This is a genomic window from Ruegeria sp. CDSA079 (assembly GCF_059612245.1).
This window is the reverse complement of record NZ_JBXWQF010000005.1, coordinates 1-112,425: the sequence shown is the minus strand read 5'-3', so window position 1 is coordinate 112,425 and position 112,425 is coordinate 1. Positions and strand designations below refer to the sequence as shown.

The window sequence follows — 112,425 nt, the reverse complement described above, 5'->3', positions numbered from 1 at the left end:
ACAGCAGTTCATTGTGATTCGCTCGGCATCGGACGCTGGCGCTCTGTACGGCTCTGTCACTCCGCGTGACGCCGCAGACGCTGCAACCGAAGCAGGCTTCACCGTCGACAAGAAACAGGTCATCTTGATCGCGCCGATCAAGGAACTGGGCCTGCACTCGGTCGCAGTCAGACTGCACCCCGAAGTTGAAGTCCAGATCAAGATGAACGTTGCACGTTCGGAAGAAGAAGCCGAACTGCAGGCATCGGGCAAATCGATCCAGGAACTGGCCGCTGAAGAAGAAGCAGCCGCTGAATTCGAGATCGCAGAACTGTTCGACGACATCGGCTCGGCCGCATCGGAAGACGATGATCTGGCTGCTGAAGCTGTCCCTGCTGAGGAAGACGAAGCCAAAGCCTGATTAGGCTTTAGCTTTAACCAATCGAAAGGCCGCACAATTTCGTGCGGCCTTTTTTCATGGCGTTGGTGCACGAGCAAATTTCGGCCCAAATTTAACGCTAGTCTTGCGACCGTATCAACGTTTCATATCATTGCCCCTCAATCGCCCGGAGATTCTAGATGCCCGCTTATCCCCGCCGCAGCGCCCTTGCCTTTCTGCTCACGATCCCACTGATTGCATGTAGCGGTGGAGAGGTCTCCAAAGCCGACACGTCTCAGTTCAACCCGCCGCTCTATCCAAATGAAACGCCTGAACTCAGAGCGTCGATCAACAAATGGGCGGATCATTACGAACTCCCGCGTGAGCTTGTTCACAAGCTGGCCATCCGCGAAAGCACGCATCGCCCCTGGGCCGTGAACCGCCCTTACTATGGCCTTCTTCAAATCCTCCCGGCCACTGCCCGCTCGATGGGTTACAAAGGAAATGCCGAAGGCCTTCTGGACGCAGATACCAACCTTGAGTTCGCTGGAAAATACCTGCGCGGGGCCTGGCTGATTTCTGATGGCGATCAGCAAAGGGCGATTTTCCTTTACGCCAAGGGTTTTTACCCCGAAGCCAAAGCGCGTGGAATGCTGGTAGAAACCGGGCTCAGACCCGCATCTTGACGGTGTTTGGCGTCAGTTTTCGCCTGAAGGTTAGCACTTCAGGCGATATAGTGACAAAAATGTTCTATTGATCATCGCAATGTCCTGAATTGCGCAGACAATATATGCCTCGCCTTGTCACGTTTAAGAAAATATGGTGTTCTGCTCGAGTGAGGTAATCGGGTTCCACTCTGTTTATACGTTTGCTCGACCACACCATCGAGCACAAAGATGGGCCGCAGTTGGTAGGCGCCGCATGGAAATTGTCGATCTGAGCACTCTGCCGGATTCAGAAGTTCGCTACACTGAATTTCTAAGGCAAATCTGTGATAAGCATGAGATGGACCATGCCGCTTATGCGGGCATGAACCCAGCCGCTGGGACGGTTGCCGGTTTCGTTACATATGATGACGCGTGGACCGAGCATTACCAAAACCAGGGTTTGATCATGGTGGATCCCACCATCCACATGGCCCGCCGCAGCATTGCTCCTGTCGACTGGAGTCGCCTCGAGCGCAGCCCCGATTTCCAGCGCGTGTTCCGAGATGCAAGTGATTTTGGTCTGTCCAATCAAGGCGTTACAATTCCCGTGCGCGGCCCCTATGGGGACATCGGTCTGCTGAGCGCCACGCGCAACTGCAGCAAGGAAGAGTGGCGCAAGCTCTACACTCATGTGATCAGCGATCTGCAGTCCATGGCGGTTCACATTCATGACCACGTCGTTTCGACAGATGAACTGACGAATGCGCTGTATCATCCGACGCTTTCGTCCAGAGAAGCAGAGATCCTGCAATGGGTTGCTGCAGGTAAATCCCAGCAGGACATCGGCGATATTTTGTCCATTTCACACCGGACGGTAGAAGTTCACTTGCGTTCAAGCCGAGAAAAGCTTAGTGCGCTGACAACGCCGCAAGCCGTCGGTCGGGCGATAGCGATTGGTCTAATTACCCCAGGCTAATCATAAAAAACGCAAAATTTCGCCAAAATACGGGAATCCCCCAATAGAAATATCCCCAGAGAGCGGTAACGTCGAAATTACCGAACAACCACTCGAAGGGGGAAGAAATGATCATCGTGGTAGATGGCCTGAACAGACATATGTTCAGCGAGGTTCTTGACGAAATGTTCGAGTTGAGAGCACGTGTTTTTGGCGAACGTCTTGGATGGGACGTTAATATTCAGGACGGAAAAGAAATCGACGAGTTCGATCATCTGGACCCGGCATATGTAATCGGACTCGACGATGAGGGGAATGTCGTCGCAGCCGTGCGTGCCCTCCAGACCACCGGCCCTCACATGCTGTCGGATGTCTTCTCGGCGATCTTGTGTGGGGAAGCTCCCTTGCGCAGCGCAACCATGTGGGAATCGACCCGCTTCTGCGTCGACACCCAACGTCTCACTCGGGGCAAGGACAAGAACTCGGTCTCCTACGCAACATGCGAGTTGATGATCGGTTCTTTGGAATATGCAAAGAACGCAGGTATCCAGGATATCATCACTGTTATCGATCCGGTCATGGACCGGGTTCTGAAACGGTCGAACTGCGCCCCATATGACTATGTCGGCAAAACAGTTCCGATGGGCAAGGTCCATGCACTGGCCGCCCTGCTGGATTGCACCGACGAACGCATCGCGGGTTTGCGAGAATTCGCGGGCATTCGCAACGATGTCTTTATCGATGAAGACGATGCACTGGCTCTGTTCGCCGCCAAGAAAGCCGCAGCGCGCGCGCCAGCAAATCAAGATCACAAACCACTGACGGATCTTGAGAAGTATTTCGTCGAACAGATGAGTGCAGCCAAGACAGAAGCTGAACGGCAAGATGTGCTGAAGCTGATCGAAGCGCTCTCGAACACGTTCACACCAGAGCAGAAAACCGCTCTGCTACAAACCCCCCGTGCTTTTGCTCATGAGGCATGACCCCCTCACCTCATAGGTACAAAAGCCACCCAAGCGGAGCCGTCTGATGAACAGGCGGCTCCGTTTTTTTGTGCCCATTGGGGATGGGCGGAAGAGGATTACTCCTCTTCCAATGCCTCGACAGCTTTTTGCAGATCATCTTTGCTGACGTCTTTATCTGCGACCTGAGCCAGTTCGAAGACGTAGTCCACAACCTTGTCTTCAAAGATCGGCGCACGCAGCTGCTGCTGCATCTGAGCGTTCTGTTGAACGAACTCAAAGAACTGACGCTCTTGACCGGGGTACTGACGCGCCTGGTTCATGATCGCCTGAGTCATTTCCGCGTCGGTCACTTCAACCTCGGCCTTCTGACCCAATTCGGCCAGCAACAGACCCAGACGTACACGACGCTCGGCCAGTTTGGTGTGCTCTTCAGTGGGCTCAACCTCACCGTGGTCGTGGCCTTCCACGTCCGGGTTTTCCTCGTGGAACAGCTGATGCGCGATCTGCTTGGCTTCGGCTTCCACCAACGACGGCGGCAGGTCGAACGATACTTTCTCGTCCAGTGCATCCAGCAGGGCGCGTTTCATGACAGCGCGCGAGGCGCCAGCATATTCTGCCTCCAGACGCTCGGAAATCTGAGCTTTCAGGGCGTCCAGATCTTCGGCACCAAATTTCATGGCCAGATCGTCGTTGACCTCAGCCGCAACCGGCTCTTTCACCTCTTTGATGGTGCAGGTGAAAACAGCGTCTTTACCGGCCAGATGCTCTGCGCCGTATTCCTCCGGGAAGGTGACGTTGACGTCTTTGACTTCTTCGGCTTTCACATCAACCAGCTGCTCTTCGAAACCGGGGATGAAGCTGTTCGAGCCCAGAACCAGCGGGTACTCTTCGGCCGAACCACCTTCGAACTCTTCTCCGTCAACCTTGCCGACAAAGTCGAACACGATCTGATCGCCGTCTTTGGCTTTCGAGCCTTTGCGGCGCGCTTTGAAGTCCTGTGCAGTTTCGGCCAGGTTGTTCAGCGCTTCTTCCACGGCTGCGTCATCGGCTTTGACAACCAGCTTCTCCAGCTCGACCGATTTCAGGTCGACTTCGGGGATCGCGGGAAGTGCTTCGTAGGACATCGCGACTTCTACGTCGTCGCCTTCTTTCCAGTCCTCGTTGGTCATCTTGACATCGGGCTGCAGCGCAGGGCGGTCGCCGCTGTCTTCAAAGTGCTTGTTCATGGCACCGTCGATGGTCTCCTGCATCGCTTCGCCCAGCAGGCGCTGGCCAAACTGCTTTTTCAGCAACGCCATCGGCACCTTGCCTTTGCGGAAACCTTTCATTTCGATTTCCGGCTGCGCTTCGTTCAGCTTTTCGTTGACCTTCGCGTCCAGCTCGGCTGCGGTCACAACGATGTTGTAGCCGCGTTTCAGACCTTCGTTCAGCGTCTCGGTAACCTGCATTATGGTAGTCCCCATAGGATTCGGGGCGCGCAAAAAGGGCGCGCCAGGCAAATTTGACGCCTTCTATTTGGACAGCAGCTTACGCGCAAGGGGCAAAGGCGGAATCCAACAGTATTTGATCGCCTAAACCGCAAAAAAACGCTCCGGAAACCGGAGCGTTCATGTTTGATTTTTTCAGTGCGATCAGAACTTCCAACGCGCGCCCAATACCCATGCTTCGTTGTTGTCAAAGGATGAACCGTCATCAAAGTCGTGGTTACGATATTTCAGATAGACGTCTGTGTTGATCGCTTCGACCTTCTGAACCACGGCGATACCCCATGCTTTGGTGTCCGAACCGTTGCTTTCGAAGTCCGAGCCGCCATAGTAATCGATGCCGACACCCGTCTTGCCCCAAGACACCCAGTTACCCTCGTACGAGATCTTGCCGTACCAGTAATTCGGATCCGTAGCACCGGCCTGGTCATCGTCACGTGTGCCGCCAGCGATCGTAAAACCCAGACCGCTGGGCAGCAGGACCGACGCTGAGCCGATCGTGTCTTTGCGATCGCCCGAGTTGTCGTCCCGATCTCTTACCGCATAAGCAATGGATGCTGCGAATTCCACACCGCCGGCAAAGGTGTTTTGATAGAACAAACCGACGTCGTAGTAGTCGTCATCATCACTGCTGGACAGGATGTTCTGACCATAAGCAAAACCGGCCGAGAACCCATTGAACGACGCCGTGTCATACCGCACGCGCCCGCGGCGCGCGCCGTCAAAGTTGCTGGAACTGTCGCCAACCGTAATACCACTCAGCAAACCTGTCGTGTCGCGATAGAAGAAGCCCGAGTTTTCGTCATTGGTAAACGAATACAGCGCAGTTCCAACGTAGCTAAGGTCGGTTTCTGCGGCACCATCAGACACCATGCTGCCCTGACCCGCCGAGAATTTTCCGTAATTTCCCTTCAAGGCGAAATCCACGTGACGAATATCTTCACGAGTCCAGCCACTAAAATTTGTACCGTTCTGGTTCCACTCGGTCGAGTTCGGCAATCCGAGCGCAGATTCAAATCGGAACGTGAATTCGTTTTGTCCGTAAGGCTGCATAAGACGCAGGCCGACGCGGCTGTTCGATAGATCGTTGTCGAGAACACGGGTCTCGGTATCCTGCCCGTCATCAACTGAAATCAAGGCCGGGTTGAACTGTCCATACAACAGCACATAGCCGCCAGAGTTGTTCTCATACTTCAACTCCGCAACAGCCGGAATTGCGGTTGTCGCAGTCAAAATGGCTGCAACTGACATGTATTTGATACAAGGGGTCATTTCACTCACCATGAAAGGTTCGGGTTTCAGGTACTACCCAAATGTTACTGAGCGCGAGCATTCCAGTGGCCCGCATTCTATCCCGCGCAAGCATTGCAATTTCGCAACAAAAGCCACGATCACTATTACAATTTAACAATATATTCCATATATTTACATGAAACATAGCACATCTGCTGTAAGGGCACGCAAATGAATTGTGACCCCCAGTTATGCGTCTGGCAAACATCCGGTCTGCATTGACGTTGATCTTGACGGCGAAATATCGCCGACTCGGTGAGTTTTGAGCCAACTCCCGCCAATATACTCAAATATTCATCTTTCTAAACACATCTGGCAACTGCTCTGGCAAGTCCTCGGCGATCAGCCCGGGGCCGAATTGGCGTGCGCATTCCACATGCAACCACGCCGCAGCTTCGGCAGCGTGCATAGGTGCAAATCCGCGCGCCAGCAAACCGGTGATGTATCCCGCCAGCACATCACCGGATCCGGCAGTCGCCAACCAAGGGGCTGCTCTTTCGTATGAGGCCGAGTTGACCGAGCATTCCCCATCAGGTGACGCAATCACCGTATCCGGCCCTTTGAACAGAACCACACACCCTGCCCGCTTTGCAGCCGCGCGCGCAGCGTCGGCCTTGGAATAGGCAGGGCCATTGGTAGGCACCGCATTCAGCTTCTCGGCAATGTCCGGAAAGAGCCGTGCAAATTCGCCGCCATGAGGGGTCAGCACGCAGTTTTCGTGGATTTTCGCGAACAATGCATCGGGGTCGTCTGCAAAAGCAGACAAAGCATCCGCATCCAACACCGTCGCCCGCTGCGCCGCCAAGGCCACCGGCACCAGCACCTGTGCCCGTTCCAACCCAAGCGCAGGCCCCAGGCAAAGGGCATTCAGGCGCGTGTCAGTCAAAACGTCGGCCAAACCATCCTTTCCCTCAACACGTTGCAACATGAGAGCAGTGATCTGACTGGCCACTTCCATTTGTGCGGACGGAGGCACACCCAGCGTCACCAAACCCGCGCCAATCCGCAAAGCGCCCCGGGACGCCAATCGCGCTGCACCGGTTTTGCCAGAGCCGCCGGACAGAATCAGAGCGTGGCCATGCGCATACTTGTGCCCGCCTGAAGCTTTCGAAAGCTTCACCCCATCGTCATCGGTCGCATGAACGATCTGATCGTTTTCTGCTGGATCGAGCCCAATTGACTTGATTTTCAATGTCCCACAGGTCGCCGGACCATCACTCAAGACATGTCCTAACTTTCTACTGTGAAACGTCACCGTCATGTCCGCAGCAATTGCGTGGCCAAGAACACGCCCGCTGTCGGCGCACAAGCCGCTTGGAGTGTCAATTGCAACGACCTTTATGCCTCGAACTCGCAGCAGGGTTCTGGCCGGTGCGTTGGCCAACATGGAAAACGCACCTGCAAATGGCCGGGTGAGACCAGTGCCGAAAACCCCGTCGACAACCAGATCCATTTCATTCGGAAACCGAAGAAAATCATCCTCTAACGGGGCGGGGTCGACGGCGAATACGCGAACTTCGTTTTCTTCTCCCCACCTCTCATAGTTTACCCGTGCATCCGGCGGCAGTTTCTCCGGATCACCGTACAAAAAGACCTCAACCGCCCAGCCCAGTTCCCGCAACAGCCGCGCTACGACAAATCCGTCCCCACCATTATTCCCCGGCCCGCACAGCACCACCGCGCGCAGCGGATCCCCTTCATCTGGCCCCAAGTATCCCGGGGAGCGCGAGGGGCTGGCCCCTCGCCTGTCCAACGCTGGCCACTCCTCGAAGATTGCATCTACAACGCCCTGCCCGGCCTGCTCCATTAACTCGAGACCTGTCACTTCACCGGACTCGATGGCTGTCTTTTCGATGACCCGCATTTGCGCCGCTGTCAGCAATTCCGTCATCCCAAACCCTCGCGCGATTCAATTCTGATTATTTTTTAGGCAACGCGCCCATAAATTAGCACAGCGCCCGTTTTCGACGCATACCGCACTGCCCAAAATCGCAATCACATTGCCGCCCGATCTTAGACGTGATCACTGCCCCTGAGACAACCATTCAAGGTGAGCCGGGATGAAAAAGATCGAAGCGATCATCAAGCCGTTCAAACTGGACGAAGTGAAAGAGGCATTGCAGGACGTGGGCGTCCAGGGCCTCAGCGTGATCGAGGTCAAAGGTTTCGGTCGTCAGAAAGGCCATACCGAGCTGTATCGCGGTGCAGAATATGTCGTCGACTTTCTGCCCAAGGTGAAGGTCGAGGTCGTGCTGGACGATGATCAGGTCGATGCCGCCATCGAAGCCATCGTGTCTGCCGCCAAGACCGACAAAATAGGCGACGGCAAGATCTTTGTCTCGCCCGTTGAACAAGCCATCCGTATCCGCACCGGCGAGACCGGTTCGGACGCACTGTAACACACCAATCTTCAAGTCAGAGGAATCAAGAGAATGAGCAAGGACGCAGTTCTTCAGCTGATCAAGGAAGAGGGCGCCGAATATGTCGACGTCCGTTTCACCGACCCCCGTGGCAAGCTGCAACACGTGACCCTGATGGCCGATCAGGTCGACGAAGACTTTCTGGAAGAAGGCTTTATGTTCGACGGTTCGTCCATCGCGGGCTGGAAGTCGATCGAAGCGTCGGACATGAAGCTGATGGTCGACACCGACAGCGCATATGTCGATCCGTTCTATGCAGAAAAAACCATCTGTGTGCACTGCTCGGTTGTTGAGCCAGATACTGGCGAAGCCTATGAGCGTGACCCGCGTGGCACCGCCCAGAAAGCTGAGGCCTACCTGAAAGCATCCGGCATCGGTGACGTGGCTTATATGGGCCCTGAAGCCGAATTCTTCCTGTTTGACGATGTTCGTTTCTCGAACAGCATCAACAAGGTATCCTACGAAGTTGATGCAACAGACGCGTCCTGGAACACCGACACCGAGTACGAAATGGGCAACATGGGCCACCGTCCGGGCGTCAAAGGTGGCTACTTCCCTGTAAACCCCATCGACGAAGCTCAGGACCTGCGTTCAGAAATGCTGTCGACCATGAAACGTCTGGGCATGAAAGTCGACAAGCACCACCATGAGGTTGCTTCGTGTCAGCATGAACTGGGTCTGATTTTCGACAGCCTGACCAAGCAGGCCGACGAGCTGCAGAAATACAAGTACATCATCCACAACGTCGCGCACGCCTACGGCAAATCGGCAACCTTCATGCCGAAGCCGATCGCAGGTGACAACGGTACTGGCATGCACGTGAACATGTCGATCTGGAAAGACGGCAAGCCTCTGTTTGCTGGCGACAAATATGCTGACCTGTCGGACGAAGCGCTGTACTTCATCGGCGGCATCCTCAAGCACGCCAAGACCCTGAACGCCTTCACCAACCCGGCGACCAACAGCTACAAGCGTCTGATCCCCGGTTTCGAAGCCCCCGTTCTGCGTGCTTACTCGGCACGTAACCGTTCCGGTTGTGTCCGTATTCCGTGGACCGAAAGCCCGAAAGCCAAGCGCGTCGAGGCCCGTTTCCCCGATCCGGCCGCAAACCCCTATCTGGCGTTTGCCGCGCTGCTGATGGCCGGTCTGGACGGCATCAAGAACAAGATCGATCCGGGCGAAGCGATGGACAAGAACCTGTACGATCTGCCTGCCGAAGAACTGGCAGACATTCCAACCGTCTGCGGCTCGCTGCGTGAGGCTCTGGAAGCTCTGGCATCGGATCACGACTTCCTGCTGCAGGGCGACGTGTTCACCAAAGACCAGATCGACGGCTACATCGCACTGAAGATGGAAGAGGTCGAAACCTACGAGCACACGCCGCACCCGGTTGAGTACGGCATGTATTACAGCTGCTAAGCTGCATACAGAAACGACTTGCAAGGGCGTCCATTAGGGCGCCCTTGTCATTACTTTGCACTAGGTTTGACGCGCCGCCATTGATCCAACAGACTTGTGCGGAAATTTCCGGTCGGAGACAACCGCATGCCTCATAGTCCTTCACCTTTTTCAGAATACTCAAACATCGTGACATCCGAACAGGAACTGAGACAGATTTCCGGTCACCCGCTGCCTCAGATCATTGCCAAGGAAATGCCCTCACTCGATCAGATGTGTCGCGACTTCATCGCGACCTCACCGTTCTGCCTGATCGCCTCGGCCAATCCGGACGGGTACCTGGATATTTCACCCCGCGGCGACCCGCCCGGTTTTGTTCAGGTGCTGACCGATACCCTGATCGCAATCCCGGATCGGCCGGGCAACAAACGTGTGGACACGTTCCACAACGTTCTGAAGGACCCGCGCATCAGTGTAATTTTCTTTGTTCCCGGCAAGTTGGAAACGCTCCGCATCCGCGGCGCAGCCCGCATCTGTGCCGACTCTCAATTGTTGGAAAGCATGGCCATAGACGGGCACGCGCCCAATCTGGCGCTGCTGATCCATGTCGAGACCGTTTTTGCACATTGTCCGAAATGCGTGATCCGCTCGCACCTGTGGCAACCAGAAGACTGGCCGGATTCGGCCAATCTGCCAAACATGAACGCAATGATGGTGAAGCACGCGCGCATCAAGGCTACTCCCGAAGAATGGTTCGAAACGCTCAAGGAAAAGGGTGAGTTGGACCTATACTAACCGCTTTGCCGGAACCGAAGCTCACGCTAGGCTTAGACCAGATTTCAACTCGATCGGATTACGCCCATGTTTCGCCTTGCCGCCATACTTGTTCTTTCCCTGACTTCCCCTGTTCTGGCTGCACCCTGCGGGAACACCAGTGCAGGTTTTGAAGCGTGGAAGGCAGATTTTGCCAAACTGGCACGCAAGGCCGGGGTCAAAAAGAAAGGATTGCAAGCTCTGTCCCAGACACAGTACGCGACGCGCACCATTTCGGCGGACCGCAATCAGAAAAGCTTTAAATACTCGCTGGATAAATTCATGCGGGTCCGAGGGGCCGATACGATCATCGCACAAGGGCGCAAACGCAAAGCCGCCAACCCAAACTATTATGCAGCCTTTGAACGGCAATACGGTGTACCTGCAGGCGTTCTGATCGCCATTCATGGCATGGAAACCGGCTTTGGTAATTTCATGGGCGATAGTCAGGTTGTTTCCGCAATCACAACACTGGCCTATGATTGTCGCCGGTCCGAGTTCTTCGTTCCTCACGCAATTGGGGCACTGAAACTGGTGGACATGGGTAGCATCACAATGGCGACAAAAGGGGCAAAACATGGCGAGTTGGGCCATACGCAGTTCCTACCGGGCAATGCCCTGACCTATGGGGTCGACGCCACCGGCGATCGGCGTGTCGACTTTTACGATATGACGGACGCACTGGCCTCAACCGCGAATTTTCTTCGCAAGAAGGGCTGGAAACCGGGGCGCGGCTATCAGCCAGGAGAACCAAATTTTCGCATCTTGCAGCAGTGGAACGCGGCCTCTGTATATCAACAATCCATTGCCATCATGGCCGCCCGAATCGATCAATAGCCCCGCCTCAGGGAAAACACGCGTCACGCCAAATTTCGCCACATTTGAGCCACAGTGACAAAGAAAAGCCTTTAGTTTCTTGGTTTCCAAAGCGTAACCAATCACGAGAAAAAATCATTTTTTTGCATTTTTCGCCAAATTCTGCCCCAGAACAGTTGTTAGAGTACCTCTGGAACACTTCTTGAATAAGGACAGAGCAGTGGCTCGGAAGCACAGCTACCATGGCGGCCTGCAATTTGATGGCGACGCAAGCGGCACGATTGAGCGGTTTGGCACAATTGTTGCAGCGACGCTTGAGGACTACGGTCATCTGGTCGAGCGCAAGGCCCTGCTGAGCATGTCCGAGGCCAGTATTGTCTCGAGCCAATATCTGGTTCGGTTGACACTGGATGCAGGCAAACCCGAGCAGGAAGACCGATACGAGCGCATGGATCGTGCCGCGGGGCTAAAAACCATAACAAAGCCCCGCGTGTCACATCCTCAGAACCGCCTTGTGTTGTCGATTACGCCAGTGTCACCGTTACTGGATGACGCAGAAATTTCCGAACTGATGCTGGTCGTCATTCTGTATCGCATGGTCGATATTTGCTCGACCCGGCGCGTAGAATGGCTTTCGCCAAAAACGGTGCTGACGGTCGAACAGTTCATGAGCGCCTTTGACACCCTGACCCCAAGCCGCGCAACACGGGATAGAAAGCAGATCTTTCAAGCGCTGAATGGTCAGTTTTCCAGCATGTCCATACCCGAACCGGATGAAAGCATCAGTGCCCTTCACACTCCGTCGGCGCGACCAATCCAATTGACCGATGAGCAACTGCTCAGCATCGCGTTCCGCAGCGAAGACGCGGCTCAATCCGATCAGGCAGAGCCGCAAATGGAAAACGCGCAAGACGATGAACGACCAAGCGATGCCCTTCGCCTCAGCAGTTGGTGCATGACAGGCGTTCTGGCCACTGTCTCCACTCCGATCGCCGCGTCGATGGCAGCGGTCAACTTGGTCCGTGGTGAAGACTTTCGCCTCAATACCCAGGTGCTTGTTTTGACCTTCGCCATTGTTGCCCTGAACGCCAGCGATGCCTTTGCCGGAGTTGCAAACGCACTGGGCATGTAACCAAATTACCCAAGACCCTCCTTGGAGGCCCCGCCGTCAGGCGGGGTTTTCCATTTCTGCAACCATGTTTGCGGCTAGAACATAGGTGTGGATCGAAAACACGACCGCGTCCGTTTTCGGAAGGCGCAACAGCGTCTGTCGCTCACTGCGCAAAAATGAGTCTTGCCGCCGATCCTTTATCTCACGCGGCGCATGGATACTGCGGGGTTGGAAAAGCTCGGGGTCCTCGTACCAGAGTGCGTTGAAACGCCACAACGGACGACCGGGTTGAATACCGTCAAACAACCGCTGCACCCGCTTTGCGATATTTTCATCATAGCTCTCGACAGGCACATGAATGCCAATCAGAGGCCGCATGAATTTTTCTGACAAACGCCAGCTGGCTGGAAAGCATAGGATCGCACCGGTCAGAACATGCTCTTCCCCATGTTTTTGAAGAATACAGAAATCTTCCTGCACCAGTTTGCACAACGTATCCAGCGGTCGATCTTCATCAACAGGAACCGTTACGCCATCGGTTCGGACCACAGTTGTCCCGGCCGAGGGGTAGACCTGTGCCAACACCAGATCCAGCAGCTCGCGGGCCGCGGGCTCGGCCTGTGGATCAAGCATTAGAACCTCGTCGCGACGTTCAGACAGCAACTCTTCGCGGCGTTGCATCTGTCCCACAAACGCTTCGTCCTGATGCAGCCACTGGTCCAGAGTCGTCGGCTGTATTCCCGGTAAGGCACGCAAGTTGGCAAAATCATAAGGGATGGTTTCTTGCAAAATCTGTGGCATGGAAAAGACTTAACATGCCTTTCTCCACGTTTCGGTCAAAAAACGACAACCACGCCGTCGCATTTTTTTCAGACGGAAAAGAGCGGCTCTCTAACTTTGCTTGAACACACAATGAGGTCAGTCATGAACCAGCACTACCGAGATTCGCGCAAGATTGACCCCAGCCGAGGTGCTACGTTGGGGGATGGCACCCCAAATGACAATGACCGTATTGAAATCGGACCGACGCAGCTGGCATTTGACGAATGGGCCGCTGCAGGGCTTGAGTTGCCCAATCTCGCACGGATGCGCGAACATCGCTGGAAGCGGCTGACGCAGGCTATTGTGGACCGCGGGTATGGCGGCTTGCTGATGTTTGATCCGTTGAACATTCGCTATGCCACCGACAGCACGAACATGCAGCTGTGGAACACTCATAACCCGTTCCGCGCGGTTCTGCTGTGCGCTGATGGTTATATGGTGATTTGGGACTACAAGAATTCGCCTTTCCTCAGCACCTTCAACCCTCTGGTGCGGGAACAGCGTTCGGGCGCTGATCTGTTTTACTTCGACCGGGGCGACAAGGTCGATGTGGCCGCGGATGTGTTCTCGAATGAAGTGCGGGTGCTGATCGAAGAGCACAGCGGTGGCAACACGCGCTTAGCCGTCGACAAGATCATGCTGCACGGGTTGCGTGCGCTTGAGGCGCAGGGGTTCGAGATCGTGGAAGGCGAAGAGCTGACCGAAAAGACCCGCGCCATCAAGGGACCGGACGAACTCCTCGCCATGCGTTGCGCCAGCCACGCGTGTGAGACAGCGGTTGCTGAAATGGAGAAGTTCGCGCGTGCCAATGTGGGGGATGGAAAAACCTCAGAAGACGACATCTGGGCCGTACTGCATGCGGAGAACATCAAGCGCGGTGGAGAGTGGATCGAAACGCGCCTTCTGGCTTCGGGCCAACGCACCAACCCGTGGTTTCAGGAATGCGGCCCTCGGATCACCCAGCAGAATGAGATCATCTCTTTCGACACCGACTTGATTGGTTCCTACGGGATCTGCATCGACATTTCCCGCAGCTGGTGGATTGGCGATCAGAAGCCGCGTGAGGACATGATCTATGCCATGCAGCACGCGCATGAACACATCATGACCAACATGGAGATGCTCAAACCCGGCGTGATGATCCCGGAACTGACAGCGCATGCCCATAGGCTGGACGACAAGTTTCAAGCGCAGAAATACGGCTGCCTGATGCACGGCGTCGGCCTGTGCGATGAATGGCCGCTTGTGGCTTATCCCGATAAGGCTGTCGAAGGATCATATGATTACCCGCTGGAACCCGGAATGGTTCTGTGTGTTGAAGCTTGCGTTGGCGAGGTCGGCGGCGACTTCAGCATCAAGCTGGAAGATCAGGTTCTCATTACCGAAAACGGGTACGAGAACCTGACAAAATATCCCTTCGATGCTCGGTTGATGGGACTAGAGTGAGGCCAAAGCCTCACTCTGACCAATAGGAACGGCGGACATTGCCGTGCCAGTCTTCGATGGCTGGACGTACCTGTTCCTTCAGCCCGCTCAAGTTCGCGGGCCAAGACTGGCCGATGACAAAACCGCTTAGACCAGCCAGTAGCAACGCGATGACCAACAGCGGGCGCATCTCGCGGGTGCGGGCGGTGAACTCTGCGTGTGACATGGGTATCTCCTTGGTCAACATCTTCGTTCCAAAGATGTGCGTGAGGGCGACATAAGTGAAATGAATGTTTGATCGAATTTACCTCACATTTCGTGATGCATTTAAATCAGAGCGGCAGATACGTTCCTCAAAGCCTGATGCGCAGTGTAATGATGATGCTCAGGCGAAAAAAACGCACAATGTTCTCAATGTCCTCACCTTCACGTGACGCGACTGACATAGGGGTTGAGACTAGACCAGCATGAACACAGTATAGTCTGTGTTCCCCCAACACACTCAAGGAGCCGACATGCCCACGGAACGCATCACTTTTGCCGGACATGACGGCAGCCAACTGGCAGCGCGATTGGATCTGCCCGACGGACCGGTTCTGGCAACCGCCCTGTTTGCCCATTGCTTTACCTGTTCCAAGGACATCCCTGCAGCACGGCGCATCTCGGCCCGCTTGGCGGCAATGGGAATCGCGGTGCTGCGCTTTGACTTTACCGGGCTGGGTCATTCCGAGGGCGAGTTCGCCAATACGACGTTTACGTCCAATGTCGAGGATCTGATCTCAGCCGCGCAATATCTGGCCGGGCGCAATATGGCCCCTGCCCTGTTGATCGGCCATTCGCTGGGCGGCGCGGCGGTATTGCGCGCTCGCGCTGGTATTCCTACGGTAAAAGCCGTTGTGACCTTGGGCGCACCGGCAGATCCCGGTCACGTCTCGCATCACTTTGAAGACGCGCTGCCTCAGATCGAGCAGGACGGAAGCGCTGAGGTTTCTTTGGGCGGGCGCCCGTTCCGCATCGGAAAAGCCTTTGTGGATGACATTGCCCAATCCGCCCTGACCGCCGCGATCGCCGACCTCAAAGCCGCTTTGCTGATCCTTCATGCGCCACGGGATGAAACGGTCAGCATCGACAACGCGAGCACTATATTCTCGGCGGCCAAACACCCAAAAAGCTTTGTCACTCTCGATGATGCCGATCACCTGATCACGCGCGCAGCGGATGCCGAATATGCGGCCGATGTGATATCAGCATGGGTTTCACGCTATGTGAAGCTGTGCCCGCCCGCCCCGCCACCGGGCGCCCCGGAAGGCGTTGTACGCGTCACCGAAGCGGACCCAAGCGGCTTCATGCAGGACATTCAGGCCGGGCCACATCACCACGCAGTCGCGGATGAACCAGCTTCTTACGGCGGCACGGACAAGGGCATGTCGCCCTATGGCTTTGTCTCATCCGGTCTGGGCGCTTGTACATCCATGACAATACGGATGTATGCGCGGCGAAAGAATTGGCCTCTGACGAGCGTGAGTGTGGATGTCTGTCACGACAAGGTTCACGCTCAGGACGCCGGGCTCGCGAATGAAGGTAAAGTGGATCAATTCCGCCGCAAAATCCGATTGACCGGACCACTGGACCAAGCCCAAAAGCAACGTCTGCTGGAAATTGCGGACAAGTGCCCGGTTCACCGGACCCTCGAAGGTTCAGCCCATATCACTACCGAACTTCTACCGTGAAAAAGGCCGCCCGAGAGCGGCCTTCAAGCTATCAGCGGCGCGGCGATGGCCGATGTATCGGCGGGCGCGCCGCAGGTGGCCGTGCCGTCGGGGGCTTTGGCCGCGCAGGCGGTTTGGCAACCGGCGGTTTCGGGCGATCCGGGCGCGTTGGCCGATCTGGGCGATTTGGCCGGTCTGGTGGATTGATACCCACATTGACATTACGGCGGTAGTAATCGTTCCAGAGCATTGAGTCATAAAACGGGTCATACCCATACCCGACCCCTACCGAAACACCATCACACGCCGACAGAGTTAACGTCGCAGCCCCCAGCCCCAGCGCGAGGGATATTCGTTTGAACAGTCTCAGGCTCATCGCACCCTCCCTCACTGACGCGACCGGAACGACGCGAAGACGTCATTCAGGTCATCTGCATAATCTGGATTTGCACCGTCACGCAGGATCGCGACAGCTATGGCAACTCGGTTGCTTGGCAGGTCAATAACTGTGGCAGTAAAGCTCACCCCTTTGCCGTCCCGACGCCCAGTCCCTCGAAAAACTCGGGCAGGCAATCCGCCGATACGGGTGTCGCTGGTGCTGGTGACAGTCGGATCATTGACCAGAAACTTATCGATATCCTGAAGATACCGGATACCGTCCTGAATTGTCGCAACCCCTGCCGGAGAGACAAAGCCCATCCAGACGGTGTCATCTGTCACAGGCCGCAGCCCCATGACCCGCGCGACGGCGCGCGGATCCCCCAACTCGGTGTCTTCGATCTCACGTGGGCCACCGGTGCGCAGCAACCAGAAATCGGGCACGTTAAAGCTAAACAGCGCACGGCCATCCTCGGTATATGTCGCAGGGGTGTCGGCCATCGCAGAACCTGCCCCGCCCAGCCAGACTGCGGCGCAGGCAGCAAATATCGGACCTGAAAATAAACGCATATTTCAATAACCTGATAGTTTCTGTGCCCACAGATTGAACCGTGAGGGCGCGCCTTGTCCAGCATTGCGTCGAAAAGACCAGAAAAAGCCGCGTTCGTACTTCACTGACCACCAGGCGGGGCAACTGCCGATTACCAAAACCAACTTCCACACCGCCATAGAAACATGGGACGTCTATGGCGCATAGACTCCATCGGTCTGGCCACCTGCATCATCTACAAAGCGGATCGTGTCCTCATTCCGAAAGACATCATAGCAGGCCCACAGGTCCGACGGCGGCCAAGTCGAGCAATACTGATCCTCTTGCACGGCCCAGCGCCCCGCGCTTGGCCCGCCCGAGAAGTACTGGGTAATCATGCTGGCCTCGAATGTTTGCCAGACCCCTCTTCCGTATTCCAGTTTCTTGCCGGTCAAAGCTGCGAGGATTTCCTCGCCGGACAGTTTCTGGAAGCCGTCTGCGGCCAAAACACCCGGCCAAAAGACCAAAATCAGGGCAAACCGTCTCATACCTGCTCTCACATCTTGTTCCCTCGCGCGCACAGGGCTAAACCCCGCGCCAACGCCTCATCCCAATCACATAAAGGTGCTGCCGCCAATGATTCCCCGTTATTCCCGCCCTGACATGGTCGCTATCTGGTCGCCCGAGACCAAGTTCCGCATCTGGTACGAGATCGAGGCACACGCCTGCGACGCCATGGCCGATCTGGGCGTGATCCCTCGTGAAAACGCCGAGGCCGTATGGAAGGCTAAGGACGTGGAATTCGACGTGGCCCGCATTGACGAGATTGAGGCCATCACCAAGCACGACGTCATCGCCTTCCTGACCCACCTGGCCGAACATGTCGGCAGCGAAGAGGCGCGTTTTGTGCACCAGGGCATGACCAGTTCGGACGTGCTGGACACCTGTTTGAACGTACAGCTGACCCGTGCCGCAGACCTGCTGATCGCCGATCTCGAAGGTCTGCTGGCCGCGCTCAAGCGTCGCGCGATTGAACACAAAGACACTGTCCGCATCGGTCGCAGCCACGGCATCCACGCCGAACCCACCACCATGGGCCTGACCTTCGCGCGGTTCTATGCCGAGATGGACCGCAACCTGTCGCGCATGCGCGACGCCCGCGCGGAAATCGCCACCGGCGCGATCAGCGGTGCTGTTGGTACTTTTGCCAATATCGACCCGCGCGTCGAGGAACATGTCTGTGACCAAATGGGGCTGGTGCCTGAACCGATCAGCACTCAGGTCATTCCGCGCGACCGCCACGCGGCCTTCTTTGCCACTCTGGGCGTGATCGCCAGCAGCATCGAAAACATCGCCATCGAAATCCGCCACATGCAGCGGACCGAGGTGCTTGAGGGGGCTGAGTTTTTCTCGATGGGCCAGAAAGGCTCCTCGGCGATGCCGCACAAGAAAAACCCGGTGCTAACCGAGAACCTGACCGGGCTGGCCCGCATGGTGCGCGCGGCCGTGATCCCGGCGATGGAAAACGTGGCACTCTGGCACGAGCGCGACATCTCGCATTCTTCGGTAGAACGCATGATCGGACCCGACGCCACAATCACACTGGATTTCGCGCTGGCGCGACTGACAGGCGTGATCGACAAAATGCTGATCTTCCCCGAAAACATGCTTGAGAACATGAACAAGTTCCCCGGACTTGTGATGAGCCAGCGCGTTCTGCTTGCGTTGACCCAAGCCGGTGTCAGCCGCGAGGACGCTTATGCCATGGTACAGCGCAATGCGCTGAAGGTCTGGGAACACCGTACCGACTTCAAAGAAGAGCTGTTGGCAGACGCCGATGTCACAGCCGCGCTCAGCCCCGAAGAGATCGAAGAGAAATTCGACCTTGGTTATCACACCAAACACGTCGACACGATCTTTGCCCGTGTGTTTGGTGAATAACACCATCTTTTGAAATTGAATTTCGGGACCCGTTCTGCCGCAAGCAGAGCGGGTCTTGTTCTTTTGCCAGCGCGTCTAAAATAAGGTATGCTTGCGGCGTATTCCTTGGAGGGAAAACACCATGGTCAAAACCCTTGCTAGCGCAGCAGCACTTGCGCTTTTTGCAACCGCAAGCCTTGCGTGCAATGCACACACCAAACAGACGCAATCCTGCGCACCCGGCACATCCTGGGACTCAGAAACTCAAAGCTGCGCGAAATCCGTCAATAGCTGACAATTTTCTGTCCTACTTGTGAATAAATGCAACCGTTCAACTGTTAGCTTTTTTGTAGATCGCACTATGATCTTATGAGCAGTCCAGAGAACGGAGTAGGATTATGCGCTTTTTGTTAGCTTCGGCCCTTGCCTTGCAAGCCTTTGCCTTTGCCCCAGCGGTCCATGCCGCAGGCGGTGACAGCAGCAGCCCACCCAAACCGACGAACACGACCAAGAAATGTCTGTTCGGTCGTGTTTTCGACGAGGCCAGAGGCCGATGCGTCAAACCCAACAAGACCAATCTTTCCGATGATCAACTCTATGATGCCGTCCGCGAATTGGCCTATGACGGGCAGTACGGGCACGCTCAGGATATCCTGCGGGTCATGGACCAAAACGACGATCGTGTGCTGACCTATTGGGGCTTCACCTACCGCAAGATGGGCGAATTGGAACTGGCGAACGTTTTCTATCAGAATGCCATCAACGCCAACCCCGACAACCTTCTGGCCCGCAGCTATATGGCACAAGGGTTTGTAACCGAGGGCAGAACCGATCTGGCCATCGAACAATGGCGCGAAATCAAAACGCGTGGCGGGGAAGGAACCTGGGCCGAGGCATCGCTGCGCGAAGCGATCCGCACCGGGCTGACCTATAACTACTAAACTTCAAGGTTATTTAACCCGATTCTCCGTAATCTGCCTGTAGCTCAGTAATTTTGGCACCACAGGCAGATGCAGGAAACAAACGCATTGATAAACGCGGCACCCGGGGCCCCCACTCCGCTTGCCAAAGGGGATGACACCACACTACGCCTTGTCCCTCGGGCGTTGACCAACCGTCAAAAGGCAGCGGTTGTTGTGCGGTTTCTGCTGAACGAAGGCGCTGACCTTCCATTGGAGGAACTTCCCGACGATCTACAAGAAAAACTGACCCATCAGCTGGGTGAGATGGGTCTGGTGGACCGCGTGACGCTCGATTCGGTGGCGCAGGAGTTCAGCGATGCTCTGGACAACATCGGCCTTGCGTTTCCTCACGGTCTGGCCGGCGCGTTGGATGCGGTGAACGGAAAGATCGCGCCCAAAACAGCGGCCCGCCTCCGCAAAGTGGCCGGGGTACGACAGATCGGCGACCCGTGGCAAAGACCGCGCGACATCCCCGTCGAAGATCTTGCAGCCATGGCGCAGGCGGAAAGCACCGAAGTGGCTGCGGTGATGTTGTCAAAGATGGACACCGCACAGGCTGCTCAGATGCTGGGCCACATGCCCGGGCCGGTGGCACGGCGGATCACCTTTGCTGTCTCGAAGACCGCGAATGTCACCCCCGAAGCGGTCGAGCGGATCGGCTGGTCTCTGGCCGCGCAGCTGGATCAGCGCCCGGCGCAGGCATTCGATGATGGCCCCGGTGCAAGGGTCGGCGCAATCTTGAACCAATCTGCAGCGGCCACACGCGACGACTTGTTGAGCGCGCTGGACGAAGATGACGCCGATTTCGCCGACCTTGTGCGCCGATCGATCTTTACCTTCGCTCATGTATCAACACGTATAACGCCTCGGGACGTTCCGGTTATCCTGCGCGAAGTGGAGCAACCCGTTCTGGTCACAGCGCTGGCTGGTGCCGCAGCAGATGATGACAAGGCGTCGGTCGAGTTCCTGTTGTCCAATATCTCGTCCCGAATGGCGGATAACCTGCGCGAAGAAATGGGTGAACGCGGGCGCGTTAGGCAATCCGAAGCCGAAGACGCGATGACTCAGGTCGTTGGTGCCATTCGGATGCTGGTCGACGCCGGAACAATCGCCCTGATTGAAAATGACGAAGACGAAGAAACATAGTAAATCCTCAACGCCAGAGGCTGGTAATTGGACAATACATGAAGACCCGGAATTTTCCCCTTCTCTGAGCGCTTGAGCTTGCCTACGTCGGGCTGTATGTCTGGCAAAGCAACTTCGCAACACGCGGTGAGACACCTCCATGCCCGTCGAAAAGTCGGAGCTCAGCCGGTTTGAGCTTGGAAAATACTATGTCGCCAATATGCTCCTTCAAGGGGTCATCGGAGCAATGCGCCTTGCCCCGTATGAGCGGCGCGTCGCCACCATGGGCGCGATCATGCGTACTTTGGCGCCGGTTGTCGGGTTTCGTACACGTATCCGGCGGAACCTGAAGCTCACCTGCCCTGACCTATCCGATGCCGAAGTGAAAAAGATCTGCCGCGATGTGCCGGATAATGCCGGCCGGGCTATCATGGAGCATTTTTCACCCGAGGGATTCACTGAGCGGCAAAAATCGGCAAAAATCTCCGGTCCGGGCATTGCCGCCTTTGACAAGGCGATCGCCGAAGGGCGTCCGGTCATGATGATCACGGCGCATTTTGGGCACTATCTGGCCGCGCGCATCGCCCTGCAGGAACATAGCGGCCAACCGATTGGCTGCCTCTATCGCCGCATGGCCAACCCGTATTTCAACGACGCTTATGTCGAAGCCTTCTACAAAACCGGCGCGCCGATGTTCGAGCAAGGGCGGCGCGGGATGGTCGAAATGGTGCGTTCGCTCAAAAAGGGTGGAATCATAGCCATTGTATCCGATCTTCATGCGTTAGGCGGCGAAGAACTTATGTTCTTCGGCAAGCCTGCTTCCACGTCCGTTTTGAACGCAGAACTGGCCATAAAGTACAAGGCCGAGCTCATTCCCTGTTATGCGGTGCGGCAGCCCAATGGCATCGATTTTGAAATCATCCTGCATGATCCGGTACCGCATTCGGACCCCAAAACCATGACCCAGTTTACCAATGATGACTTGGAAAAGGTGGTGCGGCAGCACATGGGGCAATGGTTCTGGATTCATCGCCGTTGGAAAAACTTGAACGTGCTGGGGATAAACCCCAAAGAAACACCCTAATCACTTCACCTGGGTGGCCGCAACAATCGGCCCGTGACCTGCCCTTTGCACCAGCACAACGGCAGGCAGATCAGAGCTGAGCTGAGCTGAAAACGATTGCTGGGCATTTCCATCCCACTGCCCCGCAATCTGCCATGTCTCAACGACATTGGCATAATCCAGTTCGTGCCCGGCCAGTTCTCCGCGACGGATCGAGGCATGGCGCATGGGCGAATACTGTACGATACGCACGTCATAGGTCTCGCCCTCTGACAGTTCCAAGGGCGTCACATCCACTGTCACTTCATCTGCTGCTCGGGTTGCTGTAACCGATGCCTCAGGGGTCGCTTTGAGATGAGCATTGATCAGACGATCCAGTTCGCGAGATTGCGCGCCCACAATGTCATGCTGCCCGTTAATGACCATCTGCGGCGTATAGATCATCGAACGCCCCCCTTCCCGAGCATAGGCACGCTGCCGCAGGGTGTGGTCCGGATCGGCGTATTCATCTTTCCAACCGATGTAATCCCAATAGTCCACGTGCAGCGCCAAGCCGATGACGTCGTCGCGTTTGGCCAGGTCATGCATCAAGCGATCTGCCGGAGGGCATGATGAGCATCCTTGTGACGTAAACAATTCAACCACCACAGGATCATCCTCAGCCGCAACAGAGGCAGCCAGAAGGCAGGACATCAGGGCGGTCAATGCGGCGGATCTGAACATAAGAACTCTCGGTTTGGGCGGTCGGGTATCAGCAATAGCCGCTTTGGCATTCAACGACCAATCAAGGTTTCTTGAGGCAGGAATACATGATTTTCCAAATTTGCGTACAATGGTATACCAAAAAGACACCTTTGCTATTATTCAACCTTGAACCAAGGGCTTTGGTGATACAGATAACAGACAGCGAATCCCATTTTCCAAGTCATTTGAGAGGGAGGCCACTGATGCCCATCAAAGTCGGACAGGACACCGCCAAGACACGCCGCAGCCTGAGCGTGAACGGTAAATCCATTTCTTATTTCTCGATCCCCGCCGCGCAAGCGGCCGGTTTGGGTGATTTCTCGAAACTGCCTGCCGCGCTGAAAGTGGTATTGGAAAATATTTTGCGGTTCGAAGATGACGGCTTTTCCGTCTCGGTCGACGACATCAAGGCCTTCAGCGAATGGGGCGCAAATGGCGGAAAGAACCCGCGAGAGATTGCCTACCGCCCTGCCCGTGTGCTGATGCAGGACTTCACCGGTGTTCCGGCTGTTGTCGACCTTGCAGCGATGCGCGACGGTATCAAGGCGCTGGGTGGCGACGCACAAAAGATCAACCCGCTGAACCCGGTTGATCTGGTCATCGACCATTCGGTCATGATTGACGAGTTCGGCAATCCCCGCGCGTTCCAGATGAACGTGGACCGCGAATATGAACGCAACATGGAACGCTACCAATTCCTGAAATGGGGACAGAACGCCTTTAACAATTTCCGCGTTGTGCCCCCGGGCACCGGCATCTGCCATCAGGTGAACCTGGAATACCTGGCCCAGACCGTCTGGACTGACACGGATCAGAACGGGGATGAGGTTGCCTATCCTGATACGCTGGTTGGCACCGACAGCCATACCACGATGGTGAACGGCATGGCCGTTCTGGGTTGGGGCGTCGGCGGGATCGAGGCCGAGGCCGCGATGCTGGGTCAGCCGATCTCGATGCTGATCCCCGAGGTTGTTGGTTTTGAACTGACTGGCGCAATGGTCGAGGGCACCACCGGCACCGACCTTGTCCTGAAGGTCGTGGAAATGCTGCGCGAAAAGGGCGTGGTCGGTAAGTTTGTCGAGTTCTACGGTAAAGGTCTGGACAGCCTGCCGCTGGCCGACCGCGCGACCATTGCCAACATGGCACCCGAATACGGCGCGACCTGCGGCTTCTTCCCCATCGACGGCGAGACCCTTCGCTACATGCGCAATACCGGCCGCGACGAGGATCGTCTGGCACTGGTCGAAGCCTATGCCAAGGAAAACGGCCTCTGGCGCGATGAGAACTACGCCCCGATCTACACCGACACGCTGTCGCTGGACATGGGCACCATCGTTCCTGCGATCTCGGGCCCCAAACGCCCGCAAGACTATGTTGCACTAACTGGTGCCAAGGCGGCCTTTACCAAGGAAATGGCAGAGACTTTCAAGCGTCCGATGGGCAAACAGATCGAAGTCAAAGGTGAAGAATGGGGCATGGAATCGGGCAAGGTCGTGATCGCTTCGATCACCTCCTGCACCAACACGTCAAACCCGTACGTCATGATCGGCGCGGGCCTGGTGGCCCGCAAGGCCGCAGCATTGGGTCTAGATCGCAAACCATGGGTCAAAACCTCTCTGGCGCCGGGTTCGCAGGTCGTATCTGCTTATCTTGAGGCGGCTGGTCTGCAAGAGGATCTGGACAAGATCGGGTTCAACCTTGTGGGTTATGGCTGCACCACCTGTATCGGCAACTCAGGCCCGATCCAGAGAGAGATTTCAGAAGCTATTGCCGAAGGCGATCTGGTCGCCACCTCGGTCTTGTCCGGCAACCGCAACTTCGAGGGCCGTATTTCCCCAGACGTGCGCGCGAACTATCTGGCCTCGCCGCCTCTGGTTGTCGTCTACGCATTGGCGGGCACAATGGATATCGACCTGACGTCCGAGCCCATCGGTCAAGACAAGGACGGCAACGACGTCTATATGAAAGACATCTGGCCGACCCAAGCCGAAATCGCGGAGCTGGTGGAGGCCACCGTGACCCGCGAGGCATTCCAGTCGAAATACGCCGATGTCTTCAAAGGTGACGAAAAATGGCAAGAGGTCGAGGTTCCGCAACAGGAAACCTATGACTGGCCGCCGACCTCGACCTATATTCAAAACCCTCCTTATTTCCAGGGTATGGGGGCTGAACCAGGCACGATCTCGAATATCGACGGGGCCAAGGTTCTGCTGATCCTGGGCGACATGATCACCACCGACCACATCTCGCCCGCCGGGTCTTTTGCCACGACCACACCCGCTGGCAGGTATCTGACTGAACGCCAAGTGCAACCGCGCGAATTCAATTCGTACGGCTCGCGTCGTGGCAACCACGAGGTCATGATGCGCGGAACCTTTGCCAATATCCGCGTCAAGAACGAAATGTTGGACGGTGTCGAAGGCGGTTACACCAAAGGCCCAGATGGCGAACAGACCTCAGTCTATGAAGCCTCGATGGCCTATCAGGAACAGGGCACCCCACTGGTCGTCTTTGGTGGCGAGCAATATGGTGCGGGTTCGTCGCGTGACTGGGCGGCCAAAGGGACCGCGCTGCTGGGCGTCAAGGCTGTGATCGCCGAAAGCTTTGAGCGCATCCATCGCTCGAACTTGGTCGGTATGGGCGTCATTCCGTTCGAGTTCACCGGCGGTGACACGCGCAAAACGCTGGGTCTGAAGGGAGACGAAACCGTCTCGATTCACGGTCTGGACAGCATCGCGCCACTGCAAGAGGTACCCTGCACGATCGTCTATGGCGATGGGTCTGAGAAGACCATCACCCTGAAGTGCCGCATCGATACCGCACCAGAGATTGAGTACATCGAAAACGGTGGTGTGTTGCACTACGTGCTACGCAATCTTGCGAAGGCATCGTAACCCGGTAGCAAAGCAAGCGTTTCTAACCCCCGGCTAAGCGCCGGGGGTTTTTTGTTTTCTGGTCATTCATTCGAAAACCTGAAACTGTTGGGCGAGGTCATCAACGGAAATCATGTGTCATGCAGAAACCCAACGCCCTGATGGTTTGCTCCCTTAGCGTTATCGCTGTGATCGGGATATGGGGTGTTGTCGACATCCAGAGTTTGGTGACCTGGGCAAGTGGTATCGTTCAACAGACCTTCCACAGCCGCGGCTGGTTCGTGATGCTCGCCGCGTCGGGCATGTTGATCGGATGCCTGTTTTTGGCATTTTCTCCTTATGGCAAAATTCGCCTTGGTCGCGATGACGAAGAACCAGAATTCTCGACCGCCACATGGATTTCGATGTTGTTCTCTGCCGGGATGGGCGTCGGTCTGCTATTTTGGGCCGTGGCAGAACCACTCACCCATTTCAACTTTATCTCAGGCATGGCGCCGGATTTCATCGCGGCGCAGCAAGCCATGTTGGCGACAAATTTTCACTGGGGTCTGCACGCTTGGGCCATCTACGGCTCAACAGCGCTTACCATCGCTTATTTCAGTTTTCGCCGCGGCACCGGGATGATGGTCAGCGCGCCGATCAAAAGCCTGTTTCCCGGCGAACGCTGGGCGGAACGTGTCGGATGGTTTTCTGACTTCATGGCAATCGTCGCGATAGCCATCGGCGTTGGTGGCTCCATGGCTATGGGCGTGTTTCAGGTGGCAGATGGCATAGCTGTTCTGGGTGGCCGGGAAACGGTCGGAGCCCTACTGATTGGCGTTGTCTTTCTGGCGATGGTCGCTGCGTATATCCCGGCACTCTTGATCGATCTGGGTCAAGGCATGGCGCGACTGTCCAACGCGGCTATGCTGATTGCGATCAGCCTTGTTGCCTACACGGTGGTCCTGGGCCCGACAGAATATCTTTTGAATACAGTCGTTCAGGGTTTCGGTGATTACGTCACCAATGTCATTCCAAGGGGTTTTCAGACCTTCACGTTTTTCGGCGATGACGTCACCAAATGGTTCAGCGACTGGACTCTGACCTATATGGTCTGGTGGATCGCCTGGGGCCCATTTGTGGGTGTCTTCGTCGCCCGCATCTCTCGCGGTCGAACAATACGAGAATTCGTGATCGGAGTACTCTTCGCCCCTACGCTGTTTTCGATCCTTTGGTTCGGCGCTTTTGGCGGCATTGGCCTGTTCGAGGCTCTCAACGGGGCGGGGGAACTGTTGGCCTATACGCAAACAAACATTGAACGCGTGACCTTCGCCTTGCTTAACCGTCTGCCGCTGTCCCTGGTGACAACGCTCGCAACGGTACTGGCCGCGTTTCTGTTCATTGTGACCAGCGTCGTAAGCGCGGCATTTGTCCTGGGCACCTTCTCGACAGGTGGCGACGAGAACCCCCCTCCGCGTGTGCGCCTGATCTGGGGGGGCTTGCTGGGGCTGCTGAGCGTTGCGATGATCCTTTCTGGGTCAGTGGACTCAGTCAAGATCCTCATCTCGCTTGGCGCTTTGCCGTTTGTCTTTATTTCTGTCCTACTGATGGTCTGTTTGTTCCGCGGTCTGAGAGAGGAGGGCCAGCGCAATGCTGATCGGTGATCTCACAGATACGCTGATGAACCTTGTGACCTTCGCGTTCATCGCGGCGATGATCTGGATTCTGCTGCGCAGGTGACGCTTAAAAAGAACGATCAGGTTTAGCGTTGTAACGCATCCACTTTGCAGATTTGGTGTGCCTATGGACAAAGTTGCATTGATAACCGGCGGCGCTCGAGGGATTGGCCGAGCAATCGTCGAAGACCTCGGCCGTGATCATCAAGTTGCGTTCACATGGTTGAACAGCGCGCCCGATTTGGATGTGTTGGATCGCAGCTTTCTGGCCATCCGCTCGGACCTGACACAGGAAGATCAGCCCGTTCGCGTTGTCGAACAGGTCATCGAACGGTTTGGTCGGCTGGATATCATCGTGAACAATGCGGGGCTGGTGCGTTCGACTCCGAAAGAGGTGTTTGAAGCACCGGACCACAGAGATATTCTGGACCTGAACTTGATCGCGCCGATAGCCTTGCTGACAGCAGCTTTGCCCTATCTGCAAAGCGGATCCAGCGTCGTGAATATCTCATCCATGAACGCGACCCTTCCGCCGCGCGATGCCGCGACTTACGGGGCCAGCAAGGCCGCGCTCAACCTGTGGACCCGTGCCATGGCCAAAGAACTGGGCCCGCAGGGTATTCGCGTCAACGCGGTTGCACCTGGTGCGATCAACATCCCCGAGGCCCCGCGCCCGGATGACCTGACAGAACTGTTCGTCAAAGACACCGCCCTTGGGCGTGTCGGCGTGCCAGAGGATATCGCTCGGGTCGTTCGGTTTCTGGCCTCTGATGCGGCGGGTTTCATAACCGGTGAAGTCCTCGGCGTGACCGGAGGCTATCGATTGTAAAACCTGCTAAAGCCGCTTGCAGGTGTCTAACCGCCTGCCGCCTTTTCCAAGGCAGGGCGGATTGTGCTTTCGATCACCCGTTGCGTGATAGGCCCTGCAAAGCGAAGGATAATTTTACCATCGCCGTCAATCACATAGGTTTCAGGAACACCGTAGAGGCCCCAATCCAACGCCATGCGGCCTTGTTCATCGCGTCCCATCGCGGTGTAAGGATCGCCAAGCTCGGTCAGGAACGCATCTGCGTTGGCCAACTGATCTTTGTAGTTGATGCCATAGACCGGGATGCCTTCTTTCGCCAAAGCTTCCAGATTGGGGTGTTCAGCGCGACAAGGCGCACACCAGCTGGCCCAATAGTTAACCAGCTTGACCTCTCCGTCGCGCAGGGTCGCGTCATCGAACGGGGTTTTGCCGGGAAACTCGCTTAGGACCACAGGCGGGGCGGGCTGGCCCTCGCGTGCGGATGGCAGGGCATTTGGATCATCGCGGAACATGCCGATTCCGGCCAATACGGCAAAGGCGCCAAAAATCAGCGGTGGAGCGATCATCAAGGGCGATATCTTAGCCATTGCGCGACATCCTTTGTTCGATCTTTTCCATGTCCCGGCGCACTTTGCGCCCACGTATCACACTGTACGCAACCAATACCACCAGAAGAACGACAGACACAGCATAAGACGACAGAACCGAGTCCGCGTATTTTCCAAGATCGGGGATCATCCGCCCACCCTTTCCCGCGCCATCAGCGCCTTGATTCGACGTGCGCGAATTTCGGTTCCGGTGCGATACAGCACCAATGCGATGAACAACAAAACAAAACCGATAATGCAGATCAACAACGGATAGAAGAATACGTTGCTGACCTTTTCTTCGGTATCTGCCCCGGTCACAGCCGCTGCCCTCATGACAGACGCCCCCTGATGCAGCCCCTGGTTCCAGAAGTTCACCGCATAGCGGCTGAGGATCGCGAAAACCGACCCCACAAGGCACAGGACCGAGGTCAGGTCGGCCGCTGTATCCGGGTCTTCAATCGCCTCCCACAGGGCGACATATCCAAGGTAGAACAGGAACAGGATCAGAAACGAGGTCAGTCGCGGATCCCAGGCCCACCAAGTGCCCCACATAGGCTGGCCCCAGATCGCACCTGTCAACAACGCAATCATTGTCATCACGATCCCGATCGGTGCCGCCGCCCGTGCGGCAAGCGCACTGACATGGTGACGCCGTACCAGCCAAACCAGCGATGTCACCAGCATCATCAGCCAGCAGTTGATCGCCATCAGCGCCGCAGGCACATGCAGATAGATGATCTTGACCGTCGACCCTTGTTTGTAATCGTCCGGCGTAAAGAAAAAGCCCCAGATCAGGCCCACACAGATGCAGGCAAGTGAGGTGATCCAGAAAAACGGCAGGACACGCTCGCTGGTTGCAAGAAACTTACGCGGGTTGGCGTATTCCCAGAGGGCGTTGGCTTTGGCTGCGATAGACATGGGCCCTATCTAGTCCGAATTGGGGTGGTTCTCAATTGACCTTGGTCAAAGTTGAGACGGTTCACCGCAGATTGATACGCAACACCGCCGCGCTGGCAAAGGGTAACAGCGCGATAGTTGCTGCCGTGATACCTGCCAGCATGAGAAGCGGCGTCTGGACCTCCATCCCCGTGGCTCCGCGCCGGGCGACCTCGGCTCCGAAAATCAGAGTGGGCACGTATAGCGGCAGCACCAGCAGCGACAGCAGCAAACCGCCACGCTTCAAACCGACGGTCAGAGCTGCACCAAAGGTTCCGATCACGCTCATCGCCGGGGTTCCGATCAACAGTGACATCACCAGCCAGAAGAATCCCGGCACAGGCAGATTCAGCAAGACACCCAGGAACGGAGCCGCAAGAACCAGAGGCAATCCGGTAGTCAGCCAATGGGCCAGCGCCTTGATGGTCACAACCGATTCCAACGGTAGCGGCGCGGTGGCCAACAGATCCAGCGACCCGTCTTCCCAATCCAAAGCCAGCAATCGGTCTAACGACAGCAGACAGGCCAGCAACGCCCCCAGCCAAAGAACACCGGGTGCGATGGTGGACAGCAGCGAAGATTGCGGACCCACCGCAAACGGCACCATCACGGTCACGATCAGGAAAAATGCAAGTCCCAGTCCAAACCCGCCGCCCGCGCGAAAGGCCAGTTTCAGGTCGCGCAGCAACAGGGCGATCACAGGAAGCCTCCGTCGAAATCGTCAATGGGTTTGGGTTTGGCCTTGTTGGGCCCAACGTCCAGAACCTCTCCATCAAGACCAAGGTCGATATGGGTTGCGATTAGGGCCGACCCGCCCTGCCCCAGATGGGCCCGCACCGCGTTGGCAAACATCTGCACTGCGTTTTTGTCCAGCGAAACAGTGGGTTCGTCCAACATCCAAATCGGTCGTCCTGTCACCAGCATCCGCGCAAGCCCCAGCCGCCGCTTCTGACCGGCCGACAGGTTACCGGCATGGCGATCGGCCAGCTCATTCAGATCAAAAGTATCCAATGCGCTTTGTATGCCGCTGGTCCCAAAGACCGAGGCCCAGAACATCAGGTTCTCGGTCACGGTCAGTGTCGGCTTCAACCCGTCCGAGTGGGCCGCATAGGCAATCTGGTCCTCGGCGCCTTCGATGGTGCCTTCAAGCGGAGGCTGCAAACCTGCCAAAGTGCGCAAGAGCGTCGTTTTGCCGATTCCGTTCGGCCCACGCAGAATCAGCGCCTTGCCGGGCGGCAGTTCAAAGCTGAGACCTTCCAGCACAGGAATGCCACCACGGGTGATCGACAAGTCAGATACAGTCAGAGTCATGAAACCCGCTTAGCGGATTGTCTTCAGAGGCAAAAGGCAAGATTTGCCGCAGGGCCGTTGCTGGCTTTGGAATAATCAGGAGCGGATTGAAGAACCCTGTCAAACGGGGATCAGGGCAAGGGCGATCCGGCGACCTTCCGATAGCAACACATTATAGGTGCGGCAAGCGGCAGGAGAATTCATGATTTCAACGCCAACCCCAGCGTTTTCCAAAGCGGCGCGCAGGGTTTGGGGAATATGCGCCACGTCCGTGCCGGTTCCTATGAACAGGACGTCGATCTCATCGGCCAGATCAAGCAGGGATTGGGTATCCTCATAACCGCCCCATTTTACCGGACCCGCAGGGCCGGTCAGAACAGCACCTTCGAACACCTCGCCGCCAATGCGGAAGAACCCGGGGCCGTAACCGTCCACCGGCTTTGCGTCGCTAAAGGTCACTTGGTTCAGACGCATGTTATCCCTCCGTCAATCCAGGATCGGCAGTCCGGACACCACCGCGATCAGAATGACCGAATAGGCCGCAACGCGATAGAAGCGCTCCAGCTTCGGTTCGAACAGCGCTTTGCCGATCAGCGTAGTGGTCAGATAAGGCACACCCAGCAGCAGAACAATCCACAGGATCGATAAATCCGCCGCGCCACCGATCAGGATACTGAAGACAATCGCGACATCCAGCAGGGCCAGAAAGATGATCGTGTTGGCCCGGATTTTGCGCACATTTGTCGAACTGGCCAGATAGAAGACAATGATAACAGGGCCGGTCAGGCCGGTCATCCCGCCAATCACCCCAGCGCTGCCCCCAATGGCCAATCGTCCGCTCAAGCCCAATCGCCCCTCCCAGCGCCAGCCGGTAATGACAGCCGTCAGTGTAAAACCGATGATGCCGCAGGCGATCCAGCGTAGAACAAGCGTGTCCACTTGCGCCATGATCCAAAGCCCAAGTGGCACGGTAACAGCCGCAGCGATGCCCAAAGTGCTGATCTCGGACTTGTCGCATTCGCGCCAAGCTTGAGGCGCAAGAGCAAAGGTCGAGACGATCCCGGTGGCTGCCATCAGAAATACCACATCCGCGATGGGCAGGAACTGGACGGCGACCGGCACAAAGATCATTGCTGTTCCAAAACCTGTGAAACCGCGGACCAGTCCCGCGGCTCCGATGGTCAGGATCAGCCAGCCCAGGCCCGGCAGGGCAAGGGCCTGCTGCAATGCCTCAGGCATCTATGTTGGCAAACTGGTTGCCCGCCGTGTTCGACGGCTTGGACCAGTCGCGCTTCACCCCCAGCCACAACAATATGGTCGAGGCCACAAAGACCGACGAATAAGTCCCGATGATGACACCCCAGATCATGGCAAAGACAAACCCACGGATCACATCTCCGCCCAGAACATAAAGCGAAATCAACGCCAGCAGAGTGGTGACAGAGGTCATCACCGTCCGGCTTAGGGTTTCATTGATCGAGATGTTCAGAACCTCTTTGAGGTCTTTCTTCTTGTACTTCCGAAGGTTCTCGCGCACGCGGTCGAAAACCACTACCGTGTCGTTCAGCGAATAGCCCACGATGGTCAGAAGCGCCGCGATGATTGCCAGATCGAAACGGATCTGCAGTTCCGAGAAGATGCCGATGGTCAGGATCACGTCATGCACAAGTGCAGCCACGGCCCCCAGTGCGAATTGCCATTCAAACCGCAGCCAGATGTAGACAAGAACCGCACCGATAGCCAAGGCGACGGCGATAACCGCCGTCTGGATCAGCTCTCCGGAAACTTTCGGACCCACTGATTCCACCGAGACGAATTGAATATCCGGGATCACGGTTTGCAGCGCTTCTTCTACAGCGGTGATCGTTGCGGCCTCGACCGCTTCGGCATCAGCCTGCGCCTGAATGCGGATCATCGCGACATTTTCGTCTTCTCCAAAGGTCGGATCGAAAATCTCGGTGATCGTCACATCTCCAAGTTCCAGCGGAGAGATTGCATCGCGGTATGTGCCCACGTCAATCGGCTGCGTGCTTTCGGTTCGGATGGTTGTACCACCCCGAAAGTCGATGCCGAAATTCAGGCCCTGCAACATGAACGAAGCAAAAGCCACAACCATCATCAGGCCCGAAATCCCAAGCCAGATCTTCCAGCGACTGAAGAAATCGAACGAGGTGTTCTGGGGTACGAGTTTCAGTCTCATGTCAAACCTCGATCATTTTCGGACGGCGGCGTTCGAACCATATGACGACCATCAAGCGCGTCACGAAAATCGCAGTGAAGACCGAGGTCAGAATACCCAGCCCCAGAGTGATGGCGAACCCGCGCACCGGGCCACTGCCCATGGCAAACAGGATGGTCGCCGTTATGAAGGTGGTTACGTTGGCATCCAGAATGGCCGACAACGCCTTTTCATAACCAAGCTCGATGGCGCGTGCCGGACCTTTGGCAGATTTCAGTTCCTCGCGGATACGTTCAAAGATCAGCACGTTGGCGTCCACCGCCATCCCGACCGTCAGTACGATTCCCGCGATGCCTGGCAAGGTCAGGGTTGCTCCGATCAGGGACAGCAGGCCAAACAGCAGGCCCACGTTGATGATCAGCGCGATGTTGGCAAAGAGTCCAAACAGACCATAACTGAGCGCCATGAAGACCAGCACCGCAACAAAGGCCACGATGGTGGCAACTTTACCCGCGTCGATACTGTCCTGCCCAAGTTCGGGGCCGATGGTACGTTCTTCCAGGAATTCCAGCCCGGCAGGTAGCGCACCCGCCCGCAGTAGGACCGCCAGATTGGTGCTTTCCTCAACGGTGAAGTTGCCGGTGATGATGCCGGATCCGCCCGGAATGTGACTTTGGATCACAGGAGCCGAGATCACCTCATCATCCAGAACAATGGCAAAAGGTGCACCGATATTGTCACGTGTATAATCGCCGAACTTGCGCGCGCCCGATGTATTGAACCGGAAACTGACAGCCGGGCGACCGTTCTGATCGAACGAAGGCTGGGCGTCGACCAATTCCTCTCCGGTCACAACCGGAGCGGACTCGATGATGTAGTAAACGCCGCTTTCATCGATCGAAGGCACAACCTCTTCACCGATGCCCGCAATTGCATCCGGGTCGGTGCCGCGATTAACAACCGGGTTAAACGTCAACTGCGCCGTGGTTCCGATGATTTCCTTCAACTCTCCGGCGCTGCCGATACCCGGCACCTGAATCAGAATCCGATCCGCGCCCTGACGCTGAATGGTGGGCTCGCGGGTACCGACTTCGTCGATCCGGCGGCGGATGATTTCAAGCGCCTGACGCACTGTGCGGTCGTCTGAGGCCAGCTTTTCAGCCTCGGAAAGCTGAACAACGATGGTATCACCGTCGGCCCGGGCCTCGATATCCGTGGCACCAACCCCGGTCAGGGTTTGCACCTGACGGGCCAGCCCACGCACCACTTCCAGTGCCCGAGACATCCCCTCGGGCTGGCTGATGCGCACACGAATCTCATCCGGGGCCGAGTCCTGACGACGGATGGTGCCAACTGTCGCACGCTCATCACGCAGCGCGTCGCGGATTTCCGGCCACATGGCTTCCATCCGCGCTTCATAGACGTCCTGCACCCGAACCTCGGCCAGCAGATGCGCACCGCCGCGCAGGTCCAGTCCAAGATTGACCAGCGATGAGGGCAGCCAGGTGGGCCATTGACCAGCTTCGGCCTGCATCTCAGGCGTGTCTACGCCCAGTTCAATCGCGGTTTTGGCGTCATTCGATTGCTCGACCCGCGTGTAGAACGCGTTTGGCAGGGCCATGAGCAGACCAGTCACACAAACCAGCCAGATCAGAACCCGCTTCCAGGTATCAATTTGCAGCATTACCCTGCCTTTTCAAGGGATTATCGCGCGAACTTACTTCGCAGGTTCGGTCTTGTTCAGAACCTGAGCGATGGTCGACTTGACCACGCGGATCTTGACGCCCTCGGCGATCTCGACCTCAATCTCGTTCTCACCTTCCTTGACCTTTGACACCTTGCCGATCACGCCGCCCTGTGTGACCACCTGATCACCCCGACGCACGGCTTCGACCATGGCCGTATGTTCTTTCATTTTCTTCTGCTGTGGACGGATCAGCAGGAAATACATGATCGCGAAAATCAGGATCAGCGGGAGAAACTGGGCGATTGCGCCACCTTCCATGGGATATTCCTTTGTTCAGATCTTGCGGCACCGTTCCGCAAATTTGGGCGGAACCTATGCTTTGAAATGCGTGTTTGCAAGCAAAGGCGATGATGTGTCTCATTGGAACCTGACATTGGTGACATAAGAACCAATCAAGCGTTGCAGATATGTCCTATGCAGACATCGCAGTTCAGCTATAGTCAAGCATCAGGAGGGACAATGAAAGAATCCTACAAACCGTTCCAATCGTTGACGCTTTTGCTGTCGCTAGTGGCAATACTCCTGTTTCTGGCAGCACCGCTGAAGGCGCAGGAAACAACCGCTGAAATCACCGAACCCGAGGCAGAAGACGCGGACAGTTTCAAAGCGCCTGTCATCGTCGACGGCGACATGTTGTTCTTCCTGCGCGGCTCCAGCGCCCTGCCCGCACCGGAACGGGCAGCAAGCGTTCAGGACAAGATCATTGAGATCGCCGAAGCCTCGGAAAATCCCACGGTCGACATCGCCTTCGAAGAAACCGATCTGGGCATTCGCATCCGCGCTGACGGTGTGATCGTGTCAATCGTGACAGTTGCAGATGCCGAGTTGGATCAAATGGAGCTGGACGTTCTCGGGTTTCTGCATGGTCAGGCCATCGAAGACGCCATTCTTGCCTATCGTGCCAACCGCTCGGAGCAGGCGCGGGTGTCAGGGGCAATTGAGGCTGCGGGATGGACCCTTGGCTTTGTCGCCTTCGTGGTGCTGATCTTATGGCTGCATCGGCGGATCAGGCGGCGTACCCTGAAAATGGTAAAGCGTTATTTGAGGGATGTCGAAACGGCGACCGCCAAAAGCGTCCAGGCCGAAGCAATCGCAGCCCTGATCAGGTACGGGCTGAATTTTGTCCTGCTGGTTATCTTCTTTCTCGGTTTCTACTACTACCTGTCCTTCGTCCTTCTTGCATTTGCCGAAACACGGTATTTCGCGCAACTGCTGCTCACTTACCTGACTGAACCCGTACTGCTGATATTCAAGGGTATCCTGAGCTACATACCCAACCTTATTATGCTGGGCCTGATCACATGGGTCGCGTTGTATATAATCAAAGGGATGCGCGTGTTCTTCGATGCGGTCGAAGCGGGTTCGTTCGAAATGACCGATTTCGAAAAGCATTGGGTCAACCCGACGTTCAACATCGCCCGTGTCATCGTCATTCTGATCGCACTTGTGTTTGCAGTGCCCTACATTCCGGGTTCGGATTCCGCCGCGTTTCAGGGCCTGACCATTCTGGTTGGCGCGATGCTGTCGTTGGGCGCAAACTCGGTCGTGTCCAACATGTTGGCCGGGTTGTTCGTGATCTACCGCCGGTCCACATCCATAGGAGACCGTATCCAGATCGGAGATCACATTGGAGACGTCGTGCAGATCAAGTTAATGGAAACGCATCTGAAATCCATCAAGAATGAATTGATCTCAATCCCGAATGCTCAGTTGATGAATTCAGACGTGGTAAATTTTTCGAAGAAAACCGATGGCAGCGGGCTTTTACTGCACACTACGGTTGGAATCGGATATGAAGAACCCCCGGAAAAGATCGAGGCAATGCTGATCGAGGCTGCTAATCGCACAAAAGGCATCAAGGCCAAGCCCGAACCCTTCGTGCTGTGGACGGCGCTGGCTGATTACGCAATCAACTATCAAATCAACGGCTACACTACGCGCGGCAGCATCATTCCGAAGATCCGCTCGGACCTGCACCGCAACATTGTCGCCGTGTTCAATGAGAATAGCGTACAGATTATGACACCCTCGTACATGGCTGATCCACCAGAACCAAAAATCCCGTCCGAGGAATGGAATGGCCATCTGGCGCATGAAACCCACGCCGATGACGATAAGTCGTAACCGGTGCTACACCCCGCCCGACAGATGGTGCATAAGCGGTTTCAGTGATTCACGCATCTAAGGATCTGAGACATGCACGACATCCGCGCCATTCGCGAAAACCCAGCCGCCTTCGACGCCGCACTTGCGCGCCGTGGGGACGCGCCGGTGTCGTCAGATTTGTTGAGGTTGGATGAAAGCCGCCGCGCCAAGATTCTGGCCGCCGAAACCGCACAGGCTGAGCAGAACAAGGCCAGCAAAGAGGTCGGTGCCGCCAAGGGCCGCGGTGATGAAGCCGAGTTCGAACGCCTGCGCGCACTGGTGGCCGAGAAAAAGGCCGAGATCGCCCGGATGCAGACCGAGGCGAAAGATCTGGACGCTCTTCTAACGGATCAGCTCGCCCGCATTGCCAACTTGCCCGCCGATGATGTGCCGAAAGGCGCGGACGAGAATGACAATGTCGAGGTCAACCGTTGGGGTGCCCCACGCGCGTTCGACTTTGCTCCGAAAGAGCATTTCGAGGTTCCCGCCGTCGCTGCCGCGATGGATTTCGAGACTGCATCCAAGACCAGCGGCAGTCGCTTTGTGAACCTGTCCCAAGGCGTGGCCCGCATCCACCGTGCGCTGGCGCAATTCATGCTGGACACGCATATCGACAAGAATGGGTTAACCGAAATGCAGACCCCGGTTCTGGTCCGGGATGAGGCGATGTACGGCACTGACAAGCTTCCGAAATTCGGTGCCGACAGCTATCAAACGACCAACGGCTGGTGGCTGATCCCGACCTCTGAAGTCACGCTGACCTATTCTGTTGCCGGGGATATTCTTGACGAAGCCGTTCTGCCCATCCGCATGACCGCGCATACCGTCTGCTTCCGGTCCGAGGCTGGCAGCGCCGGCAAGGACACTGCGGGTATTTTGCGACAGCACCAGTTCGAAAAGGTCGAAATGGTCTCGATCACCCATCCCGACAAATCGGATGAGGAACAGAAGCGTATGCTACGCTGTGCCGAAGACTTGTTGGAGCAGTTGGGCATCCCCTATCGCACCGTCGTTCTGTGCACCGGCGACATGGGCTTTGGCGCGCGGCGCACTTATGACATCGAAGCATGGCTACCCGGTCAGGATACCTATCGCGAGATCAGCTCGGTCTCGACCACTGGCGCATTTCAGGCTCGTCGGATGAACGCTCGGTTCCGCCCGGATGGTGGCGGCAAGCCGGAATATGTTCACACACTGAACGGCTCGGGCCTTGCTGTTGGGCGCTGCTTGATCGCTGTCCTGGAAAACGGTCAGAACGCGGATGGTACCGTGACCCTGCCCGAAGTCCTGAGCCCCTATCTGGGTGGCAAGCTGACGCTGCAACTGGACGGTACGCTGGCATAAGAAAACCGGCCCCCTGCAGGGCGCCGGTCTGACAAAATGGAAGGGCGAGGAAGTCTTACTTCTTCGCCTTTTTCTTTTCTTTCTTTTTGTCGCTCTTTTTGTCAGCCTTCTTGGCGTCTTTCTTTTTGTCAGCCTTCTTGGACTTTTTGTCCTTCTTGGATTTGGCCTTCACCTTGTCCTTGGCCTTGGAGAACGCGGCTTCCATTTCCTTGCGCTTCTTGGCAGCTTTTTCTGCCTTGGCCTTGGCTTTGGCCTTTTTCTTGGCCGCGGCTTCGGCTTTTTCAGCCGCTGCCTTTTCCTCTGCCGCCTTGCGTGCAGCTTCCTCGGCCCGCTTTTCGGCCGCAGCAGCAGCAACAGTCTTGCGCGTAGTGGTTTTGCGTGCGGTTGTCTTCCTGGTCGCAGGCTTGCGCACAGAAGCACGGCGTGTAACAGGTTTCGCAGCGGCCGGTTTCGCGGAGATGGCCTCTTTTGCGGCTGCAATCAACACAGCAGCACGTGCTTCACCGACCCGAGGGACCTTGACCAGGTCAGCAGGGCTTGCCTTGGCTATTGCTTCTGCGGTCTTGAAGCCATTGGCGACAAGAGCCTGGCCAAGTGCCTCTCCTACACCTTTCATATTGGTCACTGCGGTCATTATCTGTCCTTTCTCAATCTCCCTGCAGATTTGTATATACACCGGATGTACAATCAGCAAGTTCTATGTCAGCCAGTCAAAACCCAGTGCTTTAGCCATGGGCAAGATCGGCCGTTCGGGTTTGTTTAGGAAAAGGCACAAGACGTTTTGCATCCTCATCCCATAGTTTCAGCTGCAACGCTGCAACGGCTTCGGGGAATTTGATCCGACGCGGTGTGAATTCCGGCGGCAGATTATAGTGGCAAGCGCGCAGGCGGTAGGAAGGGATACGCGCGTTATAGTGGTGGATGTCATGCAACGTGATACAGGCCACAGCGGTATCGAACCACCATCCGAAATCCAGTGCTGAAGACCCCTGAAGCGCAGCGACCTGAGGGTTTAACTCGGGTCTGCGATCCCAATAGGTGTCCTCGAAATTATGTTGCAGATAGACGAGAAACACACCCAACATCCCGCCCAGAAACGAAAACGCCAACCAAACCCAGATCCCGGTCATTCCCGCGATCAGATACAGCAGGCTTAGGAATACCACGATAGACACGTTGTGCATCAACACGCCTTTCACGCCAAAGCGCACAGTGTTCTTTGGCCAGCGGTAGCGAATGAAGTATGTGAACAAAGCCCCCATCGGCACCAGGATGAACGGATTGCGATACAGCCTGTAGAACAAACGCGTTTTCCGATCTGCCGCGTTCCATTCCCGTACAGTCATGGTGTGAATTTCGCCGGTTTCGCGATGTTCCAGATTACCGATGCCTGCATGGTGAAGGTTGTGGTTCTGCTTCATCACTTCGAACGGCGCAAAGGTAAACGGCGACAGGCCGTGCCCCGCCCACTCGTTCTGCAATCGCGTTTCAAAAAGCGAATGGTGCCCGCAATCATGTTGCAGCACGTAAAGTCGCACAGCGGAAAAGGCAAAGACGATCCCGGTAGGTATCATGATGTACCACAGGTCCACAAAATGGATCGCCAATGCCAGTGACGCAAAATACGCCGCGAACGTTCCAAAATAGCTTAACGCAGCCAATCTGTTGTCCTGAACCGCGTATTGTCTTGTATATTCCCTCAGATCCATCCAGCCCGCTCCCACGATGGTCCTGTTAAGTTCTGTTCAAAATCTATGCACGGTTTGACCACAAACAAGCATGTCGCGCGCAGACAAATGCACGCTCGTGAATGCTAACGCGCAGAACCGGGGCTGTCACGCCCCCAGAGTGAAAACGCTGAAAATTGGCGCAGTTACGCGCTTGAGCAGTAAGAATTGTCAGAAGTGACGCACTCTCTTTCATTCAGCCGAGACAGGAGAGCCGCGTGGAAGTGACGGCGATTCTGAAGTTGTCCGAGTGTCGTCACTAGACGATCCCCGCGCAACACCCGACATCTGCTGAAGCGACAACACCGCGTCCTCGGGTCACACAGCAGCTGAAAACCGGGAACCACAACCAACGAGACGCAGGCAGCATGGTCGGATCGTCTGCTCAGCCTCGGCCCTTAAGATGCTTGGCCAGCGCGCCCGCGTTTTTCTTGCGGCGGCCTTTGTAGGGGTTCTTGTCCCCCTGCCCGCGCAAAGTCAGACGAATTGGCGTACCGGGCATGTCGAAATCTTCGCGCAATCCGTTGACCAGATAGCGCGAATAACTGGCCGGCATTTTGTCAGGGTGCGAGCACATCACAACAAAGCCCGGTGGACGCGTTTTGGCTTGCGTCATATACCGCAGTTTGATCCGGCGCCCTTGCGGCGCTGGTGGCGGGTGTTGTTCAAGCATCGCGATCAGCCAGCGGTTCAACGCAGCTGTCGGCACCCGGCGATTCCAAATGTCATGGGCGCGCAATATCGCGGCTCGCAGGCGCTCCAGCCCCCGGCCCGTCTTCGCGGACACCGTAATCAAGGGCGCGCCGCGTAGCTGCGGCAGCAGACGGTCAAAGGACTCCTTGAGCTCGCGCAGCTTTTCCTGCTTGTTTTCTTCAACATCCCACTTGTTGACTGCAACAACTACGGCCCGGCCTTCACGTTCGGCAAGGTCGGCGATGCGCAAGTCTTGCTGTTCGAACGGGATCTCTGCGTCCAGCAAGACCACGACAACTTCTGCAAACTTCACGGCCCGCAGACCATCGGAAACCGAAAGCTTTTCGAGCTTTTCCTGAACCTTGGCCTTTTTGCGCATCCCTGCAGTGTCAAAGATCCGCATCGGGGTGCTGTCACCGTCCGGATCGGCCCAATCGATCCGCAGGCTGATGGCATCGCGGGTGATCCCCGCCTCGGGTCCTGTCAGCAGGCGATCTTCGCCGACGATCTTGTTGATCAGCGTGGACTTGCCCGCATTCGGACGGCCCACCACGGCCACCTGCAGTGGTTTGGCAGGGGTGATCAGGGGCATCTCGCCCTCGCCATCCTCATCCAGCTCGATGTCCGTTTCAGGGGCCTCCTCGACCTGTTTTTCCTCTGCTGCATCGGCCAGAGGCATCAGCTGCGCATAAAGGTCGGTCATCCCTTCGCCATGTTCGCCTGACAGGCGGACCGGTTCACCCAAACCCAGATTGTATGCCTCCAGAACACCTGCATCCGCTGCATTGCCTTCGGCCTTGTTGGCCGCAAGGATCACATGCTTGGAGCGTTTACGCAGGATTTCCGCGAACATCTCATCTGTGGGGGTCAGGCCCACGCGCGCGTCGATCATGAACAGGCAGACATCGGCCATGTCCACTGCGCGTTCGGTCAGACGGCGCATCCTGCCCTGAAGGCTGTCATCTGTCGCATCTTCAAGCCCTGCTGTATCGATCACGGTAAAACGCAGATCGCCCAGCCGCGCTTCGCCTTCGCGCAGGTCACGGGTCACGCCGGGCTGGTCGTCGACCAAGGCCAGACGTTTGCCCACAAGGCGATTGAACAGTGTGGATTTGCCCACATTCGGGCGCCCCACGATGGCGAGGGTCAGCGACATGATACTCAACTTTCAAGACTCAAGATGCGCCCTTTAGCGCATCTTGCCGTCAACGGAAAGCGTGTAGATCACCCTTTGCCGAAACGACATACAGCGTTTGCCCGGCAACAACCGGCGCTGTTGTCGCGCCGCCGGGCACTTCGACCTGATGAACCAGCGTTCCGTCGACCGGATTGAAGAACCGCAGATAACCGTCATTGGACGCAATAACAATGCGGCCGCCCGCAAGGATCGGACCGTAATGCGCAAAGATCGGACCGCGGCGACCGCGCTTGTCTTTGACAAAGCCTGGCAGATCCTGCGCCCAGATGACAGAGCCATCCGCCGCGTTCAAACGCACCAACTGGCTGCGGTCACTGATCAGGAAAACGCTGTTGCCCGCGGGCCATACGGCATCCACGGCGCCTTCGTCCGCTGTCCAACGACGCTCACCCGTCCCAGCATCAAACGCAACGGTCCGGCCAGAATGATTGCCGATATAGATGGTGCTTCCTGACACCATCGGGCCGCCTGTCACATCAACGATCTGTGCTGCAGCCCGCCCCCGGCGCCCACCGGCGACCGAAGCATTCCAGCGACGGATGCCGCCTCGACGAAAAGCGGCGGCAACGTCGCCCGAGCCAAAGGCAAACACGGCCAGATCCGAGGCAATCACAGGTGCGGGTGCACCCAAGACGTTGCCGACGCTGGGCGTGCCTTCGATTTGCCAGGCAATACGACCGTCTTTCGTGGCAATGGTCCATCCGGTTTCATCTCCGGCCACCAGATATAGCAGGCCATCATTGACCAGCGGTGCGCCGCTGCCGGTGGCTTGCAGGCGTTTTTGCCAACGCATCGCACCGGTCTTGGCGTCCAGCGCGGTCAGGCGACCATAACCTGAAGACACATAAAGAACACCATCGGCATAGGCCATGCCACCGCCCGTGGCGTCTGAATCCCCGTCGCTTGCCGGGATCAGACCGGTTTCCCAGGCAACCTGCCCCTGGGGTGTCACAGCGGAAACCGTAGCTGAGGAGTCCAGCGTGTAAATCAGCCCACCCGCAACGACCGGCTCGGCGGTGATACGTTGCTTGCGCGAGTCACCCTGACCGATCGAGGCAGACCAAACGCGCTGTGGCGTTGCACGCAGTGCTGCGTTTGTAGTCCGATAGGCCGGTGTTCCCGGGCTTTGCGACCAGTTTGCATTCGCCTGCTGCGACGGCAGACTGATGGGTTGAGAGCCCCGCTTTTCCACCGTTTCCAAATCCGACAAGGGGCGGATGTCTTCGCGTTCACCGGGCAGAATGGGCTCGGGTTCTTCACAGGCGGCCAGTGCGGTCAAGGCCAGCGCTGCGACCGGCAATCCCACGCGGGAAAATAGTCTTGTTACCATGATATTCCGAACTCGCCTGTCATTACGTCTTTTCTTACCTATGGTCAGCCCTGTTGCGTCACCACAGGTTCCGGTTCGCCGCCCAAAGCGACAATCAATTGCGCTGCGCGCTGCTGCAGATCAATACCAACTTCAGCATCCTGCCGCAGCGCCTGCAAACGATCCAGAGCAGCCTCGACATTGCCTTCAGAAACATCAATCAACGCCAGTTGCTCTTCAGCCAGCAGACGCAGCGGCGCGCCCGGCGCGGCAAGCGCCTCAAACTGTTGGCGACGGTCGTCTGCCGGCAAGGTGTCGCTCTGCAAAAGCAGGGCCTTGAAGCTTGCAATGGCGCGGTAAATTTCAGGCAGATCGCCCTGAACGGCAACAGCATTCAGGCTGTTGACCGCGTCTTCGCGCGATCCAGCCTCGACCTGAGAGGTCGCCAGCAACATGTTCAACACGGCGTCCCCGCCGGGCGACACGGTCTCAATGCTCTGCAATCCGGCAGCTCGTGCCTCAGAACCGTTCTGAGTCAAAGCGGCAAGAATCGAGTCTCCCAGTTCTTGTGCCTGCGCCGCGTCACGGGATTTGCGGTATTCGTTAAAGGCCGCGCCCCCCACGATAAGCACCACGGCAACTACACCGACCCAGCCCCAGCGGCGCAACAGCAGGTACATGCGGTCGCGGCGCACCTCTTCCGTGACCTCATCAATGAAACTGTCTGTGTCGCTCATCCCTGCCCCCTGGGCTGTGTGTCTTGTCTAAGTGCGCCATGTCATACCCCGGCACCAACGCCAAGCCAAGGGTCGGAATTTGCACATTTTCACCCCCGGGCGTTACTCTTGCGAAAAAAAGTAAACCGAACTATTCAGTTCAGTGTAGAAAAGACATAGCCTAAGCCCCATTTCTAGGCGTATGCGCCTTGTGTTTTTGGGCAGAGAATTCTAGGAGAATCCCCGTATGCGTTTGATTTCATTCATCAACGCCATTCTGGTCATTGTAGCTTTGTATTTTCTTGTATTCGAGCGTGATGCGCTGTTTGCATTCGCTGGACGTGGCGAAGCAGCGGAAACAGCGGAAAATGAAGCTGCTGTAGTCGAAAATTCTGAATTCGCGGCGGTGGGTGTTGTCGTCCTGCGTTCGCAAGCGCGCGAGATTGACAGCGCGGTCTTGTTGCGCGGTCAGACCAAGGCAAACCGGCAGGTAGAAGTTCTGGCGGAAACCACTTCGACCGTAATCTCAGAGCCCAAACGCAAAGGTTCATTTGTCGAAGCCGGAGATATTCTGTGCGAGCTTGACCCCGGCTCGCGCCCGGCGCAACTGGCCGAAGTCATGGCTGGCAAGCTTGAGGCCGAAAGTCGTATCCCCGAGGCCGAAGCCCGCCTGCAAGAAGCGCATGCTTTGGTCGCCGAGGCCGAAATCAATCTGACCGCATCACGCAAGCTTGCTGAAACCGGCTTTGCCTCGGAAACCCGCCGGATTTCCAGCGAAGCCGCGATGAGCACCGCCAAAGCCGGGGTGAAATCGGCAGAGGCCGGGTTGGAAGCCACCCGCGCCGGGATCGAAGCCGCAGCCGCAGCTGTTGAGGCCGCACAGCGCGAGGCCGGGCGTGTGATCATCACCTCGCCATTCAAAGGTCTGCTGGAAAGCGACACTGCGGAACTGGGCAGCCTGATGCAGCCCGGATCGCTCTGCGCCACGGTTATTCAGCTGGATCCGATCAAGCTGGTGGGCTTTGTGCCCGAAACCGAGGTCAACCGCGTCATTGTCGGTTCCGAGGCATCTGCAACGCTGGTCACTGGACGGCAACTGAATGGCCGGGTGACGTTCCTCAGCCGCTCGGCCGATGAGACGACGCGCACATTCGAGGTGGAAATCACTGTGCCCAACTCCGATCTGACCATCCGCGACGGCCAGACCGCAACCATCCAGATCGCCGCCGAAGGGGCTAAGGCGCACCTGCTGCCACAATCCGCACTGACGCTCAGCAATGAAGGTCAATTGGGTGTACGCACGGTCGGCGCTGGCAACATTGTCGACTTCAAGCCGGTCCAAATTCTGCGCGACACCGCAGAAGGCGTCTGGATCGGCGGGCTGCCGGAGACGACCGACATCATCGTCGTTGGGCAAGAGTTTGTGACCCGCGGCGTCACTGTGAAACCCACCTATCGGGAAGCATCACAATGACAGGTATTGTCGCCTGGGCCGCTGATCGGGCCCGAATGGTTCTGGCGTTTATCGCCATCTCGCTGGTTATCGGCGGGTTTGCCTATGTCTCATTGCCGAAAGAGGGCGAGCCGGACATTGAAATCCCTGCCCTTTTCGTTTCCGTACAGTTCCCAGGCATTTCTGCGGAAGACTCAGAAAACCTTCTGGTCAAGCCGATGGAGACCGAGTTGGCGGATCTCGACGGCCTGAAGGAAATGACCTCGACCGCTGCCGAAGGCTATGCCGGTGTCGCGCTGGAATTTGATTTTGGCTGGGACAAAACCGCGATCATGGCCGATGTCCGCGACGCGATGAACACGGCACAGGCGGATTTCCCGGAAGGCGCCGAGCAATATTCGCTGACCGAGATCAATTTTTCCGAGTTTCCCATTGTCATCGTGAACCTGACCGGTGCGGTTCCCGAGCGCACAATGGCGCGCGTTGCCAAAGACTTGCAGGACGAGCTTGAGGCGCTGGATTCGGTGCTTGAGGCCGGTATCGCAGGCAATCGCGATGAGATGCTCGAGGTTGTCATCGATCCTTTGCGGCTTGAGGCATACAACGTCACCGCAGATGAGCTGATCAACGTTGTTCAGAACAACAACCAGCTAATTGCAGCGGGTGAAGTCGAAACTGCGCAGGGTACATTCTCGGTCAAGATTCCGTCGTCGTTCAAAACCGCGCAAGACGTTTATGGCTTGCCGATCAAGGTCAACGGCGACCGGGTCGTAACTCTGGGTGAGCTGGCGCAAATTAACTATACCTTCGAAGACCGCGCCGGAACGGCCCGGTTCAACGGGGAGCCGACCGTCGCCTTGCAAGTGGTAAAGCGCAAGGGCTTCAACCTGATCGACACAGTTGCGCAGGTGAAAGAGACGATTGCACAGGCCAAAACGAAATGGCCGCCCGAGCTTCAGGCCGCCGTCGATCTGGGCACGTCCAACGACCAAAGCCGCATCGTTGGCTCAATGGTCAGTCAGTTGGAAGGCTCGGTTCTAACCGCAATTGCACTGGTGATGATCGTGGTGCTGGCTTCGCTGGGCACACGGGCTGCCCTGCTGGTGGGTTTTGCGATCCCCACCTCGTTCCTGCTGTGTTTTGCCTTCCTGGCGGTCATGGGTGTCAGCGTTTCCAATATCGTGATGTTCGGTCTTATTCTGGCGGTTGGGATGCTGGTGGATGGCGCCATCGTCGTTGTCGAGTACGCCGACAAGCGCATCAAGGACGGCGTCGGCCCGATGCACGCCTATGTCGAGGCGGCGCAACGCATGTTCTGGCCCATCGTGTCGTCGACTGCCACAACACTCTGCGCCTTCCTGCCCATGCTGTTCTGGCCCGGTGTGCCGGGTGAGTTCATGGGTATGTTGCCTGTCACGCTGATCTTTGTTCTTTCGGCATCTCTGATCGTGGCGCTGATTTACCTGCCGGTCATGGGCGGTGTATCCGGCCGGTTAAGCCGCATCTTCGACCGATCCTCGACCTGGTTGCGCGCACGCACGCCTTGGTGGCTGCGGGCGGTGATGGTGCCACCGTCGTTGTACATGATCTTTCTGGGCGCGATGCAGACCCTGAACCCCGACTACTTACTGCCCGGAGGTTCAATAGCAGGGGCGCTTCTGTTCCTGTTCGGGGCGTTTGCCGGCTCTGTCACCCTAAACGCGGCCAGGATCGTACGCAAAGTAGAAGAGCGTGTTCATTCGGCCGACCAACACACCCCCTTTGGTCATGTGGTTAGATTCCTTGTCGGCAACCCGATCATGCCTATCGTGTCTTTGGCGGCGGTATTCATTGCGGTCTATTCGGTGGCTTTCATCTGGTTCCCACAAGAGTCCCGTGGTGTCGAATTCTTCGTAGAAAGCGAACCGGAACAGGCCACCGCGTATGTCCGCGCGCGGGGCAACATCTCGCTTGTGGAAAAAGATGGCATGGTCTTGGCGGCAGAAGATGTGATCGCGGCCCACCCTGCCGTTATCAACGTGTTTTCTTTCGCGGGCGAAGGCGGTCTGAACCAGAACAACGGGGGCGCTCAGGAACCTGCCGATACAGTGGGCCGTGTTCAGTTCGAGATCATCCCCTGGGAAGACCGCCCCAACGTCTCGGAATCGGTCCTGTGGGGCCTGTTCGATCGTAACTTTGTTGCGCCTGAATTTGACGGCGACTTCGTGATTGACGAGATCAACGCGCAACTTGCGGAAATCCCCGGCATCGTCGTCGAAATCCTGCCGCTCGAGCAAGGCCCGGCCTCGGCCAAGCCTGTACATTTGCGCATCAAGGGTGACGGGTGGGAAGATCTGACCACGGCGACGCTCGCCGCACGCGAGATGTTTGATTCCACGCCGGGTCTGATCAAAACCGAAGACACCCTGCCCCTGCCCGGCATCGATTGGCAGATCGACGTGGACGTCGCCAAGGCCGGTCGGTTCGGAGCCGATGTGGCCACGGTTGGCGCCATGGTGCAGTTGGTGACGCGCGGCATTCTGCTGGGCGAGATGCGCCCGGACAGCAATGATGAAGAGATTGAAATCCGTGTGCGCTTGCCTGAACAGGATCGCGTCCTTTCGACACTGGATGCGCTCAAGGTCCGCACCCCGGACGGGTTGGTGCCTTTGTCCAACTTCGTGACACGTAAGCCCGTGGCCAAACTGGCCGAGATCAACCGAGTTGACCAACAGCGTTATTACGACGTCAAAGCCGATGTCGAACCGGGGCTAAGCAAGGTCACGACCGAAGGCCCCGATGGTGAACTCGTGCGGCTGGCCGTCATGAGGGAAGTGGCAGAGGGTGCCACGCCAACTGGTACGGTGTTGAACAGCGCAGGCGGCAAGTCGTACGAGCTGGTTCAACTGACCGGGGCAGAGAGTATCGATCAACTGCGCGGTGCAATTGAAAACGGCGATGCACAGTTCGCGCTGATCAACCCGAATGAACGGATCGCGGTTCTGACCGAATGGCTTGAAACCAGCCCGTTTGCCAATTCGATCAGTTGGGAATGGACCGGCGATCAGGAAGAACAGGCAGAATCCGGTGCCTTCCTAGTGAACGCGTTCATGGGCGCTCTGGGCTTGATGTTCGTCATCCTGCTGGCGCAGTTCAACTCGTTCTACAACTCGGTTTTGGTTTTGCTGGCAGTTATTCTTTCGACCACCGGGGTTCTGATCGGTATGATCGTGATGGAACAACCGTTTTCGATCATCATGACCGGGACCGGCATCGTGGCGCTGGCGGGAATTGTGGTGAACAACAATATCGTTCTGATCGATACCTATCAGGAATACAGTGCCTACATGCCCCGGATCGAGGCGATCATCCGCACCGCGGAAGCTCGGATTCGCCCGGTGTTGCTGACCACCTTGACCACGATGGCTGGTCTGACACCGATGATGTTCGGCCTGTCGCTGGACTTTATCAATGGCGGCTATTCCATCGACAGTCCCACTGCCCTGTGGTGGAAACAGCTGGCAACAGCGGTGGTCTTTGGTCTGGGGATCGCGACTGTTCTGACATTGATCGTGACCCCGTCCCTTCTGGCGTTGCGGGTTTGGGTGACGACCTATGTAGTGTGGCTCAGCCGCTTGCTGGCGCGCGTTACCGCAGGCCGATCCAGCCAGATTGCGCAGGATATGGCCATTGGTCTCTCTGCCCGTCAAATGCAGGCAACCGAGATCATTTGGGAGGATGAATTCCTATCCGGAAGGCCGACAAAGGACGGCGGTTCGAATCAACCCGATCATCCTTCAGAGCCGCCTTTGAAAGCCGCTGAATAACATAAAGGACCGGAACTTCCGGTCCTTTTCTATTCGGCTGAAATCACAGACGAGACCATGTCTGGTGTGCGCAAATCTCATGCTCGCAGCCCTTCACCAGCAGTTTATCCCCCTGCAACGTCATTTGCGGCACGGCGTCTACGTTGATCAGTGGAACCCAGAACTCACCGCCGCCATACTTTCCACTGCCTTCGCTGGCGACATCCCAGAACAGCTTTTTCCCGACGTTTGGCGTTTGGACTTGCTTGCCTGACGCGTCATAGGCCGAAAGGATCTGGCCGCAAAACTTATCTCCACAGGCTGAGATTTTGATGTGTGAGGTCAGGTTCTTTCGATCCGGTTCGGTTTTCCAATCCCCGACGATGGGGTCCGCCGCAGCTGCGACAGGAAGAAAAACCGCAATAGCAAACGGCAGCAATCGTTTTTTCACTCTGGTAACCATGGCAGCAACCTCCTTCGCTCATCGTATCCTACCACATATCGCATTGTGCAAAGAGCCTAGGCCGCCTCTCCGTCTGATTGCTGACGACTCCAAAGTTGAGCATACCGTCCGGATCTTGCCAGCAGTTGATCATGCGTACCCTGTTCGATGATCTCTCCGGCCTCGAGAACCACGATCTGATCCGCCTCGGCTATGGTGCTGAGGCGATGGGCGATGGTGATCACTGTCCGCCCTTTGCCCGCGCGGGCCAGAGCATCCTTGATATCCTGCTCGGTATCCGTATCCAGCGCCGAGGTTGCTTCGTCCAGCAACAGGATCGGTGGGTTTTTCAGCAAGGTACGTGCAATCCCGACGCGCTGTTTTTCACCACCCGAGAGTTTCAGGCCCCGCTCGCCCACCTTGGTATCGTACCCATCCGGTAATAAGGAAATAAAATCGTGAATCTGCGCCGCTTTGGCTGCGGCTTCGACTTCTTCCATGGTGGCACCGTCACGGCCATAGGCGATGTTGTAGCGTATGGTATCGTTGAACAGCACCGTGTCCTGTGGCACGACACCGATGGCGGAATGCAGGCTGGCCTGCATTACGTCGCGAACGTCCTGACCGTCGATCTTCAACGCCCCTTTGGTCACATCATAAAACCGGAACAAGAGCCGCCCGATGGTCGATTTACCCGAACCCGTTGCCCCCACGATGGCCACGGTTTTCCCGGCCGGGACAGTCAGGGACACGCCCTTGAGGATTTCGCGTTCCGGGTCATAGCCGAAATGCACATCCTCAAGCGTGACTTCGCCGCCGTTCACCTTCAGGTTCGGCGCACAGGGCTTGTCTGTAACCTCGGCGGGTTGTTCAAGCAGATCGAACATTTGCCCCATATCGACCAGGGATTGCCGGATTTCCCGATAAACTGTCCCAAGAAAGTTCAATGGCACGGTAATCTGGATCATGTAGGCGTTGACCATGACGAAATCGCCCACCGTCAGGCTGCCGCTCTGCACACCCATTGCGGCCAGAACCATCACACCGATCAATCCGCAGGTGATCAGGAGCGACTGTCCGAAGTTCAGAAATGCCAGCGAATAGGCCGTCTTCAGCGCAGCCCCCGCATACGCCTTCATCGACACGTCATACCGTTCAGCTTCGCGGGTTTCGGCATTGAAATATTTGACAGTTTCGAAGTTCAGCAAGCTGTCGATGGCGCGCTGGTTGGCCTCGGTGTCCTGATCGTTCATCTCACGCCGCAGCTTCACCCGCCATTCTGTCACCGCAAAGGTGAACCAGATATAAAGGCCAATGGTTGCGGCCACGACAACCAGATACCAGACGTCGAAAAGCCACATCAGGATGATGGCGACCAGCAACAGTTCCAGAATAAGCGGCCCGATCGAGAACAGCATAAAGCGCAGCAGAAACTCGACCCCTTTGACGCCCCGTTCGATGATACGGCTCAGCCCGCCGGTGCGTCGGGTGACGTGGTAACGCATCGACAGGTTGTGGATGTGCTGAAACGTCTCGAGCGCAAGCGCCCGCAAGGCTCGCTGACCGACAGGGGCAAAGGCCGCGTCCCGCAATTGCTGAAAGCCCACCGTCATCATCCGCGCCACGCCATAGGCCACGGTCAACCCAACCGCGCCCAGCGCCAGCGGCGGCACGCCCTCGCCCGCCAGTGCGTCAACCGCACCTTTATAAAGGATAGGAGTATAGACCGCGATCAGCTTGGCCAGAACCAGCATTCCCATGGCGAGGACCACGCGGTGTTTTACCCATGGCTCATCTTCGGGCCATAGATAAGGGGTAACCTTGCGGATTGTCCGCCAGCCCGAGCTGCGTTCGTCATCTGACACCATGTCTTGCGAAGTCATAGGAGCTGTGCGTCTCATCACGTGCCTTGTCTGCGGTCAGAGTTAGACCTCTGCCCATAAAAGGCCAGAAGGGCTGATTATTCCGGGATTGTAAAGATTTGCCCGGGATAGATCAGGTCTGGGTCGCGGATCAAGCCACGATTGGCTTCGAACAGCCGCACATAAAGGACACCATCGCCAAATCTATCACGCGAGATGGCCCACAAAGTGTCGCCCTGCTGCACCGTGACAGACCGGATCGAGGGGGTTGCTTGCGGCGTTCCCGTCTGATCCACCTCCGTTGCGGCCTGCAATACGTCAAGCGGTTCACGTTTGAACGGGGTTTCGACCCGGCTGAGGACCGTGCCATCCGTGTTCACGGCGTCAACCCGCAGTGTGTAGACACCAGGGTCAATGTCCTCCAGATCGCTGCGCCAGAATCCATCCTGTTCCGGGGCAAGATCTGCAACCAGACGATTGTTCAGGTACAACCGAATAGCGGCCCCATCCGGAACGCGTCCTGTCAGTTGCACGTCGCCGGTATCAGAATACCCGATCGTATCCAGCGCGACCTGCTCAGGCGGGGTATCCCGCACGATCGGAGGCTGCACCAGTTCAACGCCCTCTTCGCCAGATCGCAGCACGGCGACCTGCTGGTCCTGCTCTGGGGTTTCGTCAGGCAGATCGGCGGTTTCAACTGTCTCAGCCTCGGGCTTGGAAGATTCAGGTACCGAAACTTCTGCTGCGGCACCGGCATCCGGCTGCGTGTCGTCGCCTGTGGCCACCTGCTCCTGCACGTCCTCCGACGTGCTCTGTTCGGCTTCGGGCGTTGTCTCGGCAACAGGTTCTTCTTCGACCGGCTTGGGCAAGGCAGCGATCAAATAGTCGTCGGATTGCGTCGTTTGCGCCCCGTCCGTACTTTGCAAAACAAGCCCCTGTGCGGACTCGCTGAAGGGGATTGTCACAAATTCGGCAAACTGACCGCTGCCATCTACGGTAAAGGAATGCGCGACTTCGCCGTTCAGCAGAACCTCAATCTGGCTGCCGGGTTCTGCGTCACCCGAAAGAAGCGCAGTGCCATCAGTTTCGACAAAAATCTGATCCAAGACCGGAGGCGCGGCTGGCGCGGGCGCACCCTCTTCCTTTTCGGCGTCGGCTGTTTCCGTCTCAACCGGGTCTTCTGCTGTTGCAGGCGCTTCATCTGGCTTGGCGATTTCGGGCTCAGACGGCTCTGCTCCTGAAACCTCTTCCGCCACCGCTGCTTCTTCCGGCACTTCTTCTGCCGGTTCAGAAACAACCGGGGCAGAAGCGGTTTCCTGCGGTGCGCTTGCATCAGGCTCTGGCGCGTTGGTGAAGAATCCGGACAGATACAGGCCCCCCGCAGCCAATATTGCAACAAGACCCGCAATCACTCCCCAGATGAAGTTGCTCGAGCTTCCGTTTCCCGATTTGGCGTACATTATTTTCCTTTCACTCCACCGAGCAAAAGCTTTACGTTCAAAAGCCTTCCGGCGGACAGTTGAGCCAACCTATCAATCCCGCTATCACGGGTCAAAACCTCTGACACAACCCCGGAGCCCCCCTTTGATGTTTCAGAAATCAATCTGTGTGTATTGCGGGTCACGCAATGGAGCCGAGAAGTCTTATTCTGAAACCGCAAGGCAGTTCGGCATGCTACTTGCGCAGGAAAGCTGGCGGCTGGTTTATGGTGCCGGGGATGTGGGTTTGATGGGCGAAGTGGCCCGCGCCGCGCAAAATGCCGGTGGTGAGACCTTTGGCGTCATTCCGGTGCATCTGGTTCAGCGTGAGGTCGGAAAAACGGATCTGACCCATTTCGTGATCACCGAAACAATGCACGAGCGCAAGAAGGTCATGATCATGAACGCCGATGCGGTGGTCGTGTTGCCCGGTGGTCCCGGCTCATTAGACGAATTGTTCGAGGCTCTCACATGGCGCCAGTTGGGATTGCACGACAAGCCCATCGTCGTGGTGAACGTGAATGGATATTGGGATACGTTGCATTCGCTGTTGGATCAGGTGATCGGTCAAGGTTTTGCCGACGCGTCCCTGTCAGACTTTATCACATGGGTTGAAGACGCCGATGCGGCCATGGTCGCCTTGCGTGACAAACTGTACTGACGCTGGAAAACAGTGCGGGCGGAAAATCCGCCCGCCGTATTGATCAAGCCAGTCGGGTCTTGGGTTTCAGGCTTTGGTGCAAAACCTGCTCGACCTTGTGCAAAGGATGATTGGTCAGGGTCTTGTTGACCTCGGCCACGACCTTGCCCAGCACCTCAGTGTGCAACCGGCGCCGCAACAGACCCAGAACATGAGGGCTGGCTACCAGAACCAACCGGTTATACGCCCCTTTCAGCCCCTTGCGATTCAGCAAATTCGCCAGATCCTGCACAAACAAGGATTTTGCATGGGCCTTCCATGTTGGATCTTCTAAAGCGGATTTTTGTTTTGGCCCACCGTCATTCCGGCGACCTGCACGGTCTGACGGCCTTGCGGTCGGACTGTCCTGTTCTTCAACAGCGACGACGACAAGATTGGGGTCGTCTGCATCGGTGATGTTCTCCATCACCAGCGCTTTTTCACCATCTGCAACAATAACCCAAGTTCCCTGTGTAAGTGCGACCATTGCGATCTCCTGTTAAGGTTGTTCTCTGGGTATCCCTCGACCTGCCGGGTATACGGGTTCGTTGGCGCACCTGCGGTGCGCAGCCCGGTCATTTTTGATTTGGTGTGAGGTTCTCTCCCTCCGCCCTACAAAGATGTGTATTGCAGAGTACCAAACAAGATGCGGTTGTACCGAAAACCAGCCCATCGGCAGGTTTTCACCTGCGGGTCATCAACCCTTTAGGCTGACATCTCGATGACGGTGATTTCGGGCGTCACGCCAAAGCGCACCGGCAGGATCGAACATCCGATACCCCCCGACACCACCAGATCGCGCGCTCCTTCGCGCACATGACCATAGGCGTACCTGTTGCCGAATTTCGACGGTACCACGGGCGACCACCCAAACAGACGCACCTGTCCGCCATGAGTATGCCCTGACAGTGTCAAAGCCACCCGGTCGGGCATTTGAGGGAAAATATCGGGCTCATGCGCCATCATCACAACCGGTGCATCATCGGTGATCTGGGCCATGGTTCCTTCCAGATCGTCCAACCCCTGCGTTTTGCCATTGCGCCAGATCGCCAGTTGATCCTCAAGCCCTGCCAGCCAGATGCCAGGGGTCTCGAGTTTCACGGCGGCATTAGACAAAACCGCAATACCGTTCTGTTCAAGAATGTCGGCATAGCGATTGGGCCCTGCTCCACGGCGCTGTGCCGGCTTGTCATCCCACCAATCATGATTGCCCAGCACGGCAAAGACACCATTCTTCGCCTCAAGCCCTGCCAGCACAGGTGCTAGATCCTGCATCTCAACGGTATCAGAGACACCCTTGTGGCTTGCAAAGAAATCGCCCAGCAGCAGGATCACATCAGGTGCCAGCGCGTTGGTACGACGCACAACCTGCCTCACGCGCTCCAATCCAACATAGGGCTCGCCCACATGCAAATCGGACAGCACGGCAATCCTGAGCGGTGGTGCGGTCCAATCGTCCCGCCGCACGCGCCATTTACGCACGCGCAACCGCACTGCGGGTTCGATGAAAAACCCGTAGGCTGACGTGACTAGACCTGCCAGCGTCACCGCCAGCAGGCCCTTTATAAACCGACGTCGGTTCAATTCATTACATCCGCGACGCGACGTTTTCCCAGTTCACCAGGTTGTCGAGGAAGTTCGACAGGTAGGCGGGGCGTTTGTTGCGGAAGTCGATGTAGTACGAGTGCTCCCACACATCGCACCCCAGCAGGGCGGTCTGACCAAAGCACAGCGGGTTCACACCGTTCTCTGTCTTGGTGACAGCCAGCGCGCCGTCTGCGTTCTTGACCAGCCACGCCCAGCCCGAGCCGAACTGACCGGCACCAGCGGCGCTGAACTGCGATTTGAACTCGTCAACCGAGCCAAAGCTCTCGGTCAGCGCCTTTTCCAGTTCACCAGGCATGGCATTGTCGCCGGGGCCCATCATTTCCCAGAACTGGTTGTGGTTCCACAGCTGGCTGATGTTGTTGAAGATACCGTTCTGCGCCACTGCATTTGCGTCGTAGGTGCCAACGATGACCTCTTCCAACGACTTGCCGTCCCATTCGGTGCCAGCGATCAGCTTGTTGCCATTGTCGACATAGGCTTTGTGGTGCAGGTCGTGGTGATATTCCAACGTTTCCGCGGACATACCCTTGGCTGCCAGCGCATCATGTGCATAAGGAAGATCAGGAAGTTCAAAAGCCATGTCGGCCCCCTGTTAAATGAAAGTTGCGGTTCCCAACGGTTAAATGCTGTGGCAGCCGCCGCAGGTCAAGGGGCGAGACAATAAAACCCGGAGGTCCGCGATGCTGACACAGGTGCGCAAGATGTTCTACCGTGCCCGCGGCTACTATGAAGGCACCCTGAACGGAGAGCCATTTCGCCTAGACCCCTACCATTCGAAATTCTGGCGTAAAGCCTCTGCTGGCGCTTGGGAACCCGAAACCTTTGCGGTGTTGGATCAGTTCCTGTCTCTGGAAAGCGATTATCTGGACATCGGGGCATGGATCGGCCCCACCGTCCTTTACGGCGCTCGCAAGGCGCGTCACGTGTGGTGTTTTGAACCTGACCCCACCGCGTACAGGCATCTGGCCTGGAATCTGGATCTGAATGATATTCAGAATGTCTCGGCCTTTGGCGTCGCCCTGTCCGACAAATTTGGCGTAGCCCGCATCGCGTCTGTTCGGGGCGAGCCGGGGGACTCCACCAGTTCGCTTCTGCATGACGGGGCGCATGGGTCTGATGCGTTGACTATTGCGTGGGATCAGTTCTCGGCCGCAAACGATCTTTCCCGCGTGTCACTGGTCAAGATGGACATCGAAGGGGCGGAATACACGGTTCTACCGACACTGGTGCCCTGGCTAAAAGAACATCGCCCTGCGCTCTACCTTTCGACACATGCCGGTTTGCTGGACCCGAAAGTCCGAAAAGACCGCATGGATCAGATCGCAAATCTTCTTTCATTCTATTCAGAGTGTCAATCAAGCGGCCAACCCGCTGCCGGGTTCGAAGGTTTGACCAACGAAACGGCCCTGTCCGGCTTCGAAACGTTTTTGCTGAAGGGCTAAGAGTTACACTTAGCCCGACAACACCAAGACGATTTAATACAGGCTGCCAGATGCGATTGGTTTACACGCGCCTTTTCCAAAAGGACGTGTCGATACATTTGATTGTGGGAAACTGACCCGCATTTTTAAAGCGTTACTTTTGGGATCGAGCGTTGCGGTGTAGGCGACCCTATAGTTACCCGTCGCCTGCGCAGGTAACGTTACGCGCCACGACAGGCGGTACTCTCCTTTTCGTGTCTTTTTGAACTGCGCATCAATTGGAGTTTCAACATCAATATTATTCAGCTCGTTCGAATACCGAATTGCCCCGTCATAGGCCCTTGAGAGACCATTATCCGCGTCAACACTCAAGATCACCGTGGACGGAATCCAACCCCGGTCCTGTGTGCTGTGTAGGTCGCAATCATAGCTTTTCACTTCCGCCTGCACCGCAGTTGCGAACAGGCCAAAAGCCAAGAAAAGAGACGCTAATTTCATTTAAACTACCTCGTTCCAATGTCTTTCCATCGTCACCTTGAAACCCTCGCCCTGCTCTCTCGCGTAAGAAGAACGTGTACGAGTTGAATTGTTTGAAGGGGTGATGGTGTTTTTCGTAAAACCGCCGCTGCGAATAACAGAGCTTTGCCAGGGAAAATCGATCCAAATACCTAAGAACTTTAATTCTTTATTCGTACTCAACCTTTTGAACCTAAAACTTTTTTTGCTCCTAAAGCGAATTTACAGAACCACTTTCCCCAAATGAATGCAAATCGATTATGCCCAGGACCACAGGTGCAACTAACCGCAAGAAAACCGACTTGATTGCCTTTCCACAAAAAAACCGCCCACGAGACGCGGGCGGCTCTAATCTACGATGCTGATTCAATGGTTAGTAAACGCCAACCTCACTGCCTGGCTGCGCTGCAACCTTGAGCAGTTTAAAAACGTAATCGGCCGCCGACCGGAAGCAGACAACACGGAAGGTTTCGGCGTCGTCCATCCAGAACGCCCCCGCCACCTGCGCCAGACGCGAGCGGCGGATTTGGCCGGGTTGGAATGCCTCTGCCGATAGTTCAACCGGAGCGACTTTGCCCAGGACCTCACGCGCGCTGGCACCCGAGATACTGAAAACCGCGCGCGCATCCGAGACGTTGACCGCCAGAGCATGAGTACCGCTGAGCGCGTTGGTCATTGCGGCCAATTTGGCCTCAACCTCGGCGTATGGCACCAGCACCAGCAATTCGTCGGTAGACATCCAGCAGACTCCGGTGTCGCCCTTGACCAGTGCCTCTCGCTGACCGGGCACTTTCTGCCCGGTGGCGTCCTTGATGGCCTTGGCCAGAACCTTGTCGGACAAATCACCGCGCAGAGTGATCATGCCTTGCAGGCCGCATTCCGTGACCTTGGCGATGCCGTCATAGCTGGCGTGGTTCAGTGCGCTGATGGGTTCAGACATTCTGCTTCTCCCCGTCCTTGTCGAAGAAGATCGGGTCCACGATCTTGGCTTTGTAGGTTTTACCATCGGTGCCCGGGAACTCGACAATCTCGCCCATGCGATCTGGTCCATGCTTGATCAGGCCCATAGCGATGCCTTTGCCCAGATTGGCCGAGTAATAAGTCGAGGTCACACGCCCGATCATGTTGCGCTGACCGTTGGCGTTGACGCCTTCACCCACCGCATAAGCACCGTCGGGAATAACAGATCCATCCACAGTCTCGAGCCCGACCAGTTTCCAGCGCTCGGGATCGGCCATGTGGCTGCGCGAATGGGCGCGTTTGCCGAGGTAGTCCTCTTTCTTTTTCGACAGCGCCCAGTGCAGCCCCAGATCCTGCGGAATGACCGTGCCGTCGGTCTCATCGCCGATCATGATAAAGCCCTTCTCGGCCCGCAGGATGTGCAGACATTCGGTGCCATATGGCATCACGCCGAACTCTTTGCCTGCCTCGATCAAAGCATCCCAGAACGCCTGACCCTGAGACGCAGGGACGGCGATCTCATAGGACAACTCGCCCGAGAACGAGATGCGATAAGCACGGCAATCGAACGCGCCGATCTTGCCATCGCGCCATTCCATGAAGGGCAGCGCCTCACGGCTGACATCCATGCCGCCCAGTTTCTCCAGCACCTTGCGGGCGTTGGGGCCGACCACAGCGACTTGCGCATATTGCTCGGTCACGTTGGCGACGTAGACTTTCCAGTCCCACCATTCGGTCTGCAACCATTCTTCCATGTGACCATGGATGCGCTCGGCCCCGCCGGTGGTGGTGTGGCACAGCCACGTGTCTTCGTCGATCCGGGCGACAACGCCGTCGTCGATCAGGAATCCATTCTCGGAACACATCAGGCCATAGCGGCATTTGCCGACCTTCAGCGTGGACATCATGTTGGTGTACATCATGTCCAGAAACTTGCCAGCATCAGGCCCTTTGACGATCAGCTTTCCCAGCGTCGAGGCATCCAGCAGGCCCAGGTTCTCACGCGTGTTCTTCACCTCGCGATTGACCGCGTCATGCACGGATTCACCGGGACGGACATAGGCATAAGTCCGGCGCCAGTGACCGACCGGTTCCCAATCAGCGCCATTCTTGTCGTGCCAGTTGTGCATCGGAGTCTGACGGATTGGCTGGAATACATCACCGCGCGCTTCGCCACCGATCGCACCCATAGAGATGGGAGTGTACGGCGGGCGGAACGTGGTTGTACCGACCTTCGGGATTTCAGATTCAAGTGCGTCAGCAAGGATCGCCAAGCCGTTGATGTTGCTCAACTTACCCTGATCCGTCGCCATACCAAGCGTGGTATAGCGTTTGGTGTGCTCTACGCTCTCGTAACCCTCACGTGCAGCCAGTTGAACGTCGGACACTTTGACGTCGTTCTGGAAGTCCAGCCAGGACTTCATACGCAGTTGCACCTCGGCATTGGCGGGCATCAGCCAAACTGCTTCCATCGGTGCTTCGACGGTTGTTTCACCAGCTGGTGCCTTGGTGTTCTTGGGCTTGAAGCCTGCCGCCTTGGCGGCAGCCTTACCTGCGGCGTGGGCGTCAGTCAGGACGTCTTCCAACGCCAGAGGGCCGTTAGACGCGCCTGCGGCAACGACAAACCCCTCTCCGTTCGCACCCAAAGGCGGACGAGACGGGTCGGGACGGAAATGAGCATTCGCGTCGTCCCAAATCAGCTTGCCGCCGCAATGGGACCACATGTGCACCACCGGTGACCAGCCGCCGGACATGGCGACCGCATCTGCCTCAACCTCTTCACGCGCACCGCCGACGCCTTCTTGATTACAGATTGCAACCTTTTTGACGCGCTTGCCGCCTTTGACTTTCGCAATGGCTTTGCCCGGATCGACGCGGATACCCAACTGACGCGCTTCTTCAGCCAAAGGCCCAGCCGTTGCCCGAGCGTCAACAATACGCAAAACATCCACACCCGCCTGTTTCAAGGTGATCGCGGTGCGGTAAGCGTCATCATTGTTGGTGGCGACGATGACCCGATCCCCCGGAATCACCCCCCAGTTCACAACATAGTCGCGCATGGCCGAAGCCAGCATCACGCCAGGAACATCGTTTCCAGCAAAGGACAAAGGCCTTTCGATTGCGCCTGTTGCAGTTACAACTTGTTTGGCACGAATTCGCCACAAGCGATGGCGCGGGCCTTGCACGCCCGGCGTGTGGTCGGTCAGACGCTCGTAACCCAGCACATAACCATGGTCATAAACACCCGCGCCCATGCAGCGTGCGCGCATAGTAACGCTGCCCATTGTTTCGAGTTCGGAAACCAATTGCTCCACGAACTTATCCACAGGCTCACCATCAACGGTGCCACCGTCAACCGGAGCGCGACCACCCCAATGCGCAGTCTGCTCGATCAGCAGGACCTTGGCACCCGATTGCGCCGCAGCCTTGGCGGCCAGCAGACCGGCCACACCGCCGCCGATCACCAAGACATCGGTGAAGGCATAAAAATGTTCATAGGTATCCGCATCACTGCCGTCCTTGTCGGGCGCTTTGCCCAGACCGGCAGACTGGCGGATGATCGGTTCGTAAACGTGTTTCCAAAACGGTTTGGGATGGATGAACGTCTTGTAGTAGAAGCCAGCCGGCAGGAACCGCGCGAACGCCGTGTTCACCGCACCAATGTCGAACTCGAGGTTCGGCCAGTGGTTCTGCGAGATCGCGGTCAGACCGTTGAAGACCTCGGTCGTGGTGGCACGCTGGTTCGGTTCGAACCGGTTGCCCTGTCCCAGACCGACCAGTGCGTTCGGCTCTTCCGCACCGCTGGCGACAACGCCGCGGGGCCGGTGATACTTGAACGACCGGCCCATCATCATCTGATCGTTGGCCAGCAGAGCAGAAGCGAGCGTATCGCCTTCGTACCCCTGCATTGAGGTGCCGTTGAACGTAAACGTGACCTTTTTCGACCGGTCAATCAGCCGGCCTTGTTTTGCGAGACGGGTGCTCATGGTGCGGACCTTTCGCAGGTGGAGGCGTCAGTGCCTCCGACGGGAGCATTTTGGAAAAGGTGAATCATGCCGAGAAATTTCTCCACGACCACCCGGGGCGTTTGGCGGCAATGGTGTCCTTGATTTCTTGCGGCGGCTCGGCGACTTGCGCGGAATAGGTGCCAAACACTTCGAGCGTTTGCGTGCAGCGTGCGGCATGGAACCACTTGCCGCAGCCATTAGCATGGCGCCAGCGTTCGAAATGAACGCCCCTTGGGTTTTCGCGCATGAACAGGTAGTCGTGGAATTCGCCATCCGATGAACCGGGACCGAAACGCTTCAGATGCGCTTCGCCACCAGCGGCCAGTTCGGTTTCTTCGGCATCAACGCCACAATATGGGCAGTTCAGGATCAGCATATCGTCATCCTTTTTGGCGGTCGGTCGGCTCGGTGGCCGACCAGAATTCTATTATTTGGCAACCTCGGGCAGACCCCTTAGTGCGCCACCCCGGCGGCAACGCTTTCGTCGATGAAGCGGCCTTCCTTGAAGCGATCCAGTGAAAAGGCTTCGGTCAGCGGTGAGTGGCCCGTGGCCATCAGCTGTGCCATGCCCCAACCCGAGCCCGGAATGGCTTTGAAGCCACCGGTACCCCAGCCACCATTGATGAAGCAGCCTTGCAGCGGTGTCTTCGACAAGATGGGAGAGCGGTCGCCGGTCATATCCACGATCCCACCCCACTGCCGCAGCATTTTCAGGCGCGAGATCATCGGGAAAGTTTCGACCAGCGCGCGGACGGTTTCCTCGATGTGGTGGAAAGACCCGCGCTGGGTATAGTTGTTGAACCCGTCGGTACCGCCACCGATCACCATCTCGCCTTTGTCTGATTGCGACATGTACCCATGCACGGTGTTCGCCATCACGACCACATCCATGCAGGGCTTGATCGGCTCGGATACCAGCGCCTGCAGCGCAATCGCTTCCAGCGGCAGACGGAAACCCGCCATCTCGGCCAGTTGACCGGAATGACCCGCAACCACGATACCCAGCTTGTCACAATCGATAGCACCTTTGGTGGTGTCGACGCCAACCACTCGGCCGTTATCCGAGCGCACGCCGGTGGCTTCGCATTGCTGGATGATGTCCATGCCCATGGCCGAACACGCGCGCGCATAGCCCCACGCCACGGCGTCGTGACGTGCGGTGCCGCCGCGTTCCTGCCACAGCGCACCCAGAACCGGGTAACGTGGGCCGTCGAGGTTAATGATCGGAACCAGTTCTTTGACACGCTCAGGGGTGATCCATTCGGTCTTTACATCCTGCAGTGCGTTGGCGTGCGCCGTGCGCTGATACCCGCGAATTTCGTGCTGAGTCTGCGCCAGCATCATCACGCCACGCGGGCTGAACATGATGTTGTAATTCAGGTCCTGGCTCAGGTCTTCATAAAGGCTGCGTGCTTTTTCGTAGATCGCCGCAGACGGGTCCTGCAGATAGTTCGAGCGGATGATGGTCGTGTTGCGACCGGTGTTGCCACCGCCCAGCCAGCCTTTTTCGATAACCGCGACATTCTGAATGCCGTAATTCTTACCCAGATAATACGCGGTCGCCAAACCGTGCCCGCCAGCACCGACGATGATGACGTCATAACGTTTCTTGGGTTCGGGCGAGCGCCAGGCGCGCTCCCATCCGGTGTGATAGCGCAGAGCTTCCCGCGCAACAGCAAAGGCTGAATAGTGTTTCATGTGCGAATCCATCCGGTTCGGTGATTGGGCGCAGATATGCCGTGTGACTGCATATTACCCCTGCCGCGCAACGCCGCAATATCGCACTATTGCGACATGTCGCTCATTCGCGGCCATTTGTCCCTTTTGTCGGGCGGCCAGCAGGTCTAAGTCAGGACAACATCTTCGGAGAGACAATGACGTTCTGGGTTCTGATTTTTCTTGTCGCGCTGCTGATCGCGGCTTTCCTGAGCTTTACACTTCTGCGCAAACGCCGGGGGAAAAAACCTGCTGCTGCGTATGACCTCGAGGTTTATCGCGAGCAACTGGCAGGGGTCGACAAAGACCTTGCACGCGGCGTGATCGGTGAGGCGGATGCCGAACGGGTCCGGACCGAAATCTCTCGTCGTATTCTGGCTGCTGACGAGCACATGAAAAACGGCAACGCAGATGCCGGGCCATCGCGGGTCGTTTCCATCGTGTCGGTAACTATTGTCGCCCTGCTTCTGATCGGCGGCGCAATGGCTATGTATGATCGAACCGGCGCGGTGGGTTTGCCTGACATGCCGCTGACGGCGCGTATGGAGCTGGCTGAAGAAGTCCGCGCCAATCGCCCGCCTCAGGACGCGGCCGAGCAGCTCGCAACCCCTCCGCAGCCCGCGCAGCTGGACGAAAGCTATGCAGCACTCCTGACCCAGCTGCGGGACACCGTTGCCGCCCGTCCGGATGATTTGCAGGGGCAGATGCTGTTGGCACAGCACGAAACCAACGCAGGTAACTTCAAGGCGGGATATACCGCGCAGCAAAAGGTGATCGAACTGTCCGGTGACACAGCCACCGCCGACGCCTATGCCGATCTTGCCGAGATGATGATCCTTGCGGCAGGCGGATATGTGTCGCCCGAAGCGGAACAGGCCCTGACCGAAGCGCTGAACCGAAACCCACGCCATGGTCCGGCGCGATACTACTGGGGGCAGATGCTGGCTCAGGTCGGACGCCCGGATCTGGCCTATCGCATGTGGGTACAAACCCTTCAGGATTCCCCGAGCAGCGCGCCCTGGGCCAGGGCCATTCGGGCGCAGATCGATGAGCTGGCCTTTCGCGCCGGTGTCTTCAACGCACCGGACCTGAGCGAAGCGCCCGGACCCAGTCAGGAAGACATGGCCGCTGCGGCAGAATTGACACCCGAGGAACGGCAAGAGATGATTCAGGGGATGGTAAACCAGCTGTCCGACCGTCTGGCCACTGAAGGTGGAGCGCCCGAGGAATGGGCTCGCCTGATTGCAGCTTTGGGTGTTCTGGGTCAGGGACAGCGGGCCATCGATATTCACAAGGAGGCGATGCAAGTCTTTGCCGGGAATTCCGAAGCGCTTGAAATCCTGGACGCAGCCGCTTTGCAAGCCGGGATTGCTCAATGATCCACGACGCATTCGAGGACTTTGCAGCAGCGTTGCCGCCGATGGCGGCGCTGATGGGTCTGGATCTTGGCGAAAAGACAATCGGCGTTGCCGTGTCCGACCGAATGCGCGGAGTTGCCAGTCCGCTGGAGACTGTACGACGCAAGAAATTCACGTTGGATTCTGCACGTCTGATCGAGATCGTGACCGATCGTGAGATCGGTGGCATCCTGTTGGGATTGCCAAAGAACATGGATGGGTCCGAGGGACCACGCTGCCAGTCAACACGGGCTTTTGCACGAAATCTGTCGCGTTTGATCGATCTTCCCATCGGGTTCTGGGATGAACGATTGAGCACGGTTGCGGCAGAAAAAGCACTGCTCGAGGCGGATACGACACGAAAACGTCGCGGACAGGTTATTGATCACGTTGCCGCAGGTTATATCTTGCAAGGGGCGCTGGACAGGCTGCGCTTTTTGTAACGAGGTCGGAGACCGTCAATGACGAACATGGTTTGGAAACGGAATGAGGTCGAAAGCCCTTGTATCCAAATCTGCGTTGTTCACCCGACCGAACGCATCTGCACCGGGTGCTATCGCACGATTGACGAAATCTCGCGCTGGTCCAAAATGGACAGCAGCGAGCGAGCTGAAATCATGGATGATCTGCCATCCCGCAAGCCGCGGCTGGCGAAACGGCGCGGTGGACGGGCAGCTCGCCTGAAAGAGTCTTAAGCCTTCAGCCTGCCGTTTCCCGCGCCGCGGTTTTACCCTGATTGGCACGTTCAACGCTTGATACGCGCAGCTCATTTCCAAACAAGGCCGTCATTTCGGATCGTGTGGCTTTGTCATGCTGGACGGTGGTGCGCTCATGCTTTGATCGCTGTTTGACCCAAGCGGCGCGCTCCTGAACTTTTTTCATCAAACCCTTTAGCTTCATCTCAGAAAATCTACTTTAAAAAATTGTGTCGCTGCGGATCGAGTAAGAGCTCCGAGGGGATCAAGCTCTTGAACGGTAAGTTCAACGTGAGTGGCAACCCGCAGCGACAAGGCGTGGTAAAAGATGTTTTCCGTCAAAATAAGGGGGAAAACGCGCGGATAAATGATTGTTCTTGACGCGCCAGTCAACAAAAACAAGCACGGCTTCAAGCTTCCCTGGCGTCAGCTTTTAAGGATGTTTTCTTAATGCCGACAGAGAGTGTGCAGCGGCAAAAGCGGGAAAACCGCCAGATCACGTGTGGAACTACGGGGCGCAGGCAGCGGTCAAAGCTCAAGAACCTGACCGCTGGTATCTGATTCTATCCGGCTGCCAGCCAGGTTTTTGCGTTGTCGAACTCTTCGGACGGGAAGAATTGGGTCCGGGTGCCCAGAATATGGCTGGCAACCCTTTGCGCCATATGCTGCCAGGTTTTGTCCCCAACGATCGCTGCACGGTCCAACTGGCCGATATGACGACTGGCCAATCGAAAATGTGCGGCCAGCGCAGACAACCCCTGCCACCCGTCGAATTCCCGCAGGTCGATCAGCAAGCGGAACCCATTGCGGTCCTCCAGCAAAGCATCCAGATCACGCTCTGCCTGCTTGTATTCCTCGGGGTCCAGTTTGCCCAACAGGCTGATCTGCACACAAGGCCCGCCCAAATCTGTCACGTGGATCGAGCCCAGCGACTCGCGCATCCAGCGGCGGGCGGCTTCCAGATCGGCCAGATCAAACAGTTGAACCGGACAGGGCAGGATCGGGGCTGCCAGTCGGATGCTGGTCTGCACCCAGCCCTGATCGGCAACAACGGCAATCCGGTCAAAGCCGCGCCAATGGCTAAGCCCCAGCTTCGTATCCGACCATGCAGCACCCAGATCATACCCTTTGAATTCAGGCTGCACGATGGCCAGCAGCCGCACCGCGTCATGCTCGGCCAGGGCGGCCTCGATCGCGGGAACCAGGGTGTTTGTGTAATCGGCGCTTGTAACCTGCCCTGACAACTCAACTTCTATCAGCGCACCATCAGAACTCGTCTGGACCACAATCATCGGTCAAATCCTCCAAAGCCAAATAATGACAGGAGGTTAGGCAGATTCGACCCATTCGGCTACTCCCCCAGAGCATTCAGGGCGGAAATAGGCGATCATCCGTCCATCTGGCCCAGCAGCGGCCGCGTCGGCCCAGGGCGCAACGCCGTGTAAACAATGGCGATGCAACAGATAGGCTTCTCCCGGCTTGGCGGGCAACTCAACCCTCGGGCAGGTGTCAAAAACCTCTCGGCGGGCGGCCTGATAGATGTCTGTAATGTCAACTTCGTGCAGTGCCTCTGGTGGCTCATCTTTCAGCGCGTCCCTGAACGCAGCCCCCAGAATGTGATGGCTGCCTTCCCACAGCACCATGGGAGACGCATCGGCGCTGGCCTCGGTCAGCGGTATGCCCAAAATCCATGCATGAGGTTCATCCACGCGCCGACGACGATCCGGGCCCATTGGGCGCAAACCGTCCACATGGGCTGCATCCCGGTTTCGACGGTACCGAGTGGCAGCCTCATTTTCCCCGCGGCGCGGGCGCGGGTAGCCCGGATGGATCACCGAAACCTGCCCTTTGTGCAGGGGCAAATCACCATAATGTTCGTCAATGAATGCCATGGCTTGCCCGGTCAGCGGTCCGGACGTGCCGACCCTGCCCCGCGCGTCATTAGGCAAGGCATCCACGCCTATGAACCACGTGCCTTCGCAGTCCAACCATTCCGCATGAGCAGGATCTGTTGTTGATGCAAGCGCAGCAGGTAACGCATGGCTCACCCACTCAGCCAATGTTGGATCATAGGGGAACGTCACCCAGCCTTTGGCCCAGAAATCACTCATAGCCCAACCGCTTTGCGCAGCATGTTCAGGGCCACCAGCGTCAGAAATACCGCAAAAACCCGCTTCAAAGGTTTTGGATCCATCGCATGGGCCAGTTTCACCCCCCAGGGTGCGGTGATCATCGTCATCGCGACAACAATTCCAAAGGCCACAATATTGACGGCCCCGATGGTTAATGGAGGCCGATGTTCGGGCGCGATCTCAAGAAACAGAAAGCCGATGACCGACGGCACGGCGATGATCACTCCGAACCCGGCCGCAGTTGCGACCGCGCGGTGGATCGACGTGTTGTAGAGACTCATCAGTGGCACCCCAAAGCTGCCCCCGCCAATCCCCATCAGAACCGAGAGGAACCCGACCATGGGCGACAGAATTGCCCGCTTGATCCCGCCGGGCATGACATCGCCCAGCCGCCATTCAGCGCGGCCCAGCCCAAGATAAGCACCGATTACCATCCCCAGAACTCCGAAAAGCGCCTGCAAGGCTTCGGTCCGCAGGGCGGACGCGACCAGAACGCCGATTATCGCGCCAATGACGATACCCGGGCCCCAACTACGCAGAATATCCCAATCTACGGCACCTTTTTTGTTATGCGCCATAACCGAGCGCACCGATGTCACGATGATCGTGGCAAGCGATGTCGCAAGGCACAGTTGCATCAGCTGCGGACCGCCGTACCCAAGGGATTGGAACGCGTAAAAGAAAGCCGGCACAAGAACAATGCCGCCGCCGACGCCCAGCAATCCGGCCAGCACGCCGGCCAGCGCCCCAATCACAAGCAAAAGGCCCAGCATCTGGGCCAGCAACATCGTCTCGGGCATCGTTCCCCCTGCCGCTTAAACTTCTGCCATGGGCGCAACGCGGTCCAGCGCCTTCAGCATCACCTCGGGCCCGGCCCCCTCGTGCACCGCCCCCTCGGACAAGGCGCGTCGCCATGCACGCGCCCCGGGGCGGCCTGCAAAGAGACCCAGCATATGACGCGTGATCTGGTGCAACCGTCCTCCATTGGCAAGGTGTTGCTCGACATAAGGCACCATTTGTTGAACGACCTTAAAGGGATCACGCGGTGTTCCGGTTGCAAAGATGCGCTGATCGGCTGCTGACAGGATATCGCCCGGCTGGTGATAGGCTGCGCGCCCGATCATCACGCCATCCAGACCAGCCTCCAGGTGGGCCCTTGCCTCGTCCAATGAGGCGATACCACCATTGATCGAGATGTGAAGATCCGAAAACGCCGCTTTCATCCGGTGCACCAGATCATAGTCCAGAGGCGGAATATCCCGGTTTTCCTTGGGACTCAGCCCCTGCAGCCACGCCTTGCGCGCGTGGATCGTGACCCTCTGACAGCCTGCTGCGCGGATCTGCTCCAGAAACGTGGGCAGCACCTCTTCGGGATCCTGATCGTCCACACCGATGCGGCACTTGACCGTCACATCTATGTCCACCACCGCACGCATGGAGGACACGCAGTCGGCAACTCGGCCCGAATCCTTCATCAGAACCGCCCCAAAGGTACCTGATTGCACCCGATCCGACGGGCATCCACAGTTTAGGTTGATCTCATCATATCCAGCCTCGGCCCCTAACCGCGCGGCTTGCGCCAACTCTTTCGGGTCCGAACCGCCAAGTTGCAAAGCTACTGGATGTTCATCCGGTGAAAAGTCCAGCAGGTGCAAAGCACCGCCGCGCACAAGCGCAGGGGCAGTCACCATCTCGGTATACAACAGGGTCTGCGAGCTGAGCAGTCGGTGGAAATAACGACAGTGCCGATCTGTCCAGTCCATCATCGGTGCGACGCTCAATCGTGCCGCCTGTGTCGCTTTGCCTGTCACAGCAACGTCTCCGTCCTGCCAAATCCTGAAATCCCGTTGCCTGCTCGGATGGCACCGCCGCCCGAATCAGACGGGAAAGCCCTAACACATTCCTAGACCACCGTCCCGATGACCTCAGGCGGCACCGGTATCCGGGTCGATGCCATATCGGCTCATTATCATCTGAACGCTGTTTTCGATCGTTTCGGCCATTTCAGGTTCACTCAGGGCGCCGCCGCTGAACATCAATGGCCAGAACGCCCGCGCCTTGATCAGACCAATAAATTCTTGCCCTGCCCGTTCCGGATCATCAATCCGCAGCTGCCCATCCTCGGCCGCTTCTTTCAGCATGGTGATAAAGGTTTTGGTTTTATCGAGTTTGCCCTGAGCCGCAGCCGCGAGCTCTGGATTGCGCAAAGTTTCGCTGACTACCATCCGCGCCATGGCGATCACGTCGGGAAGCATCAAGATCCGCCCCTCGGCCCATGCCAGCTCGGTCAATTGCTCTCGAATATCACGACCCTTTTCGTAACGGATTTCGAGTACTTCGGCAAAACGGTTGGACAGTTCAACCACGATAGAACGGAACAGATTATCCTTGCTTTCAAAGTACTTATACAGCGTACGCTTGGACACCTCAGCCCGCGCTGAAATCCGATCCATACTGGCCGCGGCAAAGCCCTTTTCCTGGAACTCGGTCACGGCAGCTTCGATGATCTGTGCGTATTTGGACGCATTCGGTGCGCTGCATTCGTTCATACCCGAGCTATAGACCCATTGACAGGGGCTGGTCAAATCCCAGGTAAACGCAAGAGTTTACAAAGGTGAAATCATGTGCCATGAGTAAACCCGCCAGTTTACCTCTTGAGGAAGCAAGCGCGAACAGGAGAGTCCCCAATGTCCTTAACTTTGAAATTGAACGGCAAGACCCATGAGGTTGACGCCGAAGCCGGAACCCCCCTGCTCTGGGTGATCCGCGACGAACTGAAACTGACCGGAACAAAATTCGGGTGCGGCGTTGCTTCGTGCGGTGCATGTACCGTGCATATGAACGGCGAACCTGTCCGCTCGTGCCAGACCTATATCGAAGACGTCGAAGACGCCGAAATCACCACAATCGAGGCAGTTGGTGAAGACAGGATCGGCGCTGCCGTTCAGCAGGCGTGGGTCGAGCTGGACGTGGTCCAGTGCGGCTATTGCCAGTCCGGTCAGGTGATGTCGGCTGTCGGGCTGCTGTCCGAAAACCCCAAGCCGTCGATTGAAGAGATCGACGACTACATGTCCGGCAACGCTTGCCGCTGCGCCACTTATCAACGCATCCGCGCCGGGATCCAGCGCGCGTCTGATATTCTGGAGGCCTGATCCATGACCATCAACACCTCTCGCCGTGGATTTCTGAAAGGTGGCGCCGCTGCCGGTGCCGTGCTGTTGGTTGGCACCCGCCCTGATGGTGCGCTGGCGGCAGCCTCGTCCGAGACCGCTCAGTTCAACCCGTTTGTGAAGATTGATGCCGATGGCACGGTGACTGCCATCGTCAAACACTTTGAAAAAGGTCAGGGCCCTGCGACCGGCCTGCCGACGCTGATTGCAGAAGAAATCGGCCTGACCATGGACCAGATCGAGTACGAGTTCGCGCCGTCTGATCCGAACGTTTACAACAACCTTCTGTTCGGTCCTTTCCAGGGCACAGGTGGTTCGACAGCGATGGCGAACTCTTGGATGCAATACCGTCAGGCAGGTGCCGCAGCGCGCGAGATGCTGATCAACGCTGCAGCTCAAAGTTGGGGCGTGGATGCATCGGGCATTTCCATCCAAGAAGGCATCGTTAAGGCGGGCGACAAATCAGCACCGATTGCTGAATTCGTGGCCGCCGCGTCTCAGTTGGAGGCCCCGGCTGAACCGCGCCTGAAAGACCCGTCCGAGTTTCGCCTGATCGGCAATGAAACGGTGCGCCGCAAGGATTCGGCGATCAAAGGCAACGGTCAGGCGATGTACGCTATGGACGTGGATCTGCCGAACCAGATGGTCGCCATGATCAAGCGCCCGGAATCGAAAGGCGGCATCGCGCTTGGCTTTGACGACAGCGCGTCGAAAGAGGTCAAAGGTTACATCAACGCCGCAGTCCTGCCCAATCAAGCGGGCGTTGCTGTTTACGCAGAAAACACCTGGGCCGCGATTCAGGCGCGTGAAGCGCTTGAGGTCGAATGGGACATGTCCGGTGCTGAAACCCGTGACTCGGACCAGATCAAGGCCGAGATCATGGCCGCTCTGGACGCCGCACCCACGTATAACGTGAACAAGGCAGACTTTGCGGCTGTGTCGGCGGCCATCGAAGGGGCGGACAAGGTTATCGAAAAGACCTTCTACTTCCCGCTGCTTGCCCATGCACCAATGGAGCCGCTGAACTGCACTATTGAGCAGACAGCCGACGGGGACATAGTACTCCATGATGGTGCGCAGATGCCAACTGGTCCGCATATGGCCTACCAGCAGATCTTCCAGCTGCCGCCCGAGAAGATTCACATCAAAACGATGCTGGCAGGTGGTTCATTCGGGCGCCGGGCAACCCCGGATGCCGATTATCAAGTCGAGGCTGCCTTGGCTTTTGTCGTTACCGACCGCTCTCGTCCGGTGAAACTGGTGTGGACACGCGAGGATGATATCCGCAGTGGGTATTATCGACCTGCGTTTGGTCACAAGGTCCGTGTCGGACTGGATACACAAGGCGGAATACTCGGATGGCAACATCAAGTCGCCGGTCAGTCGATCATGAAAGGCACGGCATTTGAGGCTTTTGCCGTCCATGACGGAGTCGATCACAGTTCCATCGAAGGTATTGCAGACAGCCCATACAATATTCCTGGCATGGCTCTGGGACTAACGGACACACCAAAAGCAACCTCGGTGCTGTGGTGGCGCTCGGTTGGCCATACCCACACGGCCTACACGATGGAAACCATGATGGATCTGGTAGCAGAGGCCGCAGGCCGTGATCCGGTAGAATTCCGTCTGTCCCACCTGTCCGACACCAGTAATCCTGACCAACAACGCAAGGCGGCCGTTTTGAAACTGGCGGCTGAAAAAGCCGGCTGGGGCAACGCGCCAGAAGGCCGGTCACAGGGGATTGCGGTTCACAAGTCCTTTGGGTCCTACGCAGCTGAAGTGGTTGAGGTCTCGGGTGATCCAGAAACTGGCATCAAGATCGAAAGGGTCACCTGCGCCGTGGATTGCGGCATTGCGGTGAACCCCGATGTTGTACGCGCCCAGATGGAAGGTGGTATCGGCTATGGCATTGGGCACGTGATGCGTGACCAGATCACGCTGACCGGCGGCGCTGTGGATCAATACAACTTCCCGGATTACGAGCCGCTGCGTATTGGGGATATAGCTGCAATTGACGTGCATATCGTGCCATCGGCCGAAGCGCCGACAGGCGTCGGAGAACCTGGCACGCCGCCGTCGGCACCTGCACTGGCAAACGCGATCAATGCCCTGTCAGGTGTGCATGTGGCGCAACTGCCCATGGAAGAGCATGGCGTGAGCTTTGCCTAAAAGCACCTCCCCGCGTCGGCCAAACTGGCGCGGGGAAGTTCAAATTACACTGCCATCAAAATTTGATCAAATTTGATGACAAAGCAGATACATTGAAGTACATCTCGGGGGAGTAGCACCGACGGAGCCCCCAATGGACTTGAGCGCCCTGCACAATTTTCGCGTTGCAGCATGTGATCTGAATGGACAGATGCGTGGTAAACGAGTGCCGCCCGGTTACGCCGACAAACTAGAAAAGGGCGCAGTACGGATGCCATTTTCGGCACTGAACGTAGACCTGTGGGGCGCTGATATCGACGGAAGCCCGCTGGTTTTTGAAACCGGCGACGCCGATGGCGTGTTACGTCCAACCGAACGTGGGCCGGTGCCGGTTCCCTGGCTGGAGAGTGAAACGGCTTTGGTGCCGATGAGCCTTTATGATGACGAAGGAAAGCCATTTGCAGGAGACCCGCGCCACGCCTTGTCAGCGATGCTAGACCGCTATGCACAACGCGGCTGGTCGGTTGTCGCTGCGACAGAGCTGGAGTTTACGCTCGTTGATGCCTCTGGCCCGCAACCGCAACCTCCGATGAACCCGATCACCGGACGCCGTCTGTCAGACGAGGCTGTTTTGTCGGTTGCCGAGATGGATGCATTCGAGGCTTTCTTTACTGACCTTTACGACGGCTGTGCCGATATGGACATTCCTGCACAGACGGCCATATCAGAAAGCGGTATCGGCCAGTTCGAGATCAACCTGAACCACCAAGACGCCATGCGCTGTGCAGACGATACGTGGCTTTTCAAGGCATTGACGCGCGGGCTGGCCCGCAAACACGGGTTTGCGGCGACCTTCATGTCCAAACCCTATGCGGATGATGCAGGTAACGGGATGCACGTGCATTTCTCGGTTATGGATCAAGACGGGCGTAACGTGTTCGACAATGGCGGGCCTGAGGGCACCAACATCCTTCATTCTGCCGTGGCGGGCTGTGTCGCGGCCATGCCTGGCAGCACGCTGATCTTTGCGCCCCACGGCAATTCCTACACACGGCTTATTCCGGGTGCACACGCGCCGACGGGGGCGTGCTGGGCCTACGAAAACAGAACCGCGGCCATTCGTATTCCGGGGGGCGCGCCGGCGGCACGCCGCATCGAACACCGCGTCGCGGGCGGGGATATCAACCCTTATCTGATGCTGACCGCAGTGCTGGGCGCGGCGCTTGTTGGCATCGAAGACGGGTTGCAGCCCCCTGCCCCGATCACGGGAAACGCCTATGACATCGCCGACCTGCCCCTGTTGATGCCGGACTGGTCCACCGCCATCGACAGGTTCGATTCCGACTCTTTGGTGGCCCGGCTGTTCCCTGCCGATCTGATCCGCTATCTGACCATGACCAAGCGGCAAGAGGTCACTCGATTTACACATATTCCGCCAGAGGATCATTGGCTAAGCTATCTCGAGGCGGTTTGACCCCCCTTGCCGCTTCTGCCTGACTCGGGTAGGATTAATTTGATCAAATTTGGTGACACATGAAAATCGGCATTCTACAAACCGGTCACACCCCCGATGTGCTGCAAGGTGAATTCGGGGACTATGACGCTTTGTTCCCCAAACTTCTGGGTGGCAATGGGTTCGAGTTCGAAACCTTTGCGGTCGTAGATGGAGTTTTCCCAAGCGGTGCGGACGATGCGGATGGCTGGGTCATTACTGGCTCGCGCCACGGGGTTTATGAAGATCTGCCTTGGATTGCCCCACTGGAAAAGCTGGTGCGTGAAATCCAGCAAAGCGGCAAGCCGCTCATTGGTGTGTGCTTTGGCCACCAAATCATTGCTCAAGCTTTGGGTGGAAAGGTCGAAAAGTTTTCGGGCGGATGGGCCGTGGGTCGCACTGAATACGACTATGAAGGAAACAAGATCTGGCTAAATGCGTGGCATCAGGATCAGGTTGTTGAACCTCCAAAAGGGGCACGCGTTCTGGGCCAGAATGCGTTCTGCGAGAATGCGATTCTGGCGTACGGTGACACGATCTGGACAGTTCAGGCCCATCCCGAATTTTCCAACGGATTCGTTTCAGGCCTGATGCGGACGCGGGGTAAAGGCGTCGTGCCCGGAGACCTGATGCGCGAAGCCGAAAATCGCGAGACGGCCCCAGACGACAATGCCAACATCGCGCGCCAGATGGCCGAGTTTCTAAAGAAAGAGAGAGCCTGATGGCTGATTGGACTGATAAACTGCCGGACGCCGCCAAAGCGTACTTCCACGGACAGCGACTGGACGAGGTTGAATGCATCATCTCGGACCTGCCGGGTATTGCACGGGGCAAGGCGGTGCCTGCTTCGAAATTTGCAAAGCAGTCGTATTTCCATCTGCCCGATAGTATCTTTTACCAGACCATCACAGGTGGCTGGGGCGAGGCTGCGGGTGAAGATGGCTTTATCGAGCGGGACATGATCCTGAAGCCCGATTTCTCGACCACATCCGCCGCGCCCTGGACCGGAGACTGGACGCTGCAGGTGATCCACGACGCCTATGACCGGGATGACAATCCAATCCCTTACAGCCCACGCAACGTGCTGAAGCGTGTTGTGCAGCTCTATCACGACAGGGGTTGGAAACCCGTTGTTGCGCCCGAGATGGAATTTTTCTTGGTCGCTCCCAATGTCGACCCGGCACAGGGCATCAAGCCGATGATGGGCCGTTCCGGTCGCCCGGCGGCTGCCCGGCAGGCCTATTCCATGACAGCGGTGGACGAGTTCGGTCCGGTGATCGACGACATCTATGATTTCGCCGAACATCAGGGGTTCGAGATCGACGGCATCACGCAGGAAGGCGGTGCCGGACAGTTGGAGATCAACCTGCGTCACGGCAATCCGATCAAGCTGGCCGATGAGGTTTTCTATTTCAAACGCCTGATCCGCGAAGCCGCGCTGCGCCACAATTGTTTTGCGACCTTCATGGCCAAACCGATCGAGGAAGAGCCAGGATCGGCCATGCACATCCACCATTCGATCATCGACATGGAAACGGGTGAGAATATCTTTTCGGGTCCGCAGGGCGGTGAGACGGATGCGTTTTACCACTTCGTTGCAGGGCTGCAGAACCACTTGCCCTCCGGTCTGGCCGTGATGGCGCCTTATGTGAATTCCTACCGTCGTTATGTGAAGGACCACGCTGCGCCAATCAATCTGGAATGGGCCCGCGACAACCGCACAACCGGTATCCGCGTCCCCCTGTCAGGCCCCGCGGCGCGCCGTGTCGAAAACCGTATCGCCGGGATGGATTGCAACCCGTATCTTGGCATCGCCTTGTCGCTGGCCTGTGGCTATCTGGGCCTGATCGAACAGGAACGCCCACGCCGCCAGTTCTATGGCGACGCTTATGAAGGCGAAGGGGATATTCCTCAGGTCATGGGGGAAGCGCTGGATCTGTTTGACGGGGCCACTGCCCTGCACGAGGTCCTTGGGCCCGAATTTGCCCGCGTTTATGGCATCGTGAAACGGGCCGAGTACGAGGAGTTCCTGCAGGTCATTTCTCCTTGGGAACGCGAGCACCTTCTGATCAACGTCTGAGACACACCGTGAACCTGCTTTATTCCAATGACCGCAGGGGCGAATACCCTGCCAGCTGGTACGCTGCGGCGGCGAACCCGATGGATCGTTTTCCCGCGCTATCAGGAGATATCAAGGCGGACGTGTGTGTTGTCGGCGGCGGTTACACCGGCCTGTCCGCGGCGCTGCATCTGGCCGAAGCCGGGTTCGATGTCGTGCTGCTTGAGGCACACCGTGTCGGCTTTGGCGCTTCGGGCCGCAATGGCGGTCAGTTGGGCAGTGCGCAACGGATGGATCAGGAAGATCTAGAACGTCTTGTCGGCGACGAGGATGCCGCAAAGCTGTGGGATTTGGCCGAAGACGCCAAGGATCTGGTCAAGGCCCTGATTGCCAAACACCAGATCAACTGTGACTTGAAACCCGGAATCGCGGTTTTGGGCCTAAACACCTCAGAGCAGAAAGAGTTGCATGATCATGCGGGTCATCTGTCTGAACGGTACGGCTATGATCAGATCGAATTGTTGGATGAAAACGCAGGCCGTGCGCTCTGCCCGTCCCCGGCATACAAAGGCGGTTATCTGGATATGGGTGCGGCGCACCTGCATCCTTTGAACTTTGCTTTGGGGTTGGCGAAAGCTGCGGTGAAAGCAGGCGTGCGGATCTACGAAAGCACCGAGGTCACCGGGATAGATGAGTCACAGCCTGCGGTGATCCGAACCTCTGACGGGAGTGTCCGCGCCGAGCATGTGATTCTGGCCTGCAACGGCTATCTGGGCGACCTCAATCGATCTGTGGCCTCTCGGGTCATGCCTATCAACAACTTCATTGCCGCCACCGAACCTTTGGGCAGCGATGCGGCGCGGGTTCTGGCTCAGGATGTCGCGGTTGCGGACACCAAGTTTGTGGTGAACTATTTCCGCCTGAGTGCGGATGGTCGCCTGTTGTTCGGGGGCGGGGAAAGCTACGGCTACCGTTTCCCTTCGGACATAGCCGCCAAGGTCCGCAAACCCATGACCGAGATTTTCCCGCATCTGCGCAATGTCAAAATCGACTATGCATGGGGTGGAACGCTTGCGATCACCATGCGGCGGATGCCTTACCTTGCCCGGGTTGCACCAAATATCCTGTCAGCCTCGGGGTATTCCGGCCATGGTGTCGGCACCGCCACCCATGCTGGGAAGCTCATGGCACTGGCCATTCAGGGACAGGCCGAGGGGTTCGACACGATGGCGCGCGTGCCTGCCCTGCCTTTCCCCGGCGGCCCTGCCTTGCGCAACCCGTTGCTGGTGCTGGCGATGACGTGGTTCGCTTTGCGCGACCGGCTTGGGGTCTGATCCAGGTACTTTACGACAGATTGGTGAATTCTTGCCACTGCGCCGAATGAGCGCTTGGCTTGCCTCGTGAATAGCTTTATCTTTCCCAAAGATAGAATTCGGGAAATCCAAATATGACGCTTCCACCAAACGTCCATGACGCCGAACCCATCCCCGCAGCAGCCCGCGAAGCCATCGACGCCTTGATGCAATCAGGCGATCTGTTCCGCTATACCGCGCCACAAGATGCCCCGGTGGCATTGCTGGAAGCCGAGTTCGCAGAATTGCTGGGCTCGAAATATGCGCTTGCAGTATCGTCCTGCTCTGCCGCGCTGTTCCTGTCGATCAAGGCGCTGGATTTGCCCCGCGACGCGCGCGTTCTTATCCCTGGCTTTACATTTGCGGCAGTGCCTTCATCCGTCGTGCACGCGGACTGTATTCCGGTTCTGTGCGAAGTGGGCGAAAACTATCGCATCGACATGGCCGATTTCGAGGCCAAGCTGGGCAACGTTCAAGCAGTGATCATCAGCCACATGCGCGGACATACGTCCGACATGGACGCAATCATGGAACTGTGCGACGCGCGCGACATTCCTGTGATCGAAGACGCCGCGCATTCGCTGGGCACCACATGGCATGGCCGCAATATAGGCACCATTGGCAAGGTCGGCTGTTTCTCGTTCCAGTCCTACAAGATGATCAATGCAGGCGAAGGCGGCATTCTGATCACAGACGATGCCGATCTGGTCGCTCGCGCCGTCATCATGTCCGGCGCGTATGAGCATAACTGGAAGAAGCACAAAGGTCCGCATGGCGACAATTCGCCCGAACTGGAAGAAGCTTTTGCCCGCTGGCAGAATAAACTGCCGCTGTACAACCTGCGCCTGAGCAATCTGAGTGCTGCGGTGATCCGCCCGCAGATCCCGGAACTGGCACGCCGTGTACGCGACGGCCTGGCAAACCACGATTATGTGGCCGAACGTCTTAACAGCTCAACTTACATCAACGTTCCCGATCCGCTGGCACCCGAGAAGCGCGCGCCAGACTCGATTCAATTCAATCTGGTTGGGATGCACGAAGACGACATTCGCGCCTTTGCCGCCGCGTCCGAGGCACGTGGCGTGAAGGTACAGGTCTTTGGTCTGAGCGAGGACAATGCCCGCGCTTTCTGGAACTGGCAGTTCATGCCCGAAAAATTCGAGCTGCCCCAGACTCGCGCCATGCTGATGAAAGCCTGTGATGTGCGCCTTCCCGTGCGTCTGACACGCGAAGAGCTGGACGTGATCGCGGATATTCTGTTGGCCTCAGTGGGTGAAGTGACCGGCCCAGTACCTGTCTATGGCACCTGAAACGAAAAAGGCCCGCTAAATGCGGGCCATTTCATTTCAAGATCAGTTCAATTCAGCTTGGATAACTTCTGCTGAAGTTCTGCCAACTGCTTCTTTATATCATCCAGATCTTCTTTGGGCTCTGCCTTGCCCTCTTCTTCGTCTGGCGAGGACCATCCGCCGGACAAACCACCGGTCATGGCTTTCAAGAACGCTTTTTGCTGCGCTTGCAGCGCGTCGAACCCCGGCATTTGCGACATCGGGTTCATGGCGTTCATATTCTCCATCATCTTGCTTTGGCTTTCGCGCAGCATCTCGAATGAGCTTTGCAGGAATTGCGGCATCATTCCCCCGCCCGGCACCATGTAGCTGCGGACCAGATCGTTCAGCACATTCACCGGCAACACATTCTCGCCCCGGCTTTCATGTTCGGCAATGATCTGAAGCAGATATTGACGTGTCAGGTCATCCCCGGTTTTCAGGTCGATGATCTGCACTTCGCGCCCTTCGCGGATAAACCCCGCAATATCTTCGAGCGTCACGTAATCGCTGGTCTCGGTGTTATACAGCCGACGGCTGGCATAGCGCTTGATCAGCAGCGGTTTTTCTTGGTCCGACACCGGGTACCCTCCCCAAGGATGATGCGTTGCAGCACAGGTTATGCGACCGCAGCACAAAAAGAAAGGGCAGGTCAATGGACCTGCCCAACGCGATTGCACCAGATGGGAGGATTGGGTGCGGTTCGCGGACGTTTCTTACTTTGCAGTTGCAGCTTTTTTGGCTGCAGTGGTGACCTCGTCGGTCGCTTTCTTGACAGCAGCAGTTGCTTCTTCTGCAACGTCTTTGCCAGCAGCCATCAGCAGCTCAACGGTTTCGGTCTGAACTTTTTTCGCGATTTCAGCGAAGGCAGCCAGGTTTTCAGCTGCAACTTCAGCCGACGCGCTTGCAAAGTCGGTTGCCGCTTTTGCGTAATCGGCAGGCTCTGTCTTTGCTTTCGACATCTCGGTCAGTTTGGCCAGGGTTTCCTTGGTCCATTTGTTCGAGATCTCGGCCGATTTCTCAGCAGCTTCCAGAGCAACACCCGACAGCTTCTCGTTCAGCGAAGCGGTCGATTTGAATGCATCTTCCATTGCGGTGGTGTCCACCGGGAACGCGCCCATCATGTCTTTCATGATCGCGCTAAAGTCTTGGGTCTTTGCCATTGTCCTAATCCTTTTAGCCGGTCCGGGCCCACCCCGGGCTTCATCAGCTTGAGGACAATATGAATGCTGCGCCGCAGCATTGCAAGTTTTTTCTTGCTGCAGCGCAGAATAATTTAAGTTTCAAAATGAAATCAGGCGTTTGGATTTGCCAAAACATAGGTCCCCGGAGCGGGTGCAAGGCAGGGATAATCCGAATCGCCGGCAACGCGCGCAGGCACTTGTTTGCCGGACCGTTTCTTCAGCCAGGCGTCCCACATCGGCCACCAAGACCCTTCGTGATAATCCGCCTCTTTCAGCCAGGTATCAGAATCCGCTTTCAGGTCCGGGTTGGTGTAATGCCCGTATTTCTTTTTGCTTGGCGGGTTCACGATACCTGCGATATGACCCGACTCTGAAACCACGAAAGTCTTCGACCGCGATCCCATCTTCTGAACACCACGATAGCAGTCTTTCCAAGCGGCGATATGATCGGTTTCACAGGTAATGGCCATCAAGGGCACGTCCACATCACTGACGGACAACTTGTGTCCCATCAGCTCAATACCGTCTGTTGCAAACTCGTTGCGTTGACACAGACCGCGTAGATACTCGACGGCCATTCTGGCCGGAAGGTTCGCGCCATCGCCGTTCCAATACAGCAAATCAAAGGCCGGAGGCATCTCGCCCATCATATAACTGCGAATGGCCGGTCCATAGATCAGATCGCGCGACCGCAGGAATGACATCGTACGTGCCATAATCCACGAGCGCAGCACACCTTCCTTGTTCACCTCTTCCTCAATCCCGTCGATGAAATCGTTTTGCAGGAATGGTGTAAATTCACCCTGATCAGAAAAATCCGTAAGCGCCGTGAACAGCGTTGCCGATTTTACCGACTTGTCGCCACGCTGTTTCAGCAGTGACAGAGTCAGGCTGAGCGTGGTGCCCGCGATGCAGTAGCCAACTGCATTGACCTGTTTGACCTTGCAGATCTTCTTGGCAACGTCGATTGCCGTCAAAAAGCCGTCCTGAATATAATCCTCCATGCCGGTTTCGGCATAGCTTTCATCCGGATTGACCCAGCTTACAACAAACAGGGTGTAACCTTGCTCGGTGATCCACTTGATCAGGCTGTTCTGGGCTTTCATGTCCAGAATATAAAACTTGTTGATCCAGGGCGGGAACAAGACGATCGGTGTCTCATGCACAGTATCCGTCGCAGGTTTGTACTGGATCAGCTCCATCATCCGATTGCTGTAAACCACGTCTCCCGGTGTGGTTGCCAGGTTTCCACCAACCTCGAATGCGCTTTCATCTGCCAGCTTCACGACCAGTTCGCCATCATTGGCTTCCAGGTCTGCAACAAGGTTCTCCAACCCTTGAATCAACGATTGACCCTCGGTTTCGACCGCCTTTTGCAACGCATCCGGGTTTGTCGCCAGAAAATTGGTCGGCGACATCATGTCGATGATCTGCTGCGAGAAATACTGCAAGCGCCGCTTGTCCCTGGCATCCAAATCGTCGACCGAGGCGACAGCCTGCGCAATGGCCTGAGCGTTGGTTTGGTACTGTTGACGGATCAGACGGAAATAGGGATTGGTTTCCCACATGGGGTTGGCAAAGCGCTTGTCCCCGGGTTTGGCTTCTTCGTCCTCCACTTCACCGGTTGTCAGGGCTTGCTGCGCTTCAGCAAAGTTCAAAACCGACTTTCCCCAAAATTCTATCTGCTGTTCCAACAGTTTGGCGGGATTTTGCCAAGCCTCGGCCCAATAGGCCGTTGCTGCTCGTGCAAAAAGCTCTTGATTCGGGCCATCTAAAGCGGGGGTGTGCGACTTTTTTGTCGCCATAACATCGATCAAACGTTTCGAGAGCTGCTCGACCTTACCCATATTTTCTTTAAGGCGTTCAATATGTTCATCTGATACGTCTGGCATTTGATCTTCACTTGTTGTCATTTTAACAATTCCCCCCTAACCTCGCTGCTATGCAGAATAACGTCGTGGGTGCTGGGGGGCAAAGCGACGAATGGTCCGAACTCTCAGGCTGACACTCAGGAGGCCCCATTTATGCGCTACATGACGACCTACGACCTTATGGAAACCATGCGCAACACCAACCAATGGCTGGGTGCGACGGCCAGCGCGATGGCATCTTATCCGATGTTTTCCATGGTGCCCAACCCCACGTTCAACTGGATGGCGGCCTGGGGGGAAGTGACCGAGCGGACCTTCCAGCGGATGGTTGTCAAACCTGACTGGGGCATCCGGACCTTCACCTGTGAAGACGGGAAAGATCATCTGGTCGAAGTCACAACCGTTCTTGAACGCCCCTTTGGCGATCTGGTCCATTTCCGCGTCAATGGCCGCGAAGAACAGCCACGCAAGGTCCTTTTGGTTGCGCCCATGTCCGGCCACTACGCGACCCTGCTGCGCTCGACCGTAAAAAGCCTGCTGGTCAATTGCGAAGTCTACATCACCGATTGGCATAACGCGCGCGATATTCCAGTGTCTGCGGGCAAGTTCGATGTCGAAGATTACACCCTCTATCTTGTCGATTTTATGAAAGAGCTGGGCCCTGACACCCACGTTGTTGCCGTATGCCAGCCTGCGCCCCTGACCCTTGCGGCCACAGCTTATTTGGCCGAGGTTGAACCTAAGGCGCAACCCAGCACATTGACCCTGATCGGTGGACCGGTGGATCCCGATGCGACACCAACTGATGTGACCGATTTCGGACGACGCGTCACAATGGGCCAGCTGGAAGAGACAATGATCCAGCGTGTTGGCTTCAAGTACAAAGGCGTCGGCCGCATGGTTTATCCGGGGCTGTTGCAGCTGGCCTCGTTCATGTCGATGAACGCCGAACGGCACTCCAAAGCGTTTTCGGATCAGATCCAACGCGTCATACGTGACGAAGCCTCGGATATGGACGCCCATAACCGCTTCTATGATGAATATCTGGCCGTCATGGACATGACCGCCGAGTTTTACCTGTCGACCGTCGAGCGTGTCTTTAAGAACCGCGAGATTGCGCGGAACGAGTTTGTCGTTGCCGGTCACAAGGTGGACATGTCCAAGATTACCAATGTGGCGGTGAAAACAGTCGAAGGGGCAAACGACGACATTTCAGCCCCCGGACAGTGCATTGCCGCGCTTGATCTGTGCACCGGCCTGCCCGACAGCAAAAAGGCAAGCCATGTGGAACCCGGCGCAGGCCACTATGGCATCTTCGCGGGCCGCAGTTGGCGTGACAACATCCGCCCGCTTGTGATTGATTTCATGAACGAAAACAGCCGCAACAAGCGCCGCAACGCTGCCAACACCAACAAAGTAGCCTGAAAAACATGAGCGAGCCTGCGTATAGCGGTCTCGCCTTTTCCTGTCAGTGCGGCAGCTTGCGGGGGAACATTTCAGCACGGGGTGTCCGGCAAGGGACGCATGTCGCGTGTTTCTGCCACGATTGCCGGGCCGCGCAGCTGTATTTCAAACGACCGGACCCAGCGCCCGGAGCCGTCGATATCCTGCAGATGGCACCGGATGAAATTGAGATCACCAAAGGCAAAAAATTTCTTGCGGCCATGAGGCTTAGCCCCAAGGGGATGCTGCGATGGTACGCCAGTTGCTGCAATGACCCGCTGGCAACAACTCCACCTGGCCCAAATCTTCCCTTTACCGGGTTTATTGTTCGCAGATTCACAGGTGACATTTCGGTTCTGGGACCCCTGACGACACGTGGGTTTGTCCCTCAGCCGAACGGCAAGCAAAAACATGAGAAAATAAGGTTTGCGGCCTTTGGGCTACTGCGCCGCGTCGCAGGTTCGCGCCTGTCAGGGCGGTGGAGGAACACACCGTTTTTCGACCGTGAATCCGGTGAGCCAGTTGTCACACCGCTGGTTATCACGAAAGAGGAACGCGCGACACTTTACCCCTAGTCGAAACGCTGCGGGGCGTTGAGCCAGTTCTGCAAAGCTTCGTTCACGGCTTCAGGTGCCTCGATGGGCAACAGATGCCCCGCGTTTTCAATAACATGCAGTTCAGCGCCCGGGATCAGATCGGCCATGAAGGAATGCCGCCGGACCGGCGTCAGAGTGTCGTGCGCACCGCACAGTACCAATGTGGGCACCTTGATCTTCCGTAAGGCTGCTTGCTGGTCGGAGCGGCGCTGTAAAGCGCGCATCTGACGTACAAAGGTCTCGACCCCCATCCCCTCAGCCATTGCCAGAAGATCGTTTAGGATGGGAATACGCTGCGGCCCCGGTGCCAGAGCGTCAGACCCCACAAGTTTACGCATCCCCTCTTCCAGCCGACCGCCTTGAGCTGCAATGATCAGATCTTCCCTGCTGGCCGCTATTTGCGGTGTATCTGCCTGCGCGTCAGTAGCCATCAAGCATAAGCGCGAAACGCGTTCCGGTGCCCGTCGGATCAACTCGAGTGCCACGACGCCCCCAAGATTCAGACCGGCCAGCGCGAAACGATGCGGCAGCTGGTCCAACAGACCCGAAGCGATTTCTTCAATCCGCTCGCCACCGGATACAGGCGCAACCGTCACTGCCCGCGTGCGGGACAACAGCTCGACCTGCGGGCGAAACAGTCGGGCATCACACATAAATCCAGGCAAGAACACCAGCGGCTCGATCACGCGGGGGCCTCCATCCTCTCGGTTATCCGAGCTCTTCTCTTTCCTGACAGGATGGAAGGTTTGCCGCGACCGGGCAAGGGAAACTTCACGGATAGGCAATTGCCCGAAACACAGGAAAATCACTATAGCGGCGTTGTCGCTCGGATCTGTTTTCAACCGGTTCCGCGCCAGGCTTCAACAGGCATCCGCGTGGCGCGATATAGCTGTCAATCCTGCGCAATGGTTTGGGCCGCCACACAAGATTGAACGCGCAGAGCTTCGGAAAGAACCAGATCTCGGAATAGTCAAGATGATCGTGCATCCACCACGCCAGATCGCGCCAGTCGCGCCCCTGCGCGTATTGATCCGCAAACCAGGGGATGACGATTGACGCACCGGCGATCCGCGCATCGCCTTCGCCTCGATCCCAGATATGGCATTCCAGCGGGTTGTCATTGCGGGCGCAGTTTAGTCGATTTTCATTGCCGAACTGGTTTAACGACGGCGACCTGTACCCTGATCGCACAGCGATCCGACCAAAGGTTTCCTCCAATGGGTCCAGCAGGGTTTCGCAAAATGCGCACCCTGTCTCAATCGCCAGATCCGGATTGTCTGGAATATTCTGTTTCTTGTGGAAATTGCCAATCTCGGAATAAAGGAAGTCACGCATGAAAAAGTGCCGGGACAGGCGGACGCGACCCAAAGTCTCCAGGCTCCACATACTCCCCGGTTTTCTCATTCCGTCTCCTCAACTCCGGTCGGGCGTCACTCGACGCCCAACTGTTTCAGCCACTCTAGAATACCCGCAACAGCGGCATCGGTCTGTCCCGGTGACATCAGCCGCCCTGCAATGACATGTGACGCGGGATCGTCCCCGGACCCCATCGTGACCAACTCGACCGTTGCGGGCGCGCCCCAGGCCTCGGCGACCTTATGTGTTCTGTTGGGGCGCACGACCTGATCATCGTCCGAAAACCAAAACAACGCCGGCACCGAAGCCTGCGAAAAATCCAGCGCATACACCGTATCCACCAGAACAGACATCGGCACGACTGCTTCCCATGGGTAAACTGCTGACCAGTATTTGTTTTTCTCAGGGTCCGGTCCTGACACGTCACGCTCTGGCCCCATCAGGATCGGCAACCAACGCCTCGCCCAAGGCAAGGAAGGCACCCACGCAGCGACGGTATTTACGCCGAAGTTTGGAGACACAAAAACCATACCGACGACATCCGCGCTGAGATCGGCATCCAACGCAGCAGCAGCGGCAAGCGTCCCTCCGGTCGAGGTTGAAATCACGATCACCTTGTCCCCAACCGCGCGCGCCGCGGCCAAGCCTTCGGCAGTGTCCTGCATCCAGCCCGAGGCTGTGCCTTCCGCCATCGCAGGTCCAACCCGGCCATGGCCCTGCAAGCGTGTGTAGACAAGATTTGCCCCCAGCGCTTCCGCCACCAGATCTGGAACGGGTCGGATTTCCTCGGAACTTGCTGAAAAGCCGTGGATGTACAGAACGGAATAGGGCGTGCGCTGTTCCTTGAATCCCTCCCGCCAGACCACACGCTTTTCGACACCTGGAACAATATCGTCGAACGCGGCTTCGGTGCTTTCAAAATAGACCTGCACCCCTTCGCCAAACTTACGGGAATCAAAGCTTGGATGCAGATCGACTTCCTCTCGTGGTCCGAACCAGTAGATCACGCCGCAGGCGACGATCAGCGCCAGAAAAATCCGCCCAAGCAGCCAACCAAAACGCCGCATCAGACCGCTCCCAACACGTCTAAAACCGCGTCTTCGATCATCCTCAGACAAGGCCCGTCCGAGAACCGGTGGTCTGCTTCCTTGACCAGCAACAGGCGCATATCTGGCCCGGTCGCGTGATCCAGCAACCGCACAGCAGTTTCCGTGGACACCGCCGTGTCGGCTGTTCCCTGTAAGAAACGCACTGGAAAGGGCAGATGAAGCGGGTCTCGCAGAACCAATCGCTGCCGCCCGTCCTCGATCATTTGCTTGGTGATGATATAGGGCTCCATGTAGTCAGAGGGCAGTTCTACATGACCAACGCTGTCCAGCGCAGCCTTTTGTTCATCGCTGAATGCCGCCCAATAACCATCTTCGGTAAAATCCGGCGCAGCAGCAATTGTAGCCATGCCCGCAATTCGATCTGGCATCGTCTTGGCCAGCAACAACGCCTGCCATCCTCCCATGGACGACCCCACAACGATCAAAGGCCCATCTGTCAGCGCTGTCACCGCCGCGACGGTGTCTTCATGCCAATCACCGATGCAGCCATCGGTAAATGCCCCCGAACTTTCACCGTGCCCGGAGTAATCGAACCGTAAAAACGCCTGCCCCCGCACCTGCGCCCAGGCCTCCAGATGCACGGACTTGGTGCCTTCCATATCCGACTTCAGCCCGCCCAGGAAAACGATAGTCGGTCCTGTCCCCGCGCTCTTGTGATAAGCCAGCCGCCGCCCCTGCGCCGTCTCGAGAAAACTTGTCGCTGCCATGAGACCCTCTATCCTTTTGCAGCATCATGCACGCCACGTGCCCAAGTGCAATTCCCGGATCCCTCTTCATCTGGCTCTCAATATCCCGGGGTGCGCGAGGGGCTGGCCCCTCGCTCCTGCCCTTGACACCAGCACCCCTACCTGCCAAATCAGCCGAACACACATAACCCGCAACCGGGCGTTCTCGGGCGACACGAGACCATCCAACCAAGCGGTGACGGGATACCTGCGACGCAACCGCGACACCAAGGTTGATGACGCCTACACGCTCAGGGCCGCGCGCATGAACCTCGGAAGTCGCACCGGTCGAAAGACCAGATGGGTGTTTCGCGTTGAGCGGACGAAAGATGCACCTGAAATCAGCGAAAGCGCCCGAATTTTCTATATGAAAATGTCTGCAGGGTCGAAAAGTGAAAAAGGTTAAGTATTCGATTTCATTGCATTTGCGCCGATGCACCCCAAAAAGCGCCAACTCGTCCGCGCAGGTATGTTTGCAAAAACTCAAAAACACGATTTCAGGTTTTTTCAAATATAGGTGGGCGTTGCACTAGGCGCATTTTGGCTCTTTTTGGCGCAAACCATCATTTCGAGGCCCGCTAACGAACCGTCATGAGCGCAGGAAGCGCGCCGCACAGGCCCGCAAGTCCGGTGTCGTCACCATTGAGGCGACGCCCCTCATATTCGAATTTCTGGATGGTAATCCCGACGCCGTGGAGGTCGCCACACGGGTGTTCGGTAGCCTCGGCAGGGACATCCATGCCTGTGCGGCCTGTGACATCCGCTGGCACAACGACCTGCAACCTGTTCTCCTAATCCGCATTCGAGAAGGCAAGCGCCGTGACCGGACATATGTCGGGGCAGACTACCACGAGTGTATCCAGCGAGATGGCGTAAAGTGCTACTGCGCCGCTGACATAATGAGAATACGCGCGACTTGGCCTGTGTTATCCTACCCGCGAAACCCGAAACCAACGGCGATCGAGATACACAATGAGATCGACCTAGTACCAGCATGCAGTGAGGCTTCGTCGATCGAAAGGTAGGCGTCGGGGTGGGCTTTGTCAGGTCAGGCAAAATCCCGAAAATACCCCCCCCCGACAAAAACACGGGAGCGAGTGGAGCTTGCGCCCCCACGGCCCGTCACTCCTTTCGAAAAAATTTTTGATTTTCTGAGAAATGCTGCGGCTGCCATCGGAACCCCGCCCACGCTTCTTTTTTCGATTTTTCCCGAATACAAAACCTCAGACAGCGGCAGGCTATTCGCTCATCCGTGTCCGTTTTAAAGCCAGATGCAAACGTTCGCTGAAAAGTCATGAGTGACCTCTTTGCGGACAGAGCAGACATCGAGCGACGAGCAAATTGCATAGGACATGACGCCTGTATACAGCTCCACCGCAAGGCGAATGACATTGGAGCTGTCTTGAGGTGCTTGATTGGAGTTTTTATTTCATAGAGTAAATGCTGCGAAAGCCCCTGCCCGCCTCAACTCTAGTTCTTCTGGAAAGACCCCACCTTACGTCATTTACAAATTAATATATTCATTTTATTGATTGTTAATGGATCGAAATGAGTTTTCACGACGCAGATTCTTGTATGGCGCCACGTGTATCGCTGCGCTTGGAGTTCAATCCAAGATCGGGTGGGCAGAGTTACAACTCGGTGCTTCGGCTCGGATTACAACCATGTCAGATGGGTACCTGTCATTGCCTTCGGAAATGGTCTTTGGCGCCATGCCAAAGGAAGAGCTCAGGCAGCTTTTGGGCAACTACAAGGTGGACGCGACCAAGTACGAGCCAGAGTGCAACGTGGCACTTTATCAAGATGATCAAAACTCCGTGCTGTTCGATGTGGGAGCTGGGCCAGATTTCATGCCCACTTCTGGTAAGCTTCTGGAGGCTCTTGAAACAACCGACCTGTCGCCCGAAGACATCTCGCACGTGATCTTCACCCATGCGCACCCGGATCACATTTGGGGCGTTTTGGATGATTTCGACGACCTTCTGTTCCCCAACGCCACGCATCACTTTGGCCGTAGTGAGTGGGATTATTGGTGGAACCCCTCAACGGTGGATACCATTGGAGAAGATCGCGCTGCGTTCGCAGTAGGCGCAAAACGGCGTATGGAAGCAATTGAGGATCAGGTCGCGTTCTTTGACGACGGGCAAGAGATCCTTCCCGGTATTGCCGCACGCGCGAGCTTTGGACACACTCCCGGTCACATGGCGTTTGAAATTCGCAGCGGCGGTGAATCCGTGATGATTGTCGGCGACGCGCTGGGAAATCCACACGTAGCTTTTGAACGCCCCGACTGGCACAGCGGCACGGATCAGGATCCGCAGGCGGCGGCAGCAACCCGGATTTCACTGCTGGATCAGATTTCACACGAGCAAATGAAAATAATTGGTTTCCACCTGCCGAATGGTGGAATCGGCTGGATCGAGAAGACTGGGTCTGCTTATAAGTTCATTGGAGAACAATAATGATGCGATCGCTGGCGATTTTCTTGGCCCTAACCACACCAGTTTGGGCAAGCGAGGATATTGCAGACCAATACCCGCAAAGTGTGCTGTATTCCGAACCGGTCGAGTACATCCCCGGAGTCTATTCCGCCATTGGCGCAACCGCCCCGCCGACCTACGAGAACTCTGGTCACAACAACAACCTCAGCTTCATAGTTACCGGAGATGGCGTGATCGTCATAAACGGCGGCGCGGCTTATGTGCTTGCCGAAGCGCTTCACCAGGAAATTCAGGCAATCACGGATCAGCCGGTTAAGTTTGTCTTCAACGAGAATGGTCAGGGGCACGCGATGCTTGGCAACGCCTACTGGTCAGAGCTGGGTATTCCGATCATCGCCCATTCGGATGCTGCGGCTGAATTCGAGGAATACGGCCCACAGATCCTTGAAGGAATGCAGCGGTACAACCAGGACAAGGCGGAAAGAACCTTCCTGGCAGGCCCAACCGAGACATTCGAGGATGAATACGTGGTTGAAATGGGTGATTTCCGGATTGAGGCCAAATATCTCGGGCCGGCCCATAGTCCCGGCGATATCTCGATTTGGCTGCCGAACCAAAGCCTTGTTATCGCGGGTGATATGGCGTTTCACGAGCGAATGCTGCCGATCTTTCAAGAGACCTATACGGCGGATTGGCTTGAAACATGGGACAACGAGTTCGAAGCTTTGGGAGCCAAATATGTCATCCCCGGACATGGTCATCCGACGAACATGGATCAGGTGCGCCGTTATACACGCGACTACCTAGTCTACCTGCGCGGCAAGATCCAAGAGCACATGGATGCCGGCGGCGATCTGGCAGAGGCTTACTATGTCGATCAGTCACCGTATGCCCATTTGGACACGTTTGAGGAACTGGCGACAAAAAATGCCGGGCGGGTATTTGAGCAGATGGAATTCGAATAACTCAGGACGTTTGAGGAACAGGAATTCGGCGCATTAACCTATGCGCGCTGATCGCTCCAACCCACATGAAGAAAACGGCAAGCCAAGCCGTCAATGACAGGGCGGACCCTCCTGAAAGCCCTGCACCCACGGCGCAACCTCCGGCCAGCATGGCTCCAAACCCTATGAGGACAGCTCCAACAAGGTAGCGCTCCATCGGAGCATCCGGACCAAAACGTTCGATCTTCCACTCCCCTGCAGTTAGGGCCGAGCCTGCGGCACCAATTGCTACGCCTGGAACAAGGCCGATACCGAAGGACAACACGACGTTTCGCTCGGCAACCAACGCCATCAGTGTATCCGTAGCCGGTCCGGTGAACGTGACTGACGAAACAGGCACGACTTCAAATGATGCTTGCGCGATGGCAAATGTCATTAACCAGCCAAGCGCCACCGCCACGCCAACTCCTGCGGCTGTTACGATCCTGATTGGCGCGACTCTCCGGTGGAATGCGAATGCAATTGCCGACACCAATCCCAATACTGCAACGGCTGTATAAACCACTGGCGAAAATCCAAGTATTTCTGAAAGATCTCTCGAGGCGCCCCCTGAGACAGTCCAGATCCCGGAAAGCAATTCGCGGGCGGGACTAAGAACGCCCGTGTAAGCAGCCTGAGCCACTAAGGTTAAAACCAATCCTGTAATCAGGGCGCGCAGATTACCGCAGGAGGCCAATACTAACAGGCGAGATGCACACCCACGCGCCAGAACCATACCAACGCCGAACATCGCTCCGCCAATTGTTGCGCCGCTGAGGCTGCCCGTCGACGCAATCGCGCGTGTCTCGGAAAGGTCTAACCACTCAAATGCGACAAACGCCTGCACTAAGGTGAGCGCTGCGGTGAAGGCGATCAGCCAGACAGCCAGGCGAGGACCAAGCTCGCCTTCGGCGACTTCGACGGCCGACGCTCTCAAACAAAAGTGAGACTTCTGGGCCGTCACGCCGAACAAGATACCGACAAGCGCACCGGCAAATGCCAAAGCGCCAGGGTCTCCCAACAAATCGATGAGCCTTTCCATCAATGGAGACTCTCACTTGGTTGCTTGCGCGTCCTTGTCTTCGGTCAAGTTGTCATTGTCATTGTCATTGAGCGGCCATTGGCCTGCGCGCCAAATGGCATTGCGTCCATAGCTCACCCAAGGCAGACACCAGTCGATCCACGTCGTCGGTGGAATGCACTGGGGAAGGTGTAATCCGTAGACGTTCCGTTCCCTTGGGGACGGTTGGATAGTTGATCGGCTGGATGTAAATTCCATAGTCACGCATCAGCACGTCAGAGATGAAGCGACACTTGACCGGATCGCCGACCATGACCGGAATTATGTGACTTGGGTTCGGTGTATGCGGAATGCCCAGATCGTCCAGCCTGTCTCGCACCTCGCGCACGCGCTGCTGGTGTAGATGTCGTTCCGAATTGCTTTGCTTCAGGTGCCGAACCGAAGCAGCAGCTCCTGCGGCCACGGCGGGAGGCAATGCAGTGGTAAAGATAAACCCGCTGGCGAAGGATCGCACAAAGTCGACAAGCTCTTTCGACGCTGCGATGTATCCACCAACTACGCCGAATGCTTTGCCCAATGTCCCCTCAATGACGGTTAGCCGATCCATCAGGCCCTCGCGTTCGGCAATGCCTCCGCCGTGTGGTCCATAAAGCCCTACGGCGTGAACCTCATCCAAATAGGTCATCGCACCATAGCGATCAGCCAGATCACAGATCTCGGCAATTGGTGCAATATCGCCATCCATGGAATAGACGCTCTCAAACGCAATGAGCTTCGGTGCATTGGCAGGCAGTTCAGCAAGGTGCCTTTCAAGGTCGGCTAAATCATTGTGTTTCCAGATACGCTTTTGGCAACGACTGTGGCGAATTCCTTCGATCATCGAGGCATGGTTTAACTCGTCAGATAAGACTGTGATGCCCGGAATGCGAGACGCCAATGTTCCCAAGGCAGCCCAGTTCGAGACGTAACCGGACGTAAACAGCAGCGCAGCGTCTTGGCCGTGCAAGTCAGCAAGCTCTTGCTCCAGCAAAACATGCTGGTGGGTCGTTCCAGAGATATTACGCGTTCCTCCCGCTCCGGCACCAACCTCATCGATCACCTTGTGCATTGCTGCAATAACATTGGGGTGCTGACCCATCCCCAGATAGTCATTTGAGCACCACACAGTGACTTTCTCGGGGCCATTTTCCGCGTAGCTACGCGCTGTCGGGAAAGCGCCACGCTGCCTTTCGAGATCCGCAAAGACCCGGTAGTTCCCTTCCTCCTGAAGCTGGTCGAGTTGACCACGAAAAAACTGCTGATAGTTCATTTCAATTCCCAACAGCTTCTTCTACGATCCCGGACAACAGGGTCTGAACCTTTTGCATTGGTCCATCAGGATAGCTTCGGTATCCAACCATCACGCCATCGTCGTCTTCGGCTACAAAAATCCCATAGGGGCAGAAGCCAATATTCATCGGGTCTGCTTCCATCACTTCACGCGAGATTTTTGCCGAGCAGAAGATGAAGATGTCTGCAGCTGCAAATAGCTGTTTGTCGCTGCCGACATCAGCGCCTGTTCGATTCAACATGTCGCCGACGTGGCTTACATAGTCGATGACCAGTCCCTGTCCCACAATCGCGGACTCGACGGCGAATGTTGCATCATCAAAACTGCCGTCGAAGGGGATAGTGATGATCTCTTCTGCAAATGCTGGGCCCGCCAGAACAGCGGAACACGCGGCTGCGGCAATAAAGTGTTTCATGGTTTTAGTCCTCCTCCTGAACCGCATTTTCTCAGATTGATCATCGGGGTCTTTGACACCGGTCAAAGCCCCCGAATGCCTCAACCGAACATGTCCGACGTGATACCGGCGTACCAACCCAGTGACTCTTCGTAAGTTGCTTTTCTCAAATCGGCATCTTCACCGGTTTGGCTGATAAAGCCGTCGACTTTCGCGATCTTTTCTGGCGTCGCCTCATAGGTTGCCCCAACCTTAACGCCATCATCGGTATCGATCAGCGACCAGCATGTGTTCGAGAACTTGGCCGGGAATACTTTTGACCCGGTCAACGCACCTCTTACTGCGTTCGCACATACTTTCGCCTGGCTGTTTGCCGAAAATCCGGATTTCGGCATGTCACCCTGCTGGCTGGCATCACCAAGAACGTAGATATCCGGATCGGCTTTGGAGGACATGTCCGCAGCGTTTACTGGTGCCCAGTTGCCATCGGTCACTCCCGCCATTTCCGCAATGCGACCGGCTTTCATCGCTGGGATCACATTGCAGACATCGACCTTCGTCTCTTCGCCGTCGATAGTCACCGTCATTGCATCCGGATTCACGGATACATTGCCACCGCCGAAATCTTCGCCGATCCAGTCGACCATTCCTTCGTAGTTGTTTCCCCAGCCTTCTTGGAACAAAGCCATTTTCGAGAATTTCGGCTTCGGATCGGCTACAATGATCTTTGCTGTTGGGTTGTTTGCCTTCAGCACGTGCGCCACCATCGAAACCCGTTCATACGGCCCGGGCGGGCAACGGTACGGGTTCGGGGGAGCGACCATCGCGAAGGTACCGCCTTCGGGCATCGCCATGATCTGCGCTTTCAAAAGCTCTGTCTGAGAACCAGCTTTGTAAGCATGCGGCATCTTATTTTGGGCCGAGAGGTCCCAGCCATCGACCGCACCATCAACAAAGTCGATACCCGGGCTAAGGATTAGCTTGTCATAAGGAACTGACCCGCCACCTGCCAAGGACACCGTCTTTGCGTCGCTGTCGACCCCAGTGGCCCAATCATGCACGACGTTGATACCGTAGTTCGCGGCAAGCGTGCCATAGCTGTGGGCGATGTCCGATAGCTCCTGAAAACCTCCCAGATAGAGGTTTGAGAAGAAACAGGTGTAGTAGGTCCGAGACGGCTCGATCAGCGTCACGTCAACCTCACCTTTGCTATCCTTGGCGATGTACCGCGCGGCAGTCGCACCACCTGCACCGCCGCCAACAACCACCACACGGGGCTTGCCTTGTGCCAGCACCATCGGCGCAGATAGCCCGGCGGCCACTACCCCAGCGGCTCCAAGAAATACTCGTCTATTGAGTGTCATTGCGTTTCCTCCCCTTAGACATGGTCACTCTGGATTCTTGAAATAGGCGGCCAATGCCGCGATCTCGTCATTGCTCAGCCGTCCGGCTATCATTTGCATGACCGGATGTGGCCGCTGTTTGTCTTTGTAAGCGTGCATGGCGACTACGAAGTCTTCGTCAGGCCAATACACAATCGACGGAATGCCCTCATCGCCACCTTCGATCTGGTGACACGTTGTGCATTCGCTGCTGAGATATGCGCCGTACTCAGGATCTCCTTGAATCGCGAGAATCGCGGGGTCTATGGAATGATCCGTTCCTTTCGCCGTCGGGTCCGCTTCCGGGATGTCCTGAGGATTGTCGGAAAACGCCCGCAAATAGGCGATCACATTGGCGCGGTCTTCCGAGTCTTTCAGACCACGAAAGCTCATCCTGGTGCCGGACGCAAATGCACGTGGGTTTTCGATGTAGGCGGACAGAGTGTCAGCGTGCCATTCCAGACCCGAGTTGCCCGCGCGCTCTAGGCTTTTTGAGTAGTTAAAAGCATCCAGACCCGCAGCCTTGCGCCCAAAGACACCATTCAAATGCGGCCCGATTTTGTTTTCGGCTCTTTCGCCCACCTGATGGCAGCCTTTGCATTTGGCGAACACTTCTTTCCCGGCTTCGGCGTCGCCTAGGCTTTCGGTGGCGTGGGTCGATGGGGCAACAGCAACCATAACCGCCGCGCAGGTCAAAATGTTCAACCACCGCATGATCAGCTTCTGAACGACTTGAGGTAAACGATCACGGCTTCAATATCGTCTGGTTTCTTGAGCCCAGCAAAGGACATGCGTGTGCCCTTCATGTAGTCCTTGGGTTTTGCCAGGAAGGCCGCCATTTCTTCTTCGGTCCAAACAAGACCAGCCTCGGCAGCTGTTTTCATAGCTTTGGAGTATTTGAACCCTTCAACCGACCCTGCGTTGGCCCCGATAACTCCGTTCAGCGCAGGACCCGTGCTGTCCTTAGCACCGTCACCAATCTGATGGCAGGATTTGCACTTCTTGAAGACCTTTTCACCGGCTGCGAACAGGTCCGTAGTCTGATCAGCCTCGTCGATTTCCTGAACAGCCGGTGTTGCGGCGGCTTCTTCTTCAGGCTTTGGCGCTGCGGTCGGAATGAAAGAAGGCCCTTCTGCCGTAAACGTCGGCAACCCGTCCGCGCTGGCTTCATTCATGACCGAATTCGAACCGCCTTCTGGTGGCGTCTCAACCAGAAAGACAGAACGCATAGTAACTGCGGCCTCTGTTTTGCAGTTCTCAATGCAAGGCTCCTCTCGCCATTCCGCGTATTCCGTCTCGGGTCGAATATCGACGACAAAACCGTCCATATTGTACATCTCGAAATCGGCGAAGTTTTCGTTGCTGAGAACGAAGTCGTCATCCACCAGATCATTGGAATAAAGGATGTAGGCGACGATTGCGTAGGTCTCATCCGCCGTAAGCGTGCCCGCTTCACCAAACGGCATTGAGCGGGAAATGTAATCCCAGGCGGTCGACAAATGCGGCCAATAAGACCCTACGGTTTTCACAGGATCTTCGTCGGCTAGCGTGTCGAAACCGCCGGCCAGAACAGGCCAATTGTCGGCGCCTTCGGCAAACTCTCCGTGACAGGACGCACACCGGTCGACAAACACTTCTTCTCCGGTCCAGACGTCGCCTGATCCAACCGGCAAACCGCGCCCATCGGGCAAGACATCGACGTCCCAGGCAGCAATCTCTTGCTCCAGCGCGGGGCGCCCAAGCCCGTATGTGCCCTCATTGTTGGGCGCAGGCGCGGTCAGGTTCATCCCGTTTGCGACACGCTCGGCCGCTGCGGTCTGGATTTCTTCGACCTTGGCTGCCAGTTCGGCTGCCCGGTTGGCCTCTGCTTGCGCGTTTTCCTGGGCTGTAGCTGCATGCGCCTCAACCTGACTGATCCGGGTTTCCAAGGTTTCTATCTGCGATTGGCCGTAGTTCCGGTTCGCAATGGCCACTGCCGCCGCAAGCACCAACGCCGTGCCGCCGAATACAGGCAGGAAAACATGACTAAGAGACTTCGACATTCTCGGCGATCCCTTCTGCGCTCACGTACCAAGTCTGGATACAGTTGTTGTGGTAGACCGAGTTCTCTCCGCGCTTTTCGCGTAGCTGGTCTTTGGTCGGCTGCACATAGCCGGTCTCATCTATCGCCCGGGCCTGCAAAAGCATTGGTGCTCCGTCCCAGTTCGTATCGAGATAGAAACGCGTCAAAGCCTTGCTGTCGCCCTGCTTGCCAAGACGCGCCGTCTCCCAGGTGATCCCACCGTCCTTGGACACATCGACCCGCGTAATTTGCCCATGGCCTGACCAGGCAAGCCCGGAAATGACCAAGGGTCCCGGTCCGTGTTTGATCGGCATTTGCGGGCTGGGTGAGGTGATGACGGATTTTGCATCCATCACCCACGTCCATTTCTGGGCTGTGCCATCGGCGTAGACATCAGTGTATTTTGATGTTTCTTCTCGGCTTTCGACCGCCACATCGACAACTTCGATGCGGCGTAGCCACTTGACCCACATGTTGCCTTCCCACCCGGGAACAACCAGTCGCACAGGGTATCCATGTTCCATGCGCAGTGCTTCACCATTTGCCTTGAAAGCCACCAACACGTCATCCAGTGCTTTTTCCATCGGGATGGAGCGGCCATTGGATGACGCGTCTGCGCCCTCAACATAGACCCATTTGTCGGGTGAGATATCGGCGCCTGCTTCCTGCAACAGCGTACGCAGCGGAACACCGGTGTATTCCATGTTGTGAATCATGCCATGGGTGAATTGGACGCCGTTGAGTTGCGCACCCGCCCACTCCATACCGGTATTTGCCGCACATTCGCAGAAATACACATGGTTTTCGCGAGGGAACCGCTCGATGTCATCGTAGGTAAAGACCAGCGGGCGATCGACCAGCCCGTTGATCATCAGGCGATAATCCTCCTTGCGTAGCTCGATCGCGCCTGAGTGATGGCGCTCAAAAGCGCATCCTTGCGGAGTGATCGTGCCATCAAGCGCGTGGATCGGTGTGAAGTTGATCGACGAAATCGGAGAGGCGGTCAGCCATTCCACGTTGCGCCGAACGACATGAGATTCGAAGCTGATCGGCATTCCATAAGGTGACTCATCGACACCGGCACCCGTGTAAGACGCCCAATCCTGAAGCTCTGTTATAAGTGGATCGGGCGTGTCTGCCGCTGCCGCACCCGCAACTGACCCTGCGGCGACCGCAGCACTGCCTTTCAGGAAGGCCCGGCGGGACGGTTTGAACGCGTCATCCATATCTCTTAGGTCTCCATCTGTTTCTTAAGCGCCGACAACATCGACACTGGTGTTCTCTTGCACCGTGACGGTGCCAAGGTTGCGAATGTGGTTTTCGACGACATCCCAGATCGGTGGACCTTCAGTGCCTTCGTTGACACTGGCCCAACCAGCCACGACGTAGGTTTTCGATGGATCAATCGCTTCACCCGTTTTGAGCAGGGTCATTTCGCTGATCCGCTGCCCTTGTGGTTTGGTCACATCGATGCGGTAGCCAAGACCACCGACGCGGACCATATCGCCGCCCTGCTGGTAGTAAGGGTCGGGGTTGAACAGGTTGTCACCGACATCCTCGAGGATCACATGGATGAATTCGCCTGTCATTTCTGTGCGATAGGCATTGGGATACGACATCGATGTGACGTTCCAGATGTCCTCGCGCGTGATATCTTGTCCCGGCAGGATTGAGGGTCCCCAACGGACGCCAGGCGACATCGCGATGTCTGCCTCACGCTCATTGATCAGGGCATCGCAAATCAGGTCATCCCAGGTGCCGTTAAAGTTGCCGCGGCGGTAGAGCAACGAATCCGTTTTGCCAATCACCTCACTCAGCGCAGCTTCAAACGGCGCGCGCTGATCATCTATCAGAGCGGTGATCTTAGGATCAGGAGCGATGACGTCAGAGAAGATAGGGATCAGCTTGTGCTTCAACCCAATCATCTGCCCGTCCCTCACGTCGAGATCGACGCGGCTGACGAATTTTCCGTTCGAACCAGACGCGATGATATGCGTTTTTCCGACCAGAACCGGCTCCGGCAGCGCGTCATGAGTGTGGCCGCTAAGGATCACGTCGATCCCTTGCACCCGACCTGCCATCTTCTTGTCCACGTCAAAGCCGTTGTGGCTGAGGACGACAACGACATCAGCGCCAGCATCGCGAACCTCGTCGACCATGGCCTGCATGTTTTCATCCCGGATACCGAACGAGTATTCTGGGAACATCCAGCCTGGGTTCGCGATTGGCATGTAAGGAAACGCTTGCCCGATAACAGCAACCTTTGCTCCGCCCCGATCAAAAAACTTGTAGGGTTGGAACAATTCTGCAGGTTCGTCCCACTCGGCATCAAAGATGTTTTGACCTAAGGCCGCAAAGGGCAAACCTTCGACGATTTCGTTAACCCTGTCGCTGCCCAACGTGAACTCCCAATGGAAGGTCATAGCATCGGGATTCAGAGCGTTCATGACATTGACCATGTCCTGACCGGCCGTCTGATAGCAGGTGTAGGAACCGTGCCAAGTATCGCCCCCGTCCAGTAGCAGGGCATCAGGGCGGTCAGCACGAATGGCGTTAATGACAGTTGAGACTCGGTCCAATCCGCCAACCCGACCATAGGTCTTGGCCAGCGAAGAGAAATCATTGTAGGTCAGCGCATAGGCCGACGGGCTTCCATCTTCGATCCCGTAGGCCTTGCGGAACGCCGCCCCTGTGACATGCGGCATCTGCCCTCGTGCATCGCCAATACCAAGGTTTATCTCGGGTTCGCGGAAATAGATCGGTTTGAGTTGCGCGTGAATATCGGTGACATGGATCAGGCTGATATTGCCGAAGGTTTCGAACTCCAGCAATTGATCCTGCGTTAGGCTTTGCTGCGCGGCAAGTCTGGCCCAGTTACCGAACCCGGACGCCCCGTACAAAGCCGATGCAGCCATTGAAACTTGCAAGAAGTCACGTCGAGAAATCATCTATCAGCTCTCTTATAACACATATAAATGTGTGAATGTTATCTTTCTGGAAAAACCCGCGCAGGACATTGTCCACGCGGGTCGTTCGCTATTGACGTACTGCAGGAGTTTCGACTGAAAGCCCGTTGCCACGCGAGGCCACATAAAGCTCAAGCGCGCGAAACTCGTCCGATCCTTCGGCAAAAGTTTCCGCCCGCGTATCGCGAATACAGCCGCGGAAACGATTGTGGCGCGAGATCAGCTTGGCTTGTTTCAGACGATATGTCGGGAACCCGTTGATCATACCTTGGCTCAGGTGGTCCGCTCGGATCATGTTGCCCCAGTTTTCTTCGTGACAATTGGCACAGCTCAGTTCCAGTTGGCCAAAGCGGGTGTAGTACATTTCTTTACCCTGTTCCCAGAACGGGGCGGCATCGCCGTCAATAGCGACGTTCATTGGCAAACCGCGTGACTGCAGACCGATCAAGGCGACCATACCCTGCATGTCACCACCAGACCATTTCCAGGCATCTGCCTCCATGCGGTCCGTACGGCACTTGTTGATCAGATCTTCCATAACCACCAGCTTGCCACTTTCGGCATCAACCTTTGGCATCGACGCCTGCAATCCTTTGAAGCTTTCCACCCCATCGTGGCAGGAGGCACAGCTCTCGCCAGCGGCACCATCAACCGTCTGGAAGAGATCGGCGGCCTGATCAACGAAGATCATCGCCGGATTGTCGAAATCATCAATTTGAAGCGCTTGCGTTTCATCCGTGCGGAAATGCCAACCCGAATAGATCGTGTCCAGATTTTCCAGATGTGCCGGAGCTTCAGTGACCGAGGTCATGTTCAGCTCGTCATTGATCACAAGATTCTCTTCGTCAGGACCGGCCATTGCTGCCACTGGGAAAACCAGAACTGCCGCGATAGCCGTTAGTGCCTTGGTATTCATTGCGTTCCTCCCTTAGCGGACCAGCGCCAGAATTTGCAACCAGCGCTGACCTTCCTTAGTGGTCGAGCCGTTAAGCAATCTCGATCGTTTTCTTCTCGTCGTAGACAGAGCCATCGTCATCGTACCAGGTGAAAACAAACTCACCGGCTTCTGGCACTGTTGCTTCAAACTGGAAGTACGGATTGGTCGAAATCGCCGGCTCCATGGTAACGTCAACCACCATTTCCCCATTAAACTCGCAGGTGAACCGATTGATGATCGAACGCGGGATGACGTTTCCTTCTTTGTCCTTACGCTGGCCGCTTTCCATCTTGTGACTGATCAGTGTCTTGATCGTTATGGTTTCACCAGCAGCGGCTGTCTTTGGAACCTTGACGCGGGGTTTTACACCGGATGCCATTGGTTAATCTCCTGTTCTTCAGGGCGCGTGGCGATCAGCCGCCGCAGCCGCCGATTGTCACTTTTACGGTCGCGGACGCTTTGGCGAAGCTGCCATCTGCCATCTTCGCCACGGCAATGACGTCCTGCGTTCCGGCAAGACGGATGCGGGTTGATGCGTCTTGTTCAGCCGCCAACGGACCGAAATTGAATGTTGCAACGCCAGGTTCGGGGTTGCCTGCAGCCACGATTAGAATTGCAGCTGCGCCCGGAGCACTGACTTCGATTGGCACAGTATTGCCGTTTTCAGCGATTTCCGGTGCAGTCAATGTAACACCGCCGTCAGCCACATCTGCCCCGCCTGTAAATGCCGCGATGGCATCTTCAGCAGCTGCATTTGCCCGAAGCGGCATAATTGTCAGGAACGCGGCGCTCAGCCCAAGGGCCAGTGTCTCGCGGCGAGAGAGTTCCATTTTCAATCTCCTTTGATTCTTCGAAAATCTGCGCCTGGAAGCGCATCTATTCTTCTTTCAGGGTCGCAAGAAACGCGACCACGTCTTCGATTTCTTGTGCTGTTAGGATCGACGTCAAAGGCGCTGTTGGGGCTTTTCCGGTATAGGCGTCGCCCGGGCGGATATATCCGTCATCCTTGTAGAACGCAGGCATCACCGTGCCTTCGAATGTCATCTTTGCATTTGCGACCAATCCGCGAAGTTCTGCTTCGGTCCAACGATCACCAGCGCCATCCAGCATCGGACCAACTTCGCCATGGAACGGTATTTCGGCCAAAGCCGAGACCGCGTGGCATGCCACGCAATTGCCTTTTGATTTGTCGCCAACGATAAGCGCGCCATTTGCCGCATCACCATTAGCGCCAGTCAAAGAGACTTCGATAGCGCCATAGTCGTCATAGGTTACGTCTCTCGGGTCTGTATCTGCCGCAAATGCGGCGACGCCCGTCATTGCGCAGACTAATGTTAAGAGTCTCAGCTTCATGATCCCTCCCATTTGCTAACACGCCGGCGGCGCCTTGCGACCCAAAGCATTTGTGTACCGTAGTCGACGAGTGCCGCCTGTCGCAACATTAAATTCATCATAATGAATTTTTTTATTTGTAATGATGGAGCTCAATCTTGAGAAACATTATTTCGCTCCTGAATGCGCCGGGCATGATACCGTTGAAAATCTTCGCCATTATCGAGTTCGTATCGCTTCTCGTCGACCCAGGTGAAAAGATCTAAGGTTGTCCCCTTAGAGAAAGCTCCCGGCATCACAGCGACCGCAGCGTCAATGGCTGTAGCATCCTCTGGCACCTCTTCCGGCAGAAAAACAAGTGTCGGGGTAAACAGAATCCCCCATTTGCGCATCAGTGCTCTTTGCTCAACCTCTTCCCCGTCAAAGTCGGTGGCGGTGGTGCTGCCATGCAAATCCAGTTGAACGACAAAGAAATTCTCTTCGATAAACGCCGCCAAGTCGGGCTGGGGAAACACTTCATCGTGCATTTTTTTGCAGTAGATACAGCCCTGCTGTTCAATGAATAACACCAACCGCTTACCTTCGCTTGAGGCCTCTTCAAGATCCTCTCGGAGGTCTTTGAACGTGTCGCGCATCCACGGCGTTTTATGCAAACCGTCGTCGCCCAGTTCAGCGGCGGAAAGTGCCCCGCAGATCAGACAAGCGATCAATACTGACAAAACTCGTTTCATGTCTTCCTCCCGAGTTAACCAATGGCTGCGAGCCAAGGCATATGGTCGAGCATCCATTGTGCGATGTGATTGATGGAGTTGGTTGCGATGAGGATGCCGAAAAGCACCAGAATGCCACCCATTGCCTTTTCGATGAGGGGCAAGTGCTTTCTGAACCTTGCCATCCATTGCATGAAGGGGCGGACCAGGAAGGCCGCCAGAACAAACGGTGCGGTCATTCCAACTCCGTAGACGAATAGAAGCGCCGCTCCGCGCCAAGCCGTTTCGGTACCGGCCGCTGTAAACAAGATCGCAGCGAGCACAGGCCCGACGCAGGGCGTCCAACCAAATGCAAATGCCAAGCCCAGGACGTAAGCCCCAATCAGGCTAACGGTTGATGTCTCACCGACGTCCGCACGAAATTGGCGATACAGGAATCCGATGCGAATGAACCCCAGGAAATGCAGCCCCATCGCAATGATGATGGCCGCTGCAATCCAACGCAGAATGTCGAAATACTCTCGGACCAATTGACCGAGAATCGACGCAGTCGCTCCAAGTGCCATGAAGATCGTAATGATTCCGGCTGCAAATGCCATTGCAGAAAGCGTTGCCCTGCGACGAACACCGGCGGAAAGTGTTGACCCCGCAGAAATCTGATCAATCCCGACGCCGGCCAGATAGCTAAGATAAAACGGCACGATAGGTAGGATGCAGGGCGACAGGAAAGACAACAGTCCTGCGACTAAAGCTCCTGCAAATGTAATGTCGAGCATGGTCAAACCTGTCCTGGCGCGCTATCATTCACATATTCAAAATAATAAAGATATATCGCTGCGGTCAATCGGAGCTTGAGATGCGCCACCTACTTCTGCTTTTGCTTGCGATCACGTTGTTTGTTTCTCCCGTGGTTTCACGGGCAGAAATGACGCTTCTGATGGCCGAAGAAGATGGGTGTATGTGGTGCGCACGTTGGGATGCCGAAATCTCGGAGATCTACTCCAAGACACCAGAAGGACATGCCGCTCCACTTCAGCGTGTCGATATCCACGCAGCTATACCTGATGGCATCGCATTGGAGCGGCCTCTCTACTACACGCCAACCTTTGTTCTGCTGGACGATGGCCAAGAGGTCGGCCGGATCGAAGGTTATCCCGGCGAAGATTTTTTCTGGGGGTTGCTGGGCGTTTTGCTGCGTGACGCGGGGGTACCGATTGAGACCTCTGGATAAACTGTGGCGCATTACATAAACTGTTATGAATGCGTGAAGCTATGAAAGCGAGGCGATCTTGTTGGACAAATCTTCGAAACTGCCTGTGTTCTCCAAGGACATGTGCGCCGAAGACATGGACAGAATGATGGAGAATGCTCAGACAGCGTCAAATTTCCTCAAGGCAATCAGCCATGAGGGGCGCCTGATGATTTTGTGTTATCTGTCGTCAGGGGAAAAATCGGTCACCCAGATGGAAGAAATGCTCTCAGCACGTCAAGCCGCGGTATCTCAACAACTATCCCGCTTGCGCTTCGAGGGCTTGGTGAAAACAAGACGCGAGGGAAAAACGATCTACTACAGATTGGCTGATGATCGATCGACGCAAATCCTGGAAGTCGTTTACGATCTGTTCTGCAGGGAGAAGTAGAATCCGCCAATATTACCCGCCAGCTTTGGGAGGAGACTGGCAATGTTTGAAGCATTGGGAGACGCCAACACCGTCGCCCTGATCGGTTTGATCGGTGGCATTGTGTTGGGCTTGGCCGCACGCATTGGCCGTTTTTGCACGTTAGGTGCAATCGAAGACTACCTCTACGCAGATGATGATCGGCGGCTGCGCATGTGGGCAATTGCGATCGGTGTTGCGATTGTCGGCAGCCACACAGCTATAGCGTTGGGTTGGCTTGATCCTGTCGGAACAAGATATCTTGCGCTGACCTGGAACCCGCTCGGTTCGATCGTGGGGGGCCTAATGTTCGGTTACGGAATGGCCATCAGTGGAAACTGCGGCTATGGCGCACTGGCACGGCTGGGAGGTGGCGACCTTCGATCATTCGTCATCGTTTTGATCATGGGTCTTTCTGCTTACGTCGTGATGTCCGGGCCCTTGGCATATCTGCGGGTATGGGTCTTTCCAGTAGAGATGGATCTCAAGGGTCCCCAAGGCATTAGCTTCCTTGCTGAACAGCTAACCTCTATCCCAGCTTGGCTCATTGGCTCCGTTATCGGCGTTGCCTTAGTGATTTTCGCATTGGCGAACCAGCGCTTCCGCCGCAATCCTGCACAAGTGTTCTGGGGATCTGTAGTTGGACTGGCGATTATTTCAGGCTGGCTTGGCACGAATTGGGTTGCGACGCACGGTTTCGACGGTGAGCCGGTGCAAACTCACACCTTCGCTGCACCCCTTGGCGACACGGTATTCTACCTCATGACAGCATCTGGAAACACTTTGTCCTTTGCGGTCGGATCAGTCTCCGGCGTTCTCATTGGCGCATTTTTGGGGTCCTGGTCCAAAGGTCATTTCCGATGGGAAGCATGCGAGGATCCACGTGAACTAAAGCGTCAAATGCTCGGCGCGGCGATTATGGGGCCCGGCGCGATCATCGCGGTCGGTTGCAGCGTCGGACAAGGTATATCTGCCTTTTCATTATTGGCCTACAGCGCGCCTGTAACATTCGCTGCCATCTTCGCCGGTGCGGCGCTTGGCTTGAAACAACTCGTGTCTGGACTGTCCTTCATAACTGAGCGTTGAGGTCACAGTTCAAACAAGAATTCACGAGTGAAGGACCGTTTCGGCGGTTCTCTTTTATTCAGAAAGCGATTGCCTTTGATGGCACATATGGGAACGAGGCGTTCATTAATCAAATACGCTCATACGTTCGCTATGCGGACCAAAGCGCTCGTTCTGATCACGTTCACAAACCAAGCTGATCTTAGTCACTCGCACGCTTCTGCAATGAGCGTTGTCCACGCATCGTTCTGGGACAAGAAAACCCTGCCGTTCAGACTGTCGACAAGATGAGACCGTTTGAGTCTGTCCATGACAGGCCCCTTAACTTCGGACAGATGTAGGCCAACACCAAGCTCTTTGAGGCGGTGATTGATCGCCTCGAGAGTTTCCAGCGCTGAGTAGTCCACTTCGTTAACAGCGGAGAACATCAAAACAACATGTTTGACCTTCGTCCGCTCGGCAAGGCGACTGAAGATCAGTTCTTCCAGAAAGCCGGCGTTTACAAAGTAAAGGCTTTCGTCGATGCGCAGCGTCAACACCGCAGGTGCGGTTTCGACATCGTGGCGCTGGACATTTCGAAAGTGCTCTGTCCCAGGCACGCGGCCCACTTCTGCTACATGCGGTCGAGACGTCTTGTATAGATGCAGAAGAACTGAAATCGCCACTCCGGACGCGACGCCGACTTCAACACCTAGGCCCAGCGTCAACAAAACCGTTGCAGATACTGCGATGAAGTCCGCACGGGAATAGTCCCATGTTCTACGTACTATCGAAAAATCCACGAGGCTCAGAACCGCCACAATGATTGTGGCGGCCAACGTAGCGTTTGGGAGAAAGTACACCAATGGTGTCAACGCCAAGGCGGCGATCGCGAGGCCAAGCGCAGTATAGGCGCCAGCAGCAGGAGTTTCAGCGCCAGCATCGAAATTGACGACTGATCGCGCAAATCCCCCCGTGACCGGGTAGCCTCCGGTGAACGCTGCGCCTATGTTGGCTGCACCCAGTCCAATGAGTTCCTGGTCCGGATCAATCCGTTGACGTTTCTTGGCTGCCAAAGTTTGCGCGACTGAGACGGATTCGACAAAGCCAATCACTGAAATCAGGACCGCCGGAACCAACAGCGCTGCAAGCAAGTCGGGCGCAAAGACTGGCAATGTAAGCGGCGGCAGGCTTTGCGGGACTTCCCCAACGATTTTCACACCCATTTCGACAAGATCTAGTGCCCAAACCGTAACCGTAGTGGCAACTACGGCGGCAACAGGTCCCGCCTTCGTTAGAATATCGGCAAGCGCCGCCGGAGCACCCAACCTCAATAATCCGGGTTTTAACCATCGGCGGGCCCAAAAAAGGAAGGCCGTCGCACTGAGGCCGATAACGAGCGTAACCCAATTCACCTCGTGCAAGTGCGCTGCAATCGATGCGACGATCTCGAGCAATGTATGTCCGTGCGCATTCACACCCAAAATGTGCTTGAGTTGGCTGGCGGCGATCAAGATCCCAGATGCTGTGATAAACCCGGCAATTACCGGGTGGCTCAAAAAATTAGCAAAGAAGCCTAGCCGAAAGAACCCCAAAAGCAACAGGAAACCGCCAGAAATAAATGCGAGGGTCAGTGCCGCAACCGCGTAACCTGCCGTGCCTTGTTCAGCAACCTGACCGACCGCCGACGCTGTTAATAGTGAGACAACGGCAACCGGGCCAACCGCTAAGGCGCGACTTGTTCCAAATATTGCGTAAAGAAGAATTGGCGCGATGGATGCATACAGCCCCGCTTCTGGAGGCAATCCAGCCAGGAGCGCGTAGGCCAAGGATTGGGGTATCAGCATGATGGTGACGATCACCGCCGCCATCAGATCGTTAGAAAGCTCTGCCCGTCCATAGCTGCGAGCCCAACTCAGAACCGGCAGATATTGCGCCGTCCGCATCTTTACCTCCCGCTACGCCGCAGTGTCTCGTCGTGCGTGCCACAGCATTGCAGCGCGCTGACCGCTTCGGCAGTAGCCAAGGACAGGCTCGGACAGTTCTGCCAACGCCTCAGAAAATGCAATGTGGTTCGCTTCTGTTGCGCCGGAGGGTTTAACCGGCACATAGCGAGCTTGCAGACCTTGCGCCTTGGCGCATTCTTGGATCTGGCCAAAAGTAGGCTGCTCCTTTTGTTCGCCGTCAGGACGCACACAGATTAGCGAGCGAAATCCAAGCGTTTTGACTTCCGCCAAGTCATCGGTCTCCAATTGACCGCAAGTACTGAAGTCGTGGGAAATTTGGGTGATTTCCATCGCTCTCATCCTTTCAAAATCAGAGTTTGTTGACCGGAACCTTGAGCATGGGGTTGCCGTCCACGTCCGTTGGCACCTCACCCGCGCGCATATTTACTTGAAGTGATGGGATGATCAGCTTCGGCATTGCCAGCTGAGCATCTGGTTCTATGCGGAACTTGACAAACTCTTCTTTTGATTTGCCATCACCAACGTGGATATTGTGGGCTTTCTCATTGCCGACAGTTGTTTCCCAGGCGATTTCCCGCCCGTTTGGTCCGTAGTCATGACACATGAAAAGTCGTGTTTCGTCCGGCAAGCTCAGGACTCTTTGAATGCTATCGTAAAGCGTTGCTGCATCGCCGCCGGGAAAATCTGCGCGCGCTGATCCCCCATCCGGCATGAACAAAGTATCGCCCACAAAGGCCGCATCTCCTGCGACATGTACCATGCAAGCCGGCGTATGGCCGGGGGTATACATTGTGAACACCTGCATATTGCCAACCGTGTACGTATCGCCGTCTTCGAAAAGCTGATCGAACTGGCTGCCATCACGCTGGAACTCGGTACCTTCATTGAAGACCTTCCCAAACGTGTCCTGCACGATCATGATTTTTGAACCAATGCCGATTTTTCCCCCAAGCTTTTCATGGATATACGGCGCTGCACTCAAATGATCGGCGTGAACATGGGTCTCAATGATCCATTCCAAATTCAGATCTTGGCTTACAATCTGGTGGACGAGCTCGTCTGCGTGATCGTGAGTGATGCGCCCCGCCGCGTAGTCAATGTCCATTACGCTATCGACAATGGCACATGAGTTCGAGGTGGGATCCTTCACAATATAGCTGATGGTGTTCGTCGCCTCATCGAAGAAGGCCTGAACGTCCGGCTTGATGTTCATGTTCACGGGATACGTCATCTGATTGTACTCCAGGGAGGTTCAGGGAAATCGGTGGCTACGCCTCCGACTGAACAGGACGCGCGAAAAGGAGCCTGCGCAGTACAAACCCGGCAAGAACGGCAACCAGAAAGAGAACAACTTCCCAACGCCCGGTACCAAGTGCCGGTATCGCAGCGCCGGGGCAGAAGCCTGCAATTCCCCAACCGATGCCGAAGAGAGCCGAACCACCAACCAATCGCTTGTCTACGGCCGTCGCGTTTGGGATCTGAAAACGCCCACCAAAGAGCGGCGTTGTTTGCCGCCAGGCAAGTCTGTAGCCGAAGAACGTGACCAGGAGCGCACCACCCATAACAAAGGCGAGGCTAGGATCCCACGTCCCGGCAATATCGAAGAAATTCAAAACTTTGGCCGGATCCATCATGCCCGAAACAGCGATACCAACGCCAAAGATCAGGCCAGTAAACAAAGCAAAAACAAGTTTCATTGCTTTATACTCCAAAGAAGTGACGGATCAGGAAGACTGTGATTGCAGCTGTGACCATGAAGGTCGGCACTGCCACCAAAGAGCGAACAGACAGCCGAGATAGTCCGCAAACACCATGCCCTGACGTGCAGCCAGATCCGAGACTGGCGCCCAGACCGACGATCACACCGCCGATCACGATCATAATCGGGCTGACAGGTACCGTAAGTTCAGGCATTGCACCGGTCGCAGCATAGATCAGGCCCGGTGCGAGCATCATTCCCACAACCAAGGCTGTTCGCCAGGCGAATTCCTCGCGGTTTTCTGGGAATGCCAAGCCAGACAATATGCCCGTTGCACCCATGATCCGTCCCAGTCCGAGCATCAAAAGCACGGATCCAAGTCCAATTGCGAGCCCCCCTCCAAATGAGGCGATCGGCGTAAACGCGGTTTCCATCAGGCGTCTCCGGTTGTTCATGTTGCAACCTGATTACCGGCCGGCACCTTACTTTTCAGTGACAATGTCACTTAACGCAAAGAATTCATGCGCTGTTCGCCAAACGCTCCAATTGAGGTTTGTTCTGGAGGGTGATCCGCCCCCTCGTCTGAAGGATAAGTCCTCGCTTTTGAAAATCATTCAGTATGCGTGAAACGACCTCACGCGCTGTCCCTAACTCGTTTGCTAAAGCCTGATGCGTCGCCTGGACTTCGGAATGGCCTTCTCCTAGCGCCAAAAGGCGCTCTGCCAGTCGAACATCCATTCTGCCAAAGGCGACATCGTCGACCACGCGCAAAAGATCAATCAACCGACGAGAATAAGCCGAGAAAACGAAACCGCGAAAACTGTCTTCTTCAGCAGCCAGCCTATCAAATGAAGTTTTAGGTAATGTGATAGCCGTAACGTCGGTCTCGGCAATTCCCTTAGCATTATAAGCTTCCTCGGACAGCATGCAGGCGGTGGTCAGCACGCAGCTCTCTCCAGCTTCAACGCGATACAGCACGATTTCTCGCCCGGCATCAGAACTTTGAGAAACGCGTATGCGGCCGGCATACAAAAACATCAGACTGTCCGGGATGTTGTCGGGTCCAAAAACTTGCTGACCCTGCTTGTATGTAACCACGCGTGCTTCATGTAGAAGCTTATCCCTGACCCGCCGAGGTAGATTTCTCATGCCAAGAAAGCTTTCGGTCCAATCTCCCTTCAATTTATGTCCTATGCTCTGTGCGTTCGGTTCACTGGTTCCCTACAAAGATGCGGTGGCACGCGATCTGGATCAATGGCTCTCTTCGTTTTTCTAACCAGCTAGATCCGAGCATCGCCCAACATTGACCCGCCCGACTTGCCATTAACGCACGGCTCAGCTCTTTGGCCGCTTCGGGCTCAAGGAAGTCATCTGAGTTTTTCATTCAGATGACGGTTTGGGAGCGGATAGCGGTCATTGTTGGTAGTCATTCCGAGGAATTTCGCCTGAAGGTCTGTATTAAACGGCAGCTGACTTTCGCTGAATTCTGCTGAACGGCAGAGTTGCGGACTTTGCTGCCATTCAATCTGTCGAAACCAATGTCCGCTTCCACGAAAGCGAAATGCAAGCTAGTTTGTCGGCAAGAACAAAGCCAAAGAGGATAACTTATGGCCCATCGAGAGAAGCTCGCATTTGTCCTCGCGCTGTCTTTAGTTTTGTGTTTCGGTTCCTCAGTGAGTTGGGCTCAAGACATGCAGGAACGGCTTAAAGCTGCAGTGGACGCAAATGAGATAGTCGGCCTCCATGGTGCGGTTGTAGTGCTGGATGGCGACAGGATTGCCGAAGCCTACTTCCCTGGCGAAGACGAGCGATGGGGTACGCCAATTGGTCTCGTCGATCATGGACCCCAGACCTTGCACGATCTTCGCTCTGTAACGAAGTCTGTCGTCGGTTTGCTGTACGGAATCGCGTTGTCAGAAGGTGCTGTGCCACCTGTCGATGCGTCTTTGTTGGACCAGTTCCCAGAATACACAGATTTACGCGACGGGTCTGGACGAGAAGACATCACCGTGGCGGATGCGCTTACAATGCAGATGGGAACACAATGGGATGAAAGCCTGCCATACACCGATCCACGCAACAGCGAAATCGCAATGGAACTGGCCGAAGACCGCTATCGCTTTGTCCTAGGCCGTCCAATGGTGGCTGAGCCCGGAACAATTTGGACATATAACGGTGGTGCTGTTGCATTGATAGCAAAGTTGATTGCCGATGGTACTGGACAAGACATCGACCTATTCGCCCAGACCCGTTTGTTTGAGCCCCTTGGTATTGAGAGTTATGAGTGGGTGCGTGGCAATGACGGCGTACCATCTGCAGCTTCCGGCTTGAGATTGACCGCCCGAGATCTTGCCAAAATTGGAGTGTTGATTGCCCAAAACGGCGTCTACGATAGTCGCGCAGTTGTACCTGCAACCTGGTTGGATTCGTCGTTTCGTGCAGTCACATCGATCCAGCCAGGATTTGACTATGGGTACTTGTGGTATCTGACTAAGGGCCCGAACGGCGATCCAATTCTTATTGCTGTCGGCAATGGTGGTCAGCGCCTCACCGTACAACCAAACGCGGGCTTTGTCGTTTCGACCTTCGCAGGGAACTACAATGATCCCGATGCGTGGCAGACCTCTGTTCGGGTTTTGGTGGAATTTGCCGTACCAGAAGTAGGCAAGCGCCGTCAGCAGTGACTCGGCAGGGCTCGTAAGAGTCGAAAGCATATGCCTATTGACTATGCAGCATCCGGTAAAAGGGCTCATTGCAGTCTTTCACTGCAACCCTCGCGGAGTTCGTCGCAAAAGATGAAGCTGCTGTCTGCCAAGCCTGCTTGAAAGGCAACCTTTAGCGCTGTTCGGGTTGCCAGAGCTGAACGACATTTCCCTCAGCATCAACGAAGTCTTGCACAAAATTCTGTCGGAATTTCCATTGCTTTGAGCCTGGGACCGGCCTGCCTCCAACCCTTGGAAGTTTCTCAAGAACATCAGCAATCGAAGTGATGCAGACTATTGGCTTAAGTGGCGTGGCAGAACGAACCACTGGCGGGTCTTCTATCGCGATTTGCGCTGCGATCTTCTGAGGAGCTTGCAAAATGACTAGTTCGGTATCGTCGTTCGAAATGGCGGCAAATTCTCCGTCGATACCATCGGTCAGCCTTCCGCCAATCGCAAGATAGAAAGCCTTCAGTTTTTCTAAGTAATTTGCGTATAACACCGCACCATTGAGCATTTCGAAGTACCTCCAAAGCCCTGCGTAGCAGACATAGGCCTATGTTTTAGCATTGGTCGCTTTGGGCTTATTTTGTTGAAAAACTCGGGCTTGATCGGTTGGTAAGTTGCTGATTCAATTCTTCCTAAAGGGAGGGATCAGCCAT

The 112,425-nt window shown here is 56.4% G+C and carries 112 protein-coding genes (1 of these 112 only partly in view); 43 read left to right on the top strand and 69 right to left on the bottom strand.

Annotated elements, in window-relative coordinates; translation table 11 throughout:
- From rplI to AC2FJZ_RS06985, 4 genes are all read left to right on the top strand, one after another.
- Positions 1-400, top strand: the 3' portion of a protein-coding gene (rplI, locus tag AC2FJZ_RS07000) for a 50S ribosomal protein L9 (RefSeq protein ID WP_050602110.1). Its footprint begins 221 nt before the window's first position; only the last 400 of its 621 coding nucleotides appear in the window; the start codon falls outside the window, past its left edge; its stop codon occupies positions 398-400.
- A gap of 158 nt (positions 401-558) precedes the next feature.
- The gene (locus AC2FJZ_RS06995) at positions 559-1,044 is read left to right on the top strand and encodes a transglycosylase SLT domain-containing protein (protein WP_083445152.1); all 486 of its coding nucleotides are present in this window, start codon (positions 559-561) and stop codon (positions 1,042-1,044) included.
- 235 nt (positions 1,045-1,279) lie between these two features.
- Positions 1,280-1,981: a LuxR family transcriptional regulator gene (locus tag AC2FJZ_RS06990; protein ID WP_050602109.1), complete on the top strand. Its 702-nt coding sequence runs from the start codon at positions 1,280-1,282 to the stop codon at positions 1,979-1,981.
- A gap of 107 nt (positions 1,982-2,088) precedes the next feature.
- Entirely contained in the window at positions 2,089-2,943 is an 855-nt protein-coding gene (locus tag AC2FJZ_RS06985) for an acyl-homoserine-lactone synthase (protein ID WP_496669119.1), read from the top strand.
- 98 nt (positions 2,944-3,041) lie between these two features.
- Here AC2FJZ_RS06985 and tig read toward each other — a convergent pair whose 3' ends face one another.
- From tig to AC2FJZ_RS06970, 3 genes are all read right to left on the bottom strand, one after another.
- Positions 3,042-4,373: a trigger factor gene (gene tig, locus AC2FJZ_RS06980; protein ID WP_496669121.1), complete on the bottom strand. Its 1,332-nt coding sequence runs from the start codon at positions 4,371-4,373 to the stop codon at positions 3,042-3,044.
- A 183-nt stretch (positions 4,374-4,556) separates the two neighbouring features.
- Complete coding sequence (locus AC2FJZ_RS06975) at positions 4,557-5,681, bottom strand: porin (protein WP_496776710.1); 1,125 nt, start codon at positions 5,679-5,681, stop codon at positions 4,557-4,559.
- 307 nt (positions 5,682-5,988) lie between these two features.
- Entirely contained in the window at positions 5,989-7,593 is a 1,605-nt protein-coding gene (locus AC2FJZ_RS06970) for an NAD(P)H-hydrate dehydratase (protein WP_496776708.1), read from the bottom strand.
- 169 nt (positions 7,594-7,762) lie between these two features.
- On the opposite strand from AC2FJZ_RS06970, the gene AC2FJZ_RS06965 reads away from it, so the two are divergent.
- The 5 genes from AC2FJZ_RS06965 to AC2FJZ_RS06945 all read left to right on the top strand — a co-directional run bounded on the left by AC2FJZ_RS06965 (position 7,763) and on the right by AC2FJZ_RS06945 (position 12,281).
- On the top strand, positions 7,763-8,101 hold the full coding sequence (locus AC2FJZ_RS06965) for a P-II family nitrogen regulator (protein WP_050602105.1): 339 nt from the start codon (positions 7,763-7,765) through the stop codon (positions 8,099-8,101).
- A 33-nt stretch (positions 8,102-8,134) separates the two neighbouring features.
- Complete coding sequence (gene glnA, locus AC2FJZ_RS06960) at positions 8,135-9,541, top strand: type I glutamate--ammonia ligase (RefSeq protein WP_496669127.1); 1,407 nt, start codon at positions 8,135-8,137, stop codon at positions 9,539-9,541.
- A 126-nt stretch (positions 9,542-9,667) separates the two neighbouring features.
- Entirely contained in the window at positions 9,668-10,315 is a 648-nt protein-coding gene (locus AC2FJZ_RS06955) for an MSMEG_1061 family FMN-dependent PPOX-type flavoprotein (protein WP_496776707.1), read from the top strand.
- A gap of 66 nt (positions 10,316-10,381) precedes the next feature.
- Positions 10,382-11,170, top strand: coding sequence for a lytic murein transglycosylase (locus AC2FJZ_RS06950; protein ID WP_496776705.1), 789 nt, complete (start codon positions 10,382-10,384; stop codon positions 11,168-11,170).
- A 199-nt stretch (positions 11,171-11,369) separates the two neighbouring features.
- Positions 11,370-12,281 (top strand): hypothetical protein, encoded by a 912-nt coding sequence (locus AC2FJZ_RS06945; RefSeq protein WP_253276790.1) that lies wholly within the window; start codon positions 11,370-11,372, stop codon positions 12,279-12,281.
- A 36-nt stretch (positions 12,282-12,317) separates the two neighbouring features.
- On the opposite strand, the gene AC2FJZ_RS06940 is transcribed toward AC2FJZ_RS06945, so the two are convergent.
- Complete coding sequence (locus AC2FJZ_RS06940; protein WP_496776703.1) at positions 12,318-13,061, bottom strand: heme-dependent oxidative N-demethylase family protein; 744 nt, start codon at positions 13,059-13,061, stop codon at positions 12,318-12,320.
- Between the two features lie 123 nt (positions 13,062-13,184).
- Between AC2FJZ_RS06940 and dddP the strand changes: the two genes are divergently transcribed.
- On the top strand, positions 13,185-14,528 hold the full coding sequence (gene dddP, locus AC2FJZ_RS06935) for a dimethylsulfonioproprionate lyase DddP (protein WP_496776702.1): 1,344 nt from the start codon (positions 13,185-13,187) through the stop codon (positions 14,526-14,528).
- Positions 14,529-14,538: 10 nt separating this feature from the next.
- On the opposite strand, the gene AC2FJZ_RS06930 is transcribed toward dddP, so the two are convergent.
- Positions 14,539-14,733, bottom strand: a complete 195-nt coding sequence (locus AC2FJZ_RS06930; protein WP_496776700.1) for a hypothetical protein — start codon at positions 14,731-14,733, stop codon at positions 14,539-14,541.
- Positions 14,734-15,022: 289 nt separating this feature from the next.
- On the opposite strand from AC2FJZ_RS06930, the gene AC2FJZ_RS06925 reads away from it, so the two are divergent.
- Together AC2FJZ_RS06925 and AC2FJZ_RS06920 are read left to right on the top strand one after the other, a co-directional pair.
- On the top strand, positions 15,023-16,237 hold the full coding sequence (locus tag AC2FJZ_RS06925; RefSeq protein WP_496776698.1) for a bifunctional alpha/beta hydrolase/OsmC family protein: 1,215 nt from the start codon (positions 15,023-15,025) through the stop codon (positions 16,235-16,237).
- 45 nt (positions 16,238-16,282) lie between these two features.
- Entirely contained in the window at positions 16,283-16,423 is a 141-nt protein-coding gene (locus tag AC2FJZ_RS06920; RefSeq protein WP_157054116.1) for a hypothetical protein, read from the top strand.
- Positions 16,424-16,603: 180 nt separating this feature from the next.
- Here the strand turns inward: AC2FJZ_RS06920 and AC2FJZ_RS06915 are convergent, their stop codons facing one another.
- Both AC2FJZ_RS06915 and AC2FJZ_RS06910 read right to left on the bottom strand, forming a co-directional pair.
- Entirely contained in the window at positions 16,604-17,164 is a 561-nt protein-coding gene (locus AC2FJZ_RS06915) for a hypothetical protein (protein WP_496776696.1), read from the bottom strand.
- A 174-nt stretch (positions 17,165-17,338) separates the two neighbouring features.
- Positions 17,339-17,671: a hypothetical protein gene (locus tag AC2FJZ_RS06910; protein ID WP_496669145.1), complete on the bottom strand. Its 333-nt coding sequence runs from the start codon at positions 17,669-17,671 to the stop codon at positions 17,339-17,341.
- 88 nt (positions 17,672-17,759) lie between these two features.
- Here AC2FJZ_RS06910 and purB point away from each other — a divergent pair, with 88 nt between their 5' ends.
- The 4 genes from purB (at position 17,760) to AC2FJZ_RS06890 (ending at position 22,214) form a co-directional block, all read left to right on the top strand.
- The gene (gene purB / locus AC2FJZ_RS06905; protein WP_496776695.1) at positions 17,760-19,064 is read left to right on the top strand and encodes an adenylosuccinate lyase; all 1,305 of its coding nucleotides are present in this window, start codon (positions 17,760-17,762) and stop codon (positions 19,062-19,064) included.
- Positions 19,065-19,441: 377 nt separating this feature from the next.
- Positions 19,442-19,984 carry a tetratricopeptide repeat protein gene (locus AC2FJZ_RS06900; protein WP_496776693.1) on the top strand — a complete coding sequence of 181 codons (543 nt, stop codon included), beginning with the start codon at positions 19,442-19,444 and terminating at the stop codon, positions 19,982-19,984.
- Positions 19,985-20,053: 69 nt separating this feature from the next.
- Complete coding sequence (locus AC2FJZ_RS06895; RefSeq protein WP_496776691.1) at positions 20,054-21,151, top strand: flagellar motor switch protein FliG; 1,098 nt, start codon at positions 20,054-20,056, stop codon at positions 21,149-21,151.
- 139 nt (positions 21,152-21,290) lie between these two features.
- On the top strand, positions 21,291-22,214 hold the full coding sequence (locus AC2FJZ_RS06890) for a lysophospholipid acyltransferase family protein (protein ID WP_496669151.1): 924 nt from the start codon (positions 21,291-21,293) through the stop codon (positions 22,212-22,214).
- Here the strand turns inward: AC2FJZ_RS06890 and AC2FJZ_RS06885 are convergent, their stop codons facing one another.
- Positions 22,215-22,916, bottom strand: a complete 702-nt coding sequence (locus tag AC2FJZ_RS06885) for a DUF1223 domain-containing protein (RefSeq protein ID WP_496776689.1) — start codon at positions 22,914-22,916, stop codon at positions 22,215-22,217.
- 224 nt (positions 22,917-23,140) lie between these two features.
- On the opposite strand from AC2FJZ_RS06885, the gene acnA reads away from it, so the two are divergent.
- From acnA to AC2FJZ_RS06870, 3 genes are all read left to right on the top strand, one after another.
- Entirely contained in the window at positions 23,141-25,831 is a 2,691-nt protein-coding gene (acnA, locus tag AC2FJZ_RS06880) for an aconitate hydratase AcnA (RefSeq protein ID WP_496776688.1), read from the top strand.
- A gap of 119 nt (positions 25,832-25,950) precedes the next feature.
- Complete coding sequence (locus tag AC2FJZ_RS06875) at positions 25,951-27,453, top strand: BCCT family transporter (RefSeq protein WP_496669157.1); 1,503 nt, start codon at positions 25,951-25,953, stop codon at positions 27,451-27,453.
- A 139-nt stretch (positions 27,454-27,592) separates the two neighbouring features.
- On the top strand, positions 27,593-28,294 hold the full coding sequence (locus AC2FJZ_RS06870) for an SDR family NAD(P)-dependent oxidoreductase (protein ID WP_496776686.1): 702 nt from the start codon (positions 27,593-27,595) through the stop codon (positions 28,292-28,294).
- A gap of 26 nt (positions 28,295-28,320) precedes the next feature.
- On the opposite strand, the gene AC2FJZ_RS06865 is transcribed toward AC2FJZ_RS06870, so the two are convergent.
- The 10 genes from AC2FJZ_RS06865 to yajC all read right to left on the bottom strand — a co-directional run bounded on the left by AC2FJZ_RS06865 (position 28,321) and on the right by yajC (position 35,273).
- A complete protein-coding gene (locus tag AC2FJZ_RS06865) occupies positions 28,321-28,860 on the bottom strand; it encodes a DsbE family thiol:disulfide interchange protein (protein WP_050602087.1) in 540 nt (179 codons plus the stop codon).
- A complete protein-coding gene (ccmD, locus tag AC2FJZ_RS06860; RefSeq protein ID WP_496669161.1) occupies positions 28,853-29,011 on the bottom strand; it encodes a heme exporter protein CcmD in 159 nt (52 codons plus the stop codon). Before ccmD ends, AC2FJZ_RS06865 begins: the two co-directional genes overlap by 8 nt.
- A complete protein-coding gene (locus AC2FJZ_RS06855; RefSeq protein WP_050602086.1) occupies positions 29,008-29,781 on the bottom strand; it encodes a heme ABC transporter permease in 774 nt (257 codons plus the stop codon). The genes ccmD and AC2FJZ_RS06855 overlap by 4 nt, the downstream gene beginning before the upstream one ends.
- Before the next feature lie 61 nt (positions 29,782-29,842).
- On the bottom strand, positions 29,843-30,499 hold the full coding sequence (ccmB, locus tag AC2FJZ_RS06850) for a heme exporter protein CcmB (RefSeq protein ID WP_496669162.1): 657 nt from the start codon (positions 30,497-30,499) through the stop codon (positions 29,843-29,845).
- Positions 30,496-31,110, bottom strand: a complete 615-nt coding sequence (gene ccmA / locus AC2FJZ_RS06845) for a heme ABC exporter ATP-binding protein CcmA (protein ID WP_496776684.1) — start codon at positions 31,108-31,110, stop codon at positions 30,496-30,498. The genes ccmB and ccmA overlap by 4 nt, the downstream gene beginning before the upstream one ends.
- 99 nt (positions 31,111-31,209) lie before the next feature.
- A complete protein-coding gene (locus AC2FJZ_RS06840; protein WP_496776682.1) occupies positions 31,210-31,563 on the bottom strand; it encodes an Mth938-like domain-containing protein in 354 nt (117 codons plus the stop codon).
- A 12-nt stretch (positions 31,564-31,575) separates the two neighbouring features.
- Entirely contained in the window at positions 31,576-32,328 is a 753-nt protein-coding gene (locus AC2FJZ_RS06835) for a TSUP family transporter (protein ID WP_496776680.1), read from the bottom strand.
- Positions 32,321-33,289 carry a protein translocase subunit SecF gene (gene secF / locus AC2FJZ_RS06830; protein ID WP_050602081.1) on the bottom strand — a complete coding sequence of 323 codons (969 nt, stop codon included), beginning with the start codon at positions 33,287-33,289 and terminating at the stop codon, positions 32,321-32,323. The genes AC2FJZ_RS06835 and secF overlap by 8 nt, the downstream gene beginning before the upstream one ends.
- Before the next feature lies 1 nt (position 33,290).
- Positions 33,291-34,952 (bottom strand): protein translocase subunit SecD, encoded by a 1,662-nt coding sequence (gene secD / locus AC2FJZ_RS06825; protein ID WP_496776679.1) that lies wholly within the window; start codon positions 34,950-34,952, stop codon positions 33,291-33,293.
- A gap of 33 nt (positions 34,953-34,985) precedes the next feature.
- Positions 34,986-35,273 (bottom strand): preprotein translocase subunit YajC, encoded by a 288-nt coding sequence (gene yajC / locus AC2FJZ_RS06820; protein ID WP_050602079.1) that lies wholly within the window; start codon positions 35,271-35,273, stop codon positions 34,986-34,988.
- Between the two features lie 201 nt (positions 35,274-35,474).
- Here yajC and AC2FJZ_RS06815 point away from each other — a divergent pair, with 201 nt between their 5' ends.
- Both AC2FJZ_RS06815 and serS read left to right on the top strand, forming a co-directional pair.
- Positions 35,475-37,139 (top strand): mechanosensitive ion channel family protein, encoded by a 1,665-nt coding sequence (locus tag AC2FJZ_RS06815; RefSeq protein WP_496669170.1) that lies wholly within the window; start codon positions 35,475-35,477, stop codon positions 37,137-37,139.
- 72 nt (positions 37,140-37,211) lie between these two features.
- The gene (serS, locus tag AC2FJZ_RS06810; RefSeq protein ID WP_496776677.1) at positions 37,212-38,504 is read left to right on the top strand and encodes a serine--tRNA ligase; all 1,293 of its coding nucleotides are present in this window, start codon (positions 37,212-37,214) and stop codon (positions 38,502-38,504) included.
- A 55-nt stretch (positions 38,505-38,559) separates the two neighbouring features.
- On the opposite strand, the gene AC2FJZ_RS06805 is transcribed toward serS, so the two are convergent.
- The 5 genes from AC2FJZ_RS06805 to AC2FJZ_RS06785 all read right to left on the bottom strand — a co-directional run bounded on the left by AC2FJZ_RS06805 (position 38,560) and on the right by AC2FJZ_RS06785 (position 44,168).
- Positions 38,560-39,138, bottom strand: a complete 579-nt coding sequence (locus tag AC2FJZ_RS06805; protein ID WP_496669174.1) for a helix-hairpin-helix domain-containing protein — start codon at positions 39,136-39,138, stop codon at positions 38,560-38,562.
- A 91-nt stretch (positions 39,139-39,229) separates the two neighbouring features.
- Positions 39,230-40,213: a fatty acid desaturase gene (locus AC2FJZ_RS06800; RefSeq protein ID WP_496669176.1), complete on the bottom strand. Its 984-nt coding sequence runs from the start codon at positions 40,211-40,213 to the stop codon at positions 39,230-39,232.
- Between the two features lie 403 nt (positions 40,214-40,616).
- Entirely contained in the window at positions 40,617-42,080 is a 1,464-nt protein-coding gene (gene der, locus AC2FJZ_RS06795) for a ribosome biogenesis GTPase Der (protein ID WP_496776675.1), read from the bottom strand.
- 49 nt (positions 42,081-42,129) lie between these two features.
- Entirely contained in the window at positions 42,130-43,452 is a 1,323-nt protein-coding gene (locus AC2FJZ_RS06790; protein WP_496776673.1) for a PQQ-like beta-propeller repeat protein, read from the bottom strand.
- Between the two features lie 44 nt (positions 43,453-43,496).
- Positions 43,497-44,168, bottom strand: a complete 672-nt coding sequence (locus AC2FJZ_RS06785; protein WP_496669181.1) for a hypothetical protein — start codon at positions 44,166-44,168, stop codon at positions 43,497-43,499.
- A gap of 226 nt (positions 44,169-44,394) precedes the next feature.
- Between AC2FJZ_RS06785 and AC2FJZ_RS06780 the strand changes: the two genes are divergently transcribed.
- Together AC2FJZ_RS06780 and AC2FJZ_RS06775 are read left to right on the top strand one after the other, a co-directional pair.
- Positions 44,395-45,621 carry an efflux RND transporter periplasmic adaptor subunit gene (locus AC2FJZ_RS06780; protein ID WP_496669183.1) on the top strand — a complete coding sequence of 409 codons (1,227 nt, stop codon included), beginning with the start codon at positions 44,395-44,397 and terminating at the stop codon, positions 45,619-45,621.
- Positions 45,618-49,406 carry an efflux RND transporter permease subunit gene (locus tag AC2FJZ_RS06775; RefSeq protein WP_496776671.1) on the top strand — a complete coding sequence of 1,263 codons (3,789 nt, stop codon included), beginning with the start codon at positions 45,618-45,620 and terminating at the stop codon, positions 49,404-49,406. Before AC2FJZ_RS06780 ends, AC2FJZ_RS06775 begins: the two co-directional genes overlap by 4 nt.
- 43 nt (positions 49,407-49,449) lie before the next feature.
- Here AC2FJZ_RS06775 and AC2FJZ_RS06770 read toward each other — a convergent pair whose 3' ends face one another.
- From AC2FJZ_RS06770 to AC2FJZ_RS06760, 3 genes are all read right to left on the bottom strand, one after another.
- The gene (locus AC2FJZ_RS06770) at positions 49,450-49,848 is read right to left on the bottom strand and encodes a DUF2147 domain-containing protein (protein WP_496776669.1); all 399 of its coding nucleotides are present in this window, start codon (positions 49,846-49,848) and stop codon (positions 49,450-49,452) included.
- A gap of 56 nt (positions 49,849-49,904) precedes the next feature.
- Entirely contained in the window at positions 49,905-51,710 is a 1,806-nt protein-coding gene (locus AC2FJZ_RS06765) for an ABCB family ABC transporter ATP-binding protein/permease (protein WP_216597657.1), read from the bottom strand.
- Positions 51,711-51,787: 77 nt separating this feature from the next.
- A complete protein-coding gene (locus tag AC2FJZ_RS06760) occupies positions 51,788-53,149 on the bottom strand; it encodes a LysM peptidoglycan-binding domain-containing protein (RefSeq protein ID WP_496776668.1) in 1,362 nt (453 codons plus the stop codon).
- Positions 53,150-53,276: 127 nt separating this feature from the next.
- On the opposite strand from AC2FJZ_RS06760, the gene AC2FJZ_RS06755 reads away from it, so the two are divergent.
- Positions 53,277-53,828, top strand: a complete 552-nt coding sequence (locus AC2FJZ_RS06755) for an LOG family protein (protein ID WP_496669190.1) — start codon at positions 53,277-53,279, stop codon at positions 53,826-53,828.
- 43 nt (positions 53,829-53,871) lie between these two features.
- Here the strand turns inward: AC2FJZ_RS06755 and AC2FJZ_RS06750 are convergent, their stop codons facing one another.
- The 3 genes from AC2FJZ_RS06750 to AC2FJZ_RS06740 form a co-directional block, all read right to left on the bottom strand.
- On the bottom strand, positions 53,872-54,333 hold the full coding sequence (locus tag AC2FJZ_RS06750; protein ID WP_496776666.1) for a baeRF12 domain-containing protein: 462 nt from the start codon (positions 54,331-54,333) through the stop codon (positions 53,872-53,874).
- Positions 54,334-54,551: 218 nt separating this feature from the next.
- Positions 54,552-55,430: a metallophosphoesterase gene (locus AC2FJZ_RS06745; protein WP_496669194.1), complete on the bottom strand. Its 879-nt coding sequence runs from the start codon at positions 55,428-55,430 to the stop codon at positions 54,552-54,554.
- A 4-nt stretch (positions 55,431-55,434) separates the two neighbouring features.
- Complete coding sequence (locus tag AC2FJZ_RS06740; protein WP_496776665.1) at positions 55,435-56,034, bottom strand: superoxide dismutase; 600 nt, start codon at positions 56,032-56,034, stop codon at positions 55,435-55,437.
- 100 nt (positions 56,035-56,134) lie between these two features.
- Here AC2FJZ_RS06740 and AC2FJZ_RS06735 point away from each other — a divergent pair, with 100 nt between their 5' ends.
- Positions 56,135-56,896 (top strand): FkbM family methyltransferase, encoded by a 762-nt coding sequence (locus AC2FJZ_RS06735; RefSeq protein ID WP_496776664.1) that lies wholly within the window; start codon positions 56,135-56,137, stop codon positions 56,894-56,896.
- Positions 56,897-56,929: 33 nt separating this feature from the next.
- Here AC2FJZ_RS06735 and AC2FJZ_RS06730 read toward each other — a convergent pair whose 3' ends face one another.
- From AC2FJZ_RS06730 to AC2FJZ_RS06710, 5 genes are all read right to left on the bottom strand, one after another.
- Positions 56,930-57,373, bottom strand: coding sequence for a hypothetical protein (locus AC2FJZ_RS06730; protein WP_496776662.1), 444 nt, complete (start codon positions 57,371-57,373; stop codon positions 56,930-56,932).
- A 391-nt stretch (positions 57,374-57,764) separates the two neighbouring features.
- On the bottom strand, positions 57,765-58,331 hold the full coding sequence (locus AC2FJZ_RS06725) for a sarcosine oxidase subunit gamma (RefSeq protein ID WP_496669202.1): 567 nt from the start codon (positions 58,329-58,331) through the stop codon (positions 57,765-57,767).
- A complete protein-coding gene (locus AC2FJZ_RS06720; protein ID WP_496776661.1) occupies positions 58,324-61,338 on the bottom strand; it encodes a sarcosine oxidase subunit alpha family protein in 3,015 nt (1,004 codons plus the stop codon). The genes AC2FJZ_RS06725 and AC2FJZ_RS06720 overlap by 8 nt, the downstream gene beginning before the upstream one ends.
- 64 nt (positions 61,339-61,402) lie before the next feature.
- A complete protein-coding gene (locus AC2FJZ_RS06715) occupies positions 61,403-61,735 on the bottom strand; it encodes a sarcosine oxidase subunit delta (RefSeq protein ID WP_496776660.1) in 333 nt (110 codons plus the stop codon).
- Positions 61,736-61,812: 77 nt separating this feature from the next.
- Entirely contained in the window at positions 61,813-63,057 is a 1,245-nt protein-coding gene (locus AC2FJZ_RS06710; RefSeq protein WP_496776658.1) for a sarcosine oxidase subunit beta family protein, read from the bottom strand.
- 176 nt (positions 63,058-63,233) lie between these two features.
- Here AC2FJZ_RS06710 and ccmI point away from each other — a divergent pair, with 176 nt between their 5' ends.
- From ccmI to AC2FJZ_RS06695, 3 genes are read left to right on the top strand one after another with little or no spacing between them, the layout of a single operon-like run.
- Entirely contained in the window at positions 63,234-64,454 is a 1,221-nt protein-coding gene (ccmI, locus tag AC2FJZ_RS06705) for a c-type cytochrome biogenesis protein CcmI (protein WP_496776656.1), read from the top strand.
- Entirely contained in the window at positions 64,451-64,915 is a 465-nt protein-coding gene (ruvX, locus tag AC2FJZ_RS06700; RefSeq protein WP_496776654.1) for a Holliday junction resolvase RuvX, read from the top strand. The genes ccmI and ruvX overlap by 4 nt, the downstream gene beginning before the upstream one ends.
- 18 nt (positions 64,916-64,933) lie before the next feature.
- Positions 64,934-65,167 carry a DUF1289 domain-containing protein gene (locus AC2FJZ_RS06695; protein WP_050602055.1) on the top strand — a complete coding sequence of 78 codons (234 nt, stop codon included), beginning with the start codon at positions 64,934-64,936 and terminating at the stop codon, positions 65,165-65,167.
- 4 nt (positions 65,168-65,171) lie between these two features.
- On the opposite strand, the gene AC2FJZ_RS06690 is transcribed toward AC2FJZ_RS06695, so the two are convergent.
- The 6 genes from AC2FJZ_RS06690 to AC2FJZ_RS06665 form a co-directional block, all read right to left on the bottom strand.
- Positions 65,172-65,354 (bottom strand): hypothetical protein, encoded by a 183-nt coding sequence (locus AC2FJZ_RS06690; protein WP_496776652.1) that lies wholly within the window; start codon positions 65,352-65,354, stop codon positions 65,172-65,174.
- A 376-nt stretch (positions 65,355-65,730) separates the two neighbouring features.
- Positions 65,731-66,459, bottom strand: coding sequence for a SpoIIAA family protein (locus AC2FJZ_RS06685; protein ID WP_496669214.1), 729 nt, complete (start codon positions 66,457-66,459; stop codon positions 65,731-65,733).
- 36 nt (positions 66,460-66,495) lie between these two features.
- A complete protein-coding gene (locus AC2FJZ_RS06680; protein WP_496669216.1) occupies positions 66,496-67,278 on the bottom strand; it encodes a hypothetical protein in 783 nt (260 codons plus the stop codon).
- Positions 67,275-68,099, bottom strand: coding sequence for a sulfite exporter TauE/SafE family protein (locus AC2FJZ_RS06675; RefSeq protein WP_496669218.1), 825 nt, complete (start codon positions 68,097-68,099; stop codon positions 67,275-67,277). Before AC2FJZ_RS06675 ends, AC2FJZ_RS06680 begins: the two co-directional genes overlap by 4 nt.
- A gap of 15 nt (positions 68,100-68,114) precedes the next feature.
- The gene (gene dusA, locus AC2FJZ_RS06670) at positions 68,115-69,110 is read right to left on the bottom strand and encodes a tRNA dihydrouridine(20/20a) synthase DusA (RefSeq protein WP_496776650.1); all 996 of its coding nucleotides are present in this window, start codon (positions 69,108-69,110) and stop codon (positions 68,115-68,117) included.
- 114 nt (positions 69,111-69,224) lie between these two features.
- On the bottom strand, positions 69,225-69,848 hold the full coding sequence (locus AC2FJZ_RS06665; protein WP_496669222.1) for a TetR/AcrR family transcriptional regulator: 624 nt from the start codon (positions 69,846-69,848) through the stop codon (positions 69,225-69,227).
- 138 nt (positions 69,849-69,986) lie between these two features.
- Between AC2FJZ_RS06665 and AC2FJZ_RS06660 the strand changes: the two genes are divergently transcribed.
- The 7 genes from AC2FJZ_RS06660 to AC2FJZ_RS06630 all read left to right on the top strand — a co-directional run bounded on the left by AC2FJZ_RS06660 (position 69,987) and on the right by AC2FJZ_RS06630 (position 78,833).
- Positions 69,987-70,451, top strand: coding sequence for a (2Fe-2S)-binding protein (locus AC2FJZ_RS06660; protein ID WP_496669224.1), 465 nt, complete (start codon positions 69,987-69,989; stop codon positions 70,449-70,451).
- Positions 70,452-70,454: 3 nt separating this feature from the next.
- Positions 70,455-72,641 (top strand): xanthine dehydrogenase family protein molybdopterin-binding subunit, encoded by a 2,187-nt coding sequence (locus tag AC2FJZ_RS06655; RefSeq protein WP_496776649.1) that lies wholly within the window; start codon positions 70,455-70,457, stop codon positions 72,639-72,641.
- A 133-nt stretch (positions 72,642-72,774) separates the two neighbouring features.
- Positions 72,775-74,094: a glutamine synthetase family protein gene (locus AC2FJZ_RS06650; protein WP_496776647.1), complete on the top strand. Its 1,320-nt coding sequence runs from the start codon at positions 72,775-72,777 to the stop codon at positions 74,092-74,094.
- Between the two features lie 59 nt (positions 74,095-74,153).
- Positions 74,154-74,834 (top strand): type 1 glutamine amidotransferase, encoded by a 681-nt coding sequence (locus AC2FJZ_RS06645; RefSeq protein WP_496776645.1) that lies wholly within the window; start codon positions 74,154-74,156, stop codon positions 74,832-74,834.
- Entirely contained in the window at positions 74,834-76,192 is a 1,359-nt protein-coding gene (locus AC2FJZ_RS06640) for a glutamine synthetase family protein (RefSeq protein ID WP_050602045.1), read from the top strand. The genes AC2FJZ_RS06645 and AC2FJZ_RS06640 overlap by 1 nt, the downstream gene beginning before the upstream one ends.
- Positions 76,193-76,200: 8 nt before the next feature.
- Positions 76,201-77,505: an NAD(P)/FAD-dependent oxidoreductase gene (locus AC2FJZ_RS06635; protein ID WP_496776643.1), complete on the top strand. Its 1,305-nt coding sequence runs from the start codon at positions 76,201-76,203 to the stop codon at positions 77,503-77,505.
- A gap of 113 nt (positions 77,506-77,618) precedes the next feature.
- The gene (locus AC2FJZ_RS06630; RefSeq protein ID WP_496776641.1) at positions 77,619-78,833 is read left to right on the top strand and encodes a DegT/DnrJ/EryC1/StrS family aminotransferase; all 1,215 of its coding nucleotides are present in this window, start codon (positions 77,619-77,621) and stop codon (positions 78,831-78,833) included.
- A 47-nt stretch (positions 78,834-78,880) separates the two neighbouring features.
- Here the strand turns inward: AC2FJZ_RS06630 and phaR are convergent, their stop codons facing one another.
- From phaR to AC2FJZ_RS06615, 3 genes are all read right to left on the bottom strand, one after another.
- Positions 78,881-79,432, bottom strand: a complete 552-nt coding sequence (gene phaR, locus AC2FJZ_RS06625; RefSeq protein ID WP_496776639.1) for a polyhydroxyalkanoate synthesis repressor PhaR — start codon at positions 79,430-79,432, stop codon at positions 78,881-78,883.
- 135 nt (positions 79,433-79,567) lie between these two features.
- Positions 79,568-80,014 carry a phasin family protein gene (locus tag AC2FJZ_RS06620; protein ID WP_050602041.1) on the bottom strand — a complete coding sequence of 149 codons (447 nt, stop codon included), beginning with the start codon at positions 80,012-80,014 and terminating at the stop codon, positions 79,568-79,570.
- A gap of 131 nt (positions 80,015-80,145) precedes the next feature.
- Positions 80,146-81,948, bottom strand: coding sequence for a PHA/PHB synthase family protein (locus tag AC2FJZ_RS06615; protein ID WP_496776638.1), 1,803 nt, complete (start codon positions 81,946-81,948; stop codon positions 80,146-80,148).
- Positions 81,949-82,059: 111 nt separating this feature from the next.
- Between AC2FJZ_RS06615 and phaZ the strand changes: the two genes are divergently transcribed.
- Positions 82,060-83,331, top strand: coding sequence for a polyhydroxyalkanoate depolymerase (gene phaZ / locus AC2FJZ_RS06610; RefSeq protein ID WP_496669242.1), 1,272 nt, complete (start codon positions 82,060-82,062; stop codon positions 83,329-83,331).
- A gap of 5 nt (positions 83,332-83,336) precedes the next feature.
- A complete protein-coding gene (locus AC2FJZ_RS06605; protein ID WP_496776636.1) occupies positions 83,337-83,924 on the top strand; it encodes a DUF6151 family protein in 588 nt (195 codons plus the stop codon).
- Here the strand turns inward: AC2FJZ_RS06605 and AC2FJZ_RS06600 are convergent.
- The 5 genes from AC2FJZ_RS06600 to AC2FJZ_RS06580 form a co-directional block, all read right to left on the bottom strand.
- Entirely contained in the window at positions 83,921-84,631 is a 711-nt protein-coding gene (locus AC2FJZ_RS06600; protein ID WP_496776635.1) for an alpha/beta fold hydrolase, read from the bottom strand. The two genes, AC2FJZ_RS06605 and AC2FJZ_RS06600, sit on opposite strands and share 4 nt — an antisense overlap.
- An 85-nt stretch (positions 84,632-84,716) precedes the next feature.
- Positions 84,717-85,331, bottom strand: coding sequence for a hypothetical protein (locus tag AC2FJZ_RS06595; RefSeq protein ID WP_496669310.1), 615 nt, complete (start codon positions 85,329-85,331; stop codon positions 84,717-84,719).
- Between the two features lie 44 nt (positions 85,332-85,375).
- Positions 85,376-86,368, bottom strand: a complete 993-nt coding sequence (locus tag AC2FJZ_RS06590; protein ID WP_496776634.1) for an alpha/beta hydrolase — start codon at positions 86,366-86,368, stop codon at positions 85,376-85,378.
- On the bottom strand, positions 86,368-87,117 hold the full coding sequence (locus AC2FJZ_RS06585) for an alpha/beta fold hydrolase (protein WP_496776632.1): 750 nt from the start codon (positions 87,115-87,117) through the stop codon (positions 86,368-86,370). The genes AC2FJZ_RS06590 and AC2FJZ_RS06585 overlap by 1 nt, the downstream gene beginning before the upstream one ends.
- 596 nt (positions 87,118-87,713) lie before the next feature.
- Positions 87,714-87,917, bottom strand: a complete 204-nt coding sequence (locus AC2FJZ_RS06580; protein WP_496669251.1) for a hypothetical protein — start codon at positions 87,915-87,917, stop codon at positions 87,714-87,716.
- An 882-nt stretch (positions 87,918-88,799) separates the two neighbouring features.
- On the opposite strand from AC2FJZ_RS06580, the gene AC2FJZ_RS06575 reads away from it, so the two are divergent.
- Positions 88,800-89,597 carry an MBL fold metallo-hydrolase gene (locus AC2FJZ_RS06575; protein ID WP_496776631.1) on the top strand — a complete coding sequence of 266 codons (798 nt, stop codon included), beginning with the start codon at positions 88,800-88,802 and terminating at the stop codon, positions 89,595-89,597.
- 2 nt (positions 89,598-89,599) lie between these two features.
- A complete protein-coding gene (locus AC2FJZ_RS06570) occupies positions 89,600-90,541 on the top strand; it encodes an MBL fold metallo-hydrolase (protein ID WP_496776854.1) in 942 nt (313 codons plus the stop codon).
- A 1-nt stretch (position 90,542) separates the two neighbouring features.
- Here AC2FJZ_RS06570 and AC2FJZ_RS06565 read toward each other — a convergent pair whose 3' ends face one another.
- The 14 genes from AC2FJZ_RS06565 to AC2FJZ_RS06500 all read right to left on the bottom strand — a co-directional run bounded on the left by AC2FJZ_RS06565 (position 90,543) and on the right by AC2FJZ_RS06500 (position 103,469).
- On the bottom strand, positions 90,543-91,601 hold the full coding sequence (locus AC2FJZ_RS06565) for a YeeE/YedE family protein (RefSeq protein WP_496776629.1): 1,059 nt from the start codon (positions 91,599-91,601) through the stop codon (positions 90,543-90,545).
- A gap of 64 nt (positions 91,602-91,665) precedes the next feature.
- Complete coding sequence (gene hemA / locus AC2FJZ_RS06560; protein ID WP_496776628.1) at positions 91,666-92,889, bottom strand: 5-aminolevulinate synthase; 1,224 nt, start codon at positions 92,887-92,889, stop codon at positions 91,666-91,668.
- Between the two features lies 1 nt (position 92,890).
- Positions 92,891-93,325 (bottom strand): DUF302 domain-containing protein, encoded by a 435-nt coding sequence (locus AC2FJZ_RS06555; protein WP_496776627.1) that lies wholly within the window; start codon positions 93,323-93,325, stop codon positions 92,891-92,893.
- A gap of 80 nt (positions 93,326-93,405) precedes the next feature.
- Positions 93,406-94,668: an FCSD flavin-binding domain-containing protein gene (locus tag AC2FJZ_RS06550; protein WP_496776626.1), complete on the bottom strand. Its 1,263-nt coding sequence runs from the start codon at positions 94,666-94,668 to the stop codon at positions 93,406-93,408.
- 24 nt (positions 94,669-94,692) lie between these two features.
- On the bottom strand, positions 94,693-95,364 hold the full coding sequence (locus tag AC2FJZ_RS06545) for a c-type cytochrome (protein ID WP_496776852.1): 672 nt from the start codon (positions 95,362-95,364) through the stop codon (positions 94,693-94,695).
- Between the two features lie 38 nt (positions 95,365-95,402).
- A complete protein-coding gene (locus AC2FJZ_RS06540) occupies positions 95,403-96,728 on the bottom strand; it encodes a c-type cytochrome (protein ID WP_496776625.1) in 1,326 nt (441 codons plus the stop codon).
- Complete coding sequence (gene soxC / locus AC2FJZ_RS06535; RefSeq protein WP_496669260.1) at positions 96,712-97,974, bottom strand: sulfite dehydrogenase; 1,263 nt, start codon at positions 97,972-97,974, stop codon at positions 96,712-96,714. The genes AC2FJZ_RS06540 and soxC overlap by 17 nt, the downstream gene beginning before the upstream one ends.
- A gap of 24 nt (positions 97,975-97,998) precedes the next feature.
- Positions 97,999-99,696 (bottom strand): thiosulfohydrolase SoxB, encoded by a 1,698-nt coding sequence (gene soxB, locus AC2FJZ_RS06530; RefSeq protein ID WP_496776623.1) that lies wholly within the window; start codon positions 99,694-99,696, stop codon positions 97,999-98,001.
- A gap of 88 nt (positions 99,697-99,784) precedes the next feature.
- The gene (gene soxA / locus AC2FJZ_RS06525) at positions 99,785-100,630 is read right to left on the bottom strand and encodes a sulfur oxidation c-type cytochrome SoxA (protein ID WP_496669264.1); all 846 of its coding nucleotides are present in this window, start codon (positions 100,628-100,630) and stop codon (positions 99,785-99,787) included.
- A 70-nt stretch (positions 100,631-100,700) separates the two neighbouring features.
- Positions 100,701-101,030: a thiosulfate oxidation carrier complex protein SoxZ gene (gene soxZ / locus AC2FJZ_RS06520; protein ID WP_170394054.1), complete on the bottom strand. Its 330-nt coding sequence runs from the start codon at positions 101,028-101,030 to the stop codon at positions 100,701-100,703.
- A 34-nt stretch (positions 101,031-101,064) separates the two neighbouring features.
- Positions 101,065-101,481: a thiosulfate oxidation carrier protein SoxY gene (gene soxY, locus AC2FJZ_RS06515; RefSeq protein WP_496669266.1), complete on the bottom strand. Its 417-nt coding sequence runs from the start codon at positions 101,479-101,481 to the stop codon at positions 101,065-101,067.
- Positions 101,482-101,527: 46 nt separating this feature from the next.
- On the bottom strand, positions 101,528-102,004 hold the full coding sequence (soxX, locus tag AC2FJZ_RS06510; protein ID WP_496669268.1) for a sulfur oxidation c-type cytochrome SoxX: 477 nt from the start codon (positions 102,002-102,004) through the stop codon (positions 101,528-101,530).
- Between the two features lie 131 nt (positions 102,005-102,135).
- Positions 102,136-102,714, bottom strand: a complete 579-nt coding sequence (locus tag AC2FJZ_RS06505) for a thioredoxin family protein (protein WP_496776622.1) — start codon at positions 102,712-102,714, stop codon at positions 102,136-102,138.
- Positions 102,715-102,728: 14 nt separating this feature from the next.
- A complete protein-coding gene (locus tag AC2FJZ_RS06500) occupies positions 102,729-103,469 on the bottom strand; it encodes a cytochrome c biogenesis CcdA family protein (RefSeq protein ID WP_496776621.1) in 741 nt (246 codons plus the stop codon).
- Between the two features lie 80 nt (positions 103,470-103,549).
- On the opposite strand from AC2FJZ_RS06500, the gene AC2FJZ_RS06495 reads away from it, so the two are divergent.
- The 3 genes from AC2FJZ_RS06495 to AC2FJZ_RS06485 all read left to right on the top strand — a co-directional run bounded on the left by AC2FJZ_RS06495 (position 103,550) and on the right by AC2FJZ_RS06485 (position 105,437).
- Positions 103,550-103,924: a hypothetical protein gene (locus AC2FJZ_RS06495; protein WP_496776619.1), complete on the top strand. Its 375-nt coding sequence runs from the start codon at positions 103,550-103,552 to the stop codon at positions 103,922-103,924.
- A gap of 100 nt (positions 103,925-104,024) precedes the next feature.
- Positions 104,025-104,333 carry an ArsR/SmtB family transcription factor gene (locus tag AC2FJZ_RS06490; RefSeq protein ID WP_142635976.1) on the top strand — a complete coding sequence of 103 codons (309 nt, stop codon included), beginning with the start codon at positions 104,025-104,027 and terminating at the stop codon, positions 104,331-104,333.
- Between the two features lie 42 nt (positions 104,334-104,375).
- Entirely contained in the window at positions 104,376-105,437 is a 1,062-nt protein-coding gene (locus AC2FJZ_RS06485; protein ID WP_496776618.1) for a YeeE/YedE family protein, read from the top strand.
- Positions 105,438-105,622: 185 nt separating this feature from the next.
- Here AC2FJZ_RS06485 and AC2FJZ_RS06480 read toward each other — a convergent pair whose 3' ends face one another.
- The 6 genes from AC2FJZ_RS06480 to AC2FJZ_RS06455 all read right to left on the bottom strand — a co-directional run bounded on the left by AC2FJZ_RS06480 (position 105,623) and on the right by AC2FJZ_RS06455 (position 110,210).
- Positions 105,623-107,341, bottom strand: coding sequence for a SulP family inorganic anion transporter (locus tag AC2FJZ_RS06480; protein ID WP_496776616.1), 1,719 nt, complete (start codon positions 107,339-107,341; stop codon positions 105,623-105,625).
- Positions 107,342-107,353: 12 nt separating this feature from the next.
- On the bottom strand, positions 107,354-107,692 hold the full coding sequence (locus tag AC2FJZ_RS06475) for a protein tyrosine phosphatase family protein (RefSeq protein WP_496669280.1): 339 nt from the start codon (positions 107,690-107,692) through the stop codon (positions 107,354-107,356).
- A 19-nt stretch (positions 107,693-107,711) separates the two neighbouring features.
- Entirely contained in the window at positions 107,712-108,593 is an 882-nt protein-coding gene (locus tag AC2FJZ_RS06470; RefSeq protein WP_496776614.1) for an MBL fold metallo-hydrolase, read from the bottom strand.
- Positions 108,594-108,630: 37 nt separating this feature from the next.
- Positions 108,631-109,059, bottom strand: coding sequence for a DUF6691 family protein (locus tag AC2FJZ_RS06465; RefSeq protein WP_496669284.1), 429 nt, complete (start codon positions 109,057-109,059; stop codon positions 108,631-108,633).
- A 4-nt stretch (positions 109,060-109,063) separates the two neighbouring features.
- The gene (locus AC2FJZ_RS06460; protein ID WP_496669286.1) at positions 109,064-109,495 is read right to left on the bottom strand and encodes a YeeE/YedE family protein; all 432 of its coding nucleotides are present in this window, start codon (positions 109,493-109,495) and stop codon (positions 109,064-109,066) included.
- A gap of 85 nt (positions 109,496-109,580) precedes the next feature.
- Positions 109,581-110,210: a Crp/Fnr family transcriptional regulator gene (locus AC2FJZ_RS06455; protein WP_496776849.1), complete on the bottom strand. Its 630-nt coding sequence runs from the start codon at positions 110,208-110,210 to the stop codon at positions 109,581-109,583.
- Positions 110,211-110,668: 458 nt separating this feature from the next.
- Between AC2FJZ_RS06455 and AC2FJZ_RS06450 the strand changes: the two genes are divergently transcribed.
- On the top strand, positions 110,669-111,745 hold the full coding sequence (locus AC2FJZ_RS06450; RefSeq protein WP_496776612.1) for a serine hydrolase domain-containing protein: 1,077 nt from the start codon (positions 110,669-110,671) through the stop codon (positions 111,743-111,745).
- A gap of 151 nt (positions 111,746-111,896) precedes the next feature.
- Here the strand turns inward: AC2FJZ_RS06450 and AC2FJZ_RS06445 are convergent, their stop codons facing one another.
- The gene (locus tag AC2FJZ_RS06445) at positions 111,897-112,280 is read right to left on the bottom strand and encodes a hypothetical protein (protein ID WP_496776611.1); all 384 of its coding nucleotides are present in this window, start codon (positions 112,278-112,280) and stop codon (positions 111,897-111,899) included.
- Positions 112,281-112,425: the final 145 nt, after the last annotated feature.

What these genes read in the sequence shown, in the direction of transcription:
- glnA (WP_496669127.1), top strand. Translation starts at nt 8,135, where the DNA reads ATGAGCAAGGACGCAGTTCTTCAGCTGATCAAGGAAGAGGGCGCCGAA.
- AC2FJZ_RS06800 (WP_496669176.1), bottom strand. Translation starts at nt 40,213, where the DNA reads ATGGATCTGAGGGAATATACAAGACAATACGCGGTTCAGGACAACAGA.
- AC2FJZ_RS06865 (WP_050602087.1), bottom strand. Translation starts at nt 28,860, where the DNA reads ATGGCTAAGATATCGCCCTTGATGATCGCTCCACCGCTGATTTTTGGC.
- AC2FJZ_RS06765 (WP_216597657.1), bottom strand. Translation starts at nt 51,710, where the DNA reads ATGACTTCGCAAGACATGGTGTCAGATGACGAACGCAGCTCGGGCTGG.
- AC2FJZ_RS06695 (WP_050602055.1), top strand. Translation starts at nt 64,934, where the DNA reads ATGACGAACATGGTTTGGAAACGGAATGAGGTCGAAAGCCCTTGTATC.
- AC2FJZ_RS06465 (WP_496669284.1), bottom strand. Translation starts at nt 109,059, where the DNA reads ATGAAACTTGTTTTTGCTTTGTTTACTGGCCTGATCTTTGGCGTTGGT.
- soxC (WP_496669260.1), bottom strand. Translation starts at nt 97,974, where the DNA reads ATGGATGACGCGTTCAAACCGTCCCGCCGGGCCTTCCTGAAAGGCAGT.
- AC2FJZ_RS06575 (WP_496776631.1), top strand. Translation starts at nt 88,800, where the DNA reads ATGTCAGATGGGTACCTGTCATTGCCTTCGGAAATGGTCTTTGGCGCC.
- AC2FJZ_RS06450 (WP_496776612.1), top strand. Translation starts at nt 110,669, where the DNA reads ATGGCCCATCGAGAGAAGCTCGCATTTGTCCTCGCGCTGTCTTTAGTT.
- AC2FJZ_RS06615 (WP_496776638.1), bottom strand. Translation starts at nt 81,948, where the DNA reads ATGACAACAAGTGAAGATCAAATGCCAGACGTATCAGATGAACATATT.
- soxZ (WP_170394054.1), bottom strand. Translation starts at nt 101,030, where the DNA reads ATGGCATCCGGTGTAAAACCCCGCGTCAAGGTTCCAAAGACAGCCGCT.
- AC2FJZ_RS06730 (WP_496776662.1), bottom strand. Translation starts at nt 57,373, where the DNA reads ATGAAATTAGCGTCTCTTTTCTTGGCTTTTGGCCTGTTCGCAACTGCG.
- soxX (WP_496669268.1), bottom strand. Translation starts at nt 102,004, where the DNA reads ATGAAGCTGAGACTCTTAACATTAGTCTGCGCAATGACGGGCGTCGCC.
- AC2FJZ_RS06770 (WP_496776669.1), bottom strand. Translation starts at nt 49,848, where the DNA reads ATGGTTACCAGAGTGAAAAAACGATTGCTGCCGTTTGCTATTGCGGTT.
- AC2FJZ_RS06785 (WP_496669181.1), bottom strand. Translation starts at nt 44,168, where the DNA reads ATGAGCGACACAGACAGTTTCATTGATGAGGTCACGGAAGAGGTGCGC.
- AC2FJZ_RS06970 (WP_496776708.1), bottom strand. Translation starts at nt 7,593, where the DNA reads ATGACGGAATTGCTGACAGCGGCGCAAATGCGGGTCATCGAAAAGACA.
- AC2FJZ_RS06485 (WP_496776618.1), top strand. Translation starts at nt 104,376, where the DNA reads ATGTTTGAAGCATTGGGAGACGCCAACACCGTCGCCCTGATCGGTTTG.
- AC2FJZ_RS06715 (WP_496776660.1), bottom strand. Translation starts at nt 61,735, where the DNA reads ATGCTGATCCTGAACTGCCCATATTGTGGCGTTGATGCCGAAGAAACC.
- AC2FJZ_RS06490 (WP_142635976.1), top strand. Translation starts at nt 104,025, where the DNA reads ATGTGCGCCGAAGACATGGACAGAATGATGGAGAATGCTCAGACAGCG.
- AC2FJZ_RS06685 (WP_496669214.1), bottom strand. Translation starts at nt 66,459, where the DNA reads ATGATTGTGGTCCAGACGAGTTCTGATGGTGCGCTGATAGAAGTTGAG.
- AC2FJZ_RS06740 (WP_496776665.1), bottom strand. Translation starts at nt 56,034, where the DNA reads ATGGCTTTTGAACTTCCTGATCTTCCTTATGCACATGATGCGCTGGCA.
- AC2FJZ_RS06760 (WP_496776668.1), bottom strand. Translation starts at nt 53,149, where the DNA reads ATGTACGCCAAATCGGGAAACGGAAGCTCGAGCAACTTCATCTGGGGA.
- AC2FJZ_RS06665 (WP_496669222.1), bottom strand. Translation starts at nt 69,848, where the DNA reads ATGAACGAATGCAGCGCACCGAATGCGTCCAAATACGCACAGATCATC.
- AC2FJZ_RS06660 (WP_496669224.1), top strand. Translation starts at nt 69,987, where the DNA reads ATGTCCTTAACTTTGAAATTGAACGGCAAGACCCATGAGGTTGACGCC.
- AC2FJZ_RS06940 (WP_496776703.1), bottom strand. Translation starts at nt 13,061, where the DNA reads ATGCCACAGATTTTGCAAGAAACCATCCCTTATGATTTTGCCAACTTG.
- AC2FJZ_RS06595 (WP_496669310.1), bottom strand. Translation starts at nt 85,331, where the DNA reads ATGTGGAGCCTGGAGACTTTGGGTCGCGTCCGCCTGTCCCGGCACTTT.
- AC2FJZ_RS06605 (WP_496776636.1), top strand. Translation starts at nt 83,337, where the DNA reads ATGAGCGAGCCTGCGTATAGCGGTCTCGCCTTTTCCTGTCAGTGCGGC.
- AC2FJZ_RS06710 (WP_496776658.1), bottom strand. Translation starts at nt 63,057, where the DNA reads ATGAAACACTATTCAGCCTTTGCTGTTGCGCGGGAAGCTCTGCGCTAT.
- der (WP_496776675.1), bottom strand. Translation starts at nt 42,080, where the DNA reads ATGTCGCTGACCCTCGCCATCGTGGGGCGCCCGAATGTGGGCAAATCC.
- AC2FJZ_RS06455 (WP_496776849.1), bottom strand. Translation starts at nt 110,210, where the DNA reads ATGAGAAATCTACCTCGGCGGGTCAGGGATAAGCTTCTACATGAAGCA.
- serS (WP_496776677.1), top strand. Translation starts at nt 37,212, where the DNA reads ATGCACGACATCCGCGCCATTCGCGAAAACCCAGCCGCCTTCGACGCC.
- AC2FJZ_RS06735 (WP_496776664.1), top strand. Translation starts at nt 56,135, where the DNA reads ATGCTGACACAGGTGCGCAAGATGTTCTACCGTGCCCGCGGCTACTAT.
- AC2FJZ_RS06500 (WP_496776621.1), bottom strand. Translation starts at nt 103,469, where the DNA reads ATGCTCGACATTACATTTGCAGGAGCTTTAGTCGCAGGACTGTTGTCT.
- AC2FJZ_RS06540 (WP_496776625.1), bottom strand. Translation starts at nt 96,728, where the DNA reads ATGTCGAAGTCTCTTAGTCATGTTTTCCTGCCTGTATTCGGCGGCACG.
- AC2FJZ_RS06475 (WP_496669280.1), bottom strand. Translation starts at nt 107,692, where the DNA reads ATGGAAATCACCCAAATTTCCCACGACTTCAGTACTTGCGGTCAATTG.
- AC2FJZ_RS06915 (WP_496776696.1), bottom strand. Translation starts at nt 17,164, where the DNA reads ATGCGTTTATTTTCAGGTCCGATATTTGCTGCCTGCGCCGCAGTCTGG.
- AC2FJZ_RS06690 (WP_496776652.1), bottom strand. Translation starts at nt 65,354, where the DNA reads ATGAAAAAAGTTCAGGAGCGCGCCGCTTGGGTCAAACAGCGATCAAAG.
- ccmI (WP_496776656.1), top strand. Translation starts at nt 63,234, where the DNA reads ATGACGTTCTGGGTTCTGATTTTTCTTGTCGCGCTGCTGATCGCGGCT.
- AC2FJZ_RS06570 (WP_496776854.1), top strand. Translation starts at nt 89,600, where the DNA reads ATGCGATCGCTGGCGATTTTCTTGGCCCTAACCACACCAGTTTGGGCA.
- purB (WP_496776695.1), top strand. Translation starts at nt 17,760, where the DNA reads ATGATTCCCCGTTATTCCCGCCCTGACATGGTCGCTATCTGGTCGCCC.
- AC2FJZ_RS06505 (WP_496776622.1), bottom strand. Translation starts at nt 102,714, where the DNA reads ATGAAACGAGTTTTGTCAGTATTGATCGCTTGTCTGATCTGCGGGGCA.
- AC2FJZ_RS06990 (WP_050602109.1), top strand. Translation starts at nt 1,280, where the DNA reads ATGGAAATTGTCGATCTGAGCACTCTGCCGGATTCAGAAGTTCGCTAC.
- AC2FJZ_RS06930 (WP_496776700.1), bottom strand. Translation starts at nt 14,733, where the DNA reads ATGTCACACGCAGAGTTCACCGCCCGCACCCGCGAGATGCGCCCGCTG.
- AC2FJZ_RS06965 (WP_050602105.1), top strand. Translation starts at nt 7,763, where the DNA reads ATGAAAAAGATCGAAGCGATCATCAAGCCGTTCAAACTGGACGAAGTG.
- AC2FJZ_RS06725 (WP_496669202.1), bottom strand. Translation starts at nt 58,331, where the DNA reads ATGTCTGAACCCATCAGCGCACTGAACCACGCCAGCTATGACGGCATC.
- ccmA (WP_496776684.1), bottom strand. Translation starts at nt 31,110, where the DNA reads ATGACTCTGACTGTATCTGACTTGTCGATCACCCGTGGTGGCATTCCT.
- AC2FJZ_RS06950 (WP_496776705.1), top strand. Translation starts at nt 10,382, where the DNA reads ATGTTTCGCCTTGCCGCCATACTTGTTCTTTCCCTGACTTCCCCTGTT.
- AC2FJZ_RS06890 (WP_496669151.1), top strand. Translation starts at nt 21,291, where the DNA reads ATGCCCGTCGAAAAGTCGGAGCTCAGCCGGTTTGAGCTTGGAAAATAC.
- AC2FJZ_RS06840 (WP_496776682.1), bottom strand. Translation starts at nt 31,563, where the DNA reads ATGCGTCTGAACCAAGTGACCTTTAGCGACGCAAAGCCGGTGGACGGT.
- soxY (WP_496669266.1), bottom strand. Translation starts at nt 101,481, where the DNA reads ATGGAACTCTCTCGCCGCGAGACACTGGCCCTTGGGCTGAGCGCCGCG.
- AC2FJZ_RS06680 (WP_496669216.1), bottom strand. Translation starts at nt 67,278, where the DNA reads ATGAGTGATTTCTGGGCCAAAGGCTGGGTGACGTTCCCCTATGATCCA.
- AC2FJZ_RS06565 (WP_496776629.1), bottom strand. Translation starts at nt 91,601, where the DNA reads ATGGAAAGGCTCATCGATTTGTTGGGAGACCCTGGCGCTTTGGCATTT.
- AC2FJZ_RS06630 (WP_496776641.1), top strand. Translation starts at nt 77,619, where the DNA reads ATGACGCTTCCACCAAACGTCCATGACGCCGAACCCATCCCCGCAGCA.
- AC2FJZ_RS06590 (WP_496776634.1), bottom strand. Translation starts at nt 86,368, where the DNA reads ATGCGGCGTTTTGGTTGGCTGCTTGGGCGGATTTTTCTGGCGCTGATC.
- AC2FJZ_RS06870 (WP_496776686.1), top strand. Translation starts at nt 27,593, where the DNA reads ATGGACAAAGTTGCATTGATAACCGGCGGCGCTCGAGGGATTGGCCGA.
- secD (WP_496776679.1), bottom strand. Translation starts at nt 34,952, where the DNA reads ATGCTGCAAATTGATACCTGGAAGCGGGTTCTGATCTGGCTGGTTTGT.
- AC2FJZ_RS06640 (WP_050602045.1), top strand. Translation starts at nt 74,834, where the DNA reads ATGGCTGATTGGACTGATAAACTGCCGGACGCCGCCAAAGCGTACTTC.
- dddP (WP_496776702.1), top strand. Translation starts at nt 13,185, where the DNA reads ATGAACCAGCACTACCGAGATTCGCGCAAGATTGACCCCAGCCGAGGT.
- soxB (WP_496776623.1), bottom strand. Translation starts at nt 99,696, where the DNA reads ATGATTTCTCGACGTGACTTCTTGCAAGTTTCAATGGCTGCATCGGCT.
- AC2FJZ_RS06675 (WP_496669218.1), bottom strand. Translation starts at nt 68,099, where the DNA reads ATGCCCGAGACGATGTTGCTGGCCCAGATGCTGGGCCTTTTGCTTGTG.
- ruvX (WP_496776654.1), top strand. Translation starts at nt 64,451, where the DNA reads ATGATCCACGACGCATTCGAGGACTTTGCAGCAGCGTTGCCGCCGATG.
- AC2FJZ_RS06620 (WP_050602041.1), bottom strand. Translation starts at nt 80,014, where the DNA reads ATGGCAAAGACCCAAGACTTTAGCGCGATCATGAAAGACATGATGGGC.
- AC2FJZ_RS06750 (WP_496776666.1), bottom strand. Translation starts at nt 54,333, where the DNA reads ATGGTCGCACTTACACAGGGAACTTGGGTTATTGTTGCAGATGGTGAA.
- tig (WP_496669121.1), bottom strand. Translation starts at nt 4,373, where the DNA reads ATGCAGGTTACCGAGACGCTGAACGAAGGTCTGAAACGCGGCTACAAC.
- acnA (WP_496776688.1), top strand. Translation starts at nt 23,141, where the DNA reads ATGCCCATCAAAGTCGGACAGGACACCGCCAAGACACGCCGCAGCCTG.
- ccmD (WP_496669161.1), bottom strand. Translation starts at nt 29,011, where the DNA reads ATGATCCCCGATCTTGGAAAATACGCGGACTCGGTTCTGTCGTCTTAT.
- AC2FJZ_RS06470 (WP_496776614.1), bottom strand. Translation starts at nt 108,593, where the DNA reads ATGACGTATCCCGTGAACATGAACATCAAGCCGGACGTTCAGGCCTTC.
- AC2FJZ_RS06555 (WP_496776627.1), bottom strand. Translation starts at nt 93,325, where the DNA reads ATGAAACACTTTATTGCCGCAGCCGCGTGTTCCGCTGTTCTGGCGGGC.
- yajC (WP_050602079.1), bottom strand. Translation starts at nt 35,273, where the DNA reads ATGGAAGGTGGCGCAATCGCCCAGTTTCTCCCGCTGATCCTGATTTTC.
- AC2FJZ_RS06545 (WP_496776852.1), bottom strand. Translation starts at nt 95,364, where the DNA reads ATGGTTGCTGTTGCCCCATCGACCCACGCCACCGAAAGCCTAGGCGAC.
- AC2FJZ_RS06650 (WP_496776647.1), top strand. Translation starts at nt 72,775, where the DNA reads ATGGACTTGAGCGCCCTGCACAATTTTCGCGTTGCAGCATGTGATCTG.
- AC2FJZ_RS06855 (WP_050602086.1), bottom strand. Translation starts at nt 29,781, where the DNA reads ATGTCTATCGCAGCCAAAGCCAACGCCCTCTGGGAATACGCCAACCCG.
- AC2FJZ_RS06835 (WP_496776680.1), bottom strand. Translation starts at nt 32,328, where the DNA reads ATGCCTGAGGCATTGCAGCAGGCCCTTGCCCTGCCGGGCCTGGGCTGG.
- AC2FJZ_RS06885 (WP_496776689.1), bottom strand. Translation starts at nt 22,916, where the DNA reads ATGTTCAGATCCGCCGCATTGACCGCCCTGATGTCCTGCCTTCTGGCT.
- AC2FJZ_RS06775 (WP_496776671.1), top strand. Translation starts at nt 45,618, where the DNA reads ATGACAGGTATTGTCGCCTGGGCCGCTGATCGGGCCCGAATGGTTCTG.
- AC2FJZ_RS06585 (WP_496776632.1), bottom strand. Translation starts at nt 87,117, where the DNA reads ATGGCAGCGACAAGTTTTCTCGAGACGGCGCAGGGGCGGCGGCTGGCT.
- AC2FJZ_RS06655 (WP_496776649.1), top strand. Translation starts at nt 70,455, where the DNA reads ATGACCATCAACACCTCTCGCCGTGGATTTCTGAAAGGTGGCGCCGCT.
- AC2FJZ_RS06445 (WP_496776611.1), bottom strand. Translation starts at nt 112,280, where the DNA reads ATGCTCAATGGTGCGGTGTTATACGCAAATTACTTAGAAAAACTGAAG.
- AC2FJZ_RS06815 (WP_496669170.1), top strand. Translation starts at nt 35,475, where the DNA reads ATGAAAGAATCCTACAAACCGTTCCAATCGTTGACGCTTTTGCTGTCG.
- AC2FJZ_RS06790 (WP_496776673.1), bottom strand. Translation starts at nt 43,452, where the DNA reads ATGGTAACAAGACTATTTTCCCGCGTGGGATTGCCGGTCGCAGCGCTG.
- AC2FJZ_RS06995 (WP_083445152.1), top strand. Translation starts at nt 559, where the DNA reads ATGCCCGCTTATCCCCGCCGCAGCGCCCTTGCCTTTCTGCTCACGATC.
- AC2FJZ_RS06875 (WP_496669157.1), top strand. Translation starts at nt 25,951, where the DNA reads ATGCAGAAACCCAACGCCCTGATGGTTTGCTCCCTTAGCGTTATCGCT.
- secF (WP_050602081.1), bottom strand. Translation starts at nt 33,289, where the DNA reads ATGAGACTGAAACTCGTACCCCAGAACACCTCGTTCGATTTCTTCAGT.
- AC2FJZ_RS06480 (WP_496776616.1), bottom strand. Translation starts at nt 107,341, where the DNA reads ATGCGGACGGCGCAATATCTGCCGGTTCTGAGTTGGGCTCGCAGCTAT.
- AC2FJZ_RS06975 (WP_496776710.1), bottom strand. Translation starts at nt 5,681, where the DNA reads ATGACCCCTTGTATCAAATACATGTCAGTTGCAGCCATTTTGACTGCG.
- AC2FJZ_RS06985 (WP_496669119.1), top strand. Translation starts at nt 2,089, where the DNA reads ATGATCATCGTGGTAGATGGCCTGAACAGACATATGTTCAGCGAGGTT.
- AC2FJZ_RS06955 (WP_496776707.1), top strand. Translation starts at nt 9,668, where the DNA reads ATGCCTCATAGTCCTTCACCTTTTTCAGAATACTCAAACATCGTGACA.
- AC2FJZ_RS06925 (WP_496776698.1), top strand. Translation starts at nt 15,023, where the DNA reads ATGCCCACGGAACGCATCACTTTTGCCGGACATGACGGCAGCCAACTG.
- AC2FJZ_RS06920 (WP_157054116.1), top strand. Translation starts at nt 16,283, where the DNA reads ATGGCCGATGTATCGGCGGGCGCGCCGCAGGTGGCCGTGCCGTCGGGG.
- AC2FJZ_RS06460 (WP_496669286.1), bottom strand. Translation starts at nt 109,495, where the DNA reads ATGGAAACCGCGTTTACGCCGATCGCCTCATTTGGAGGGGGGCTCGCA.
- AC2FJZ_RS06495 (WP_496776619.1), top strand. Translation starts at nt 103,550, where the DNA reads ATGCGCCACCTACTTCTGCTTTTGCTTGCGATCACGTTGTTTGTTTCT.
- AC2FJZ_RS06805 (WP_496669174.1), bottom strand. Translation starts at nt 39,138, where the DNA reads ATGACCGCAGTGACCAATATGAAAGGTGTAGGAGAGGCACTTGGCCAG.
- AC2FJZ_RS06645 (WP_496776645.1), top strand. Translation starts at nt 74,154, where the DNA reads ATGAAAATCGGCATTCTACAAACCGGTCACACCCCCGATGTGCTGCAA.
- AC2FJZ_RS06755 (WP_496669190.1), top strand. Translation starts at nt 53,277, where the DNA reads ATGTTTCAGAAATCAATCTGTGTGTATTGCGGGTCACGCAATGGAGCC.
- soxA (WP_496669264.1), bottom strand. Translation starts at nt 100,630, where the DNA reads ATGAATACCAAGGCACTAACGGCTATCGCGGCAGTTCTGGTTTTCCCA.
- AC2FJZ_RS06720 (WP_496776661.1), bottom strand. Translation starts at nt 61,338, where the DNA reads ATGAGCACCCGTCTCGCAAAACAAGGCCGGCTGATTGACCGGTCGAAA.
- AC2FJZ_RS06900 (WP_496776693.1), top strand. Translation starts at nt 19,442, where the DNA reads ATGCGCTTTTTGTTAGCTTCGGCCCTTGCCTTGCAAGCCTTTGCCTTT.
- AC2FJZ_RS06910 (WP_496669145.1), bottom strand. Translation starts at nt 17,671, where the DNA reads ATGAGACGGTTTGCCCTGATTTTGGTCTTTTGGCCGGGTGTTTTGGCC.
- hemA (WP_496776628.1), bottom strand. Translation starts at nt 92,889, where the DNA reads ATGAACTATCAGCAGTTTTTTCGTGGTCAACTCGACCAGCTTCAGGAG.
- AC2FJZ_RS06780 (WP_496669183.1), top strand. Translation starts at nt 44,395, where the DNA reads ATGCGTTTGATTTCATTCATCAACGCCATTCTGGTCATTGTAGCTTTG.
- AC2FJZ_RS06550 (WP_496776626.1), bottom strand. Translation starts at nt 94,668, where the DNA reads ATGACACTCAATAGACGAGTATTTCTTGGAGCCGCTGGGGTAGTGGCC.
- AC2FJZ_RS06895 (WP_496776691.1), top strand. Translation starts at nt 20,054, where the DNA reads ATGCAGGAAACAAACGCATTGATAAACGCGGCACCCGGGGCCCCCACT.
- phaZ (WP_496669242.1), top strand. Translation starts at nt 82,060, where the DNA reads ATGCGCTACATGACGACCTACGACCTTATGGAAACCATGCGCAACACC.